Annotated in this window: 95 protein-coding genes, 2 tRNA genes and 1 pseudogene (1 of these 98 running past the window's edge); 49 read left to right on the top strand and 49 right to left on the bottom strand. The window is 47.9% G+C overall.

Annotated features, from left to right (window positions below; all coding sequences use genetic code 11):
• From pilQ to BGP75_RS21960, 9 genes are all read left to right on the top strand, one after another.
• Positions 1-572, top strand: the 3' end of a protein-coding gene (gene pilQ, locus BGP75_RS22000) for a type IV pilus secretin PilQ (protein ID WP_233153002.1). It extends 1,546 nt beyond the left edge of the window; the window shows 572 of its 2,118 coding nt (coding positions 1,547-2,118); its start codon lies off the left edge, out of view; it ends in the stop codon at positions 570-572.
• Between the two features lie 23 nt (positions 573-595).
• On the top strand, positions 596-1,099 hold the full coding sequence (aroK, locus tag BGP75_RS21995; protein ID WP_255395954.1) for a shikimate kinase AroK: 504 nt from the start codon (positions 596-598) through the stop codon (positions 1,097-1,099).
• Between the two features lie 19 nt (positions 1,100-1,118).
• Positions 1,119-2,198, top strand: coding sequence for a 3-dehydroquinate synthase (aroB, locus tag BGP75_RS21990; protein ID WP_076721074.1), 1,080 nt, complete (start codon positions 1,119-1,121; stop codon positions 2,196-2,198).
• 107 nt (positions 2,199-2,305) lie between these two features.
• Complete coding sequence (locus BGP75_RS21985) at positions 2,306-4,099, top strand: AAA family ATPase (protein WP_076721073.1); 1,794 nt, start codon at positions 2,306-2,308, stop codon at positions 4,097-4,099.
• A gap of 177 nt (positions 4,100-4,276) precedes the next feature.
• On the top strand, positions 4,277-8,722 hold the full coding sequence (gene gltB / locus BGP75_RS21980; RefSeq protein ID WP_076721072.1) for a glutamate synthase large subunit: 4,446 nt from the start codon (positions 4,277-4,279) through the stop codon (positions 8,720-8,722).
• A 103-nt stretch (positions 8,723-8,825) separates the two neighbouring features.
• The gene (locus BGP75_RS21975; RefSeq protein WP_076721071.1) at positions 8,826-10,250 is read left to right on the top strand and encodes an FAD-dependent oxidoreductase; all 1,425 of its coding nucleotides are present in this window, start codon (positions 8,826-8,828) and stop codon (positions 10,248-10,250) included.
• Positions 10,251-10,525: 275 nt separating this feature from the next.
• Positions 10,526-11,593: a uroporphyrinogen decarboxylase gene (gene hemE / locus BGP75_RS21970; protein ID WP_076721070.1), complete on the top strand. Its 1,068-nt coding sequence runs from the start codon at positions 10,526-10,528 to the stop codon at positions 11,591-11,593.
• Between the two features lie 252 nt (positions 11,594-11,845).
• Positions 11,846-12,454 (top strand): YjaG family protein, encoded by a 609-nt coding sequence (locus BGP75_RS21965; RefSeq protein WP_076721069.1) that lies wholly within the window; start codon positions 11,846-11,848, stop codon positions 12,452-12,454.
• A 30-nt stretch (positions 12,455-12,484) separates the two neighbouring features.
• Positions 12,485-12,751: a hypothetical protein gene (locus tag BGP75_RS21960; RefSeq protein WP_076721068.1), complete on the top strand. Its 267-nt coding sequence runs from the start codon at positions 12,485-12,487 to the stop codon at positions 12,749-12,751.
• 75 nt (positions 12,752-12,826) lie between these two features.
• On the opposite strand, the gene BGP75_RS21955 is transcribed toward BGP75_RS21960, so the two are convergent.
• Complete coding sequence (locus tag BGP75_RS21955; RefSeq protein WP_076721067.1) at positions 12,827-13,807, bottom strand: NADP-dependent oxidoreductase; 981 nt, start codon at positions 13,805-13,807, stop codon at positions 12,827-12,829.
• Between the two features lie 65 nt (positions 13,808-13,872).
• Between BGP75_RS21955 and BGP75_RS21950 the strand changes: the two genes are divergently transcribed.
• The 3 genes from BGP75_RS21950 to cysZ all read left to right on the top strand — a co-directional run bounded on the left by BGP75_RS21950 (position 13,873) and on the right by cysZ (position 16,224).
• Complete coding sequence (locus tag BGP75_RS21950; protein WP_076721066.1) at positions 13,873-14,892, top strand: esterase-like activity of phytase family protein; 1,020 nt, start codon at positions 13,873-13,875, stop codon at positions 14,890-14,892.
• Positions 14,893-15,159: 267 nt separating this feature from the next.
• The gene (locus BGP75_RS21945) at positions 15,160-15,378 is read left to right on the top strand and encodes a hypothetical protein (RefSeq protein WP_076721065.1); all 219 of its coding nucleotides are present in this window, start codon (positions 15,160-15,162) and stop codon (positions 15,376-15,378) included.
• 87 nt (positions 15,379-15,465) lie between these two features.
• Positions 15,466-16,224, top strand: a complete 759-nt coding sequence (cysZ, locus tag BGP75_RS21940; RefSeq protein ID WP_076721156.1) for a sulfate transporter CysZ — start codon at positions 15,466-15,468, stop codon at positions 16,222-16,224.
• A gap of 169 nt (positions 16,225-16,393) precedes the next feature.
• On the opposite strand, the gene ubiA is transcribed toward cysZ, so the two are convergent.
• Both ubiA and BGP75_RS21930 read right to left on the bottom strand, forming a co-directional pair.
• Positions 16,394-17,290 carry a 4-hydroxybenzoate octaprenyltransferase gene (gene ubiA / locus BGP75_RS21935; protein ID WP_076721064.1) on the bottom strand — a complete coding sequence of 299 codons (897 nt, stop codon included), beginning with the start codon at positions 17,288-17,290 and terminating at the stop codon, positions 16,394-16,396.
• Positions 17,291-17,394: 104 nt separating this feature from the next.
• Entirely contained in the window at positions 17,395-17,934 is a 540-nt protein-coding gene (locus BGP75_RS21930) for a chorismate lyase (protein WP_076721063.1), read from the bottom strand.
• 292 nt (positions 17,935-18,226) lie between these two features.
• Here BGP75_RS21930 and BGP75_RS21925 point away from each other — a divergent pair, with 292 nt between their 5' ends.
• Positions 18,227-18,520, top strand: coding sequence for an HU family DNA-binding protein (locus BGP75_RS21925; RefSeq protein ID WP_255395955.1), 294 nt, complete (start codon positions 18,227-18,229; stop codon positions 18,518-18,520).
• Positions 18,521-18,716: 196 nt separating this feature from the next.
• On the opposite strand, the gene BGP75_RS21920 is transcribed toward BGP75_RS21925, so the two are convergent.
• The 5 genes from BGP75_RS21920 to yihA all read right to left on the bottom strand — a co-directional run bounded on the left by BGP75_RS21920 (position 18,717) and on the right by yihA (position 25,304).
• A complete protein-coding gene (locus BGP75_RS21920) occupies positions 18,717-18,932 on the bottom strand; it encodes a hypothetical protein (RefSeq protein ID WP_076721061.1) in 216 nt (71 codons plus the stop codon).
• 120 nt (positions 18,933-19,052) lie between these two features.
• The gene (locus BGP75_RS21915; RefSeq protein WP_076721060.1) at positions 19,053-22,343 is read right to left on the bottom strand and encodes an efflux RND transporter permease subunit; all 3,291 of its coding nucleotides are present in this window, start codon (positions 22,341-22,343) and stop codon (positions 19,053-19,055) included.
• A gap of 1 nt (position 22,344) precedes the next feature.
• Positions 22,345-23,796, bottom strand: coding sequence for an efflux RND transporter periplasmic adaptor subunit (locus BGP75_RS21910; protein WP_076721059.1), 1,452 nt, complete (start codon positions 23,794-23,796; stop codon positions 22,345-22,347).
• Between the two features lies 1 nt (position 23,797).
• The gene (locus tag BGP75_RS21905; RefSeq protein ID WP_076721058.1) at positions 23,798-24,454 is read right to left on the bottom strand and encodes a TetR/AcrR family transcriptional regulator; all 657 of its coding nucleotides are present in this window, start codon (positions 24,452-24,454) and stop codon (positions 23,798-23,800) included.
• 223 nt (positions 24,455-24,677) lie between these two features.
• On the bottom strand, positions 24,678-25,304 hold the full coding sequence (gene yihA / locus BGP75_RS21900; RefSeq protein ID WP_076721057.1) for a ribosome biogenesis GTP-binding protein YihA/YsxC: 627 nt from the start codon (positions 25,302-25,304) through the stop codon (positions 24,678-24,680).
• Between the two features lie 223 nt (positions 25,305-25,527).
• Here yihA and BGP75_RS21895 point away from each other — a divergent pair, with 223 nt between their 5' ends.
• Positions 25,528-26,136 (top strand): cytochrome c, encoded by a 609-nt coding sequence (locus BGP75_RS21895; RefSeq protein ID WP_076721056.1) that lies wholly within the window; start codon positions 25,528-25,530, stop codon positions 26,134-26,136.
• 149 nt (positions 26,137-26,285) lie between these two features.
• Here BGP75_RS21895 and BGP75_RS21890 read toward each other — a convergent pair whose 3' ends face one another.
• Positions 26,286-29,615, bottom strand: coding sequence for a bifunctional diguanylate cyclase/phosphodiesterase (locus BGP75_RS21890; RefSeq protein ID WP_076721055.1), 3,330 nt, complete (start codon positions 29,613-29,615; stop codon positions 26,286-26,288).
• Positions 29,616-29,991: 376 nt separating this feature from the next.
• Here BGP75_RS21890 and BGP75_RS21885 point away from each other — a divergent pair, with 376 nt between their 5' ends.
• The gene (locus BGP75_RS21885; protein ID WP_076721054.1) at positions 29,992-30,273 is read left to right on the top strand and encodes a peptidylprolyl isomerase; all 282 of its coding nucleotides are present in this window, start codon (positions 29,992-29,994) and stop codon (positions 30,271-30,273) included.
• A gap of 27 nt (positions 30,274-30,300) precedes the next feature.
• On the opposite strand, the gene BGP75_RS27505 is transcribed toward BGP75_RS21885, so the two are convergent.
• The 9 genes from BGP75_RS27505 to BGP75_RS21840 form a co-directional block, all read right to left on the bottom strand.
• Positions 30,301-30,570, bottom strand: coding sequence for a hypothetical protein (locus BGP75_RS27505; protein WP_233153001.1), 270 nt, complete (start codon positions 30,568-30,570; stop codon positions 30,301-30,303).
• Between the two features lie 495 nt (positions 30,571-31,065).
• Entirely contained in the window at positions 31,066-31,515 is a 450-nt protein-coding gene (locus tag BGP75_RS21875) for a hypothetical protein (RefSeq protein WP_076721052.1), read from the bottom strand.
• On the bottom strand, positions 31,516-32,172 hold the full coding sequence (locus BGP75_RS21870) for a zinc-dependent metalloprotease family protein (protein WP_076721051.1): 657 nt from the start codon (positions 32,170-32,172) through the stop codon (positions 31,516-31,518).
• A gap of 289 nt (positions 32,173-32,461) precedes the next feature.
• Positions 32,462-32,986 (bottom strand): cytochrome b/b6 domain-containing protein, encoded by a 525-nt coding sequence (locus BGP75_RS21865; protein WP_076721050.1) that lies wholly within the window; start codon positions 32,984-32,986, stop codon positions 32,462-32,464.
• A 4-nt stretch (positions 32,987-32,990) separates the two neighbouring features.
• A complete protein-coding gene (locus tag BGP75_RS21860; protein WP_076721049.1) occupies positions 32,991-33,263 on the bottom strand; it encodes a PepSY domain-containing protein in 273 nt (90 codons plus the stop codon).
• A 60-nt stretch (positions 33,264-33,323) separates the two neighbouring features.
• Complete coding sequence (locus BGP75_RS21855) at positions 33,324-34,715, bottom strand: ATP-binding protein (RefSeq protein ID WP_076721048.1); 1,392 nt, start codon at positions 34,713-34,715, stop codon at positions 33,324-33,326.
• Position 34,716: 1 nt separating this feature from the next.
• Positions 34,717-35,367 carry a response regulator transcription factor gene (locus BGP75_RS21850; RefSeq protein WP_076721047.1) on the bottom strand — a complete coding sequence of 217 codons (651 nt, stop codon included), beginning with the start codon at positions 35,365-35,367 and terminating at the stop codon, positions 34,717-34,719.
• Positions 35,368-35,568: 201 nt separating this feature from the next.
• A complete protein-coding gene (locus BGP75_RS21845) occupies positions 35,569-36,546 on the bottom strand; it encodes a hypothetical protein (protein WP_076721046.1) in 978 nt (325 codons plus the stop codon).
• Between the two features lie 592 nt (positions 36,547-37,138).
• Positions 37,139-37,214: transfer RNA gene (locus tag BGP75_RS21840), tRNA-Phe, on the bottom strand.
• A gap of 135 nt (positions 37,215-37,349) precedes the next feature.
• On the opposite strand from BGP75_RS21840, the gene BGP75_RS21835 reads away from it, so the two are divergent.
• The 7 genes from BGP75_RS21835 (at position 37,350) to BGP75_RS21805 (ending at position 44,494) form a co-directional block, all read left to right on the top strand.
• Positions 37,350-37,925, top strand: a complete 576-nt coding sequence (locus tag BGP75_RS21835; protein WP_233153000.1) for an SIS domain-containing protein — start codon at positions 37,350-37,352, stop codon at positions 37,923-37,925.
• A 5-nt stretch (positions 37,926-37,930) separates the two neighbouring features.
• Positions 37,931-39,487 (top strand): bifunctional D-glycero-beta-D-manno-heptose-7-phosphate kinase/D-glycero-beta-D-manno-heptose 1-phosphate adenylyltransferase HldE, encoded by a 1,557-nt coding sequence (gene hldE, locus BGP75_RS21830; protein WP_083704984.1) that lies wholly within the window; start codon positions 37,931-37,933, stop codon positions 39,485-39,487.
• A gap of 4 nt (positions 39,488-39,491) precedes the next feature.
• Positions 39,492-40,436 (top strand): ADP-glyceromanno-heptose 6-epimerase, encoded by a 945-nt coding sequence (gene rfaD, locus BGP75_RS21825; RefSeq protein ID WP_076721044.1) that lies wholly within the window; start codon positions 39,492-39,494, stop codon positions 40,434-40,436.
• An 82-nt stretch (positions 40,437-40,518) separates the two neighbouring features.
• Positions 40,519-41,556 carry a lipopolysaccharide heptosyltransferase II gene (gene waaF, locus BGP75_RS21820; RefSeq protein ID WP_076721043.1) on the top strand — a complete coding sequence of 346 codons (1,038 nt, stop codon included), beginning with the start codon at positions 40,519-40,521 and terminating at the stop codon, positions 41,554-41,556.
• Between the two features lie 13 nt (positions 41,557-41,569).
• Positions 41,570-42,364 carry a glycosyltransferase family 2 protein gene (locus BGP75_RS21815; RefSeq protein WP_076721042.1) on the top strand — a complete coding sequence of 265 codons (795 nt, stop codon included), beginning with the start codon at positions 41,570-41,572 and terminating at the stop codon, positions 42,362-42,364.
• 488 nt (positions 42,365-42,852) lie between these two features.
• Positions 42,853-43,311 (top strand): hypothetical protein, encoded by a 459-nt coding sequence (locus tag BGP75_RS21810; RefSeq protein WP_076721041.1) that lies wholly within the window; start codon positions 42,853-42,855, stop codon positions 43,309-43,311.
• A 73-nt stretch (positions 43,312-43,384) separates the two neighbouring features.
• Positions 43,385-44,494, top strand: coding sequence for a WD40 repeat domain-containing protein (locus BGP75_RS21805; RefSeq protein WP_076721040.1), 1,110 nt, complete (start codon positions 43,385-43,387; stop codon positions 44,492-44,494).
• Positions 44,495-44,614: 120 nt separating this feature from the next.
• Here the strand turns inward: BGP75_RS21805 and BGP75_RS21800 are convergent, their stop codons facing one another.
• Positions 44,615-45,640, bottom strand: coding sequence for a glycosyltransferase family 9 protein (locus BGP75_RS21800; RefSeq protein ID WP_233152999.1), 1,026 nt, complete (start codon positions 45,638-45,640; stop codon positions 44,615-44,617).
• Positions 45,641-45,679: 39 nt separating this feature from the next.
• On the opposite strand from BGP75_RS21800, the gene BGP75_RS21795 reads away from it, so the two are divergent.
• The 5 genes from BGP75_RS21795 (at position 45,680) to BGP75_RS21775 (ending at position 52,604) form a co-directional block, all read left to right on the top strand.
• Complete coding sequence (locus BGP75_RS21795) at positions 45,680-46,177, top strand: glycosyltransferase (protein ID WP_233152998.1); 498 nt, start codon at positions 45,680-45,682, stop codon at positions 46,175-46,177.
• Position 46,178: 1 nt separating this feature from the next.
• The gene (locus tag BGP75_RS21790) at positions 46,179-47,450 is read left to right on the top strand and encodes a polysaccharide deacetylase family protein (RefSeq protein WP_076721037.1); all 1,272 of its coding nucleotides are present in this window, start codon (positions 46,179-46,181) and stop codon (positions 47,448-47,450) included.
• Between the two features lie 70 nt (positions 47,451-47,520).
• Positions 47,521-48,657, top strand: coding sequence for an efflux RND transporter periplasmic adaptor subunit (locus BGP75_RS21785; RefSeq protein ID WP_083704975.1), 1,137 nt, complete (start codon positions 47,521-47,523; stop codon positions 48,655-48,657).
• Between the two features lie 3 nt (positions 48,658-48,660).
• Positions 48,661-51,768, top strand: a complete 3,108-nt coding sequence (locus BGP75_RS21780; RefSeq protein WP_076721036.1) for an efflux RND transporter permease subunit — start codon at positions 48,661-48,663, stop codon at positions 51,766-51,768.
• 8 nt (positions 51,769-51,776) lie between these two features.
• A complete protein-coding gene (locus BGP75_RS21775) occupies positions 51,777-52,604 on the top strand; it encodes a glycosyltransferase (protein WP_198939511.1) in 828 nt (275 codons plus the stop codon).
• 63 nt (positions 52,605-52,667) lie between these two features.
• Here the strand turns inward: BGP75_RS21775 and BGP75_RS21770 are convergent, their stop codons facing one another.
• The 4 genes from BGP75_RS21770 to BGP75_RS21755 all read right to left on the bottom strand — a co-directional run bounded on the left by BGP75_RS21770 (position 52,668) and on the right by BGP75_RS21755 (position 58,031).
• Entirely contained in the window at positions 52,668-53,585 is a 918-nt protein-coding gene (locus tag BGP75_RS21770) for a lysophospholipid acyltransferase family protein (RefSeq protein ID WP_076721035.1), read from the bottom strand.
• A 99-nt stretch (positions 53,586-53,684) separates the two neighbouring features.
• Positions 53,685-55,412: a lipid A export permease/ATP-binding protein MsbA gene (msbA, locus tag BGP75_RS21765; RefSeq protein ID WP_076721034.1), complete on the bottom strand. Its 1,728-nt coding sequence runs from the start codon at positions 55,410-55,412 to the stop codon at positions 53,685-53,687.
• Positions 55,413-55,569: 157 nt separating this feature from the next.
• Complete coding sequence (locus tag BGP75_RS21760; protein WP_076721033.1) at positions 55,570-56,919, bottom strand: 3-deoxy-D-manno-octulosonic acid transferase; 1,350 nt, start codon at positions 56,917-56,919, stop codon at positions 55,570-55,572.
• The gene (locus BGP75_RS21755) at positions 56,919-58,031 is read right to left on the bottom strand and encodes a glycosyltransferase family 9 protein (protein WP_233152997.1); all 1,113 of its coding nucleotides are present in this window, start codon (positions 58,029-58,031) and stop codon (positions 56,919-56,921) included. Before BGP75_RS21755 ends, BGP75_RS21760 begins: the two co-directional genes overlap by 1 nt.
• 75 nt (positions 58,032-58,106) lie before the next feature.
• Here BGP75_RS21755 and BGP75_RS21750 point away from each other — a divergent pair, with 75 nt between their 5' ends.
• Both BGP75_RS21750 and BGP75_RS21745 read left to right on the top strand, forming a co-directional pair.
• The gene (locus tag BGP75_RS21750) at positions 58,107-58,811 is read left to right on the top strand and encodes a 3-deoxy-D-manno-octulosonic acid kinase (protein ID WP_076721032.1); all 705 of its coding nucleotides are present in this window, start codon (positions 58,107-58,109) and stop codon (positions 58,809-58,811) included.
• A gap of 333 nt (positions 58,812-59,144) precedes the next feature.
• Positions 59,145-60,146, top strand: a complete 1,002-nt coding sequence (locus tag BGP75_RS21745) for a branched-chain amino acid aminotransferase (RefSeq protein WP_076721031.1) — start codon at positions 59,145-59,147, stop codon at positions 60,144-60,146.
• Positions 60,147-60,379: 233 nt separating this feature from the next.
• Here the strand turns inward: BGP75_RS21745 and glnE are convergent, their stop codons facing one another.
• A complete protein-coding gene (glnE, locus tag BGP75_RS21740) occupies positions 60,380-63,325 on the bottom strand; it encodes a bifunctional [glutamate--ammonia ligase]-adenylyl-L-tyrosine phosphorylase/[glutamate--ammonia-ligase] adenylyltransferase (RefSeq protein WP_076721030.1) in 2,946 nt (981 codons plus the stop codon).
• Positions 63,326-63,598: 273 nt separating this feature from the next.
• A complete protein-coding gene (locus tag BGP75_RS21735; RefSeq protein WP_076721029.1) occupies positions 63,599-64,699 on the bottom strand; it encodes an inorganic triphosphatase in 1,101 nt (366 codons plus the stop codon).
• A 152-nt stretch (positions 64,700-64,851) separates the two neighbouring features.
• On the opposite strand from BGP75_RS21735, the gene BGP75_RS21730 reads away from it, so the two are divergent.
• The 4 genes from BGP75_RS21730 (at position 64,852) to argA (ending at position 69,738) form a co-directional block, all read left to right on the top strand.
• Positions 64,852-65,532: a TIGR00153 family protein gene (locus tag BGP75_RS21730; RefSeq protein WP_076721028.1), complete on the top strand. Its 681-nt coding sequence runs from the start codon at positions 64,852-64,854 to the stop codon at positions 65,530-65,532.
• A 48-nt stretch (positions 65,533-65,580) separates the two neighbouring features.
• The gene (locus tag BGP75_RS21725) at positions 65,581-66,846 is read left to right on the top strand and encodes an inorganic phosphate transporter (protein WP_076721027.1); all 1,266 of its coding nucleotides are present in this window, start codon (positions 65,581-65,583) and stop codon (positions 66,844-66,846) included.
• Positions 66,847-67,084: 238 nt separating this feature from the next.
• On the top strand, positions 67,085-68,233 hold the full coding sequence (gene argE, locus BGP75_RS21720; RefSeq protein ID WP_076721026.1) for an acetylornithine deacetylase: 1,149 nt from the start codon (positions 67,085-67,087) through the stop codon (positions 68,231-68,233).
• 113 nt (positions 68,234-68,346) lie between these two features.
• Entirely contained in the window at positions 68,347-69,738 is a 1,392-nt protein-coding gene (argA, locus tag BGP75_RS21715) for an amino-acid N-acetyltransferase (protein ID WP_083704974.1), read from the top strand.
• Between the two features lie 95 nt (positions 69,739-69,833).
• Here the strand turns inward: argA and BGP75_RS21710 are convergent, their stop codons facing one another.
• The 8 genes from BGP75_RS21710 to polA all read right to left on the bottom strand — a co-directional run bounded on the left by BGP75_RS21710 (position 69,834) and on the right by polA (position 80,851).
• On the bottom strand, positions 69,834-73,124 hold the full coding sequence (locus tag BGP75_RS21710; RefSeq protein ID WP_233152996.1) for an EAL domain-containing protein: 3,291 nt from the start codon (positions 73,122-73,124) through the stop codon (positions 69,834-69,836).
• Positions 73,048-74,184, bottom strand: a complete 1,137-nt coding sequence (locus BGP75_RS21705; protein ID WP_198939510.1) for an ABC transporter substrate-binding protein — start codon at positions 74,182-74,184, stop codon at positions 73,048-73,050. The genes BGP75_RS21710 and BGP75_RS21705 overlap by 77 nt, the downstream gene beginning before the upstream one ends.
• A 370-nt stretch (positions 74,185-74,554) precedes the next feature.
• Positions 74,555-75,964: an ATP-binding protein gene (locus tag BGP75_RS21700; protein ID WP_083704972.1), complete on the bottom strand. Its 1,410-nt coding sequence runs from the start codon at positions 75,962-75,964 to the stop codon at positions 74,555-74,557.
• A 6-nt stretch (positions 75,965-75,970) separates the two neighbouring features.
• Entirely contained in the window at positions 75,971-76,651 is a 681-nt protein-coding gene (locus BGP75_RS21695; RefSeq protein WP_076721024.1) for a response regulator transcription factor, read from the bottom strand.
• Between the two features lie 3 nt (positions 76,652-76,654).
• Positions 76,655-77,002 (bottom strand): PepSY domain-containing protein, encoded by a 348-nt coding sequence (locus BGP75_RS21690; RefSeq protein WP_143821145.1) that lies wholly within the window; start codon positions 77,000-77,002, stop codon positions 76,655-76,657.
• Between the two features lie 100 nt (positions 77,003-77,102).
• Positions 77,103-77,660 carry a glycine zipper 2TM domain-containing protein gene (locus tag BGP75_RS21685; RefSeq protein WP_076721022.1) on the bottom strand — a complete coding sequence of 186 codons (558 nt, stop codon included), beginning with the start codon at positions 77,658-77,660 and terminating at the stop codon, positions 77,103-77,105.
• A 92-nt stretch (positions 77,661-77,752) separates the two neighbouring features.
• Positions 77,753-77,959 (bottom strand): hypothetical protein, encoded by a 207-nt coding sequence (locus BGP75_RS21680; RefSeq protein WP_076721021.1) that lies wholly within the window; start codon positions 77,957-77,959, stop codon positions 77,753-77,755.
• A 135-nt stretch (positions 77,960-78,094) separates the two neighbouring features.
• Complete coding sequence (polA, locus tag BGP75_RS21675; protein WP_076721020.1) at positions 78,095-80,851, bottom strand: DNA polymerase I; 2,757 nt, start codon at positions 80,849-80,851, stop codon at positions 78,095-78,097.
• Between the two features lie 219 nt (positions 80,852-81,070).
• On the opposite strand from polA, the gene BGP75_RS21670 reads away from it, so the two are divergent.
• The 3 genes from BGP75_RS21670 to uvrD all read left to right on the top strand — a co-directional run bounded on the left by BGP75_RS21670 (position 81,071) and on the right by uvrD (position 85,005).
• Positions 81,071-81,382 (top strand): DUF2782 domain-containing protein, encoded by a 312-nt coding sequence (locus BGP75_RS21670; protein ID WP_076721019.1) that lies wholly within the window; start codon positions 81,071-81,073, stop codon positions 81,380-81,382.
• 270 nt (positions 81,383-81,652) lie between these two features.
• Positions 81,653-82,624, top strand: a complete 972-nt coding sequence (locus BGP75_RS21665) for a homoserine kinase (RefSeq protein WP_076721018.1) — start codon at positions 81,653-81,655, stop codon at positions 82,622-82,624.
• 176 nt (positions 82,625-82,800) lie between these two features.
• Positions 82,801-85,005: a DNA helicase II gene (gene uvrD, locus BGP75_RS21660; RefSeq protein WP_076721017.1), complete on the top strand. Its 2,205-nt coding sequence runs from the start codon at positions 82,801-82,803 to the stop codon at positions 85,003-85,005.
• Between the two features lie 101 nt (positions 85,006-85,106).
• On the opposite strand, the gene BGP75_RS21655 is transcribed toward uvrD, so the two are convergent.
• The 7 genes from BGP75_RS21655 to BGP75_RS21625 form a co-directional block, all read right to left on the bottom strand.
• Positions 85,107-85,481, bottom strand: a complete 375-nt coding sequence (locus BGP75_RS21655; protein ID WP_076721016.1) for a cupin domain-containing protein — start codon at positions 85,479-85,481, stop codon at positions 85,107-85,109.
• Positions 85,482-85,531: 50 nt separating this feature from the next.
• The gene (gene lsrK, locus BGP75_RS21650; RefSeq protein WP_076721015.1) at positions 85,532-87,097 is read right to left on the bottom strand and encodes an autoinducer-2 kinase; all 1,566 of its coding nucleotides are present in this window, start codon (positions 87,095-87,097) and stop codon (positions 85,532-85,534) included.
• Between the two features lie 154 nt (positions 87,098-87,251).
• On the bottom strand, positions 87,252-88,931 hold the full coding sequence (locus tag BGP75_RS21645; protein WP_076721014.1) for a class II aldolase/adducin family protein: 1,680 nt from the start codon (positions 88,929-88,931) through the stop codon (positions 87,252-87,254).
• 84 nt (positions 88,932-89,015) lie between these two features.
• Positions 89,016-89,414 carry an acyl-CoA thioesterase gene (locus BGP75_RS21640; protein WP_076721013.1) on the bottom strand — a complete coding sequence of 133 codons (399 nt, stop codon included), beginning with the start codon at positions 89,412-89,414 and terminating at the stop codon, positions 89,016-89,018.
• Positions 89,415-89,933: 519 nt separating this feature from the next.
• Positions 89,934-90,134 (bottom strand): DUF2892 domain-containing protein, encoded by a 201-nt coding sequence (locus BGP75_RS21635; protein WP_076721012.1) that lies wholly within the window; start codon positions 90,132-90,134, stop codon positions 89,934-89,936.
• A gap of 107 nt (positions 90,135-90,241) precedes the next feature.
• Positions 90,242-90,904, bottom strand: coding sequence for a Crp/Fnr family transcriptional regulator (locus BGP75_RS21630; protein ID WP_076721011.1), 663 nt, complete (start codon positions 90,902-90,904; stop codon positions 90,242-90,244).
• A gap of 197 nt (positions 90,905-91,101) precedes the next feature.
• A complete protein-coding gene (locus tag BGP75_RS21625; protein ID WP_076721010.1) occupies positions 91,102-91,887 on the bottom strand; it encodes an IclR family transcriptional regulator in 786 nt (261 codons plus the stop codon).
• A 279-nt stretch (positions 91,888-92,166) separates the two neighbouring features.
• Here BGP75_RS21625 and ilvD point away from each other — a divergent pair, with 279 nt between their 5' ends.
• The 5 genes from ilvD to arsJ all read left to right on the top strand — a co-directional run bounded on the left by ilvD (position 92,167) and on the right by arsJ (position 98,030).
• Positions 92,167-94,011 (top strand): dihydroxy-acid dehydratase, encoded by a 1,845-nt coding sequence (gene ilvD / locus BGP75_RS21620; protein ID WP_076721009.1) that lies wholly within the window; start codon positions 92,167-92,169, stop codon positions 94,009-94,011.
• 210 nt (positions 94,012-94,221) lie between these two features.
• Positions 94,222-94,914 carry a tRNA (guanosine(46)-N7)-methyltransferase TrmB gene (trmB, locus tag BGP75_RS21615; RefSeq protein WP_076721008.1) on the top strand — a complete coding sequence of 231 codons (693 nt, stop codon included), beginning with the start codon at positions 94,222-94,224 and terminating at the stop codon, positions 94,912-94,914.
• 294 nt (positions 94,915-95,208) lie between these two features.
• Entirely contained in the window at positions 95,209-95,556 is a 348-nt protein-coding gene (locus tag BGP75_RS21610; RefSeq protein ID WP_076721007.1) for a metalloregulator ArsR/SmtB family transcription factor, read from the top strand.
• A 170-nt stretch (positions 95,557-95,726) separates the two neighbouring features.
• The gene (locus tag BGP75_RS21605) at positions 95,727-96,734 is read left to right on the top strand and encodes an ArsJ-associated glyceraldehyde-3-phosphate dehydrogenase (protein WP_076721006.1); all 1,008 of its coding nucleotides are present in this window, start codon (positions 95,727-95,729) and stop codon (positions 96,732-96,734) included.
• Between the two features lie 15 nt (positions 96,735-96,749).
• On the top strand, positions 96,750-98,030 hold the full coding sequence (gene arsJ / locus BGP75_RS21600; protein ID WP_076721005.1) for an organoarsenical effux MFS transporter ArsJ: 1,281 nt from the start codon (positions 96,750-96,752) through the stop codon (positions 98,028-98,030).
• Between the two features lie 48 nt (positions 98,031-98,078).
• On the opposite strand, the gene astA is transcribed toward arsJ, so the two are convergent.
• The 5 genes from astA to glnK (BGP75_RS21575) all read right to left on the bottom strand — a co-directional run bounded on the left by astA (position 98,079) and on the right by glnK (BGP75_RS21575) (position 102,829).
• Positions 98,079-99,098: an arginine N-succinyltransferase gene (astA, locus tag BGP75_RS21595; protein ID WP_076721004.1), complete on the bottom strand. Its 1,020-nt coding sequence runs from the start codon at positions 99,096-99,098 to the stop codon at positions 98,079-98,081.
• Between the two features lie 291 nt (positions 99,099-99,389).
• Positions 99,390-100,187, bottom strand: coding sequence for a TSUP family transporter (locus BGP75_RS21590; protein ID WP_076721003.1), 798 nt, complete (start codon positions 100,185-100,187; stop codon positions 99,390-99,392).
• A 295-nt stretch (positions 100,188-100,482) separates the two neighbouring features.
• Positions 100,483-100,821, bottom strand: coding sequence for a P-II family nitrogen regulator (gene glnK, locus BGP75_RS21585; protein ID WP_076721002.1), 339 nt, complete (start codon positions 100,819-100,821; stop codon positions 100,483-100,485).
• 278 nt (positions 100,822-101,099) lie between these two features.
• Positions 101,100-102,359 carry an ammonium transporter gene (locus BGP75_RS21580; protein ID WP_076721001.1) on the bottom strand — a complete coding sequence of 420 codons (1,260 nt, stop codon included), beginning with the start codon at positions 102,357-102,359 and terminating at the stop codon, positions 101,100-101,102.
• Between the two features lie 131 nt (positions 102,360-102,490).
• Positions 102,491-102,829, bottom strand: coding sequence for a P-II family nitrogen regulator (gene glnK / locus BGP75_RS21575; protein ID WP_076721000.1), 339 nt, complete (start codon positions 102,827-102,829; stop codon positions 102,491-102,493).
• 383 nt (positions 102,830-103,212) lie between these two features.
• Between glnK (BGP75_RS21575) and BGP75_RS21565 the strand changes: the two genes are divergently transcribed.
• From BGP75_RS21565 to BGP75_RS21550, 4 genes are all read left to right on the top strand, one after another.
• The gene (locus tag BGP75_RS21565; protein WP_076720998.1) at positions 103,213-103,509 is read left to right on the top strand and encodes an accessory factor UbiK family protein; all 297 of its coding nucleotides are present in this window, start codon (positions 103,213-103,215) and stop codon (positions 103,507-103,509) included.
• 99 nt (positions 103,510-103,608) lie between these two features.
• Complete coding sequence (locus BGP75_RS21560) at positions 103,609-104,124, top strand: hypothetical protein (protein ID WP_083704971.1); 516 nt, start codon at positions 103,609-103,611, stop codon at positions 104,122-104,124.
• Positions 104,124-106,058 (top strand): bifunctional diguanylate cyclase/phosphodiesterase, encoded by a 1,935-nt coding sequence (locus BGP75_RS21555; protein ID WP_076720997.1) that lies wholly within the window; start codon positions 104,124-104,126, stop codon positions 106,056-106,058. The genes BGP75_RS21560 and BGP75_RS21555 overlap by 1 nt, the downstream gene beginning before the upstream one ends.
• Before the next feature lie 72 nt (positions 106,059-106,130).
• Complete coding sequence (locus tag BGP75_RS21550; RefSeq protein ID WP_076720996.1) at positions 106,131-107,642, top strand: YifB family Mg chelatase-like AAA ATPase; 1,512 nt, start codon at positions 106,131-106,133, stop codon at positions 107,640-107,642.
• 78 nt (positions 107,643-107,720) lie between these two features.
• On the opposite strand, the gene BGP75_RS21545 is transcribed toward BGP75_RS21550, so the two are convergent.
• A complete protein-coding gene (locus BGP75_RS21545) occupies positions 107,721-109,424 on the bottom strand; it encodes a GGDEF domain-containing response regulator (RefSeq protein ID WP_158070153.1) in 1,704 nt (567 codons plus the stop codon).
• A gap of 372 nt (positions 109,425-109,796) precedes the next feature.
• On the opposite strand from BGP75_RS21545, the gene rep reads away from it, so the two are divergent.
• Positions 109,797-111,815, top strand: coding sequence for a DNA helicase Rep (rep, locus tag BGP75_RS21540; RefSeq protein WP_076720994.1), 2,019 nt, complete (start codon positions 109,797-109,799; stop codon positions 111,813-111,815).
• 106 nt (positions 111,816-111,921) lie between these two features.
• Here rep and BGP75_RS21535 read toward each other — a convergent pair whose 3' ends face one another.
• The 3 genes from BGP75_RS21535 to BGP75_RS21525 all read right to left on the bottom strand — a co-directional run bounded on the left by BGP75_RS21535 (position 111,922) and on the right by BGP75_RS21525 (position 114,075).
• Positions 111,922-112,830: a DMT family transporter gene (locus tag BGP75_RS21535; protein ID WP_076720993.1), complete on the bottom strand. Its 909-nt coding sequence runs from the start codon at positions 112,828-112,830 to the stop codon at positions 111,922-111,924.
• Between the two features lie 232 nt (positions 112,831-113,062).
• On the bottom strand, positions 113,063-113,380 hold the full coding sequence (locus BGP75_RS21530) for a YebG family protein (RefSeq protein ID WP_076720992.1): 318 nt from the start codon (positions 113,378-113,380) through the stop codon (positions 113,063-113,065).
• 233 nt (positions 113,381-113,613) lie between these two features.
• Positions 113,614-114,075: a DUF6942 family protein gene (locus BGP75_RS21525; RefSeq protein ID WP_076720991.1), complete on the bottom strand. Its 462-nt coding sequence runs from the start codon at positions 114,073-114,075 to the stop codon at positions 113,614-113,616.
• A gap of 548 nt (positions 114,076-114,623) precedes the next feature.
• On the opposite strand from BGP75_RS21525, the gene BGP75_RS21520 reads away from it, so the two are divergent.
• The 3 genes and pseudogenes from BGP75_RS21520 (at position 114,624) to BGP75_RS27875 (ending at position 115,289) form a co-directional block, all read left to right on the top strand.
• Positions 114,624-114,700 (top strand) — tRNA-Arg (locus BGP75_RS21520).
• 173 nt (positions 114,701-114,873) lie between these two features.
• Positions 114,874-115,062: pseudogene (locus tag BGP75_RS27880) on the top strand (transposase); the annotation flags it as partial.
• A gap of 29 nt (positions 115,063-115,091) precedes the next feature.
• Positions 115,092-115,289 (top strand): transposase, encoded by a 198-nt coding sequence (locus tag BGP75_RS27875; protein WP_076720989.1) that lies wholly within the window; start codon positions 115,092-115,094, stop codon positions 115,287-115,289.
• The last annotated feature ends 54 nt before the right edge of the window (positions 115,290-115,343 follow it).

Genomic DNA, 115,343 nt, shown 5'->3' with positions numbered 1-115,343 from the left:
ATTTGGGTGCAACAACAACCGGTGCATCCAATTTTGCCATTGGTTTCGGTAACAACGATTTATTTCTGGGTTTCCAAATATCAGCCCTGGAAGCTGATGGCCAGGCTGAAGTTATATCGCAACCAAAGATCATTACTGCTAACGGGAAGCAAGCTAGAATCCAGTCAGGTAATGAGATTCCATTTCAAACGGTGGAAGATGGGGAAGTAAGCATTGAATTTAAAGATGTCGTATTATCATTGGATGTGACCCCTCAAATTACACCGGATAATCGGTTGATCCTTGATCTTAAGGTTAATCAAGACTCTGTTGGTGAAACTTTGCCCAACGGAGAAGTCGGCATTGATACTAACGAGCTAGAAACTCAAGTACTGGTCGATAACGGTGAAACCGTTGTGTTGGGTGGAGTCTTTAAAAATGAAACATCCCGCAGTCTGGCAAAAACACCCTTTTTTGGTGACCTGCCAATAGTCGGCAATCTCTTCCGGCATACATTGAACAAAGATAACAAAGTTGAACTGTTAATCTTTATCACCCCTAAAATTATCGAGGAGTCTGTCACCGCACGTTAGCTTCGTGGATGACGCTGTAAGCATTGAATATTTTTCTTATTGGGCCTATGGGCGCTGGCAAGAGCACCATAGGCCGCCTTCTTTCTAAAGAACTCTATCTGGAATTCAAAGACTCAGACAAGGAGGTTGAAGATCGGGCGGGTGCCGACATCCCCTGGATTTTTGATGTTGAAGGGGAGGATGGCTTTCGCCGTCGCGAGAGCGCTGCAATAAATGATCTGTCATCCCTTTCCGGACTGGTCCTGGCAACAGGAGGTGGTGCGATATTACGAGAAGAAAACCGTAAATATCTGCAATCACGAGGAACAGTTATATATCTCCATGCTTCTGTTGAGCAGCAGATTGAACGAACCGCCAAGGATCGGAACAGGCCCTTGCTGCAAGCGGATAACCCTGCCCGGGTTCTCTCAGACCTTATGGCTATTCGCGACCCAATCTATCAGGAATGTTGTGACTATTTAGTAAAAACTGACGGACGAAGACCCAGAGCGGTAGTTCGTGAGATACTGCAGTATCTGGACAAATGATATAGAGGCCTACTCCCAAATGCACCAACTCGTTGTTGATCTTGGCGATCGCTCATACCCTATTTTTATTGGCCAGGATATCATTTCCGATGCCCTGCTCTGGACAAATTATGTCCGCTCAAGACAGGTCATGATTGTAAGCAATGAGACAGTGGCACCCCTATATCTTGAACAGGTCAAATCCGCGTTAGCAGATAAGCTTGTTTCTACAGTGGTGTTACCCGACGGTGAAAGCTACAAAAATCTGGCTACTCTCGACCTGATATTTAGTCAGCTGCTATCTGAACGACACAATCGCACAACAACCCTAGTCGCCCTAGGTGGAGGGGTTGTTGGTGATATGACGGGGTTTGCTGCGGCATGCTATCAACGAGGGGTCGAGTTCATTCAGATCCCGACAACTCTACTCTCTCAGGTTGATTCTTCTGTGGGCGGTAAAACAGGCGTCAACCACCCTTTAGGAAAGAACATGATAGGGGCGTTCCATCAACCCCAAGCTGTGGTGATAGACACCAACACTCTCAATACCTTACCGGACAACGAACTCTCAGCAGGCATTGCGGAAGTCATCAAATATGGACTGATACTGGATTTAGAGTTTCTTAACTGGCTAGAACACAACATGCAATCGCTGCTCAATAGAGACCCCCAGATTCTGGCAGATACCATTCGTCGCTGCTGTGAGATCAAAGCACAGGTTGTAGCAGAAGATGAAAAAGAAACTGGAAAAAGGGCACTGTTGAATCTAGGCCATACCTTTGGCCACGCTATCGAGGCCCATGTTGGTTATGGGGGCTGGCTTCATGGTGAAGCAGTATCAGCAGGAACTGTATTGGCCGCCCAGTTGTCACAACGCTTAGGATGGCTGAGCGCTACTGATGTTGAGAGAATAAAATCCATATTAAGAGCAGCCTCTCTGCCCTTAGAACCACCAACTAAAATGTCCTCAGACGATTTTTTCAAACTCATGTCCGTGGATAAAAAGGTGTTAGATGGACAGTTACGACTGATTTTATTAAAAGCCCTGGGACAAGGAGTTGTCACAGCTGATTTTCCATCAGCCGATCTCCAGGCCACACTTGATGAAGCAACCGGGTAGAGAGCCGCCGCAGAAAGAGAGCTTTTTTGGGCAGCAACGTCGGTAAACAAATTCCTTGTCAGACATTGCAGAATAACTTTGTAATTAGATTTTTGTAGGCACCAGGCATGTTGGGAACAAGATCCGAATCAAACGCCAATGGATTTTCCGAAAACATGGCTGACCTTGCGCCAACGCTTCTCCTGGAAACGGAACAAGGCGAGCACTACTTGCCTCCTTTCCATGTACAGATACTGGAGAAACTTGAACACCTCAGTCGCTATAGTAATTTTATCCAGATTGTTCTGGGTCCAGCAGGCAGTGGTAAAACAATTTTATCAAAGCAGCTGTTTCCTAATGACGAGGATACTGGCGTCTGCGCCTGTTACCTTTCGATTACCACAAACACTGGTATTTCTGAAATACTGGAACAACTGGTCGAGCAATTAGGTATTGATCTGGCGCCCCCCTCTTCAAACGAAGCCAAACTTCAAGCAATCTACCAGCATGCTGATCTGTTACAGGAGACCTCCCGACAATTCTTAATTATTGTAGACGATGGTGATCGCCTTAATGATGATGGCCTCGAACTGCTTTTGAAACTATTGCCATCAATCAGAAATCCAGACGCCCGTCCTCACCTGGTCTTTTTTGCAACCCCAAAACTAGCTGAGAAACTGAATACTGATTACAGATTCAAAGAGACCGTGGAATCGAGTTGCCATTTTGTTGAGCTACGCTCTTTTAACCTGGAAGAGATTCAAGGGCTTTTACAACACAAATATGGTTCAGCAATTAATGACCTAAGCCAACAGCAGCTGGAAACTATCCATCGGGAGTCCTTAGGTTTACCCGGTCGAGTACCTAAAGCGATGGATAAACTGCTTTCAGGAGCAGTTGAGAAGGTAAAAACCCCGCCCCAGGGATCATCCTGGAACCAATTTCCAAAACTTCATCTACTACTGTTTTCAGCAGTTGCATCCATTGCATTTATTGGCTGGATACTGGTACCAGATGCACAGATAGAGGAAAGTTCAGACAGAATTCGGGTTAACTTGCCACTACCAACCAGCACTCAGCAGGTGGATCAGTCAGCCATAGCTGAGCTGGATCAATCTCTTGAGCAGCGATTAAAAGAAGCAGAAGCACAACTGCAAGCAGAATCTCAAGCGAGTATTCAGCAATTTTCCAAAACAGAAACCAGCACGGCAAATACAAACGTTATTACCTCTAAACCAGAGACAAGTCCTGGATCAACGCCGAAGCCACAGACAATTCAACCCGAATTACCTAGTATCAAATTACAGACTGACAAGAAAGACCGGATTGCACCAGAAACACCACAACCCATAGCAGCGCAGACCGTCAAGCCACAATCCAATCAATCACCGAAACCGGTTCCTGATGACAAGAGTAATAGCAACTTAAAAGCGGCTCCTGTCAAGGAATCAGACTCAAGTTCCTTAGCAGCTAATCAAACATCGAAGCAGAGTGCTCCAGCATCCAAAAAACTGGTTCTTCAGATACCGGCAAAATCAGCCGCCGTAAGCCCCCCTTCAAAGCCTGTCTCGATTAAACCGCCCAAAACAAAGCTTGCAACCAAAAATCAACCTGCATCCCCCTATTTACGGGAAAAAGAGCTGATGAGCTGGGATGCCAAGAATTACACCTTACAAATGCTTGGGGCACGAAAGCAGCAGAGCGTTGTACAATTCATTGAATCTCAGAAAAACCGCGATAACTTCTACTATTTTTCGACGATCTACAAAGGGAAACCCTGGTATGTCGTGGTATACGGCAGGTACGCAAACCGGGATAAAGCAATTGCAGCAGCGAAGTCTCTTCCTGCGGATATACGCAAAAACAATCCATGGGCACGAAGCGTTCAAGGAGTCCAGGATGACATTCGTCGTAAAAAATAATTGACGGCAAATACCGTGCCGATCTTACTCACCCGGGCCAAAAAAATCGATTAATTTGTCCTCAGGCCCTTTCACAGGTAAAATGCTGGTCCCTTTTTGTCAGCCGGTCTTTTCCACCGCACCTTGTGGCTCTTCCTAACCGGTTGATTGTAAAGAATGTTTGAGTGAGAACTGCTTATGAAAACAGGACTGTATCGCCCTGGCGAGTTTAAGGACAACTGTGGTTTTGGCCTAATGGCCCATATCAGCGGGGAGCGTAGTCACGAACTATTGCTCAAGGCCATTGAGTCCCTGACTTGTATGACCCACCGCGGAGGCATTGCTGCTGACGGCAAAACCGGCGACGGTTGTGGCCTGTTAATGCAGATGCCCGACAGCTTCTTACGTACTCAAGCAAGCGAGTGCTTTTCCGCAACACTGTCAGAGCAATACGGTGTGGGCATGGTGTTCCTGCCCCAGGATACTGTCAGAGCAGATGCTGCCCGTGCTCAGATGAATAAAGAACTCAAAGCCCAAGGGCTTGAGTTAGTCGGCTGGCGAGAAGTTCCTATCGATTCTTCTTCATGTGGACCCATCGCCTTGGAAACGTTACCAAGGATCGAACAGGTATTTGTCAATAGTCATGACAAAACAACACAAGAGCTCACCGTTAGCCTCTATGTTGCTCGCCGAAAAGCAGAGCTGGCTCTTTCCGAAGAGCAAGATTTTTACGTATGTAGCCTGTCCAACACGGTGCTTTCGTATAAAGGCTTGGTAATGCCTGCAGATCTCACCAGTTTCTACCAGGATTTAGGTGATGAGCGATTGGAAACCGCAATTTGCGTATATCACCAGCGCTTCTCAACCAACACAGCCCCACGTTGGCCCCTGGCTCAACCGTTCCGAACAATTGCCCATAATGGCGAAATTAACACCGTAGAAGGTAACCGAAACTGGGCCAACGCCCGATCCAGTAAGTTCGAAACAGAGTTGTTGCCTAACCTCCAGGAACTGCACCCAATCGTCAACACAACCGGCTCCGACTCTTCCAGCCTCGACAATATGGTTGAATTGATGACTGCTGGCGGCATGGAAATCTATCGGGCAGTGCGAATGCTTATTCCACCCGCATGGCAGAATGTCGATACCATGGATCCGGAACTCAGGGCTTTCTATGAGTATAACTCTATGCACATGGAGCCTTGGGATGGCCCTGCAGGATTGGTGATGACCGATGGCCGGACTGCTGTCTGCATGCTTGATCGCAATGGTTTGCGCCCTTCCCGTTGGGTGATGACAACGGACGGTATTATCTGCACTGCATCTGAAGTCGGCACCTATAATTACAAGCCGGAAGATGTTGTCGCTAAAGGACGTATCGGCCCTGGGCAGATACTGGCTATTGACACTCAAACAGGTGAAGTTCTGCACACCGAGGATGTAGATAATCGCCTGAAGAGTGCCAACCCCTATAAACAGTGGCTAAGACAGCAATCAACACGCCTTGAAGCCACCATGCGCGATCAGGATCTTGAGTTTAAAGTGTTCTCTCCTGATCAGCTGAAGACCCACATGAAAATGTATCAGGTGTCTTTTGAAGAACGGGATCAGGTGATTCGACCACTGGTGGAAATGGCTCAGGAAGCCGTTGGCTCCATGGGTGATGACACCCCAATGGCGGTATTATCTCAACGGGTAAGACCAATTACCGACTACTTCCGCCAGCAATTCGCTCAGGTAACCAATCCACCAATAGATCCTCTACGAGAAGCAGTGGTCATGTCACTGGAAACCTGTCTCGGAGCTGAGCGCAACGTATTTGATGATACTCCGGAGCATGCCCATAGAATTATCCTGGCCTCACCGGTACTCTCTGCGCGTAAATACCAAAAACTATATAGTAATGAACTTGAAGGTTTTGAGAATCACTATATAAATCTGAATTACGAGCCACAGACTGGACTGCAGTCGGCGATTGAAAATCTCTGCGATGCGGCAGAGAAAGCGGTTCGCGATGGCAAAGCAATTTTGATACTCTCCGACCGCAATATCAAGCAGGGTACCCTGCCAATCCCTGCAGTCATGGCCACCGGGGCCGTCCACCATCGATTGGTTAAAACAGGCTTACGCTGTGATACAAATATTATTGTAGATACCGGCAGTGCTCGCGATTCCCACCAAATGGCAGTGCTGTTCGGTTTCGGAGCAACGGCGGTTTATCCCTACCTGGCGTATCGGGTTATTAACGATATGGTTGCCACAGGTGAAATACAGGGGGATGAAATTACCTGTCACGCCAACTATCGTAAGGGCATCAACAAAGGCCTCTTGAAAATTCTCTCCAAGATGGGAATTTCCACCATCGCTTCTTATCGAGGCGCACAATTATTTGAAGCAATTGGCCTTAGCAGCGAAGTAGTTAACCTGTGCTTTAAAGGTGTGGCCAGTCGTATCGAAGGCGCGACTTTCTACGACTTCCAACGGGAGCAGGAATTGCTGGCGGAAAATGCCTGGAAATTACGCAAACCGATTGATCAGGGCGGGATGCTGAAGTTCGTCCACGGCAAGGAATACCATGCTTATAATCCGGATGTCGTGAAAAATATCCAGAAAGCAGTGCAGGAAAACAACCCAGGGGCTTATGAAGAATATGCTGCCTTGGTTAACCAGCGTCCTGTTGCTACGCTCAGGGATTTATTCAAACTGAAGCAGGTAACACCGATAAGCCTGGATGAAGTAGAACCTGTTACTGAAATCTTTAAGCGTTTTGATTCCGCAGCGATGTCACTGGGAGCTCTATCTCCGGAAGCTCACGAAGCTCTGGCCATGGCAATGAACGATCTAGGTGGCCGTTCAAACTCTGGCGAAGGAGGCGAAGACCCTGCTCGCTACGGAACTAATCGTCGTTCAAAAATAAAACAAATTGCTTCTGGGCGGTTCGGTGTCACCCCCCATTACTTGGTTAATGCCGATGTACTGCAAATTAAAGTGGCTCAAGGTGCCAAGCCCGGTGAAGGAGGGCAGCTACCAGGAGGCAAAGTTAACGAGTTGATAGCCAAGTTACGTTACTCCGTACCGGGCGTCACTCTTATATCGCCACCGCCCCATCATGATATCTACTCGATTGAGGATCTGGCTCAGCTTATTTTCGATCTAAAGCAAGTAAACCCTGAAGCTCTGGTATCAGTTAAGCTGGTGTCCCGACCTGGAGTTGGAACTATTGCCGCAGGTGTTGCCAAAGCTTACGCAGATCTTATTACCATTTCAGGTTATGACGGCGGTACTGCTGCAAGCCCGCTGACATCTATCCGACATGCTGGATCTCCTTGGGAAATCGGCCTGAGTGAAACCCACCAGGCCCTGAGCATCAACGGCTTGCGCGATAAAGTCCGAGTACAAACAGACGGTGGCCTGAAAACCGGTCTTGATGTTGTTAAAGCAGCAATACTGGGAGCGGAAAGCTTTGGTTTTGGTACGTTACCCATGGTAGCGCTGGGATGTAAGTACTTGCGTATCTGTCACCTGAACAACTGTGCTACCGGTGTTGCCACCCAGCAGGATTACCTGCGCTCCAAGCACTTTATCGGCACTGTCGAAATGGTGAAGCAACTGTTCACCTTTATTGCAGAAGAAACCCGACAGTGGATGGCTAAACTGGGCGTTCGCTCTTTGGAAGAACTGGTAGGACGAACGGACTTGATGGAGATTCTTCCAGGAACTACAGATAAGCAAAAAGGCCTGGACCTGACTCCAATCCTGGAAAACGATTACGTTGATAGTGGTAAACCCCAGACCTGCCAGGTCGAAAAAAATCCACCGTTCGATCCAGGTACACTAAATCAGAATATTGTCGCAACCTGCCGTGATGCGGTGAATGGTAAACACGGCGGCGAGTTTGAATTTACTATTACTAACTGTGACCGCTCGGTAGGCGCAACCCTTTCCGGTGAAGTCGCCAAACTTTACGGCAATAAGGGAATGTCAGATAAGCCACTCTCCTTACGCTTTAATGGTGTAGCAGGTCAGAGCTTTGGGGTCTGGAATGCAGGGGGCCTTAATCTCTATCTGGAAGGTGACGCCAACGATTATGTCGGTAAGGGAATGGCCGGAGGTAAAATCGTCATTTGCCCACCAACGGGATCTGCCTTCGAAACCCAAAAAACCTCGATCGTAGGTAATACCTGCCTCTATGGCGCCACTGGTGGCCAAATGTTTGCTGCAGGTTGTGCCGGAGAGCGCTTTGGGGTTCGAAACTCCGGTGCAAGTGCGGTAATAGAAGGTGCTGGCGACCACTGTTGTGAATACATGACCGGCGGACTGATTACCGTATTGGGCAATACTGGCTATAACTTCGGTGCGGGCATGACCGGAGGTTTTGCTTATGTGCTGGATCTGGATCGCAGTTTTGTGGATAAGTATAACCACGAACTGGTAGAGATCCACCGTATAAGCAACTACAGCATGGAGGAGTACCGTAATCACCTTCGCTCAGTGATCTCCGAATACTGTGATGAAACCCAAAGTAACTGGGGACAGCATATTCTGGAAAACTTTGATGATTACATCGCTAAGTTCTGGCTGGTTAAGCCGAAAGCAGCCAGTCTCGGTGAGTTACTCGACAAGATGCGTACACGTCCTGAATAACACTGCTCAGGAACCAGTCCTGAACAGGACTTAGAATGATGGTGTTATCCGACGAATTTGTGCTTCCACCCCGGTGGGAGCCGAAAATGAGGAAATAGGTGTTATGTCTAATCGCCTAAACAATGATTTTCAGTTTGTGGAAGTCAAGCGCCAAGAGCCAACAAAGGTTCGCGCTGCAGTCCGGAAAAAAGAATTCGCCGAAATATACGGCCCATTTAAACAGGAAGAAGCAGCCTCTCAGGCTCATCGCTGTCTGGAATGCGGCAATCCATACTGTGAGTGGAAGTGCCCTGTGCACAACTACATCCCGAACTGGCTCAAGTTGGTATCAGAAGGCAATATTCTTGAAGCCGTTGAGCTTTGCCATCAGACCAACTCATTGCCGGAAGTCTGTGGGAGGGTTTGCCCTCAGGACCGCCTTTGCGAAGGAGCCTGCACACTCAATGAAGGTAACTTTGGTGCAGTCACCATTGGCTCCGTTGAAAAATACATTACTGATACCGCCATCAGTATGGGCTGGAAACCAGATCTCTCAAATGTTGTTCCTACCGGTAAGCGAGTCGCCATTGTTGGCGCCGGACCGGCTGGACTTGCTTGTGCCGATATTCTTGCCCGCAATGGTGTCAGTGCCGTTGTCTATGATCGTCACCCGGAAATTGGTGGGCTGCTGACTTTCGGTATTCCTGAATTTAAACTGGAAAAAAGCGTTATTACCCGCCGCCGGGAGCTGCTGGAAGGCATGGGAGTCGAGTTTATTCTGAATATTGAAATCGGTAAGGATATCGAATTCCAAACCCTGCTGGACGAATACGATTCCGTTTTCCTGGGTATGGGTACCTATACCTACATGAAAGGTGGTTTTCCCGGTGAGGAATTAGAAGGGGTTTATGATGCTCTGCCGTTCCTTATCTCAAATGTTAACCACTGCCTTGGCTATGAAAAAGATCCCGCCGAGTTTATTAACTTAAAAGGGAAGCGTGTTGTCGTCCTCGGTGGTGGTGATACAGCCATGGACTGCAACCGTACTTCCATTCGACAGAATGCGAAAAGCGTCCATTGTGCCTACCGCCGGGATGAAGCTAATATGCCCGGTTCTAAAAAGGAAGTTATCAACTCCAAGGAAGAAGGCGTTAAATTCCTGTTCAACAGACAACCCGTGGAAGTGGTTGGAGAGAATGGGAAGGTCAGTGGAATTAAGCTGGTTACCACGGCACTGGGAGAACCGGACAGCAATGGCCGACGCCGCCCGGAAATCGTCGAAGGCAGCGAAGAAGTTATACCGGTAGATGCAGTCTTAGTGGCCTTCGGATTCCGCCCCAGCCCTGCGCCCTGGTTTAAAAAATTTGGTATTGAGTTGCATGACGATGGGCGCGTGATAGCCGCCGAGGAAGGCAAGCATAGTTACCAGACCTCTAATCCCAAAGTTTTTGCCGGTGGCGACATGGTCCGCGGATCAGACTTAGTAGTCACTGCAATTGCGGAAGGCCGTCAAGCTGCAGAAGGCATCTTAGATTTCCTGGAGGTTTAATCACTCTTAAACGACCTGGCTGATAACGTCTGGTCATTAACTCAGGAGTTAGGCTAAGAAATTACCCTGAAGACATGGGTTAATTGATGCCTTCTGCCGGCGACCATGCAAAGGACAGCAGAAACGGTTGAGCAATATCATTTATGGCACGGGTTTCCGTGCCTTTTTACTTTCTGAGCCTCTATAATAAGGGCCTGTTTAATAATTAAATCGCGAGCTGTTTTTTTGTTCACTATCTGAGCCGCAATTTGTCTAAAGAGTAGAGCAACTATCACATGTCTGAATTAAAGAACGATCGGTTTTTACGGGCTTTGCTAAAAGAGCCGGTAGATGTTACTCCTGTCTGGATGATGCGTCAGGCTGGTCGTTACCTCCCTGAATACCGGGCATCACGCAGTCAAGCCGGTGATTTTATGAGCCTGTGCCGCAATGCTGAGTTTGCCTGTGAGGTTACCCTGCAGCCACTTGAACGTTTTGAGCTAGACGCAGCGATTCTATTTTCAGATATTCTCACTATTCCAGATGCAATGGGTCTTGGGCTCTATTTTGAGACCGGGGAAGGTCCTCGATTCAAAAAAATAGTACGAACAGAGAAAGATGTTGCGGATCTACCAATACCTGACGTGTCCACCGATCTTGACTATGTGATGAACGCTGTCACAACAATACGATCAGCTCTGGGCGGACGTGTACCATTAATCGGATTTTCCGGCAGTCCCTGGACCCTGGCCACCTATATGGTTGAGGGAGGATCCAGTAAGGACTTTCGCCATATTAAACAAATGATGTATGCCAGCCCTGAAGTGATGCACGAACTGCTGAATAAGCTGGCCGTTACCGTTACCGCCTATTTGAACGAACAGATTCGATCAGGGGCCCAAGCCGTGCAGATATTTGATACCTGGGGCGGAGTACTCAGCGGTCCTTGCTATCAGGAGTTTTCATTGAAATACATGAAGCAAATTGTCGACGGACTGATCCGTGAACATGATGGCCGCAAAGTCCCTGTCATCCTGTTCACTAAAAACGGTGGTCAATGGCTGGAATCCATTGCAGCTACAGGTACCGATGCACTGGGACTGGACTGGACAACAGAGATTGCCGACGCCCGCCAGCGTGTAGGTAATCAAGTAGCCATCCAGGGTAATATGGATCCATCTGTACTCTATGCTCCCGCAGAACGTATTCGCTCCGAAGTTGCATCTATTCTGGAAGGGTTCGGCCCTAACCTCGGCCATGTATTTAACCTCGGCCACGGTATTCACCAGTATGCAGATCCAGATCATGCAAAAGTATTTGTCGATGCGGTGCATGAACTCAGCGCAGCCTACCATCAGAAATAACATCCTGGTGAATATTGCCTGATCGCTTTATATCTGAGAACCCGCAGTAAGAGCTGCGGGTTTTTTTATAATGACTTATACAGGTAACAATTTCTTGGTAACAATCCCCCTGATGAATTGACTAAAAGGTCCGATAGCGGTCTTTAACTCAATAAATATATGGCAGTTTTGAGCCAAGAGAATATATCGTGCCCCCAGCATCATGAGTAGCGTAAAATAGGCCCGGTAACAAACAGAGGAGCGGTCATCTCGATGAACAACTTTACAACTCAGGCAACCAAGCAGAATCTACAGGAATTCGAAGCCTGGAAATTGGCTGCCTTTACCGCAGCAATTGCCGAAAGGATGTTCCCGAATTACGCGCTATTCTCAAGAGTAACAGAAACAGGTAACACTGATGTGCTTCGAATGGCCTTGGACAAGGTTTGGGAAAAGCTCTGTCAACGGGGTGGTAAAGTTAATTTTGAAACCCAACTGGAACGGGTCGATGCCGAAGTTCCTGATGTAAGTGACTATGATATGTACGGTGTTTATCCCGCTTTGGACGCTTCCGTGGCAGTCTGTGCGGCGATCACCCAGATGGAGCAGGCAAGTGCCGAAGAAGCCGAAAATATCGGTCAATTGTCGTTGGAATCTGTGGCAACCTATTTAGAAGTCATTGCAGATCCTGAGTTATCTGACGAAGAACTGGTCCGATTCATTAACACTCATGAGCTGATGGATCAGGAGCTGGAGTTTCAACAGCAGGTGTTCGAACAGCTCCGTTCAATAAAGACTCAGCAAGCATCTATGCTGGATCAGCTGCGCCAGCTCGCTGCCAATGAAGGCGTCAGTAATATCGGTATCTGTGACGACGAATAGATTAAAAGAACAACAACGATAGGTTTACATATGTCGACATTGCGTATTGGACTGGTACTGCTGATATTCCCGATGGCAATTTTGCTGGGCGGGTATTTTTCTGAACTGTCTCTGGTAAACGAATGCCTGCGGGAACAGGGCTCATTCGACTACAGCAGACAGGTTTGCGACTTTTCTCAGAACCACCCCTTCATCTCGTACTTTCAACGACATACCAGCTGGGTAAATGGTGCCATGCTGATTTCCGTACTTGGGCTTATTCTCTGTGCCATCGGGCTATATCAGAAAAAACGCTGATAGTTTCTATTATCGACAGCATTAAGGGGCGAATACCACCAAACAGCATGTTTTATTCGCCCAGGCCCACCGCTGTCAGTCAGCGATTTTCAAAATAATCTTTCCTTGAGGACGTCCATTTTGGCTACGCAGATGAGCATCCGCCACCTGATTCAACGGAAAGACCCGGTCCAGATTCAACTTCAATTCCCCATCAGCCATCAACTGTGCCAGTGTTTCCAGCTGAGCAGCATTTGGACTGACCCGCATCGGTACCGCTTTTCGATTCTTTTTTGTTGCGGCGTCAACAACCTGTGCAGCAGAGACAGATGGTAACGTAACCGTGATGCCGTCGTCCGCAAGGCAATCCAAAGCGGCAATTGCAGTCTCACCTCCTACAGCATCAATGATTACATCAATATCACTTAACACCTCATCCAACTGCTGTTGCCGGTAGTCTATCGCCTGATCACAACCGAGTTGAATGAGTTGTTCTTGATTATAAGATGAGGCACTACCTGCTACCCAGGCTCCAGCCCATTTGGCAAGCTGTACCGCTATATGCCCCACCCCTCCTGCAGCCGCAAGGACCAGAACCTTCTGACCTGATTGTAGATTCGCAGCCTCAAACAACGCCTGCCATGCTGTCAGCCCAACCAATGGCAGTCCTGACATCAGTAGAGGATCAAGACCATCCGGAATCCGAGCAATGTGGTTAGTATCCGCAATAACCTTTTCTGCATAGCAGTTTCCGGCTTCCGGAAAATTAAGCAGTCCAAAGACCAGATCACCGACCTGCCACTCGCGATCAGCGCCTTGTGTATTTTTCTCCTGAGAACGTCCCTGATGAGAAGAAATCACCGCTATTCTCCCCGAACATTCCCACCCGAGTATCACCGGGAAATCTCCGAGAAAACCGGAAGCCCCACCCCCATCACGTGTTTTCCAATCAATCGGATTAACACCGGCAGCTATTGTATTTATCAGTACCTGCCCCGAATGAGGAGAAGCAACGGGGGCGTCCTCGTAGCTCAATACCTCTGGACCACCAAATTGATGAAGACGTACAGCTTTCATAAAAGTATCCTGTTTCCATTTTACCGGTTATACAGCATAGCCTAGGTTGGAACAGGATACCCTTGATGCTTTACAGGAACTTTACCTTATCACTTATCTCATGGTTAATATCATCACCTCTGTGGGCAGATTCTCTGCCGGTTGAACCACTTAGCCTGGAAAAAGCACTGCCGATAGAAGAAACATCGGGAAGGATCCAAGATCTTGAACCTTCTGGATTAGCTGTCTGCAATAATCAGCTATTAATGGTTTCCGATAATCACAATGAAACCATTTTCTCCATAGATAGCAGCTCAGAAGTGGCAGTAATTCATGCCTATATAAATATTGGAGATATCCCGAAACCTGACCTTGCCCCCTACTCCTTTGGCACTCGCTGGTGGAGCCGGCTCAGTCACCAATATGACTGGGAAGGGATCGGCTGTGACTCCCAAGGGCGTTACTACGTACTTAGTGAAACCCTGGCCCAGGTATTGGTCAAGGACACCGATGGCTCTCTGCGGTGGCTGGGGAGTCAGAGTTACACGACAGGACGGAGTAAAGGGCTGTTCGAGCAGCACAATGCCTTTGCTGAAGGGCTTGCCGTAAACGGCAACACCTTGGTCCTAGCGGCAGAACGACAACCTCGTGGGCTGGTACTTATGGAAGCAAACAATCCAGCACATGAGCCCCCCTTAACAGTACTGGGCGCACATCATATGAGTGGCTTTCCTTCATTACTTCGGCCCAAAGACTTCTCTGGCCTATGGTTGGAGGGCAACTCACTTTATACTCTGGAACGCAATCACTTCCAGATCTGCCGACGAAATCTGTCTCAGTTAAAAGCAGCATTAATAAAAACGCCAGGGGCTGAAAAAACCTCACCAAAGTCAAAGCTTAAGCCCGACCATTGCTGGAGCTATGCTCAAGTGGAACAAGATCCAAAATATGCTTACCAGGATCAGCGCTTTGGTAAAGCAGAAGGTCTTGCCCGATGGGGCCAGCATCTATATCTTGTACTGGACAATAACGGCAATGCTCGGCAAATTAATGCGGGAGATCAACGACCACAGCTGTTTGTGTTTAAAGTACCGGACAACTGGTGATCAGTGACTGCTTTTAGCAACCACTCTTCAGAGCAGGGCGTTTAAATATGGGCAATCATTACAGTTGCGCAATTGTTTATTGACCATTAAAGCATTGGTGGTCGCAACATTTCGCTCAGCCAATGGTCTACTACAGACAATTCAGGTAGATCGTTACCATAAACTGATACGGGCGTTGGGTGTGGACTGCTGAAACTCTTCCTTGAGTGACAATAGTCTGAGCGTTTGGGCCTTAAATTATTTATCGCTGAGTTGCAGGACTGGTTAATGTATCTGAATATTGTTGAACCCGTATTATTGATTCTGGGTTTTCTCGTTTTTGTTTCTTCAATTATTATCTACCTGAAGCGAACCAGGAACTTCAAGTCAGTACTGATGTTCTGGCAGGCAGATATGGCGATGATTCACAAAGAGTTCATCCTCCATCGAATCGGTATCGTCATCATGTTTATGGGAATTGTGTTGCGCTTCGTTAACAACTGGTAATGTCTCAGGAGGTACCTCAAGGGACATTTGAAAGGTGCTATTTATGATTAAATGTTTACCGGCCAAAACTTCACAGGGATTGATCTTATGAAAGGTAATCCATTTAGAGGATTTGGATATCTGATCCGTGGCTTTGGCTTGCTGACTGAACCAGGTTTGCGCAGCTTTGTTATAGTGCCGTTGGCCATTAACCTGGTACTGTTTACCCTGGCTATTTATTTACTGATGCAACAGTTTTCTGTTCTGGTTGAATACTGTCTTTCACTGATGCCGGACTGGCTCTCATTTTTAGATTGGTTTATGTGGCCAGTCTTTGCAATATTGGTGTTAATCAGCGTTTATTTTAGTTTCAGTATCGTTGCCAACTTTATCGCAGCTCCTTTCAACGGTCTGTTGGCAGAACGGGTTGAACAGCGGCTTCGAGGTGAAATACTTGTAGATGATGGCTGGAAGGCGCTGCTCGCCAGTGTTCCTCGTGCTTTGCATCGCGAAATGTCAAAGCTGCTTTATCAGCTTCCACGCTTTCTGATACTGCTGCTGATTACCCTGATTCCAGTAATCGGCTTTATTGCTCCAGCACTCTGGTTTTTGTTCGGAGCCTGGATGATGGCAATCCAGTATTGCGATTATCCAATGGATAACAACAGGGTAAGCTTTTCAGATTTACGCAGTAATCTGAAGACTCGACGCCTTAGTTCGTTGGGTTTTGGTGGTTTGGTATCACTGGGAATGGTAATACCGGTACTTAACCTGCTAATCATGCCTGCAGCCGTTATCGGAGCAACAATTTTCTGGGTTGAAGAGTTTGCTCCGGAAAGCTCTGCCCAGATTATTGAACAGACCTAGTCCAAGCTCTGAATCAGGCCAGCTTATTGCAGACTCAACATCTGCATATTGGCCTGATTTCAGTTTATTCTCGCTGCCGTAAATCCATCACTACTGTTGCAGCAGCCTTAACCGACACTTATCTTAATATCATGACAACACCGGTTTGATAGCGTCTTAGATAGCAAAGCTATCCCACTGCTGCAGGGGTATGTACCAGATAGTCTAAAAACAAACCGGCAAAAACAATACTTCCCACCCAATGGTTATTAAGAAACGCTTCGAAGCAACGGTCGGTTTCACGCTTTCGAATCAGCCATTGCTGGTATACGAAAAGCCCACTGGCGGCAACTACGCCCATATAGTAGGTAAAGCCAAGTGACAACTGCTGGCCTAACAACAACAATGTCAGGATGACCATCCCCTGTAACACTCCGACTATCATTTTGTCCGCTTCGCCAAATAGAATCGCAGTAGATTTTATGCCGATTTTTAAATCATCTTCCCGATCAACCATGGCATAGAGTGTGTCATAAGCCACCGTCCACAACAGGGTTGCCGCATAAATTAACCAGGCCTGCTGAGTAACAGTCCCCGTTTGGGCGGTAAATGCCATTGGCACAGCCCAGGCAAACGCAGCCCCCAGAACAACCTGAGGTAAATAGGTATATCGTTTCATAAAGGGATAGCAGGCAGCCAGAAATAAACCACCTACCGATAACATCACCGTTTCTTTATTGGTAAACAGGACCAGCACAAAAGCAAACAAACAGAGCACACCAAACAGTCCCAGCGCCTCTTTTTCTGTTACCCGCCCGGAAGGTAACGGTCGATCTTTTGTCCGGCTGACATGACCATCCACTTTACGATCAGCATAATCATTAATCACGCAGCCTGCTGATCGCATAACAACGACACCCAATACAAAAATAATCAATACCTGAGTGTCCGGAATGCCCTCAGCCGCCACCCAGAGAGCCCAAAGCGTCGGCCACAACAGCAAATAAATACCGATGGGCTTATTTACTCGCATCAATTGAATATAAGCGAGCAGTTTATCCTGGTTAAGCTGACGGATGATCTCCATAAGTCCTGCAATGTTATTTGCTGAAAACCTGTCAGGCATTCAGTCAGGTGAAATGGTTGGTCGTAGCGACAGGCTTGGTTGCAGACGCTAGTGAATTCAGCGATCTATTGTACATTCAGTAACGACTCCAGGAAAACTTCGGTCACAAGAAGGGGCTTGCCGCGTAAATAAAATACCGAACGTCGTGCCCAGGCTTGTTCAGGTCCCTGGTTTAACGGTAACTGTGCTGTTTCAATCGGTCCTCGCTTCATCGTCGGGTCTTTAAACAGCAAAGCTCCCAAAGGTCTGTTTCCCAGCCCTTTCAGCACTCTTTGCGGCCCGTTTAAGGTAGATGCCGGAATAATACTACGGGCGTAAACCCAGGGCGTTCCATAACCACAAAGCCTGACTTCCCGAATCAGTACCTGCTGACGCGGATGGATATTTAATGCATGAGCTTCTGAAGCCGAAGGTTTGTCCCAACCTAGATAAACAACCTCAACATGAAAGTTCTTATCACTTTTCTCGATTAATCGTTGGGTCAAAGACCCTTGATCCAAAAGCCAATGGCGCCATTTTCGGGGCAGCTTGATACTCGGCGCACGGCGATAACTACGCCAATGAGTTGATGCAGACTGAATACTGAGGGAATGGCGATCCGGCAAACTCAAAGATCCTGGATGTTACAGTTAATAAACCTTGCTTAAACGAATAGCCGTTGTGAAGCAGAGCACGAAATCAAGGCGCAGAGGATGCGCTATCTTGCAGTGTTATTCAAGTAAGCAGATTAATGGTGATCAACTCCAACAGAGAAAATCATTTTGCCTTTCAACTAGAGGGTTGTTTTAATAGCATTTTCTTGAAGCCTATCCCAAGCATCCTTAGGGAGACTCTGATTAAGTCCTGTGACTCCAGAACCTGCTGTTCAAGACTTTCAGAGACTCTTTAAACCCAACTATAAATAAAGGAGTCAATATGCATAAGACTGATTTGGTAGCGGCTATTGCAGAGCAAGCCGGCATTACTAAAGTCCAGGCACAGGATTCACTGAATGCATTCACCGATAGTATTACCGATGCCCTAGCAAACGGAGAGACTGTCTCCTTAATCGGATTTGGCTCGTTCAGCCAACGACAGAGAGCAGCCCGGACAGGTAAGAACCCGCAAACCGGTGCAGAAATCCAGATTCCTGCCAGTACCACCGTCGGCTTTAAGCCCGGCAAGGCATTAAAAGAAGCCTGCAACAGTTAAAAAACTGACTGATTCTTATATCCTGTCCCGTATTTTCGGAACTCAGCCCGTTGCTAAACTCATCAGATGGAAGGCTGGTTATCGGTAACAAGGTCAGAGCAAATATACTCTGGCCTTGATGACGGTTATAGCTCATACCGGCTCAAGATCAACATTACTGATTCGACCCGGCAGTCTGTTCAGTGGCCTGTTTCGTTTACTGAATTCCTAACTGACCCTTGATAGTTTCGCTATAAAAATGAGCAAAGGAGCAATCCACCACATCCAGATCAGGATGGGCCTTGGCAAAACTGCTGCTGAGTTGTTTTGCCATTGAGGAGTCACATTGTTTCGCTCGGTTATAGGCATCCCACGCAGCGGGTGTCTGGACTGCAATCAGAATTCCAAAAATAATACCAATGACAAATTTCACAACGGACTCTCGTATTCTTAAGTAGGTAAATATCTGTACTTAACGATCGACTGCTAACTAAAGATAATTAAAGGATCAATAAAACAGGCCACTTGCCAGCTCACTGAATCCCTGATCTGATTAAGCGTCTGTCGCTATTCTACCAGTCTCCGATACATTCTGCTCATCAGCAGAATCAATGGACTCCAATTTGCTTGTCAGGCCAAAGTCATCAAGTATGCAATACAAGGCAGGAATCACTAATAGCACCAAGATCGTTGTGATCAACAATCCTGATACAATACTCAAAACCAGTGGGATGAGTATCTGGGCCTGTAAGCTGGTTTCCGAAAGTAATGGCATCAGACCTGCGATAGTTGTCGCTGTCGTAATAAATATCGCCCGGAACCGTTCGCGACTGGCGAGCACCGCTGCAGCGTGAATATGATAGCCCTGCTGTTGGTGCCACTTGATAAATTGAACCAACAGGATCGAGTTGTTCACGACAATACCGGCCAAGGATACAAATCCGACCATGCTTGGCATCGATAGATCGTAGCCCATTATCAAATGCCCCCAGAATACTCCTATCAACGCCAACGGAATCGCCAGCATGACAATAAAAGGCTCCAAATAGCTGCGAAACTGAAAACTTAAAATGATATAGACTGCAAGCAAACCGATACCAAACCCAATCAGAATAGAAGAGCCAGTCTCCTGACTGGATGCGGCTTCCCCTTCAAGATTGACAGTAAGACCCGGGTATTGCTTGAGTAAATCTGGCAAAAACTCCTTGCGTGTTTCCTGCAAAAGTTCGTTGGTATTGGTTATGTCTGAATCTACCTCACCGTAGAGTGTCAGTGTTCTGATTCCTTCAATACGGTTGATTCGTGCGACGCCACGGCCAAGATCCAGCTGTGCGACGGTGCTTAAGGGGATTTGATTACCATCCGGTAAAACAATAGGGAAGTTACGAAACTTAGCCATTTCACTGCGGTCATTTTTTGAAAGCAGCACTTCAAGTTCCAACGTTTCGGTACCCACCTGAATCTCATCAGCAGTACTGCCGTGAAAGGCCGCACGCAATTGGGTAGCAATCATTTGACTGTTAACCCCAAAGCTATCAGCACCAGGACGGAGTTTGACTCGCACCTCTTCTTTACCAGGCCGAAGATCATCGATCAAATCATAGACCCCTTCATAACGTTGCAACCAGTGTTGTAGTTGCCAGGACGCTTGCCTTAGCTGATCAAGATCAGAATGCTGGAGGCGAATTTCAATGGCTCGACCAGCAGGTCCCAGTGTCGGTTGCTTAAAGTTGATGGCTATAACACCGGGGATATCTCCGACCTGCTGACGCCACTCATTGATAAAATCATCAATGTCAGTCACACGGGTTTCCGAGTTCAGCAGGTCCAGGCGCACAGTGGCTACGTGACTGCCGGACTCATAAGAGTCTGCGTTCTGGTTATACTGCACAGTCAGGTGTTCCACCAAAGACTGTTGCTCAGGCTGTTCAGCTGATAACCGTCGATTTATTGCTTCCGCTTCGCCAACTATGCGCTGCACTACGTTTTCTGTAAGAGACAAGGGTGTCCCTTGTGGCATCAATAATCGGGCTTCGGCCAGGTTACCATCCAGATTAGGAAAAGCGGCAAATTTCAGCACTCCTCCAGCAGGTAGCGCCAAAGACAAAAACAGTAGTCCGATTACTGATCCGCAAAATGGATAGCGCCATTGAATCAGCCATTCTACAAGCGCGACCAAATGCTGAGTCCGAAAATGTTCAAAGGCTGTTTGAAATCGGGCCTTAAATGAAAACGGGAGGCTTTGTTTTTCATTGAGATCAGGTTCAACAGATAAATCAGATTGCTGAACCTGCGCACCATTTCTCAACTCACGGCTTTTCGATACACTATCTTTCGGTGTATTGTTTTTCTGTTCATCGGGATCCTTAGTATCTGACTGCTTCCCGTCTTTACGTAGAGAGTGAACAAGGTGGCCAGGCAATATCAGAAACGCTTCAATCAGACTGACAGTTAAGGTAATAATCAGCACGATGGGGATAAACCTGAGGACTTTACCCATATCCCCTTCCAGAAAAGCCATTCCTGCAAACACGCAAAGCGTGGTTAAAAAAGAGGAGAGTACCCCACTACCCACTCGCTTAACCCCTTCCACAGCCCCGTTCAGAATGGAACCACCGCGCTGAACATGGGCAGCGATGCTCTCGGCAATAACAATCGCATCATCCATCAGAATGCCGATGGCCATCAATAACGCAACCATCGTCATCATATTGATACTGACGCCAAAGAGCCCCATCACGAACAAGGTACCCAGAAAAGAAACCGGCAACCCCATCGATACCCAAAACGCATATCGAAAACTGAAGAACAGCCACATAGTTAATGCGACCAGGATAAAACCCTGCCAGCCGTTCTTCAGCAACATACTCAGTCGGTCTTTAATGAGCGATGTGTTGTCCTGGGTAAGAGTCAATGAGACGCCCGCCGGCTTGCGCTGTTGCTCTGCGACAACAAAAGCTTCAATCCTGGCGAGTAAATCCAGAGCATCGTCTGATTTTGACTTGCTGATTTTTAGAATACTGGCAGGCTGTCCATCAAAAAAAACTTTCTCTTCATCTTTTTCAAATCGGTCCGTAATAACAGCAATATCACCTAATCGAATCGCTGCACCAGCCGAACTGGAAGCAATGACCAGCCGGGCCAGATCATCAGGGGTTTCCCGTTGATCATCAAATCTCAACAACAGAGTACTGCGGTCAGTTTCTATCTGACCCGCAGGCAGCCGTATGTTCTGTCGACTGATTTGAGATGCAATATCAGATAAGCTGAGATTGTGTTGACGAAGTAACGGCAGAGAAAGCTCTATTCGCAATTGATGGTCCGAAAAGCCCTGTAAGTCAATCAGCGCCACTCCGGGAATCTGCTGTAATCGACGCTTCAGATCCTCAGCATAGTGTTTAAGGTGGGGCAGAGAAGTCTCTGCAGTGACGGCAAGGCTAATAACCTGATCAAAGCGGTTTTTTTCCTTAACTATGGGTTGCTCTGCTTCTTCCGGAAAATCATTAATCGCATCAACGGCCGTTTTAATATCATTAATAAAGCGCCCTATATCACCCTCTTCAGCCATTTCGGCAGTGAGCCGGGCCAAACTTTCTCTAGACTCGCACTGCGTCTCCTTTAACGCACTCGTGCCCTCTATTGCATCTTCAAGACGCTGGCATATTGAATATTCGACATCTTCAGGAGTTGCTCCTGGGTAAGCGACAGACACTTCAATTTCAGAGCTTGAAAACTGAGGGAAAGTCTCGCGCATAATATCAGGGACAGCCATCAGTCCAAGCGCCAACAGCAATATCATCAGCAAGTTAGCGGCGGTCGGATGACCTGCAAATAATCGCAACATATCAACGCTTCTCCCCGGTCAAGGCTTTATCCGCTTTAACGGTTCCAGCGGAAGCAGCGTGATCATCCGCAACTTCAAGCTGACCGGGTTCGACAAGTATGTCTGAAACGACAGATTTACCTGAGACCCCAGTTTTGCTGGGCAGTTGGACCTCTGTCGGTGCTAAAAGGATTCCCTCAATGACCGGGATGAGATCATTGATAACCAGACGGTCCCCGGTCTCCAGACCGCTTTTTATCGCCGTCCATCCTCCACTGCTGAATAGCGTCCCTACTGTCCTGAGTTCTAAACGCTGCTGATCATTAACCAGATAAACCTGACCATCATGCAGTGCCTGGTTGGGTATCGCCAGCAACGAAGATTTAACACCATAACTGCGCACCTCAACAAACATGCCATCGATCAGGGGACCCTGTTGACTTGGCCTGAGCCGAGTTAGATCTTGCTGTATTTCAACAATGACACCAACCGTACCGGTATTCTGATCAACACGGCCACTAATGCGAGTCACTTCGCCCTGCCAGCGGATCAGGCTATTTCCAGAATTTAAAAGCACTTCAGTTTCCGGCAGCAGTTGCCGAGGACTGGTATTACCAAGATCAATGACTGTCTCGGCAGGGATAATGCTGATCAGCTCTCTCATATCATGGATGCTGACTTGAGATTCGACCTCCATTGCCTTTAGCCCATGGGCCGTTACCAGGCTTTGCTGTTTACTGACAACCTGATCCAACTCCGCGCTAACTTCAATGATACGCGCATCAAAGGGCAGACTGATGACGGTTTTTGACAGTTCAAGCTCCGCGTCAGCCAATTTTGCCTGCTGGACCTTGCGTTTGGCCTCCATCACTTCCCGCTCCAAAGGAATAACGCGGAGTCGGTTTTCCAGATCCAGTACCTTCTGACGCTGGCTTAGCAAATTACGCTGTTCCTGATCAAAAGATGAACTGGCGATAAGCTTCTTCCCTAGCAGGGATTTTTTCCTCGCAAGCTCATCTTCAAAGAGCTTGAGCTGTCGGCGTTCAATATTCAAAGATAACCGGGTATTATCCCGTTCCACATCCAGGCTGGAGAGCTCTGACATAACTGACTCAAGGTCTGCCTTGGCTTCAGCTAACTGTAATTCGTATTGAAGCGGGTCTACCCTGGCCAGCACTGTACCGGCTTTCAGAAACTGTCCCCGTTCCAGCTGAGGATGTTTATAGATCAGACGGCCTTCAATCTCAGCTACTGCCTGCCAGGCCCTTTTGGGTCGAACCCGTCCATAGGCCACTATTTCCGGTGCCAGTGGATGTTTAACGACAGTATAAACTTCCACCGGCGTTGATCGTTCCAGCTCAGGGACCAGCGACAATGGTTGTTTGTTCTTTACCATAAAAACCAGAGCCCCTATTCCGAGCAGTACCGGCAACATGAACCACCAGCGGCTTTTATTGTCCTGTGACCCAGTCATCTTACAGATCCTTTTCTGCAATAGCCGAGGGCAAACATCCACGACTTAATAATTGGCTATTATGGGTAGCGAGAGTCAGATAAAAATTCAAATCTGCGGGCTTGCCCAGCTTCTCTTCCAGCATCGGTCGGGCAAGCATCGGCATGACCATCAAACTGAAGGCGCTGATCTCCAACAATTGAGGGTCATAATCAGCATCAATTTTTCCTTGCTGCTGCTGGCGTTCAATCAGCTGAAAAAAGAGACGCTGAAAAGGTATAACCACATTTTTAATAATGAAGTTCCGACTAGGCCCTTGCTTCAGGCTCAAAGTCTTCATCATTAAAATCGGAAACTCAGGGTTGGGTACCATGGTGCTGTAATAGGCGCTGAAGAGTTCTTTCAGATTGTCCGGTAAAGGCCCATCATTAAGCGCTTTAAAGGCATCCATAACCGGCTCAATCTGCTTTTTGATCATTTCCTGATAAAGCCCTTCCTTATTGCCAAAATAGTAACGAATCATGGCGATAGTGGTGGATGCTTCTTCGGCTATTTTGCGAGTAGAAACACGATGATAGTCCTCTTCAAGAAAGCAGTATTTAGCCGCGATCAGTAAGCGTTCACGAACCGACAGCTGATTTCGGTTGATCAAAGCAACATCCTTACTCCGCGGGCTCATAGCCTCTCCAATCAGTCATTAATCAGTTGATTAATACCTTAGCCGAGAACACCAGAGAGACAAGAAAATTTGTTGATCAATATGTCGGTATTGAATAGTAGTGGAGCAAAATGCTGTTAAAAACTGGCTCTGACAACCAAGCGCTAACAGCAGCTAAAGTGTTGCACTTGTTATCTGCAATCAGGTTGTGCTAACCGAGAGACGCGACTACTTAAAACCAGAACTATTCGCTAAGCTGAGGAGCCAGTAACCAGTTATCAAGACGTTTTCGAAGCTCATCAACGCCGGTCCGTTTGAGTGCTGAAAATGTTTGAATGCTTACTAACTCACCCATTTCACTCATCAGCTCCTTTTGCAATTTTAGCAATGTGCTCTGAGCAGGTCCTCGTTTTAGTTTGTCTGCTTTAGTCAAAAGGATATGCAGTGGCATCTCAGAATTCTGACACCATTCGACCATCATCTGATCAAACTCTTTCATTGGGTGGCGAATGTCCATCATCAGCACCAGTCCCCTCAGACAATCACGCTTTTGCAGATAGGTATCCAGATGTTTCTGCCAATGCTCTTTCATTGCCATAGGCACCTTGGCATATCCATAGCCAGGAAGGTCCACCAGTCGGGTATTTTCGACGTTAAGATCAAAGAAATTGATCAGCTGGGTGCGTCCCGGGGTTTTTGAGGTTCGAGCAAGTTTTGAATTGCCGGTAAGCGCATTAATTGCACTGGATTTGCCGGCATTTGAGCGACCGGCAAAGGCAACTTCATAGCCATCATCAGCTGGACACTGATCAAATCGACTGGCACTGACTAAATATCGAGCACTATTGTATTGAATTTTAATATCTGACATAGACTTTGGCTTACTTCGTGCGGTCCGGGACGTGATGTTTTCCCGTTTGGAAGGAGTTTGGTATATAATGCCGAAAATTTCACCAGGGCGATAGTGTCTAGTTACACAAAGTGACTAAATGACTCGGCAGGCGTAAGCCAAAAAAGCGGGGCGACAATGATTCCTGTGACTGGTATAGGCTTCGGACTTAAATTTAGATATAGATAGGATTGGATTGGATTCAATGAATAAATTACTGATTAGCTTGTTGGTTTCTTTAGGCCTTTCCGGGTTTGCCCATGCAGAAGCAGATGTTGCGGCTGGCCAAGCCAAAGCTGCTGCTTGTGCCGCTTGCCACGGTGTTGATGGCAATAGTCTTGCCCCAACATTCCCCAAATTAGCTGGACAAAGTGCGAGCTATATCGCAAAACAGTTAAAAGATATTAAAAATGGTGTTCGCCCCAGTCCCGTCATGCTGGCATTTGCCAATATCGTGGGTACTGACGAAGACCGCGCCAATGTCGGAGCTTTCTTTGCCTCACAAGCGCTCAAACCTGGCGCTCCTGCAGACCCAGCCCTGGCAGAAGAAGGTGAGCGCATTTTCACCAGCGGACTTGCCGATAAAGGTGTCGCTGCCTGCGTAGCCTGCCATGGAGTCAATGGTGAAGGTAACGATTTAGCAGTATTCCCTCAGTTGCAGGGTCAGCACGCCGCTTATACGGAAACTCAGCTTAAGGCTTTCCGCGATGGGACTCGTGCTAATGATCCTTCAGGTATGATGCGTGATATCGCTGCAAAATTAAACGATGCGGAAATCAAAGCCGTCGCCAGCTACATCCAGGGTTTGAAATAAGCAGACCTGTTGTTGATAAAGCATGCAGCGGTAACAGGGTTTATTACCGCTGCATAAATTAACATCACTATCTGCAAACAATGCGATGTTCAGGGTTCTTGACTGAATCTGGAACAATAGCCACAGCCCGTTACTCAGCAATGGTAAATTCAATCAGTACCATTTCTGCTATCTTGTACCTCTTCCCTGTCATCCCCATCGACGATTTTCTTATCGATAATACCCGGATGTCTCTGGTCACTCATAAAACTCTCAAAGCCCGGTGCATCCAAAGGTTTACTAAAAAAGAAACCCTGTGATTGGTGACAGCCCAGTTCCGTCAATAAGGCTTCTTGAGCCTCCGTTTCAACCCCTTCAGCAAGAATTGTCACACCCAAGGGTTTGGCCATATTGATGATGGCGCTGATGATGGCATCGTCATCAGGAGTGCCTGTGCTCTTCACAAAAGAACGATCGACCTTAATCATGTCGACCTTAAGCTGTCGTAAACGATCAAAAGAAGAATAACCGATACCAAAATCATCAATGGCAATGGAAACCCCCTTAGCGCGTAATTCAGTGAGGATATTGACATGACTGTCTTCAACGATGCAGGACTCTGTTAACTCCAGTTCCAAATAGACCGGTGCCAGATCGTATTTCTGTAACGTATCCAGCGTAAATTGGTAGAAACTTCTGTCTTTTAACTGCAACGCTGAAACATTGACCGAAACACGAAGGGTGTCATAGCCCTGCTGGTGCCAGATTTTTGTCTGGCGGCAGGCCTCATCCAAGACCCATTCTCCAAGATCAATTATTTTTCCCGTACGCTCAGCAGCATCGATAAAAGCATCAGGCAGAAGTAAACCATGCTGAGGATGTTGCCAACGAACCAGAGCCTCCATCCCCAGCACCGTACTGTCTTCCAGAGAAACTTTAGGTTGGTAGTAAAGCTTAAGCTCTCCTTCTACAATTGCTCGTCTAAGTTCTGCTTCTATAACCTGGTTCTGCTCCATCATCTGCTGGATTTCCAGATCGAAAAAGCGGTAAGAATTACCTCCCTCATTTTTCACCTGATACATTGCCATGTCAGCCAGATGCAACAGTTTACTCGGCGTCGTTGCATCGTTGGGGTAACGGGCAATACCGATACTACAGCCCGGCGTAATCAGATGGCCATCCAGAGCAACAGGGTTGGAAAGCACACTCAGCAAACGTATTGCCAGCTCCTGTACTGCATTGGTGTCATTACTGTCATGGGCCAGGATAGCAAATTCATCTCCCCCTAACCGTGCGACAGTGTCTTCATGCCGGATAGCACGAGCCAAACAACTGGCTACATGGTGGAGCAGGCTGTCACCAACATCATGGCCAAAGTTATCATTGATTAATTTGAGCTTATCCAGATCGATGAACAATACCGAAAATGCCGAGTTCTTAGCCTGCAGGCTCTCTTCGAGACGTTCATTGAACAATAAACGATTTGGCAGATCAGTTAGATAGTCGATACGAGCCAATCGCTCGACTTCTTCCTGAGCCTTTTGTCGCTCGGCATTTTCCTGCCTCAATAGCATATTGGAGTCCTGTAACTCACTGGTACGCTGCTCTACTCGTTTTAGTAGAAGACCATGGGATTCCTCCAACCGGGATTCGGCGAGTTTACGCTGCTGAACCTCAGACATAAGACTGGATATATGCAGATCAACAGTGTCAGCCATCTGATTAAATGATTCGGCTAAATCTCCAACTTCATCATTTGCCTGGGGCTGTATCCGGTAAGCTAACCTCCCATTGGTAAAATTTCGCAGTCCTTCGGTAATACGGGTAATCCGGTTAGTAATGTAAGACGCCATCCAGATGGCAATCAGAATCACCAGAATAACCATGATCAGCGTAGAGAGGATAAGCTCCAGCGAAGTATCTTCCAGAGCCTTCTGAATCCCATTTTGCAAGTCTTGCCGCTTATCCGCTAAATGACGATCCGTTTTACTGATCAACTCTGAGACCTTCTCACGAGCCGCTTCGGCCGGAGCATGAAATTGATTAACATTCGCCCCGATAGTGACAAACCCAAACCCCCGGCGACTGTTACCATACTGACCGGTAAAGTAAGGAATCGCAGCAGCGGTGGTAAATTTCCACAGACCACTCCAGAAAATGACAAAAGATCCAGCCCCTCCATCCTGGGTTAGATTCCACCAACCTGAACACTGAGGTGCAAAATCCAGATAGCGGCAATCAAGCCCTAAATATCCCTGCTTAATTAACGCCGCTGCAGGCTTGTTCTCCAGGGACTGATTGCTGTAGATCGGTATCTGTTCAGCAAACTGATGGAAAGGTAATCCGCTTAGTTGCCATTTCTGCCAGGTTTTCTCTTCCAAAAAAGGGACTGCCCGCTGGCCCGTCTCCGGATCATAACCAACAATAAAATAATCTCTTGGGTGGGAGATGTTCCGACCAAGGTTATCCCACATAAACGCATAGTTACCTGAACCAGCATCCGAGATCGATGAGTAACGCTCAGGAGTCGGCACAATATGATCGGTAAATTCCATAAGGTGTGTATGATCCATCGCCATGGTGACATAACCGATCTTTTTCCCGTCTTTATAGGTTGGCATTGCCCAGCGTATTATTCCTTCAAAGCGCTTACCCACAGGGTTCTCTTTACCCGCATAAGCAGCCTGTTCCGGCTGATAGGGTATATTTTTTTCTGCTGCCCGTTGGGGAGTATAGGAGCCAATAACAGGAGAGGGTATGTAAGCCCCGATAACGTTGGATACATAGATTTCATCAGCCTTCAGATCGGCCAACTGAGAGAAATATGTTTCAGCTTTTATCCAGGTATTCTGTTGTTCTGATACGTCACGTAGCTCCGCAGACTGCCGGAGTTCGCTGGTCGCTTTAACCCGCTCCTGACCAGTCAGATCAATAAAGGTAATCTCCCGGTACAGTGGCCGATACTGAGTAATCTCGCGTCGGTAAGGGTTGCTACTATGAAAGGCCTTATGATTTTCAGCAAGCTTTGGTTTGATCGGCCGATCCTCTGGACTGACTGGGTCCTGCGCCTCCCAACCACTGCCATCCTCCTTGAGTTTCCAGGGTCTATGACCCGTCACTCCGCGAGTCTTACTATTAAGAAACTGCTGATAAATATCGGTATCAGCCTGAAGAGTCGAAAGAAACCTTAAATCCTGATCACGCTGATAAAGAAATTGCGCCACAGCTTCCGCCGTATCGCCTGTAATTCTCTCGAGAAACTCCTGGGCTTGCAGATCAAGCGCTCTAACCGATTCTGTTGTTGTCATTTTTCCTACAACGTTAACAGCGTCGATCATCTGTCCTGCCATTTCACTACTTTCACTGGCAACCCGATTGCTTAAATCACTACTATTCTTCCAGGCAAGCAAGGCCAGTAGCAGCAAAGGAACAACCTTAATAAGGCTGAATATGCTGATTAACTTATTACGAATGCCAAAACGATATCTAGTTCGATTCATATTTCTGGAATTCAAATCCCGTTGATTATTCTAAATTTAATCAGGAGACATACTCTCGACAACTTCTCAGGGTGCAACTGTTTTAAGCAAGTAAATCACCCATACTTGATACAGTATAGACATCCGTTTGATTTTCCTATCATCGATGTGAATTATCCCGAGCAAACATCAGGGTAATATTCTGTCAAAGCGCTGGATTTACCTGGGCCAAAACGGGTTTCTTAGCAATACTTGCCGATAACGAAATGACTGACATCTCATTTACAAAGGCAGAATATGGTCTGGTAAGTACAGAGCAGCAAATAAGTCGCCTATTTCTGCCGAAGCCGCTAAAATTTACTTCGAGTGTATTTACCTGTACCCGTAAGGACTATCGATGGCCACCGCATTAGCACGTCATATTCTGGTTAAAACCAAACCAGAAGCGCAAAAACTCAAACAGTTGCTCGACAAGGGAGCTGATTTTGCCAGCTTAGCCAGGAAACATTCTCTCTGTAACTCTGCCAGAAAGGGCGGCGATCTCGGTGAAGTACGTCCCGGACAAATGGTTAAGGCTGTAGATAATGTAATCTTCAAAAAAGCGTTGTTAACCATCCAGGGGCCAATAAAAACGCAATTTGGCTACCACCTCATTGAAGTAATTTTTCGAAACAAATAGCTTTCTAAAATAACAACTTAAAAAGGTTCAACGGGCTGCCCGGTTATTCGATAACTTCGAAGCCAACTCTTCTATTTCCGGTATTAACACGACAATGGGATTACCTTGCAAAGCCAGCAGGATATCCTCAACCCATTGCTGCAAAGGGTAAATATTTCTGAACGCCACTATCGCATGCTCAACCGTATAGTTAACCCCGGAAGACCACCTGAGAGTTAATTCACCATCACCGCAATTAATTTCAAGATAGGCAGCGTGCTGCAAATCCTGGGCATCCCCGTTTCTATTCGCAATCATTGCAAGGTTGATCCGTGACCTGGGTTTCTCAAACTCAATCAGCTGAAACAGGAACCTGAGCTCCCATCTATTCTGCTTTTCATCAGTTACCCATCGGTGCTTAAAGTCCGCTTTCAAGCGCTTTGTCAACTCGTGCGGGCGTTCTCTTCCAGCTAACCTGGGGTTCTCCATAACCATCTCTCCAGTCGATCCTTCAAAAAGTTTAGTACAGTATTCTCTGAATCAGAATAGACGATACTAACTCATAGGACTAAATTTTGTACTTTGAACAAACTTAGCAAGGATTAGTTCAATCCGTTTAGGCCAATGGTCCTGACCGATCAGGCATATTTTAGCCAAACGAAATAAACTACGATCTGGAATACAAAATAGAGAAATCAATAGAAGTGAAGGCAGGCGTTATTATTAGAAAACCGGCCCCATCAGAAAACCTACCAATCATTCAGAAAGAGCCTTAGAACAACAAACAACCCCCCTCAGAAACAGCCGGTAGCTTTACTGCTGAACAGGGGTAAATTTTACTGACTCAAAGATTTTTCGGCCAAGTTTCGGGTCAATATCATCGCGAAACAGCAACTGCATGGAAAATCTCAACTGGCTACTCACCGCAGGTATGTGTAACGCCATAATCTTGCCGGAGATAAAGACTTTACCCTCACGCCCATCAACAGTGATGTCTTGAATATCAGGACTGGTCAGTTCAGAAAAATTAGAGGAATAAGCGCCAAAGTCGTAGCTTAGTTGCAAGTCTTCACTGGTGTAAAGACCTGCTATCGAATCAATAATCAGCTGAGGAGATTGCTTTAATTCTGGCGGATACCGAAAGCAGAATTGCTCTGCCGGGCAGACCTTAAGCCAGTCTTCACCCGCTTTAGTCTGCCCGTTACAGCCCGTAAAACAAATCAGTACGAGCCAGCATATTCCAATGCTACGGTAAAAATGCAACTAGGCAGCCCGACGACGAACAACCAACAGACCCAATAACATCAGCAGTGCAGTCGCGGGAGCAGGGACAGGGACAGAAACTGCCTCGGCGAGAATCAGTATCGGATTGATATTGATAAAGAAGCCACTGGAGTCAGACTGCACCAATGGACTAGCCAGTATGTTAGCGACCTGACCAGCCGTCAGTGAAGTGTTGCCGTTTAGGGAAGAGTTCATCAGATTACCCCCCCCTTGGTGACCCAGACCTAAGTTATGGCCAAGCTCATGGGCAAGCAACTCTGCACCAAACCCACCTGCCGCAATACTTGATTCAACCACAAAATCATTCCCAGGAAGCTCTCCACAACCGGCAAACCCTGTATTGAATACTCCACCACAAAAACTAAGTGTGTCAATAAAGTAGAAATTGACCACATTCGCAGCGCCAACATGAAGTCCAAAAACGGAACTCACCTCAGCGCCAGTGGTGATAGTAAGGAGGTCTGGAGCGACGATTTCTGTAGTAGCACCGTATCGAATATCGATAGCTGATGAGCCAAAGCTGGCCTGAGAGAATATCGAGTCCATGGCCGGTTCGTTAAGGGTAATAAAGGCCGCCTGGGCCGTATTAACCGATAACAGGATTGCTGCACATATCCCTATAATTGTCTTCAACACGGTATTCTCCTTCGATGCTACTGAAATATCGGCTGATTTCGGCCGTAAGCTTCTACAGCAGGTTTCATTCCAAAAAACCAACAACCTTATTATTCAACAAGTTAACACAAAGCAATGCTGATCAAAAACTGTTCGACGTAAAATATCCTGACGATAACTGTATAAAAAATAAGCAGATTTTAGACTCAAGCAGGTCACCTTCATACAAAGGTTAAGGGACCCGGATGCCAAGCCATAGCAACAAGCATAGTATAAAAAACAAACAGCGAAGGAAGAATACCTCTAAACGCTAGGGTGAACGGTATCCTGTCAGCATGATACGAATCAGGTTATGTGGGCCGCGCCAGCTAAAAAAACTAACCGCTGCAACATGCACTATTACCAGCAACATTGTTATGTTGGCAAACGCATCATGAATTGACTCAACCCAGTCAGTTCCCCAAAACATATCGAGTGTCATCATCCAGCCACTCAAACCTGTCAGCAGCATGGTACTCAGCAGCGCGATAATCATTACACCGCCAGCGGGGTTATGACGATTCGGGTCATGAGGCTCTCCGCGCAGAAGTGCGGCAAAGTGCATTTTTAATTTGGCTTTGGTTGGAAAGAAGTCAACAAAACGTGCATTCCGGGGTCCGATAAATCCCCACAACAGTCGAATGACCAATATCCCAAGGACATAGTAACCAATCCACTCATGGGCCGTACTCTCATCATCCAGTACACCAAAGTTCAGCAGAAATGAAGCAGCCAAAGACCAATGAAAGATGCGTATAACGGGATCCCATACTTTGATTTTTTCTCGTAGGACCATCGTCTTAATCCTCTTCTTTCTTTTTCACGATAGCTCCGGTCACTGGATGAAAATAGATTTCTACTCGCTGGGATTGCTGGTTCCAACCGTAAATTTCATAGCAACCACCTGAGGTTATCTTAAAATTCTTAATCTTATAGCCCTGTTGGCGAATCTGGTGCTGCATTTTTTCTTTTGGAATCCAGCTGGGGTTTGGGCCATCAGTACACTGGGGCCCCGCCTGAACGTTGCTTGACAGAAGCAGGAGTGTTGAAATAAAAGCGGTGATTTTCAGCATCGTTATATCCTCTATTGATTATCGATGCTGAAATTTTGTCAGTGAATTCTTAAGGCAAACTTAAGGATCAGGAATTTCTATCTTTACCGTTAAGCCCCCACCTGCAGTATCCAGTAAATGGCATCTTCCATGATGCAGTTCGATTACAGTTGCAACTATCGATAAGCCAAGACCTGCCCCCATCCCGTCGGCTTTATGACTGCGATAAAAACGCTGAAAGACTCTTCCCTTCTCTTCATCAGAGAGTCCCTTACCGTGATCAATAACCTCAAGCTCAACACCTTGCTGTGATTTTCTTAAATAAACCTGCAGACAATCCTCAGGATTACTGTAGCGAATGGCATTTTCCAGCAAATTGCGCAACAGAATCTGTAACAACGTCTGCTGCCCCTTAACCAGGCAAGGGCTGTCACCGACCAACTCAATCTGCATTTGTCGGGATTGAGCCTGTGGATAAAGTTCAGCGACTACCTCGGCACTGGTTAGCGAAAGATCAAAAGTCTCCAGACTGATTGATTGATGCTGCTGAGGATCTAATCGCGCTAGCTGAAGTAACTGACCGACTAATCGCTCCATCCGCGTAACCCCCTGACGAAGCGCCTGGGTGCTATCCTGTTCAGCCGGTAGCTGCTCAAGATAGATTCTCATGGCCGCAAGCGGTGTACGTAGCTCATGGGCAGCGTCATCAGTAAATCGACGCTCACGCTGCAATCCCGCTTCAACACGTAAAAACATCGCATTTAGAGCTTTCAGAGGGGTTTGCAACTCTCGCGGCATATGGCTGGAATCGATGGCAGATAAATCATTCGCTTGTCGTTGATTCAATTCATTACTGACCTCCCGTAAGGGTTTAAGACCTCGCTTCACCGCCCAGCTAATAGCCAGCAACAGGGCTGTCGCAATTAACAGCATCGGCGGCAGCACGTTTTCCAGTACTTCCACCCCAAGTTCCTCTATCACACTCAACTGCTGGGCTGTAGTCACCCAAACTTGTTGCCGCTGATCAAACAAACTGTAGCTCCGCCATTCAATTGCTGATGCCAGCTGTCGCTGTATACCAGCACTTTCCGGTACTGGCAGATGAAACTGAACCGAAGACCTGAGCAACGGCTTCCCTTCAGTGTCATGGATAATAAACGCAAGCTTGCTGGCGTAATGGTGGACCGGCACGGCTGTGGTACTCAGCAGTGTGGCTAAAGCTTCTGCACGCTCTTCCTCCATTTGCAGTGGAATATCACCAGCAGGCTTAGTTAAAGACTGATCCTGAGTGTCGGATAGCAGAGCAATAGGCAGTAAAGTCTGAATGAGCTGAGCCGACTGAGCAAGAGAGGCATCAAACACCTCTTCAGTCTCGTGATTAATACTGACGATAGAACCGACCAGAAGCGCGATACCTGCCAATAGCGTCAGAGCGGCACTGGTCAGCTGAATATATCTTTGTATTGAGCGCACTTCAGTCTCCCATTAAATAGCCAACACCCCGCACAGTGGTAATCAACGACTTGCCTAGCTTTTTACGCAAATTATGAACATGTACTTCCAGTGCATTACTTTCCGGATCATCTTCGTAGATTTTTTCTTCCAGCTGGCGACGGGTTAACACCCTTCCGCGATTATCCAGCAGTAGCAACAGCAACTCATATTCTCTTCTTCCCAAAGATACCGGCTGCTGCTGAAAAAACACCTCCCGTGCCCCTGTCCTTATCTCTATTTCACCAACGTTAAGAATCTCATCACTACGCCCGTGAGCACGGCGATGGAGCGCGCGAAGACGGGCATCCAACTCATCCATATCAAAAGGCTTGATCAAATAATCATCAGCACCACTATCCAACCCGGTTATACGATGCTCAATCGCATCGCGGGCTGTCAGAATCAGTACCGGCATCGATGCACCCTTATGACGAGCCTTTTTCAGCAACCCGATACCATCAAGACTGGGCAGATTTAGATCAAGAATCACCAGATCCGGTTGCAGATCAATCACACCATGCAGCCCCTGTTGTCCGTCCTGACACCAATCAACCCGATAGCCCCGCTGCTGCAGGTTAATCTGGATACCCTGACCCAAAAGCTGATCATCCTCGATTAACAGCACACGCATTAAACCGACTCCAATTTGAATGAGAGAGATAAATCACAGCGGTCAGTATGACCGGATTAGCTTAAGGATTTCTTAACTGAGCGCTTTATTGGCAACATGATCAATACCTGCCAGCCCCCTGTGTGACCCTATTGACCAGTCTACACTTTGCTGTATGCCAGAAATAAGACTGAATGCGTTCACTGAACAAGCTGCAATCCGCTAAGCAATTTTCAGATCGGGCTGATCTGATTTGCATAACTCGTCATGCAGCTGTCGAACAAACTCTGCTTTCGGATCAACGTCATCTCCACCAAGAGACATCAGAAACCTACATGATGAATAATGCTCGGATCGTAAATCGTACTTTCTGACCCAGTCCACACGCTCAGCCATACGCTCTTCTTTAATAGGCCAAACCCCTGGTCTTGGTTTTAGCCGATCCAGACCAATCCTCCATGGCTTAGGACTTACACGAGCCCTGAAACAATGCTGGTTTTTACACATCTGCACATAAATTCGATCTGATTTAAATTTTTTTAAAAGCTCAATCGCTTCATTGCTGGTCGGAGAATAAGTCCTGTTCATGACCAAAACCCTGAGTCCCAGGGGAGTCCGATATATTCGAAGGTTCAGGTTTTTATCCTGATCAGATATCTTGCTAATATTTTTTATCGCAACTTTTTCAGCTCCACCACGAAGGCTGAGAGCAACCTTGTGAATAGACGCAGCAACTGTAGATGTAAACAATGCCGCTAAAAAAAGACCAATCGCAGGCACCACCCAGGAATCAAAATACGCCCGGGTCAACAACGCACAAACTGCTAAGATGGCGAAAGCCAAGATGTATTTCTGGAAGGGTGCATCAAATTCAAAGTCGATATCAGCAAACAACACGTCCGGTGTGTTTATACACAGGGCACCATAGGAGTTTCTTGAGACAACAACATCCTGATGTCGAGACACCACCTCTTCCCGAATGGGAATACCCTCAGCGCCATTGTATGAAGTCTTGTGATCAATCCTCCTGACATCCTTTTCCGCCTCAAGAGTAGCAACGGCTTCCTTCAACCGTTCTTCAGAGTGCTTTTTTGCATCCTCTTCACTGGTATCAGACCAGCCAAATCTTTTAATGGTAAATTGCCGACCATCAACAACTTTTTTAATTTTTGATTCTGACCAAAACTCTGGAACAATCATTTTCTTCCCTGATATCGTTATTGGTAACAAAGCCTATAATGGCTTACTGAACTTAAAATTTTCAGACGACTTATACAGGTCCCACACTATGGTATACGGTAAAGATTGGTAATAGAGAAGAGAATAGCCGATGGAAGGATTATTGTCGTTAGCAAAGACTACAGCACGTTTTGACTATTGATAAGTAATCAGAAGTGCCGCGCTGAGCAAAGTTACTCGCCCGGCGGGGGCGAAATAAGGCTATCAACAACACTCGATAATCCAAGATGATCTGGAACTTTCCGGCAACAACAATAAAAACTTTGTGAAAGTTGTATCTGACCCTAGAAACTCGGTTGCCTCTCAATGTACTACATAATAAAGGCAGTTGAATCACACCACGTGATTTTGATTCAAGAATATCCGATGAGTAGAACAACTAGAGTCCGTTGCCCATTGGGTGACACCTATAATTAGGCGTCTAGATTCCGTAAATTATGTGTCGCGCTACACCTGGAGGCCCTGAATTGTAAAGAGCCGAGCCACCGACATGAGAATTTTTAATCACCAAAAACAAAAAAGCCCTGCATTTAACTGCAAGGCTTTAAAGTAGTGGTGCCCGGAGGCGGAATCGAACCACCGACACGAGGATTTTCAATCCTCTGCTCTACCGACTGAGCTATCCGGGCATCAGGAGGCGCGTATTTAATCGCTTTTCATTCAGACTGTCAAGGGCTTGTTACTATCTATTATCATCGCCGTGGTTTCCATGCCCGGCGCTCTGCTATAATGCCGCTCTTTGGACCGGATAAAGGTAAAGCATCTTGATCAACAGTTTTGATAATGCGCTGCGTCGTCATCAGCAAACCTTCGAAAAAGTGAAGGAGTTAGGGCCGGATGCTCTGCGTTTGGCTGAAGCGGTGATCCACTGTTTGAAATCCGGTGGCAAGGTTCTTTGGATGGGTAATGGTGGCAGTGCCGCTGATAGTCAGCATCTAGCAGCGGAGTTTATGGTGAGATACAAAGCCGAGCGTCGCCCTCTGCCCTCGATCGCACTGACCACCGATTCATCGATATTAACGGCCCATACTAACGACTATGAATTCGATACCCTGTTTGCCCGACAGGTCGAAGGATTAGCCCGTAAAGAAGATTTGGTTATCGGTATTTCAACTTCCGGTAACAGCAACAATATTATCAAAGCCATTGAGCAGGCGAAGGCCATGGGCGTTACCACAGCAACCCTTCTGGGTCGAGATGGCGGGAAGCTCAAAGATCTTGCTGATCACTCCATCATCATTCCCGGCAATGAAACCGCTCGAATCCAAGAAGCTCATCTTTTTATCGGTCACTGGCTGTGTGAAGAAATAGACTACCAACTGGCTGATAGCAACGAATAGTGATTATGCAACCTTCCTATATTCCAGATTTTAGTAAAGGCCGTGTCCTGGTTGTTGGTGACCTGATGTTAGACCGCTATTGGCATGGCCAGACTCAGCGGATCTCCCCTGAAGCCCCCGTGCCGGTGGTTCATATCCAGGATCACGAGGGTCGCCCCGGTGGAGCAGGTAACGTTGCCCTGAATATCGTCGCCTTGGGTGGCAGGGCACAGCTGTTGTCTCTGGTGGGACAGGACCAGGCCGCTGAGGCTTTGCACGTACAGTTACAAGAAGCCGGGGTAAAATGCGAGCTTGAAGAAGTTGCCGGTTCCGATACCGTCACAAAGCTTCGTGTGATGAGCCGTAATCAACAGCTGATCCGACTGGATTTTGAAGACGGATTCTCCGACTACGATCATGGACATTTGCTGAATCGTTTTGATGCCTGCCTGGCCGATGCCGATGTGGTGGTTTTTTCCGACTACGGAAAAGGTTGCCTGGATGAAATTACGGCGATGATCTCCCGAGCTCGTGCCGCCGGTAAAAAAATACTGGTGGATCCGAAAGGCAATGATTTCAGCCGCTATTCAGGTGCAACCCTGATCACGCCGAACGAGTCGGAGTTTGCAGCGGTCGTGGGCCGTTGGGAAGATGATTCGCAAATGACTGAAAAAGCCCATGCGCTACGCGAGGCCTGCGAACTGGAAGCCTTGCTGATTACCCGCAGTGAACGAGGCATGGCGCTGATTCGTGCTGAAGATGAGATGCACATTCCCACCGTTGCCCGGGAAGTTTTTGATGTAACCGGTGCTGGCGATACGGTTATAGGCACCCTGGCGGCAGCCCTGGCAGCAGATGAATCCATTGAAGATGCCACCCGCCTGGCCAATTTAGCGGGCGGAATTGTGGTCGGTAAGATGGGTACAGCTACCCTCAGCGCGGAAGAATTAAATCAAGCCATTCTGAGCGAAGCCGTCGAAGAAACCGGGGTTGTCGAGCTACACGCGCTTAAACGACAACTACAAATTGCTCATGCTCGTGGTGAGAAGATAGTCATGACCAATGGTTGTTTCGATATTCTTCACGCGGGCCATGTACAGTACCTCGAGCAGGCACGTTCTCTTGGTGATAAGTTGATTGTCGCGGTAAACACTGACGACTCTATCAGTCGACTGAAAGGCCCTGAGCGCCCCATCAATCCGTTACCACAGCGTATGACTGTACTATCCGGACTCGCCAGTGTTGATTGGGTCATCCCTTTTGGCAAAGATTCTAAAGATGACACGCCTAAAGCGCTGATTTGTGAGCTGCTACCGGATATTCTGGTAAAAGGTGGTGACTACGAACCCGAAGCGGTAGCCGGTGGTGACTGTGTGATGGCTAACGGTGGCGAAGTGGTCATCCTGGATTTTGTTGATGGTTGTTCCACCTCTAATATTGTTAAGCGAATTCGTCAGAACAATCTACAGGGCGGAAACCTCCAAAACAGCGGGTTAGACTACGGCGATAAAAAAGGGTCCGAATCAGCGAAAAACAGCAGCCCTGAGCAAGTCGACCCTCAAGCTAACGAGAACAAAGAGTAAACCTATGATTATCGTTACCGGCGGCGCCGGCATGATCGGCAGCAACATCGTAAAAGGCCTTAATGAGCAAGGAATCACCGACATTTTGGTTGTGGATGACCTCAGTGACGGTCACAAATTCTGGAATCTACAGGATTGCCAGATAGCAGATTACCTGGATAAAGACGACTTTTTAGCGCGTATAAAGTCAGGCGAACGCTTCGATTCTGTTCGTGCACTCTTTCATGAAGGGGCTTGCTCTGCCACTACCGAGTGGGATGGCAAGTATATGATGGAGAATAATTATGAATACTCCAAGACCTTGCTGCATTACTGCCAGGAACGGCAACTGCCCTTTCTTTATGCCTCTTCAGCCGCCACCTACGGGAAAGGCTCTGTGTTTAAAGAAGCATTGGAGTATGAAGGGCCGCTCAACGTCTACGGCTATTCCAAGTGGCAGTTTGATCAATATGTGCGCCGTAACGAGTCCCGCTTTCAAAGCCAGGTGGTAGGGTTCCGCTACTTCAACGTCTACGGTCCACGCGAGCAACACAAGGGTTCAATGTCCAGTGTTGCCTTTCATCTAAACGGTCAAATACTAAAAGGCGAAAACCCCAAGTTATTTGACGGTTATGATCATTATGCAGCCGGTGAGCAGAAACGCGATTTCGTTTATGTGGGTGATGTTGTAAAGGTGAACCTGTGGTTTATGGAGCACCCGGAGCATTCCGGCATATTCAATCTCGGAACAGGTCGAAGCCAGCCCTTTAACGACGTTGCCAATGCGGTCATTGCCTATCATGGTAAAGGTGAAATCGAGTATATCCCTTTCCCTGATCACCTTAAGGGTGCTTATCAGAGCTTTACTCAGGCAGACATGAGTAAACTACGCGGAGTTGGTTATAACGAACCGTTTAAAACCGTTGAAGAAGGTGTCAACGAATACCTGACCTGGCTGAACAAAGAATAAAAGGGCAAACAAACGGAAAAAGAGGACAATTGCTCAATAAACCACTCTAACTCAACATTCTGAAAGAGACTGCTAATTACCCATGGATAAACGCTGGCTGATCGTAGGTCCCTCCTGGGTCGGGGATATGGTAATGGCCCAAAGCTTGTTCAAAAAGCTAAAAGCCGATCAATCCAGTTGCACCATTGATGTGGTAGCTCCCGGCTGGTCTGAGCCTATTCTTGCGCGCATGCCAGAAGTCCAGTATCCCGTGGTACTCGATGTTAGCCACGGCGAATGGGGCTGGAAGAAGCGTTTGGAACTCGGTAAAAAGCTACGGGGCCGCTACACCCATGCTATTGTCATCCCTCGATCCCTGAAAGCTTCACTGTTGCCTTTTTTTTCCGAGGTACCTGAACGGATCGGCTATCGGGGCGAAATGCGTTATGGCCTGATCAACGACATGCGTATGCTCGATAAACAACGCCTGCCCCTCGCGGTAGAGCGTTTTGTCGCACTGGGTAGCCCGATCAGTTTGGAAAAGCCCAAAATTCTAGAACCTGAACTGACCGTTGATCCGCAGAATCAGCAGCAGTTAATTGAAAAGCTGAAACTGGACTTAGAGAAACCCGTTGCTGCTCTATTACCGGGCGCAGAATTCGGCCCTGCCAAGCAATGGCCTGCACAGTACTGGGCCGAAACCGCCGATGCCCTGACCAGTCAGGGTTTTCAAGTCTGGTGTTTAGGCTCACCCAAAGACTGCTCAGTCAGCGAAGAGATCCAACAACTCTCTAATTGCGAGATCCTGAATCTCTGTGGCCAGACCCAACTGGTCGACGCCGTTGATCTGCTTGCTATGGCAAAACATGCGATCAGCAATGATTCCGGCTTAATGCACATAGCTGCCGCCGTGGGCTGTCATGTGATCGCCATTTACCGAACCACCACTCCCGATTATACGCCGCCATTAACCTCAAATTGCCATATTCTCCGGGCAGACCTGGGTGGCGACGATAGTCTGCAGGGAATCAGAGAACTTCCAGCCTCCCACAGTCTTACGGATGTAACCGTAGAAGCTGTGCTGGCCTGTCTCAATTCCAGTCCCGCAGAGACAACCCCTGCCAGCGAATCTGCAAACTGAGACGCGTATTAATATGACAGCAAATTCAGAACCGAAAGCAAGCACACAAAAAACCATTACTGTAGCGGTGATGGTTAAGAATGAAGAGCTGATGCTGGATGATTGCCTGAAAAGCTGTAGCTGGGCCGACGAAATTGTCGTACTGGACTCTGGCAGTACTGATCGTACGTTGGATATTGCCCACAAGTACACCGATAAAGTCTTTGTTAACGATGACTGGCAGGGCTTTGGAGTACAACGCCAGCGACTGCACGACTTCTGCAGTGGGGACTGGATTTTAATGGTTGATGCGGACGAGCGAGTCACCCCCGCATTGAGATCAGAAGTAGAGGCTTTGCGAAAAGACCCGAAAATGAACCGGGCATTTGAAGTAGTTATCCAAACTCACGTCTTTGGTAAGGCCCTGAACCATGGTGGTTGGTGCTCAACCAGTACGAGACTCTATCCCCGTCTAAAAGGCAAATTTGATCAGCAACGTAAAGTCCATGAGCGAATGATTTTTGACGACGGTATAAGCCTCGTCAAAACCTCCGGCCGATTAGATCATTTCAGTTACAGAGACATGGAACACTATTTGGTTAAATCCGCCCGCTATGGGGCAGTATTCGCCGAACAGAAACAAGAGCGTGGGAAAGAAGCATCCCTGTCTCAAGCGTTTCTGCATGCCTTGGGGCTGTTTATAAAGATGTACCTGATTCGAGGAGGATTTTTGGATGGGCGCAGAGGCCTGCTGATGGCCGTGCTTTCGGCACATTCCTGCTTTATTAAATATGCCGATCTTTGGTCCCGCACTAAAGCGTTAAAGTAGCCCCTTTCCGAAAAAAACGACCTTCCCAAAACCGGGCTTTCTCCAGAATCACAGCTCTCTACAGACGATGCTGGCCTGGATTTTGATGTAGAGAGTTTACTCTCAAATATTGATAACAAATACTAAAATTAATTTTTGATTATCAAAATTAAATTATAAAATTTGTAGATGAATTAGTCCTGATCAATAGTCCTATCTAAGTCATATTTTTCATGATCTACTTATTCTATAGTGTTCTGCCGGGGTCTAACGGTTCGAGTTCTGATAGAGCATTCGGTTGATAATGCTATAGGCTCTGTTGATACTGGCAGAGCGCTATAATCGCTAATAAGGCCTGACCTGGACGATCATCCGTCTCTACCCGCCCAGCCAAGGCAGACACCTGAACCATTTCAGTGGAATGCATTAGAACTGAACCTCTTTTTCACTGACGACACAGTGAAAAGCTGAAGGCCGGGTATCGAAGCGTCGAGGACCATACTAATCTTTTGACCAATAAAGGACTGGATCACTTACTGAATGCCCAACGGGCCTATCGTAACGGCCATGCGGTCTTTTTATTTATCAATGCTGATGCTTTTTTAAAATTTGAGGATAAGCGTTCGTTTGCATTAACGCCCGATCACTGGGTGGTGTTAAATTCGGAGATCAGGATCAAAAAACATAATCAGCACTCCAATCAGTTAAATCCCGCAACAGTAATCTCCCAGCCATTGGTAAATGCCATTAAAGGGGATATTAAGGCGATGACCGAAACTGCCGCTGAAGCAGCAAAAATGTTTGGTGATACTCCAGAACCGGTGAAGACTGATGATCGGGTTTTATTAAATGCCTTTACCTGGGGAAACCAGTATAGCCCCGTTATTGGCCGTATCGCCCAAGACCAGGATGCCCGACTCAGTTATTTTTTAAGTCGCTTTTATGGCTATATCAGTGCTAAACGCTAATTATCTGGTGAATGTTTTGATTCGCTGTTTTTAAGGGCTACTTTTGGTGATCGCACCTGCAAGGATTGTACTGATGCAAAGATTATTACCCCCTGGTGTTATTTGTTTACTGGTAGCCTGTATTGCTCTGCTGAGTGGGTGTATCAGTGGTACTTATACAAAACCGAATAACCTATCATTCTTTAAAAAAATTGAACTGGATTATCCCCTGGTTTATCAGTCGGAAGAGAATACTGCAAATAAGTTTAATTTTCTCCGTAATGGCCAGGTCATTGCAGTATCTAATCCCAGTCATATTACCTTTGTTAATCTTGGTAATGGACGGGTTATTAAAGAGATACGCTCGAATGCTCTTATCGGTGATATTGATGGTAAGGCGGTTAATAAGGATGGCAGCCGCTATCTATGGGTCAAAGACCGTATGGTCAATGTTATGGATACCAGCAACTGGCGTTTAATCAGTCAATTTAAAGGTGGATGGAGTGATTTTGCGGGTTTATCCCCCGATGGGAAGACAGCTTTTGTTTCGCGTACTGATTTATGGGATGTGGATTCTCAGGAGAAGATTGTTTCCCTCACGGATTCTGTTGGGTGGTATATGGCCTATGAGTTTTCAGAAGATAGCCGCTATTTTATTGGCGCTCCCGGTCGCGGCGATTTGTTTATATTATATGATATTGAATCAAGGCAGAGGATAAACATACTCACCCCGTTAAGGTACCCCGATAAGGCACGTTTTGGACCCGAAAACTCTTTTTATCTGGATAGTTACGATAAATACGGACCTACAACGAGGTTAGCCTGGTTCAGTATTGAACCCCATAAAAAGCTGGCTGAAATAAGGCCTTATAAGCCAATCAGCTGCTGGACCCGATTGGACAACAACACCCTTATTATGGGCCTCATGGATGGTGATGTGTTGTTATTGAATAAAGAATTGGAGGTTATGCGTCACTGGTCTATTGGAAGCGAAGCAACTCTGTGCACAGCAGGAAAAAAGGGGCTGGCATGGTTAGGAACCAAGTCCGGGGTTTTTCGTCTGGATACCGAAAACAATACATTAGCGAACCCTGTTAAATCAGTGGAGGTTATGAGAAAACTAGTGGTATCACCCAATGGCAAATATATTGGTTTTGTCGGTTATGACTCCGGTATATTTGTAAAAGTACATTTAATTCAGTGAGTTGAGCTTAGTATTTATCATGATTCACTTATTATCGGACACTCTATCCGGGCTTGCCTTAGGCGCAGGTAAGCCATCAGAGAAAATCGACCACAAAATGTATACAGCGGAAAATAACGGTCATGTTTGATAGTCACCAGACCACAACCGCGCCATAAACGCCTGAATGTCTTCCGCGGCCTTTGAAAGGTCGACACAACTCATATCCTGTTCGATATCACTGGGAGGAGTTAGCGCCAGGTAACGGCCATGTGAGTTCAGCGTACGCCAACGTAACGGGGTTGAAGAACGACGATTAGGATAAAATCCGACCGTTGGGCGATCTAAAGCTCCAGCAATATGTAAAGTCCCAGTAGATCCCGCGATAAAGAGATCAGCTAAGGCCAGATGCCGGGCAAAGCTAGTTAATCCCTCGGTTGAATTAAATATTCGATAGTTTAGATGAAATTGATCCATCAATGCTGCCAGTTTCTGAGTATCCTCCAGCTCGCCGGGACCGGCCGTTAAGATAAAACAAACTGTTTCATGGCTGATCAGCTTTGCCAGCTCCGCATACTGAAGCAGACCAAGATTATTTGCACTGCCCCCATGCCCGGCATGAATAAAGACTAAGCGTTGCTCAGCAACGATGCAGTGTTGATCGACAAATTGCTGGCGCAAAGCCTTCAGTGATGTATCATCAAACGCCAAGTAGGGACGCTCGGTGATATGACTGTGACTCTGGTAGTGGCTGGGGTTGGGTTTATCACTTTGAGCACTCTTGATGCAGGCCTCTGTCAGGTCCAGGTTATATTGAAACTCCGGTTTTTCCGATCTTGAACGCTTTTGTTTTAAGGTATGGTTATAAAAGATCTGGGCCAACTTGGTGGCTGGCGCCCAACGGGCGGGAATTCCAGCGGCAAAACCCAACAAGCCGACTCGGGTGGTAGAGAACAGGGTCAGCATCAGGTCAAAGCGCTGCTCACGTATGCGCTTCAAAAGTGAAATAAAGCCGTTCACTCCAGCATCCGCAGTCGGGTCAATAATCACCTCATCAATTGAGGGGCAGAGTTCGGCAACAGGTTGAGTATAAGCGGGTACCAGAGCGATAATTCGGCTCTCTGGAAAAGCATGTTTCAAAGCAGCAAAACTGGGCCAGGAGAGCATAAAGTCTCCTAACTTGTCATTGCGAACCACTAGGATTTTTTGAGGATCAGTATTACTAACGCTATGCGAATTCTTCATCTATTGTCACAGACTCATCTGACGGGGGCTGAGGTTTACGCTGCTGAACTCTGTCGTCAGCAACTGGCCGAAGGGGACAACTGTTGGCTGGTATCCGATACTTTGTCAGTGGATCTTCCCGGTGCCAGCTATATCCCCATGAGCATCGACAACCGTCGCTACCTCAACCGATTACGTAATATTATCGGGGTTGTGAGACTTTGCAAGCAACACAACATTGATGTTATTCACGCTCACTCCCGCGCAGCGAGCTGGATTGCCAATATAGCGGCAAAACGAGCCAGGGTTGGATATGTCTCAACAGTACATGGTCGCCAGAAAGTCCATCCCAGCAGCCGCAGCTGGAATATCTATGGTCGCCATATTCTGGCAGTCTGTGACCATATCGCCGAGCACCTCCAGGGTGAATTGAATATTCCTCGCCAGTTCATCCGAGTTGTTCGAAACGGTATTGGTTAAGATGACAGCACTGACCATTCTTTGGGTAGGACGCCTGACCGGCCCAAAAGGTGAAATAGCCCGAAAACTGGCGTTTGAGATCGCACCAGAATTCAGTCAGGTTAAGTTTATCTTTGTTGGCGGACCGGGGGTACCAGAAAGCTGGCCAGCCCCACCCGAAAACGCCCATTTTATTGGTCAGAAAAACGATGTAAGTAATTACTATCAAACAGCCGATCTGGTTATCGGCGCTGGCAGAGTAGCGCTAGAAGCAATGAAATTAGCACGTCCGGTCATGGCAGTGGGAGAGTGCTGTTATGTTGGCCTCATTCAACAACAAACCATTGCGCTGGGCAAAGCCAGTAATTTTGGCGATTGTTTCAGTCCAGCATCAATTGATTGGACGGCTTTACGCCAGGATCTTTCAGCATTTGTTAAGGGCACGATAACCGCTGATACATCCGCCTATACTGAATACCTGGCTGATTATGATCCCCAGTATGTGCATCAGAACGTTCGTAAAAGTTATCGACAGGCCATGGCGGACGCTGCTCTGAGTACATTCAACGAAGTCCCTGTGTTGATGTATCATCAGGTGCCTGACAGCCCACCACAAGGGTCGATACACTGTGTTTATACGGTCAAAGAACAGTTGAGAGAACAGTTTTCCAGTCTGAAGAAACGTGGATTTCAACCCGTTACTTTTAAAGAACTGGCGGATGGAGTTCGAGTTAAAAAGCCCATCATTCTCACCTTTGATGATGGTTATGAAGATAACTATCACAACCTCCTCCCCTTACTGGAAGAGTTTGATTTTAAAGCGGTCATATTTGCTCTGGCGAATGAATCCCTGACCCGCAATGAATGGGATATTCCTGGCGGAGAGCCTCCGGCAGCGTTGATGACATCCGAACAACTGCTCGCTTGCCATCAAAGTGGTCGTATTGAAATTGCGTCCCATGGTTTGACTCATCAGCACCTTCCTACCCTGGATGCCGATGAGCTGGCTCGGGAAATGAGTGATTCCAAACATCGGCTGGAACAACTCCTCGATACTGAGGTCGTATCATTCGCCTATCCTTTTGGGGATTATCAGGATAGAGAAGTGGCAGCAGCTCAGTCTGCTGGTTACCTGTTTGCTATCGCAACAGTCAGTGGCCCGCTGCATCTGGCCGATGATTTCTACCGTATTCGACGTATCAACATTATGCCTAAAGACAGAGGGATCAAATTCTGGAAAAAAACCAGTGGCTGGTATCTGCGTTATTGCCGCTGGAAAGGGAAAGATTTTTAAATTTATGCACTAGGCTTAACTGAGCATTTTAGGACATTTTCAGAGGCATTCGATCTCTAAGGAGTTTATTTTGAAACAGTTCCTGATGGTATTACTTATCGGTATCTATTCCATCACCCTGGCACAGGCAGACGGAAAACCCGCACCTGCTGTAGTCGTTCATACCGTTGCCATCTCCGATCTGACCCCCACCTATCAGCTGGTAGGGCGGATTGAAGCCAGTGAACGAGTCAGTTTACTCGCAAGAGTTTCTGGATTTCTGGAAAAAAAACTATTTACCGAAGGGCGTGATGTCGAAGCCAAACAGGTGCTGTTCCATATTGAAAGAAACAACTATGAAATCATTCAGAAGCAGGCCCAGGCGGATATGCTATCGGCCAGAGCAACCCTGAAGAACGCAGAAGCCAGCCTTAATCGCTCTCTTCAGTTACACAAGCGTCAGGCTATTTCTCAGGCTCAACTGGATCAAGCTGAAGCTGACCGCGATCAAGCCAAAGCACAGGTGCTCAAGGCCGAAGCAGGGCTGGAAAAAGCCAAGCTCGATCTGAGCTATACCCAGATTCGTGCACCATTCAGCGGCCGAATTGGCAAAAGCAACTTTTCCGTCGGTGATCTTATCAGCCCGGAAAGCGGTGCCTTGGCAACCATTGTTAATCTGGATCCAATCTATGTGGAGATGTCAGTCAGTGAGAAACGAATGCTCGATGCCCGCAGAGACGGTATTGATCTGGACAACCCTCCTGTAGCACCCAGGCTCAAACTGTCTGACGGAAGTGAGTATGGACACGCCGGAAGCTTTAATTTTATCTCCCCGGAAGTAGACCGAAATACCGACACGCTGATCATTCGAGCCAGCTTCCCAAACCCTGACGGAGTGCTTCTGCCTGGAGAGTTTGTTCACGTAGAGATTAAGCGCAAGCAGGCTGAGGAGGGTATTCGTATCCCTCAATCGGCAGTACAGCGCGACCGCCAGGGATACTATGTGATGAAAGTTAACTCTCAGGCCAAAATGGCTGATTCGGATAACAATGACACTCAACAGATTGACGCTGAGGTCGAATTGGCCCGGGTAGAAATGGGCCCTCAATTTGAAGGTCAGTGGCAGGTACTTAACGGCCTGGAAGCTGGCGATCTGGTTATCACTGAAGGCCTTCAGAAAGTTAAGCCCGGACTTCGCGTCAATGCCGTCATAGCAAGAGAGGAGTAGGACATGTTCTCTCTCTTTTTTATCAATCGGCCAAAGTTTGCTCTGGTTATTTCGATCGTCCTGATGATCGCCGGCACCCTGGCAGCCTTCACTCTGCCTGTTGCACAATTTCCAGATATCACTCCACCAAAAGTACAGGTGAAGGCCTCCTATCCTGGAGCCAACGCCGAAGTTGTAGAACAGGCGGTAGCAGCTCCCATCGAGGGCCAGGTCAATGGTGTGGACAGCATGTTATATATGTCTTCCACATCTTCCAATGATGGCAGCTACACACTGGATATCACTTTTGCCGTTGGCACGGATCCCGATCAGGCTGCTATCAACGTTCAGAATCGAGTGGCACTGGCTGAAGCTTCACTTCCACAGGAGGTTGTCCGACAAGGTGTCACCACCAAGAAGCAGGCAACCAACATGTTGTTGGTTGTTAATCTATTCTCGCCCGAAGGAACCTACGACGAACTGTTTCTGAGTAACTACGCTACGCTGAATATTCAGGATGCTTTGGCCCGAATTAACGGTGTAGGCTCCGCATCACAGTTCAGCCCCCTCGACTACGGTATGCGAATATGGCTTGATCCGGACCGCTTGAAAGCGCTTAAGCTTTCACCCGGGGATGTCAGCAATGCCATCAAACAACAGAATATACAGGCCTCGGTTGGCATTATCGGACAGCCACCACTGACTCAGAGTCAGCAATTTCAATACAATCTGCGGGCCAAGGGACGACTGGAAACGGTAGCAGAATTCGAAGACATCGTGCTGCGTATTGGAGACAGTGCCGCGACAGTGCGTTTACGGGATGTTGCCCGGATTGAGTTAGGATCTCAGACCTACAGTGCATCCTCTCTTCTCAATGGCAACTCTGCTGCAACCGTCGCAATCTACCAGAGCCCCGGAGCCAATGCTCTTGATGTGGCAAACCAGGTTTATGCGGAACTGGAACATTTGAGTCAGCGTTTCCCGGATGATTTAGAGTATGCCGTCCTCTATGACACCACACTGTCTGTAAAAGCCTCCTTGCAAGAGGTTGTGGAAACCCTGTTTATCACCTTTTCTCTGGTCGTCATCGTTACATTTCTCTTTCTGGCTGATTGGCGTGCTACGCTGATTCCGGCCGCCACGATTCCTGTCTCCCTGATCGCCACCTTCGCTGTATTAAAAATGCTCGGGTTCAGTATTAACACCATCTCATTATTCGCCCTGATTCTGGCGATAGGTATCGTGGTCGACGACGCAATAGTGGTGGTAGAGAATGTGAAGCGACATATGCAGGAGGGAAAACTAGCGGCTGCAGAAGCCACATCCAAAGCGATGAAGGAAGTCATCGGACCCGTTATTGCAACAACCCTGGTACTACTGGCAGTGTTTGTTCCTGTTGCTTTTATGCCGGGAATCACTGGCAAGCTGTATACCGAATTTGCGGTGACTATTTCAGTGGCGGTCTGTTTCTCATCTCTTAATGCGCTGACCTTATCTCCCGCACTCTGCGCTCTGCTGTTGAAGCCGGAAACCCAAACAAAAGGGATTTTCAAAAAGTTTGATCAACTGGTGGACTGGACCCGCCGCGGTTATGTTAAACAGGTCAGCTTTCTCAATCGGAAGCTGACTCTCAGTATTGGATTATTAATCGCGATGGCAGCTGGCGTCTATTATATGTTTACCACCACTCCGACCGGCTTTTTGCCCTATGAGGACAACGGTGCTTTCTTTATCAACGTACAGCTGCCGGATGGTGCTTCACTGAACCGCACAGACGAGGTTATCAGGCAGATTGATCAAATACTGGTTGAACAAAAAGGTGTTGAAAACCGTATTGCCGTCAAGGGATTCAGTATTCTGGGCGGTGCTGCACCCAATGCAGCCTTAGCAATCCCGGTCCTTGATCACTGGGATGAACGCACCGATAAAGAACTGGCCTGGTACAACATTCTGGGGGAGCTGAACGGAAAACTGGCAACCATTCCCGGCGCGAATATCATGGCCTTCCCAACACCTCCTATTCCCGGGTTAGGTACGGCCGGAGGCCTGGAAGCTAACCTGCTGGACTTGAATAACGGTTCACCGCAAGAGTTGGCACAGGCTGTACGCTCACTGATCATAGCAGCGAACCAAGCGCCTGAGTTCAGTCGCGTATATTCCACCTACTCAGCCAATGTGCCACAACTTGAGCTGGTGGTTGATCGGGACAAGGCCCTGTCACTGGGGATACCCATGAGTGAACTGTTCAGCACCTTACAGGCGCAGCTCGGTACCCAGTATGTCAATGACTTTAATATTTACGGGCGCAATTACCGTGTTATCGTTCAGGCAGACAGCGAATTTCGCGACGATATCGATGATATCGGCCATATTCATGTATTGAGTAATCAGGGTTATATGGTACCTGTTAATGCATTGGTGGATATCAAGCCAGTATTGGGCCCCCAGTCCCTGACTCGTTTTAACCAGACTCGTTCCGCCTCTATTCAGGCGATGCTAGCTGCCAATGTGGCTACCGGAGAGGGAATACAGATACTGGAAAAACTGGCCCGGGAAGCGCTCCCCGAAGGCTATGAGCTGCAATGGACAGGGACCACCTCCCAGGAACAGGAGGCCAGTGGTTTTGTTATCCTGATAATGTCACTGGCAGTACTGTTCGCCTATTTATTTCTGGTGGCCCAGTACGAGAGCTGGACCATCCCATTGGCAGTCATGCTGTCGATTACCATTGCCTTACTGGGCGCGATTCTACCGCTGTGGCTGATACCCGGCTTGACCAACAATCTCTATGCGCAGATTGGTATTGTGATGCTGATTGGTCTGGCCAGTAAATCCGCGATCCTGATCGTAGAATTTGCCAAGCAATTACGCGAAGAGGGTAAAGGGATTATAGAAGCCGCCACGGAAGCCGCCAGCTTGCGCTACCGAGCGGTGCTGATGACAGCATTTTCCTTCATCCTGGGGGTTATGCCATTAGTGTTTGCCAGTGGGGCCGGTGCAGCCAGTCGCATATCAATCGGTTTTGTGGTTCTCTGCGGTATGTTGATGGCAACCTGTATCGGTATCTTCTTCATTCCAGCACTGTTCGTCACAATGCAAACTCTCAGAGAAAAGGTAAAGAAAGAAGGTTGAAAGAGCCCATGGAGCAACTGAAGGTCAGTGTGATCGTCGCAGTGTACAAAGACATTGAAGCGTTAAAACTCATCGTCGAAGCAATGAAGAATCAGACTTATAAACATCTCGAACTGGTGGTAGCCGAAGATAATAACGCTCCGGAAATGGCTGCCTTTATCAATTCGGTTCAAGGACTCAAGGTATTACATACCTGCCAGGAGGACCAGGGGATTCGTAAGGCCCGATCGATGAATAATGCGATCCTTAAGAGTAGCGGGGATTATCTGATATTTATTGACGGCGACTGTGTCCCTTATTCCACGTTTGTTGAAGGTCATGTCAAACTGGCAGAAAAAGGGGCGGTTCTGGCAGGTCGCCGTGTCAATCTGGGACCCAAATACAGCCAACGTATCAGATCGGGCCAACTCAGCGCTTTGAGTGTCGAGAAAAGTTACCTTTGGCGATTGCCGCTAATTATCAGGGATTGTCAGGAAAGCCATTGTGAGGCGGGGATATCCCTGAATTCTGATGGCTATTTGTTCAGTCGCCTGGTCAAGCACAAATCCCCCAGTATCGTAGGCTGTAATTACTCTTGTTTCCGGGAGGATATGGTCGCCCTGAACGGTTATGACGAAAGCTATGGTCAAACCTCGCTGGCCGATGACACTGATTTGGAATGGCGTTTCAGAGCCTATAATTTAAAGGTTAAATCCTGTAAGTATGCTGCTAACATGTTCCATCTATTTCATGGCCGCAGCCACCGTGAAATAGACTCCAGCAATGAAACCGCGATGATGCTGGCACGCAAGCAACAGGGGCTGTTCCGATGCGAAGAAGGTTTGTCGACTCATTAATTTTCATGATCAGCATGACTTAATTTTCAGATCGACATGACTTAGTTTTCAGACTAACAGGCTTCAACGATCCTTATCGTATTTAAAACCCGGAACATCCTTAAAACGTTTATGTACCCATAGGTACTGTTCCGGGCACCTATCTATCTGTGCTTCAATAAGCTGGTGATATCTCTCAGTATCAGCCACGACATCATCAGTGGGAAAGTTATCCAGTGGGGCGCTTAACTCCAAACGGTAACCGTCCGTATCCCGTCTGAACCAACAGGGAACGACTGCGGCTTGACTTATCCGCGCAATATCGGAAGTGGCAGTAGCGCTGTGGGCCGGTTGGCCAAAGAAATTAACCAGCGCACTATGGCTGCCCTGATGCTGCTGGTCAGGAGCAAACCAGAGAATGCCACCGTTACGCAGATGGCGAATGGTCTGCTTCATATTCTCTTTGGGGATGGCACCGGCAGTATTCTTACTGCGACCTTTCTGAGTGTAGTGCTCTAACAGCGGGTTATTCATTTTCCGATAGACCGGTGCAAAGGCCACATGCTGACTTAATAGCCGTAAGCTTATTTCCATATCGGTAAAATGAGCGCCTAGCAAAATAATGCCCCGCCCCTCCTGTTGAAGCCTCCTGACATGCTCCAGGCCTTTTATTTCGGTCAACAAAGGATTTAACTTGGACGATGGAGCCCACCAACAGAGTGCGGTTTCCAGAAAGGAGATTCCCATGGACTCAAAGTGCCGGAGTGCCAGCTGTCGCACAGCTTGTTCACTCTTGTCAGGGTAGCAGTGGCGAATATTAATACGAGCAACGGACACTCTCCCGGGAGCAATTCGATGGATGACTCTACCCAGTATTCGCCCAATGCCAAGCTGAATTCGATAGGGAAAAAGAATCGCCAGACGAAGAAAGATAAGCCAGATCCACAATAACCAATACCGGGGTGTCAGGAATTGACTGAACTGAGTTTCATCTTTCTTCATAGGCCGTTTTCCCTATGGAATTAGTGTTGATCAACAGCCAGCATCGCGAACTGTATAAATAGCTGATATTGATAACATTATTATGAGCCTATCAGAGAACTACACGCCCATTTTCTGATAGAGCGCTCGATAGAATCCATCTTTTTCCATCAGCTCCCGGTGGGTGCCAATCTCACGAATTTCCCCTTGATCCATCACCACAATCCGATCGGCATTTTCAATGGTGGATAGACGATGGGCAATGATAATGGTCGTCCGATCAACACAGATATCTTCCAGCGCGGCCTGCACTTGACGCTCGGATTCATTATCCAAAGCCGAGGTGGCTTCATCCAGTATCAGTAATGATGCCTGCCGATAAAATGCCCTGGCCAATGCTAATCGTTGTCGCTGACCGCCGGAGAGCATGCTGCCCTGTTCGCCAATTCGGGATTCAATGCCACAGTCCATCTCGGCGACAAATTTTTCCGCGTGGGCCTGCTTAAGGGCTAATCGCACTTTCTTGGGATCAGGTCCTGATGGATCACCAAAGGCGATATTCTCAGCAACCGTCTCATCAAATAGCAGAACTTCCTGATCAACATAGGCAATTTGATCACGCAGGTTCTTCAGAGACAGCTCCCGAATATCAACGCCATCAAACAATATCTGTCCCTGTTGAGGATCATAAAACCGAGGCAACAGCTGGGTTAGTGTGGTTTTTCCACTACCGGAGGCTCCCACCAGAGCCACTTTCTCTCCCGGTTTGATGCTCAGATTAATATCATTTAACGCAGGCGTCTTCTGGTTGGAATAGCGGAAGCTCAAATTACGAATTTCCACCGCCCCGGTGAAACCGGTTATCTCTTTAGTACCGGTATTACGCTCTTGGCTTTCATCCAATAAGCTAAAGACACTTTCTGCGGCAGCCATACCTTTCTGGAACGGCTCAGCAACATTCGTTAACGCCCGTAACGGGGCAAATAACATCCCCATAGCAAAGAAAAAGGAGGTAAAGGCGCCGGCAGACATAGAAGCATCGCCCTGTAGATTAGCGGCAAAATACACCACCGCCGCCAGGGCTATCGCGATCACAAACTGCACAATCGGGGAGTTAGATGCACCAATAACGGTCAGCTTCAGGGCATTGTGTCGTAAATCATCAACAACCTTATGAAATTTATCCGACTCCTGTTTCTCTGCACCGTAAAGCTTAATCAGTTTATGACCTTTTATTCCCTCTTCCAGCCGGTGGGTAAGCGACCCCATTCCCTGTTGCAAGGCATGGCTGGACTTGCGCATTTTGGTGCTGACCAGTTTGATAATCACGGCAATGATAGGGACCGTGATCAGGACCAGCAGAGACAGCTGCCAGCTCTGGTAAAACATATACCCCAGCAAGCCGATAACAGTGAGGGTATCCCGCACCAGAACCAGCCAGACGTGACTGGCCGTAGAAGACAACTGCTCAACATCATAGGAAACTTTGGACAGAAGCTTGCCGGTTGGATTCGCATCCATAAACTGCTGTGGCAGCTGCTGAATATGATGATGAAGATCCAGCCGGATTTGCATCACCACTCGAGTCGCCACCGAAGTGATACAGAGCGTCGCCACCACCCTGGCAACCCCGCGAATAAAAAACAGGCCCACCAGCACCAGCGGCACTAACACAATGGCATCAGGATCACGCTTGATAAAGGTACCATCGATCATCGGTTCCATGATTGCTGCGACACTGGGTTCAGTCATCGCCACCACAGCCATGCTGATAATGGCTGCAATAAACTTAGTCAGATGAGGACGCACGTAGGAGAACAGGCGCGACAGAATTATTCGGTTTTCCATTCAGTGTAATTACTCTTCAAACGGCACGAAGGTGGACAACTAGCGCTAATTAACAATCATAACAAGACAATAAAGACCAAAAGCCAGAATGCCCATTGCAACGTCGGGAAAGGATTCTAGCATAGCCGACAAGTACCTGAATAAAGCAATCGACGCTTTAACGTTCGAAAGGCAGAGAACCCGACAGCACCCTGAGTACTTCTCTTGCCTGGTTTGAAGCAGCCTGCTGATGCTTAACCAACAGCGCTTGGGCATTGTTCCGATAACTGAGTCGCTGTTCGCTGGATTCCAGCATCTGCTGGACCGCCTGATACAATTGCTGTGAATCCTGTACCTGAAGCGCAGCCCTTTGCGCCAGGAACTCCTCCATAAAATCAGCAAAATTACGCATCTCCGGACCCACTATGATCGGACAGCCATAGGCGGCAGGCTCCAGAATATTATGGCCACCCACATTTACAAAGCTTCCGGCAACCCAGGACAGATCAACCGCAGCGTAAAACTGCAGCAACTCTCCGAGCGTATCCCCCAGGTAGACTTGAACCTCCGGCTTTACTGTCTCTTCACCACCACTACGACGGCTCCAATTCAAGCCACTTTGCTGACAGAGTTCAGCAACTTCATCAAAACGCTGGGGGTGACGTGGAACAATAACCAACAACAAATCAGGGTAGATACTGAGCAACTTGCGGTGACAATCCAAAACAATCTGTTCCTCAGTCTCATGTGTGCTGGCGGCCAGCCACACGGGCCGGGAGACTCCCAGCCGCTTACGTAACCCCTTTCCCTGATCCCTGATTGAACTGTCAGTCTGCTGGCTGAATTTGAGATTACCGGTAATACGTAATCGTTGTTCTGCCACCCCAAGGGCTTTATAACGATCCGCAACCGCTTCACTTTGCGCCATGACCAGTGAGCCATACTGCAACGTCTGAGCCCACAAATCAGAAAACCATCCCTGATAGCGTCTTAAGGATCGCTCTGACAATCGTGCATTAGCCATGACAATACCGACCCCCTGTTGATGGCACTGCCTCCACAGAGTAGGCCAAATCTCGACCTCGAGAACAATCAGCAGACTGGGGCGAATCTGTTTCAACGTACGCCTGACGACAATAGGCAGATCATAGGGAGCATAGAGCTGCTGATCATTTTCAGTTAAGAATGGTGCAATGGCATCTGCGCCGGTTGCAGTCGTGGTCGTCACCACAAAACTTCCGTCGTAGCCCTGAGACTTCAGCGCTTCAATCAACAGGCCTGCCGCCTTGGCTTCACCCACTGAAGCCGCGTGAATCCACAGAGGCTTAGAAAAAAATAGAGGCTTCGCTTGCCCGCCCAATGAGCTAGCCGGGAAAAAACCAAAACGCTCTTTAAAACGAGACTGACCCGATTGTCGATCGATTCTCTTGGCCAGATAAAGAGCAAGGGGTATCAACAGGCACAGCAAAAACCGGTAGACGACGCGCTCTGTGATCAGCGCTATCGATGAGCGGCCCAAGAATCTCATCAGGACACCACCGGATTATCATTGATCAGTTGGTCCAGCATGTTAAAGACCTCTTCGACAGTAATACTGAGCATCACCTGCGGATCCCGCACCCGCTTTCCCCAACTAACCTTGTCCACTGCTGCTCCCAAATGCTTCTGAACTTGATCAGGATAACGATTAACCACCCACTGTCGACTTAAATACGGGCCAGTCCGATCAGGATTAGAGCTCGCGTAAAGACCTAATGCCGGGGTCCCGGTTGCTGTAGCCATATGCATAGGTCCCGAATCAGGCGCCACAACCAGATGAGCCTGTTCCACCAGGGCTAATAGTGTTTTAAGCGAAGTTTCCCCGATCAGGTTGATCGGTGAGCTTCTGCACAACCCCTGTATCTGTCGCCCATAAGCTCGTTCCAGTTCAGTATTTCCACCAGAGAGTACCGAATGCAATCCATAACGGTCATAAGCATAATCCATTAATCCAGCGTATCCCTCAGGTGACCAATTACGGAAATTTCTGGCCCGTTGACTGGAACAAGGACTAATTAACATGAATGGCCGATTCGGAGCCACGCTGAGCGCTTCAGTCCGACTTTCATCAGGAATGGGCATATTCCAGGTCAACTCGTCCCCCGTCAATGCAGGCCTGCTGACACCGAGTGCCTCGATAAAATCCATAAACCCCTCCAGCACATGAGCTTTCGGGTGAGCCGCGATCTTCCTATTGGTAAACAGGTATTGATAATCTTTCGCTCGCTCCTTATCAAACCCAAATCGCAAGTCGGCCTTAACAGCAAGGGAGACAAGACTGGCCCGCAACGCAGCTTGCATATGCAGTAACACATCAAACTTTCGCCCGGCCAGCTGACGACGAAGCTCGAAAATACCCTTCAGACCGGTTTTTTTGTCATAAGCAATCAGCTCTACGCCTTCGAGTCCCAAAAGCAACTGCTTCTCTACCTTGCCAATAATCCAGGTTATGCGACAATCGGGCCACTGTCGTTGTAGCGCTCGGATGGCAGGTAAACAGTTACAGACATCTCCCAAAGCTGACAGCCGTAAAATACAGATCGACCGGGGTGCTTGGCGTTGCAATACTTGATTAAGTGGCAGGTTTGATTTCAGGACCAAATCTCTTTTGTTGAATTGACTAAACGTTGAATGTACTAAAAGTTAAATGTACTAAAAAACGGCTCAGGCTCTCTGATGATATTTCATGACCTTAAACAAGGGAACACCACCATTTGGGTGATTCCCGAACTGGTTGAGCATATTACTCCTTCCTGGTTTGATCTCAACTGGTGGAACAATCATGGCCAGCAGGTGAACTCCGCTCCTGGGCGCGGAGAAAGCTACTTTTTACGCTACCAGAGCTGGTCAATGGTATGGCGACACTATAAGCGCGGTGGGATGGCAGCCAGGGTTTCTCAAGATCGTTACCTGTGGACGGGGCTGGAGAATAATCGCGCCTATGCCGAATTAATGCTGACCCGGCAATTGCTGGATATGAACTTACCAGTACCCCGCCCCTTAGCCGGACAGATTATAAGAGAAGGGCTGTATTATCGGGCTGACTTAATCACAGAACGCCTGGCAGGAGCGCGTTCACTGGCGGATATGCTTGGAGCCAAAGAGGAGCTGCCCTGGGCTGGCATTGGAGCCACAATTGCTCGCTTTCATCAGGTTGGACTTGATCATGTGGACCTTAATATCCGCAATATTCTCTGTAACCAAGCCAATGAAGTCTTTTTGATCGATTTTGACCGCTGTCGGATGCGAGATCCGGCACTTCAATGGCAACAAGGAAACCTGGCTAGACTGAAGCGCTCGCTGAATAAGCTTTTCCCGGAGCAAGATCATGATCAACACTGGCAACAATTAGTAACAGCTTACACTGATAAAGCCCCGTAAAGCACTTTAGAGAATCTGAGAACAAGGTTCTTAGGGAGCCACCGATCACACATCCAAACACTTTCAGGTCTCGATTTGGCTTAATTAGTACCTGAAACCCTGCTGGAAAGCGCCTTTAAGGGACTTATTTAACGGCGATATTACGGGATAGTTCCCTTTTACTACGATGGTGACTACAATCTTTCCTTCTAGTCGTTCAACAAACCATTACTTTGTTTGGATAGTGCCGGGAATAGCCTTGGCAGCGGTAATCACAAGGATGGTTTCAGGATAAATATTTTATATTCACAAGAATAAGTTCAAGTAGAATTTTTGACTCTTTGAGGTAGCAACATGTCTGCGTTTGGTTCCGTCTTCATGCCTGAAATGGCGATCTCCTGGTTTGATGGCTCAAGTTGGAGTACTCCTGAGATGGTCTCCAGCGACAGCATTCAATTACACCCAGGAGCGCACGTGCTGCATTATTCCAGCACCTGCTTTGAAGGTCTCAAGGCATTTAGCCACCAAGACGGCAGCACCAAGATATTCCGAATGGATAGTAGCGTGGATCGTTTTGCCCAGAGCAGCCGATTGCTGGCGTTGCCAGAAATAGACAAAGCAATAACCTCCCGTATGATTATTGATAGCGTCGCCCATTTTGCCAATGATGTCCCGGCATCCCCCGGTTCTATGTATATCCGTCCAACTCACTTTGGCACTGAGCCGGCCATCGGCAAAGCGGCAGCTCCATCCGTCAGCTCCTGTCAGTACATTCTGCTGTCTCCGGTAGGAGACTACTTTGCCGGTGGTGACGCCTGTCTGCGCCTGTTGCTGGATGAGCAGGGGATGCGATGTGCTCCCCATAACGGCATGATAAAAAGCGGAGGTAACTACGCCAGTGCTCTGAGGCCCATTATGCAGGCCCGCTCTGAATATCAGGCAGATCAGGTACTGTTCTGCCCGGGTGGAGACGTACAGGAAACCGGAGCTGCTAACTTTTTACTGATCGACGGTAACGAGATCATCACCAAAGCATTGGACGAGAGTTTTCTACATGGTATTACCCGCGACTCTATCCTGACCATCGCCCGTGATCTTGGAATGCAGGTATCTGAGCGGCAACTGACCGTTGAGGAATTGCTGGAACGTTCAGCCAAGCCAAATTGTGAAGCCGCACTATCCGGTACAGCGGCGGTTCTGGCCCCTGTCGGTACTCTGATTCATAATGGCAGGGAATATCAGGTTGGTAGCGGCAAAGTTGGAGAAACGACGGTGAAATTACGTCAGACTCTGAATGATATTCAATGGGGTAAGACGGAAGATCGCCACGGTTGGTTAACCAACGTAGAGGCCTGATAACAAAATACCCAAAATGACTCAGTCCTGAAAAGCCTTGCTGGAAACAGCAAGGCTTTTTTTGTCCGGGCTCTAAAACGAATAAGAGGTAAAACAGTGGCAAATAGGTTGTGCTACTACATTGACCTAATACATCAACCTAATACATTATTGACCCGATACATTGACCTATTGCACTGACCTATCACCACGTTGGCCGATCAATACGCTGATCTATCCTGTTGCTTTCTCAGTTACCCTTTGCGAAGTACGCTATCCCAAATTTTTGCCACAGCTTCACGAAGCTCTTTCATCTCCTGATCATTTATCAGACTGGACTTCTCCTGCAACGCCAGATGATGTCCAACGGAACGATAGGACTTGTAAGCTTCCCGCAATAGCTCAGCCTGTTCTTGCGGTAACAAATCTGTCTGCTCAACCGCATCCAGGATACGAATATTATCGGTATAGGTGATCAGTTCAGGTTTATCCGCTGCGAAAGCAAGGGCAAAGTATTGCACCAGAAATTCAATATCGACAATACCACCCGAATCCTGCTTCAGATGAAAGACTCCGGGCTCACCTTCTTTAGTGGGACTCTTGGAACCCAGGTGCTCACGCATCTTCAGACGCATATCCAGCACCTCTTGTCTTAACTTCGCCTCTTCACGCTGCTGGCATAAAACCTCCGCCCGGACCTGTTCAAAGCGCTCAGCCAAACCTGAACATCCGGCAACAACCCGCGCCCGAACCAGCGCCTGATGTTCCCAAGTCCAGGCTTCCTTAAGCTGATAGTCTCGAAACGCTTTAAGAGAACTGACCAGTAAACCCGAGTTGCCTGAGGGTCGTAGTCGCATATCCACTTCATAAAGCTGACCAGAGGTGGTCGCAGTATTTAGAATATGGATAATGCGTTGCCCTAGACGGGTAAAAAACACTTGGCAATCAATAGGCTTAGGACCGTCAGTGGGCAGGTTTACAGCTCCATCATGAATAAAGACCAAATCGAGGTCAGAGCCGTAACTCAGTTCAATTCCTCCTACCTTGCCATAGCCGACCACAATAAAGTCAGGATCACAGCAAACGCCGGGCTCACGCTGTGGAGTCCCATGCTTTTCGGTCAGCATTCGCCAGGCAATATCCAACGCTCCTTCCAGCACAACCTCAGCAATAAACGTCAGATAATCACTCACTTTCATTAAAGGAAGAGCACCACTGATTTCTGCGGCAGCAACACGCAGCACATGGGCGTTCTTGAAATACCGCAGAACCTCCATCAACTGCTCTGTATCCTCCTCGGGAATGCGCAGCAGCTGTTGGCGCAACTCGTCCTGTAACGCTTTTTTATCAGGAGGGCTGTAAAGGCTCTGAACATCAATCAGTTCATCCAGAAGAATAGGCTGTTTGGACAATGTGTCGGCGAACCATGAACTGGAAGAGCAGAGTTTAACCAACTGGGCCAAGGCTCCCGGGTTTTCAATCAGGAGTACGAAGTAGGCACTTCTTCTCAGCACTGATTCAACCAGCCGCAACACCCGTTCCAATGTCCGGGTGGGCATTTCACACTGAGCGACTCTTTCCAGCAGGAGCGGCATGAGATTATCCAACCGTTCACGGCCAATCTGTTGCATCACTTCAACCTTTCGGTTGTTACGCAGATTGTCGATCAAGCGAAGAGCTTCAGCCGGTTCTTCATGACCCTGTTGCTGCAAAAATGCCAGTGCATCTTCTCCCTCCAGCTCCTCGCTCCAGAAAGGTTGCCAAATGCTCTGTTGCTGACCTAGCGGCGCTTCTTGAACAGGGGCTATCACTTCAGAAAAATGATGCTCTACCCGTTGCCGTTGCTGATTCAAATGGGTTAAAAAACGCTTCCAGTCATCAAACCCCATGGCGAATGCCAGTCTAATCTGACCAACCTCATCAATGGGTAACTCCTGAGTCTGTTGATCTGCAAAGGCCTGAATAGCATGCTCGCTGTTTCGCAGGAATCGATACGCTTGCAGAAGTTCATCAGCGGCCTGCACTGGCATACCCACAGCGTCAGGCAACAACTTCAATATCTTTCTTAGCTCTCGTTGCTGTAAACGACTGTCTCTACCGCCACGAATCAACTGAAACGCCTGGGCAATAAACTCCACCTCCCGTATCCCGCCAGATCCGAGTTTGACGTTACCCTGCAGGTTTTTTCGCCGGACTTCACGGTTGATCATCTCTTTCATTTTTCGCAACGAATCGAAGGCGCTGAAATCCAGATACTTCCGATAGACAAATGGCCGCAAGGTTTCCAACAGCTGCGCACCCATCTGCTGATCTCCTGCAACAACCCGAGCCTTGATCATGGCGTAACGTTCCCAGTCACGACCTTGATCCTGATAATACTCTTCCATAGCAGCAAAACAGGGAGCAAGAATCCCCGATTGGCCATAGGGTCGCAGGCGCATGTCGACTCGAAAAACAAAGCCATCCGCCGTGTTATTATCCAATGCCTGAATAAGCTTTTGTCCCAATCGATTAAAAAAGGTCTGGTTGTCCAGGCTCCGCTTACCGCCTTGAGTTTCGCCGTTTTCAGGAAATGCAAAAATCAGATCGATATCAGATGACAGATTCAGCTCCTGAGCGCCTAACTTTCCCATCCCCAGAATAACCATCTGCTGAGGACGCACAGGCTGGGCATCCGCCATAGCATCACCTGCAATGCCGGGTAAACTTCCACGGGAATAGGGTGTTCCCCAGTTGCCACAGGCCCATCGATAGAGCCATTGCAACGCCTGATCGGTACAAGCATCAGCCAATTCACTGAGATCCCGGGTTGTTTCCTCTAAGGGTGCTTCCCTGTTCAGGTCTCTCCAAATAATCCGAATCATCTCCCGATTACGGAATTTTCGCAGCTGGCTATGCAGTTGTAGTTCTGTTTCCGTCTCACTCAGCTGTTGCCGGAGACTAAGATGCAAGTGACCCGGAGCATAGCTCTGTTGGAGATCATCCAACAAACCAGTCAACCAGAGTGGGTGAAGAGTACACTGACCCGCAACAAAATCACTACATGCCCAGACATGACTTAGCTGCTGCCAAAAGGTCACCGGTTGGTTGTTAAGCTGGTTGAGCACTTTCTCATCAGCGGCTTCGACAAAATTCTGCCAATGCCGTTCTACCGCATCCTTTAATGATGATGGGATGCTGTCCAATACCGGACCCTGCATAATCTTACCCTTCTTGCGATGGTGACTGTTCCGAGCCTATCGCACAAACCACTTCCAACGACAGACTCGATATTCCAGCAAACTGGCTATTTTTTGGAGGTAAACAGCCTTCTCTTTTGGATTAGAGGAAATTTTGCTCGCCGATTCAAGACTTACCCTCCTTATCTTTTGTAATCCTGGCATGATTCTCAACTTCGATCATGTTCTCACCATTAAGGATGCCGATCATCTCGCCACGATGATGCGGACACCCTCAGCGACCTACGGACAACTTCAGCGACCGACAGGCTCAGCGCTGTAACCGGCAAAACTCAGCTGCAACAGACACTGTGCTAAGGACTGACTACGGAGTATTTTTTCTATCTCCTGCATACGGACTGGATATCCAGCATTAGGGGAAATATTCAGTGCATACCGCTGTTCCAGCAGCCAGGGGCCAAGCCTATGACGAAGTGATTGACAGCAGGAAGCCAACGCTTGCTGTGTTGCTTGCGGAATTGATAACGATAAAGCGGTCGAAAGTGCCTGTAAATCTTCGAACCCTGCCAGTACCTGAGATAACAACTGCGGATCTTCAAGAAACTCAAAACTTTCGATCGCTGATTGAGTAAATGTCAATAAATGCATCAGCAACTGATGTTCAGTGAGCTTTGCTCTATCCAATTCACTCAATTGCGGAAGCTGGCGAGCCCGTTCGGGACACAGAAGTCGAAAGCCTCGCTCTGCTTTACTGACCCGGGTTATACGTAAGGGCACCTCTTTGCTTAATTCCAATGCCAATCGATATAACTGCCCCGGATCTCCGGACAACAACTCTAATTCAACTTCGCTGATGGCGTCTCGCCCCTTAGTGATCGAAGCTGAGGTCGATGGGCCTGACTTTCGTTTACCCGGCTCCGGTTTATTTGAGTTCCAGGCACCGGCAATTGCCCAACCCTCGTCCAGCACCAGCTCAATATCGGTATCCTGATCCTCACCCGGAACCCTGAGTTTCCAGACCGTTCGTTCAAAGTCGGTACTAAATACCGGCTCAAAACTCGCCAGATCCACCCCTTGCGGCAACGCATCAGCGGGTAAAAGACTACAATCCAATTCAGCACTTTCCAGATCCCATTCCCACTCCTGACGCTGATGCAAACCTCCCTGACTCGATCCTCTGGTTTTAAGAGTTTGAATAAAACGGTCCCCTTGGCGACGAATTCTCAACGCGATCTTGTGGCGATTAAGCGCAAGTTCCGGTGTATCAAAATAAAGATTGCAGAGGCTTCGGGTCTCTCTCTCCTGACGTTGATACTTCTTCAACAAAGGCTGTTCTCTCAATGAGTTATATGCAGATGCTGGAAGGCTGAGCTTGAGTTCGATTTCCTGTGCCATAAATTATCCTGCGTATATTGAAGACAAACTAAACTAAACAGAGCTAACAAGGATCAAATCATCAGAAAAGCAATGTGGCATAAATGCTACAAAATGATGAAACATATCCGTATACTTCCCCAAATTTTTTTCAACCCTGAAGGTAAGTCACCATGGTTGCAAACAGTTCTTTTCTTCAAATGTTTGCCAGATCGCCTGTCAAACCCATGCAACAGCATATTGAGAAGGCGCACGCCTGTGCAATGGAATTAGTTCCATTTTTTGACGCAGTATTGGCCAAGGATTGGGAAAAAGCCGAACAGATTCAATTGCGAATCAGTGATTTGGAGCACCAGGCAGACGAACTCAAACGAGGTGTTCGTGCACATTTGCCAAAGAGCTTGTTTATGCCGGTACCCCGCACGGATCTTCTGGAGCTATTGCGGATGCAGGATCGTATTGCCAATAAAGCCAAAGATATCGCCGGAATCATGACGGGCCGTCAAATGGAAATTCCAGATGGAATTGCCAGCTTGGTAACAGAATACGTGCAAGGTTCTCTAGCGGTAACTGAACAGGCCGTCCGTGCGCTAAATGAGCTGGACGAGTTGGTTGCCACCGGTTTTAGAGGTCGCGAAGCGGACACCGTGGGTGAGATGATTGACGAACTGGATAGGCTTGAACATGAAGCAGACCGTCGTGAACGGGAAATCCGTCACGCGCTGTTTGATGTTGAGAAAGACCTCCCCCCAATCGATGTGATGTTTCTCTACAAAGTCATCGAATGGATTGGTGAATTAGCTGACCGCGCCCAGCAGGTCGGCAGTCGCTTACAGTTGTTGCTGGCCCGTTAGGGTTAGCCAGTATAACACTTACAAGATTAACCCACTGGGAATACTTTCATGACTATCATTGCAGAATACGGTAATGTGCTAGTCCTGCTGGCCTGTTTGTTTGGCTTTTTTATGGCTTGGGGTGTCGGTGCCAACGATGTGGCTAATGCCATGGGTACCTCTGTCGGCTCTAAAGCACTGACCATCAAACAGGCAATATTGATCGCTATTATCTTTGAATTTGCCGGTGCCTACCTGGCAGGTGGTGCAGTAACGGCAACTATCCGCAAGGGCATTATTGATCCCGCGGTGCTATCCGGCTCCCCTGAACTGTTGGTCTTCGGCATGATCTCGGCCCTGTTAGCCGCTGGTATCTGGCTATTGATAGCCACCCACTACGGCTGGCCCGTATCCACCACTCACTCCATCGTTGGTGCAATTGTCGGATTTGCTGCGGTGGGCATCTCCGTGGAAGCAGTAGCCTGGGGCAAAGTCGGTAAAATCGTTGCCAGTTGGGTGGTCTCGCCGGTACTGGCCGGAAGCCTGGGCTTCATGTTATTCAGAAGTGTCCAGCGCTTGATACTCGACACCGCCGATCCGTTTGCCAATGCCAAGCGTTATATGCCGGTTTACAGCTTTATTGTCGGCTTTATTATCGCCATGGTTACCTTTACCAAAGGCCTAAAGCATATAGGCCTGGGCATCAGCTTTGGCGAAAGCATGCTATTTTCTCTGGCATTCGCTTTTGTGATCGCAATGCTGGCCAAGTATCTGCAAAGAAGTATTAAGCAGAATAAGGCCGCTGACCGTGACTACCACTTTTCCAGCGTAGAGAAAGTCTTCGGTGTCCTGATGATGTTTACCGCCTGTGCCATGGCCTTTGCCCACGGCTCCAATGACGTTGCGAACGCTGTAGGCCCACTGGCTGCCGTCATCAGTATTGTCGGAGCCGGTGGAGAAGTCGCGCAGAAATCAGCCATGCCGGTGTGGGTACTCCTTCTCGGTGGTGGAGGTATCGTTCTGGGATTGGTCATGTACGGCCACAAGGTTATTGCAACAGTGGGTAACAACATCACAGAACTCACTCCCAGCCGTGGATTCGCAGCCACCCTGGCCGCAGCCTCTACCGTAGTCATCGCATCAGGTACCGGCCTGCCAATCTCTACCACCCACACGCTCGTGGGTGCAGTGCTGGGAGTTGGTATTGCGCGAGGACTCTCCGCGCTGAATTTGCAGGTAGTAGGGACCATCTTTATGTCCTGGATCGTCACTCTGCCAGCCGGAGCAGGTTTGGCAATCCTGTTCTTCTTTACCCTGAAAGGAATTTTTCTGTAAAGCTTTTTTTATCAGACCGGTTTCTATAAAAACCGGTTTTGATAAAGCTTAAGCTTTAAAAGACTTCGACTGCAAAACACCAGTCGAGGTTATTCATCGATCAGTCCTGCTGAAAAAAACCCTTCTCTGTATAGCCAGAGAAGGGTTTTTTTGTGTTTACTCCCCATTATCTGCACAATGAAAGGGATTTCACTCATATTATTTCAAATATGGGATATATTCAGCAGCAGGTAAATTCATGAACCAAGCCCCTTCTTTGATCACCATGATGCAGGAACTGATAGGTACCGCATCCGTTAGTTCCACCGCCCCGGGCTGGGATCAAAGCAATCGTGATGTAATCGAGAAGCTTGAAGGCTGGTTGAGTGGGATAGGTTTTAAGACAGAAGTGCTGGATGTTCCCGATCATCCGGGCAAAGCAAACTTAATTGCAACGCTCGGCTCAGGGCCGGGAGGCCTGGTTTTTTCCGGTCATACCGATACGGTGCCTTATGATCAGGGGCGCTGGGATAGTGATCCATTCAAACTGCACGAGCGGGATCAGCGGCTGTACGGTCTGGGTACTTGCGACATGAAAGGATTTTTCGCCCTGGCAATTGAAGCCGTCAAGGATTTTCTCGATCAACCGCTAAAACAGCCCCTCATCATTTTGGCGACGGCCGATGAAGAAACAAGTATGAGCGGTGCCAAGGCGCTTGCTGATCTGGGGCGGCCCAAAGCCCGTTATGCTGTTATCGGTGAGCCAACCGGAATGAAGCCGGTCCATATGCATAAGGGAATGATGATGCAGCGGGTCAAAGTTCGCGGACAAGCGGGACATTCCTCCAATCCAGCTCTCGGAAACAATGCCCTGGAAGCCATGCATGCAGTGATGAGTGAGCTGCTTCAGTTCCGAAAGGAGTTACAGGCAAAGTATCAAAATGCTTTGTTTGAAGTAGCAGAACCCACCCTGAATCTAGGCTGTATCCATGGGGGAGATAATCCCAACCGTATCTGTGGTCACTGTGAATTGGACTTTGATTTACGTCCTCTGCCTGGCATGAATAATCAGGAACTGGCAGGTCAAATAGAACAGCGTCTCAATTCAGTAGCGGACCGGTTTCAAATCCAACTGGAGTGCGAAGCCCTGTTTCCGGGAATCCCAGCCTTTGAGAATCGAGCGGATTCTGAATTAGTCAGACTTGCAGAATCTCTCACCGGCCACACGGCAGAAACGGTGGCTTACGGAACCGAGGGGCCATTTATGCAGCAGCTGGGCATGGATACAATTATTATGGGCCCCGGATCCATTGATCAGGCACACCAGCCTAACGAGTTTATCGATTTATCCCAGATCGAACCGTCGATAGCAATTCTGAAACAGATGATTTCCCGCTGTTGTTTGTAACCACCATTTTATCGTCATAAACGAGTCCTACTGTTATATTGAGTGAGCACAATTATTTTAATTAATAACAGCAAAGATACTCTGGTCTGAAGAAGAACGGAGTCTAGAGCAAGATGAACCAGACTATTAAAAATAAGCCACAAGACAATAGATCGAATCAAGATCAGCAACAGGCGACACTGAATCAGGAATACGTCGATTTCTTTCGCCATTCATCACCCTATATCAATGCCCATCGAGGTAAAACCTTTGTACTGATGCTGGATGGTGAGGCTCTGGAGTCAGAAAACTTCAGCAATATTGTTCATGATATCGCCCTGCTCAATAGCCTCGGTGTACGCCTGGTGATTGTCCATGGTGCTCGACCACAGATTGCTGCCAGACTCCAGGAAAAACAACTAACCACTCGTTTGCACCACCACCTAAGGGTCACGGATGCAGCCGCTTTGGTCTGTGTCAAAGAGGCTGTCGGCAGCCTCCGGACAGAGATTGAAGCCAAACTATCAATGGGTGTGGCTAACTCTCCAATGCAGGGAGCCCGCTTAAGAGTTTGTGGTGGAAACTTTGTCTCTGGCAAGCCCATAGGCGTTGTTGATGGTGTCGACTACTGTCACACCGGAGAAGTCAGACGAGTTGACAGGAGCGCAATTCAACGACAGTTAAATGACGGCGCAATCGTGTTAATCTCCAACCTCGGTTATTCACCCACTGGGGAAGTATTTAATCTGGCCGCAGAAGATGTCGCAGCCCAGGTATCAATCACCCTGGAAGCCGATAAACTGATCTGTTATGGAGCCAGTAACGGGATTACAAATCAGCAGGGTGAACGTCATTCTGAATTACTGACCAAAGCCGCTGAACGTTTACTCAATCACTATCTGGACAATCTTGAAGACAGCGAAAGTCCACATACGGAACTCTCCCGGCAGTTAACCGCGATCACAATAGCCTGCCGGGGTGGCGTCGAAAGAGGTCACCTGATCAGCTATTTGCAGGACGGTGCCTTGCTGATTGAACTCTTTACCCGAGAAGGCTCCGGGACGATGGTTGTTCAGGAAAGCTACGAACAAGTGCGTCAAGCCTGTATCGAAGACGTCGGGGGAATCCTGGAGCTGATACAACCGCTTGAAAATGCGGGAGCTCTGGTCAGGCGTTCCAGAGAGCGACTGGAACAAGAAATTCATCGCTTTACCGTGGTCGAGCGTGATGGGGCCATTATTGGCTGCGCCGCACTGTACTGCTTTGATGACGGTTCTGCTGAATTGGCTTGTGTGGCAGTCGATCCTGATTATCGAGGCGGAAATAGAGGGGATCAATTACTCGAAGCGTTGCAAAAATCAGCTCAGCAACAACGGATAAATAAGTTGTTTGTGCTGACGACCCGCACCGCTCATTGGTTCCAGGAACGGGGCTTTATCGAAGCCGATATCCAGTCCTTACCGGCAGAAAAGCAATCGCTTTACAACCTTCAGCGAAACTCCAAGGTATTTACGAAACAGCTATAAGAAGAAGCAGCAAAAAAATATTAAAAAACAAAACAGGCCGTTATCAGGCTCGAACAGCCTGATAACTCTGCTGGAGCGTTGAAAAGAGTAGAGGGTTATTCCTTAACATTGGGCTCGAAGGTCAACAAGGAAGTCAGTATCTCCGGCGGTACCGGTCGCCCAAGTAAAAATCCCTGACCAATACCACAGCCACTGCGACGAACAAACTGATGTTGCTCTTCGTTTTCTATTCCTTCCGCTACAACATCCAGATCCAGCAATTGCCCAAGCATAATAACCGCTTTGGCAATCGCCTCGTCACGGCGGTTATGGTTAGCATCTGCGATAAGAGTACGGTCTATTTTCAACTTATTGATCGGTAATTGTTTAAGATAAGCCAGAGAGGAATATCCCGTTCCAAAATCATCAATAGCTAAACTGATCCCTCGATCTCGCAGTGCCTGGAGGATCCGAATACTCTTCTCGGTATGCTCCATAATGCAATTTTCCGTGATTTCCAGCTCTAAAGCGGTTGCAGCCAAACTGTTTTCTGCCAATGATCGATTAACTGATGCCAACAAATCTCCCCTGAGAATTTGAACACTGGAGACATTAACGGCGATCCGGGGAGGTCGATATCCTTGTTGCTTCCATACACGCACCTGCATGCAAACCTGATCCAGAACCCAGTCACCAATTTTTTGAATCAGATCTGTTTCCTCAGCCAGCGGAATGAACTTAACAGGGGAAATAAGCCCCCTCTCGGAATGATTCCATCTCAGTAAAACTTCTGCGCCGACAAGAGCGCCTGTATTCAAATCAAATTGCGGTTGGTATTCCAGAGATAATTCCTTCTGCACCAGTGCTCGGCGTAACGCCGATTCAAGATCCAGCCACTCTACCGATGTCAACGTCAGTTCAGCCGTATAAAACGCGTAGGTGGAGCGCCCTTTACGCTTTGCCTGATACATTGCTGCATCAGCATTCCTGATCAATTTGTCAGCATTATCGCCGTGGTCGGGATAGATACTGATACCAATACTGGTGGTTACAAAGAGCTCCTGGTTGGAGACCTTAACAGGCTTTGCCAGAACAGCCTGAATGCTCTTAACCAGTATTACAGGCACTTCTAAACTATCAATCGATTCAAGAATAATCATAAATTCATCGCCCCCCAGACGCGCCACCGTATCTGCTTGACGAACTGAGCTGCTCAGACGATCCGCGATCGTAACCAGCAGGGCATCCCCCATGGAGTGACCAAGGCTGTCATTAACATGCTTGAAGTGGTCCAGATCCAGAAACATCACCGCAACTCGCTGACCTAAACGAGCAGCTTTCGATAACGCATGCTCCAAACGGTCATTACCCAGCAATCGGTTGGGCAAGCCTGTCAACGGATCATGATAGGCTTGATGCTGTAACTGGGCTTCAGCAAGGGTCCGCTCTGTAACATCCATCAGAGTACCAATAATGGCGGGCTTTCCATCGTACTGAGTGATGGCACCTAACATTTCCACATAGATCAGGGAGCCATCTTTTTTAATTCCCCGAAAATTGAAGTCGATGCTTTCGGCTAATACAGACATACACTTTTCGATATTTCGCGTAACCAGGTAAAGATCATCATGATGGGCAAGATGGTAGGGACCCAGCTGCGCTTGGATCTCTTCCGAGGTATAACCGAAGATACTGGCAAAACGCGGGTTGACGTAGATATAGAGTCCGTTTTGGACAATGTAGACCCCAACCAGAGACTTTTCAGCCAGATCACGGAATTTTTGCTCAGATTCCAACAAAGCTGCCTTGGTACTTTCGGCTTCGCTGATATCCCGAAAAGTAATCACCGCCCCTTCTTGACGCCCCTCGCGGGTCATGGGCATTGCAGAATACTCAACGGCAAAGACACGACCATCAGGCTTAGTCAGATGAGCCTGCTGATCTACGATAACATCGCCACTACCGGACAATAGCGCATCCAAATTGCCATTAGGACCATCAACATTCCAAACTTTTCTGAGTGACTGGCCAATCATGGTCTTTGCAGGCATCCCCAGGATGGCTCCTGCTGCCGGATTAACAAAACGCAACTCACCACCTGCTGTAACACCTATCACTCCCTCACCAGCAGAGTTAAGTATCAACTCATTATCCTCCTGTAACTTCGAAAGGAGGCTGAATTGGCGGCGAATATAATGGGAAATCAAGACTCCCAGTAGTAGAAAAAGTACTGCGAGCGCAATAACGGAAAGCACCATCCGAATGAGCGTGGCCGCCAGTCGAGCTTCTGTCTGCTGAGAACTGGCAGCCAACCGGGTTGCTGCTAAACGGTTAATGGTCTGAAGTGTCTGCTGATTTCCGGTAATTAGTTGCTCAACTTCGAGAATCAGCTGTTCTCGGGTTTGCTCCAGTAGCAGGTAAGTCTGCCGCTGTCGAAAAAGCCCGGTACGACCTACCACAATTGTCTGATGGGCCGGATCGGGACGATATTCTTCACCAAACAATGCCACTAAAACAGGAAACAGATCGGGTAAAGGCAAAGCTTGAGCGATAGAAAAGTGCTTCTGAAGTGTTGCCAGCTGGCGAGTGAGTCGATCAATGGAAGGCTTAAACTGATTGTCTTTAATATCTGCCAATGCAGCCAGATCTTGCTCCGCAGCGAGTATTTCAACCAAACGGGCAAGTTCTGCTGTTTCCCTTTTCGCAGCCTGAATAGATCTTGGCCAAAGTAAGGTTTTCTCCCGGCGTATTTGCCGGGCAAGATTAATAAACTCCTCTCCCTCCGCTGTTTTCCACTGCCGAAACAACCTGGCATTATGTAAGTTATGCTGTCCTTCCAAGCTCTCAATTGATACTCGAAGATGGTTCAGAGCCGTTCGGACATCACCCAGACTCTGTTCCTGGCCCATATCTATTGCAACCGGACGGAATTGATCATACCAGGCCAGAGTCTCTTTCCAGATGATTTTCATCTCACTGACCCGATTGTCAAAAATCCCCAGTGCTGAGGCCATCTCGGCTTCGGAAAATGCCTGATCCATGGTTGCAATCGCTGCTTCCAAGGCGTCTAACGCAGGATTAAGCTGTAACGATCCCTGTTCTCCGTCCGTGAGAACCAGCCTTTGGTTGACAGTAAGCGCTTCCGCAGTTAATCGGTGGAGCTGCTCTAAATTTAACTGAATCTGCTGGTGCGTTGATCGACTGGCGGCATTTCTATCTGCCACAACAGCCAGGCTCCAACCAACATAGGCCGCAATGGCCCCACTGCAGAGAAGGCCTAAGAGGACCAATGCCCACAAGAGCCTGGTTAATTGCTGGGGAGAAAAACCATCACTCACGAGAACCACTGTTGTTGCTGTTATCGCTGCTGTTGCCACCAAGCAGTCGTCCAATGTCGGTCCATTCAAAATGACTGACGCCTTGCTCAGTGAGAACAGTCGGCCAGACTCGGTGACTAGCCTGATGCTCTTCGGGACTTAACTCCAACTGATAGTTGAGCCCCACATCAAACCGACCCAGGCTCTCTAACGCATCGATCAGGTTAATCCGATCAGGATCCTCCTGTAGACTGCTTAACGCCCGAATCAGCACACGTCCAGCAAGATAACCTTCCAGGCTACCAAATGACGGCTTGAGAGATCTGTCATATTGAACCACGTCCTCCAGATACTCAGCCACAACGGGCAGCCCCTTATTATTGTGGTGCGGAACAACCTGGGTCACCAGAATATTACCGGCAGGCTCTTTTAACGCGTCAAACAGTGGCTGACTGCCGACAAAAGAGACATTGAGCATTAGCGCATCTACATCTGAATCTCGCGCTAAACGGATAAACTTAGCGACAGGAGTGTAAGCGCCAACAATAATAATCGCCTTTGGTAGAGATTCCGAGTAGAGCAAATCTGCCAAAGCATTTTCGACTGCCAGGGTATTACGCTCATAACGAACATGCTGTACCTCAAGTTCATTCTCTAATCCATGCCGTCGGAGGGCTTCAATACCGCCATAAAAACCGGCATCACCATAACCATCCCGTTGAGTAAAAAAGGCAATCTGCTGAGGCTCAAGCCCACCAACCTCTATTAACGCATCCACCATAGCGGCTGTTTCCTCAGCGTAGCTGGCACGGAAATTAATGACATAACGCTCGGGCGGACTGCGTCGCAAAGCACCTGCTCCGGTAAAGGGGGCAAAAAACAGAATCTGATGCTGACGAATGATTGGTAAGGCTGCAATCGCTGTCGGGGTTCCCACATTGCCGACAATGGCAAGAATTCTGGGGTCAACGACCAGTTGTTTTAGGTTCTGGACGGTCTGTTTAGGTTCATAAGCATCATCCAGCACTCTCAGTCGCAATTCACGCCCCCGAATACCTCCTGTACGATTACTCCGATCAAAGGCAATCAGCAAACCATCACGCATATTGACGCCCAACTCCGCTGCTGGACCACTGAGTGCAGTAGACATTCCAAACTGCAGTGGACGAAGCTCTGTCTGGGCAGCGGCAGTGCCACAAATCAGGATTAACAGTAATCCAAAAAAACTCTCAAGAGTCCTTTTGGTTAACCCACCCCCAGGCTGAAAAAAAAGTTTTCGATTAAGCTGCTGAGAAATTCTGAAGCACAGAAGCAAAAGCGGTAAAGCGCTATGAAAAAGCATCGAGTTACCTCAAAATCTGTAACTTTAAGACACATACTTAATCAACTATTATGGCAGTTATTCAGATATTTGTTTGATTGGCTAGTTCCGTTGTTCAAGGCCGGAAAAGGAAAGACAGGGTCAAGAAATTGACCCGCAAGAGGACAGTAATACCGACTTCAACCTAATTGCAGATTAGCTACTTGGGAAGCCTTAGCCTAAAGGCTGCGCCACCCATAGCGCTTGAGTTCAGATCCAGCTTGCCCTCATAGCCTGCCAGAATATCCCTGACCACCGAAAGACCGATCCCTTGCCCCTGCTGCTGAGAGTCTGCACGCATACCGCGCTGCATAATGGCTTGATGAAGATCCGCTGAAACCCCAGCACCATTATCTTCCACCCGAATAATCAGATCGGCCTCTGTTTCTGCCAATATCACCTTTACCTCGCCACCCCCATATTTAAAAGCGTTATCTATCAGGTTACCCAATATTTCCATCAGATCCCGCTCATCTCCCTTAAAAGCTAAATCTGGTCCGATCACTGCAAAGGACTGAAATGTCTCTCGATAGATTTTTTCCAATGCATGCCCAATCCGTTCAGCGGCAGGCTTAATAGCAATAGGTTTCAGCAAATTATGCGCAGGAGTCGCGGTCGCTCTGCCTAATTGATGGCTGATTATTTGATCCATTCGATCAATCTGCTCAGCAATGCTCTGACGAGGCCGCCGACAATCAGCCAATTCTTTATTCACATCTTTATCCACTTCCTGACAGTCGTACCCATTAGCAATGTTTCGGATAACCGCTAAAGGCGTTTTCAGGCTGTGAGCCAGGTCTGCCAGGGTATTTCGGTAACGTTCCCGCTGTCGCCTCTCGCCCTCTAACAGTAGATTCAGGTTGGCAGTGATGGGCGCAACTTCTTTTGGGTAACGGCCCTGGAGCTTGTCACTTTCTCCCTGCTCAATTGCTTTTAAATCCTCTGCCATATTCATCAGGGGATTCAATCCCCAACGGAGAATAAGCCCCTGTGCAAGCAATAACAAAAGTGCCAGTAGTGACAGCCCGCCCCACAAATGAACCCGAAAGCTGCCCAGCTCTGCTTCGTAAGAGGTAGGAACTTCCATTGAAGTAAATAAGAAAGGGGTTTCACGACCATCTTCGGTTTCCCAAACCACCGGATAACTGAAGTAAAATAATCCTTCACTATTGCGGCCAAACTGCGGCTTATCGACATTTTTTAACCTGAGGCTGAAATTGAGATCACTTCCAAGGGTTGAGGGAGAGCGCCATAAAAGTCTGCCATCAGCATCACTTACCAAGCCATATAAATCAGATCCAGGCTGGCTAAAACGAGGCTCTTGTAATGCAGAAGGCATCCAAAGCTCCCCCCCACCTGCTTCAGCCGCTCCGAGCAGAACGTAGGTCTGTAACCTTAACCGTTCTTTAGTGGCGGCCTCCAGACTCTGACTAAAGGCCTGCTCTAAAATTAATGCCGTAATGCCCAGGATCATCGGCAACAATAAACAGGAAGCAAATCGTAGCCGCCCTGACAGCGACCGGGGGTAGAAAAATTTGGCAATAACACCAGCGAGAGGCTTGCTAAACACCAATGCTCAACCGTCCTGCTGCAGCACAAAACGATAACCTCGACCCCGTTCGGTGGCTATCGGTTTAAGTGTCCCATCAGGATCAAGTTTTTTACGAAGGCGAGTGATAAACACTTCAATAACATTGCTGTCACGATCAAAGTCCTGATCATAGATGTGCTCTGTCAACTCAGTCTTGGATACAACTTTGCCAGCCCTGTGAATAAGATACTCAAGAGTCGCATACTCGTAGGCAGTGAGTTCCAATAACCGATTGTCCAGTTTGATTTGTTTGGCTGCACTATCCAGAACGATGGGGCCGAATGATAACTGTGAACTGGCATGCCCGGCGGAACGTCGCAGTAGCGCATTGATACGGGCAATAAGTTCCTCCATGTGGAACGGTTTGGTGAGATAATCGTCAGCACCGGCCTCCAGCCCTTCAACTTTATCCTGCCAGTCTCCTCTGGCCGTAAGAATCAATATGGGGTAATCAACAGATCCACTACGAAGACGTCGGATTAATTCAAGACCACTCAACTTGGGCAGCCCAAGGTCTACAATGGCCAGATCGTAAGGCCACTCATTAGCAAGATAAAGCCCCTCTTCGCCATCTGCAGCCGCATCAACAACATATTGATTATTTTTCAGGCTACGACACAACTGTTCCCTTAGGGAGTCTTCATCTTCAACAACCAGTATACGCATGGGTTAATTTCTCAATGTTTTCCTTTTTGCCGCATTTTTTCTATCTGTACTCTTTTTTTCAGTCGATAGAATGCGCCCCTGAGCGGACATAATTAAGACTTTCACCCGACCCGAAGGTTGCAGTAATTTGATACGATAAGCGGTGCTGTTATTACTGCGGACCTGTTTAATGTCGAGAACCTGACCACCGTACTGGTGCTGCGCTTTCTTTGCTGCTTGCGCTGCAGAAAGTGGCGCTGCGCTAACCGACAGAGATAACAAAATACCCAGCATTATTGCCACTACCTTGGGTATTAGCAGGGATATTGCCCGCCCTCTGAACGTTAGATGCTGTCGTTCTCGCCTTGTCAATTGCCATAACCTTTCGTAAGGACCGAACCTGAACCAGACTTACCACTAATAATTCCAGCCTTACCCAAGTGAAAACGCTGCAATCTACTAATAAATCAGTCTACATGACCGGTCGTACGTTAACCCGAACACGAATCTTATTACCGGGATCATAGTCCATCTTGGTATGATATGTCTCGCCTCGGTAACGGTAGGTCACATCATAGCCAACAACTCGCTCTTCGTAACTGGTATCGTAGCTAACCTCACAACGTTCCTCATTACGATAGGAAACACTGGTACCTCTACTGTGGTTTCTGCTTATTTCGTTACCAATCGATGCACCCAGCGCACCTAGTGCAACCGCTTTTATCGCGCGGTTTGTCTTATGACGTTTATGGCCAAGACTGTTACCTACTGCAGCGCCAAGGATACCGCCAATGATCGAAGGGGTATAAGAATGATCACGTCGGTCCTCATAGCGGACACGTTCAGTCCAGCAGGTCTCTGTCGGTACTCTGTGTGTCAGCGTTTCTGTAATGGGGTCAACATTAAGCACCCGTGCATGATCGATACGTCCTTTTCCATGATGCTTACTATAGCCTCCATGACCATCGGCCAACGCCAGGCTGCAGCTCAGCCCTGTAATCATCAGACCAGTTATCACTTGCTTAATCATGATGGACTCCTTGTATGTGCCTCATTTTGAGATCAGCATAAAACAGTCTGTCTGAATGAAATCTGAATGGCGCTACCCTCTTGGATAACAATTCATATTTCTTCCATTTCAGCGGGTCCGCAGGGGACTTTAAGCCAGCTTTCCGATAGAGGGTGAACATCCGATAAAACAATTGCAGAACAAATATCCAGACGAAAAAAAGGCCCTAAGTCGGAAGGGGAGCGATCAATAGGGCCTAACTGGACATGCATTGTTGTTTGAAAGCCACTTGCGATGGCACCAATTGTCGAGAATGACATGGCTCTCTTATTTACATGTCGACCCCAGATCACTACCGGGGTACTGTTTAGTATAGGTTAAAAAATAGTCAACTGCAGATTCACTGTTTAGATCATTCAGTTATATGCTTGGAGACAACAAGTGATTTATATCACCTAGTGAGCTTGTTCCCAATTGTCGCCTTCACCTGCCTCTACCAGCAGCGGAACATCCAGTTCTGCGGCTCCTGCCATCACTTTAACAACCTGATCTTTAAAAGCAGCAAGGTCAGTCTCTTTTACTTCAAAAACCAATTCATCATGAACCTGCATGATCATATTGGCATCCAAATGACTGCCAGCCAGCCAGGCATCGACATCAAGCATGGCCTGCTTAATAATATCAGCAGCAGTACCTTGCATGGGTGCGTTGATCGCCGTTCGTTCGGCCGCCTGGCGGCGCATAGCATTTCGAGACTTAATCTCCGGTAGATACAGTCGACGCCCTCTGAGCGTTTCTACATACCCCTCTTCAGCCGCACTGGTACGGATTTCATCCATATAATTCTGAACACCGGGATAAGTCTCAAAATAGTGCTCAATATAGCGAGCCGCATCTTTACGGGAAATACCAAGTTGCTTAGCTAAACCAAAAGCAGACATCCCATAGATCAGTCCGAAGTTTATCGCTTTGGCACTTCGCCGCTGATCACTGCTAACGGCTTCAAGGTCTACTTTAAAGACTTCAGCCGCAGTGGCCCTGTGGATATCCTCACCATGGGCAAAGGCATCCAGTAGCCCCTTATCCTGTGACAAATGAGCCATAATGCGCAGCTCTATCTGGGAATAATCGGCCGCTACAATTTTGTAACCTTCAGGCGCAATAAATGCCTGGCGGATACGACGCCCCTCTGTAGTACGCACGGGTATATTCTGTAAATTGGGATCTGTCGACGACAGTCGTCCTGTGGCTGCCACCGCTTGATGGTAAGAAGTATGAACACGGCCCGAACACGGCTTGATCATCAAGGGCAGTTTATCGGTATAGGTTGATTTGAGCTTACTGAGGCTGCGGTGTTCGAGTATTAGTTTTGGCAAAGGGTAGTCCTGAGCCAGCTCAACCAGTACTTCTTCAGCCGTAGAAGGTGCTCCCTTAGGGGTTTTTTTGATTATCGGTAATTTCAACTCTTCGAACAGAATCACCTGCAGCTGTTTAGGAGAGCTAAGGTTAAAGGGGTTTCCAGCCAACTCATGAGCTTCTCGTTCCAGCTCAACAAGGCGATTAGCGATCTCTATACTCTGGTTGCCGAGCATCGTCGCATCGATTAACGCACCATGCCGCTCTATTTTTGATAGTACCGGAATCAGCGGTCGCTCCAATGACTCAAAAACAGCCAGCAATTTAGGTTCTTTGTCCAACTTCGCTTTCAATGTCTGATGTAGCCGTAAGGTAATATCGGCATCTTCAGCCGCATAGGGTGAAGCCTGCTCCAGATCGATCTGATTAAACGTCAGCTGCTTTTTACCCTTGCCGGCAATCTCTTCAAAATGGATGGTCTTCTGATCTAAATAAAACTCCGCCAAACTATCCATATCGTGCCGGGTTGCTGTTGAGTTCAGTACGTAGGATTCAAGCATGGTGTCATAAGCAATCCCCTGCAGATCAATGTCGTAACGGGCTAATACGTTTTTGTCGTATTTAAGATGCTGACCAACCTTGGCCCGTTGAGGATCTTCCAGCAACGGCTTCAGTAAGCCCAGCACAAGCTCCCTATCCAGCTGTTCGGGCGCTCCAACATAATCATGAGCCAAAGGCACATAAGCGGCCTTTCCTACTTCTACAGCAAACGATACCCCCACCAGCTCGGCTTCCATATAGTCCAGACTGGTAGTTTCTGTGTCGAAAGCAAACTGTTCTGCATGTTCCAAACGCTGAAGCCATCCCTGCAGGGCTCCTGTGGTCAGAATAGTGTCGTAACTGATATTTGTCGGTGCCGTTGGAACCAAATCACTCTCAGAGTCAGGCCCGTCTTCGATAGCTGACACTGAGTCCAACTCTTTAAGCCAGCTGCGAAATTCAAACCGGCTAAACAATGTTCTCAGTTGTTCTTTATCAGCCTCTGCCCGTTGAATGTCCTCAATACCCAGCTCCAGTTCAACATCAGTCTTTATGGTAGCCAAGGTATATGAGAGATCCGCATCTTGCCGATGGGCCTCCAGTTTTTTTGCCATGGTTTTAGCACCACGGAAGCCAAGCTCAGCCACTTTATCCAGATTCTCATAGATATTTTTGATGCTGCCCAAACCTTGCAGAAGGCCTAAGGCTGTTTTTTCTCCGACCCCCGGGACACCTGGAATGTTATCGACCTTGTCTCCCATCAGTGCCAGAAAGTCGATAATCAATTCCGGTGGAATACCGAACTTCTCTATCACTCCATCCCGATCCATATGGGTATCAGTCATGGTGTTGATCAGGTTGACGTGTTCGTCCACCAACTGGGCCATATCCTTATCGCCGGTAGAGATCAGGGTATGGCGTTTGGCACTGCTCGCTTGTCGCGCCAGGGTACCTATTACATCATCAGCTTCGACTCCCTCCACAGCAACCAGTGGCAGTCCCATCGCCCGGATAATGTCATGTATGGGCTCGATCTGTACTCTTAAGTCATCCGGCATGGAAGGGCGGTTGGCTTTATACTCAGGAAAAATATCATCGCGAAAGGTTTTACCTTTGGCATCAAAAATCACCATCACCGGACTTTCTGGATACTGCTTTAGCAGGCTACGCAGCATGCTGGTCACCACCCGGACAGCCCCCGTGGGAAACCCTTCAGAGTTACGCAAATCTGCCTGTTGAGAAGCAAAGAATGCTCTATACAGATAAGAAGAGCCATCGACTAAAATAACGGGAAGGTTGGCGGACTGTTCAGTCATTGTGTTGGTTTCCCACTTAGGGCTGGATGAAAAGGTTGTCAAAAAGCCCCATGATAATAAATCCGAAGACTAAAAGCAGGAAAGGAATGATATTGATCAGCTTTTTGATTGCTTCATGTTGTTGTCGAGTTTAACCCAAGACTAGAATAACAGTAGGAAAAACAAATATATCCTGGGTCAATTAATGGCTCCGGAAATTTAACGAACAGAGAATGACCTATGAATATTAAACTAATACCCTGGCTATTCGTCCCACTGATGGCATTGGGCTTCAATTCTGTCCAGGCTGCTGACCCCGATTACGCATCTGAACCCCATTACAGCCAAGAAGAACCAGAAGTCACCATCCGTAAAGGCACTGAAGGTGAAGTTTACTATGATTACATCGTTAATGGCGAAGTGGTGGAAATCAAGGTTGTCCCTTCTGTCGGCAAGCCTTACTATCTGGTCCCTTCGAAGGGGCATGACGGCTATATTCGACTGGATCGCTCACAGCTCTTAGTACCCAAGTGGATTTTGCTGCGCTGGTAGTCAACGATTTTCAGCTGGCTCTATCGCCAAACTCTACTGGATCTGTCTGGCAATAGCTGCAAACGCTATAAAAATAGCCCTGGCTTGCTACGAGCGGGTCTTTTAATCGATTAAAGAGGTCGCAATGGGTCAGGCAGACCTCACTAGACTAATGATAATAGAGCGATGACAATTAGCACGAGCGTTCGCTATTGTGGGTTCTCATATCGATGGCTTTTGTGAATGCCCTTGTGGACAGATCCCTTGTGGACAAAAAACTGGAAAACGTGAATGGCTGTATATACACAACTGATTGAGACTGACGTCAAGACGCTACTGGCCGAGTTTAACCTGGGTGAACTGGTTTCTTACCAAGGCATCGAGGGAGGGATCGAAAACACTAACTATTTCGTTACCACTCGCCAGTCCAACAGCGAGAAACAATTCGTTTTGACTCTGTTTGAAGAACTCTCAGAGGATGAGATGCCGTTCTTTGTTGAATTGACCGGTTTTCTGGCAAACAAAGGTATTCCCGTTCCGGCTCCACTAAAAGATCAAAACGGTATTGCTCTTAAAAACCTGAGCCAACGGCCTGCTCTGTTGTTGCCACGCTTTCCCGGCTCCCAGGTTACGCAACTCACACCCCATCACTGCTCTCAGATAGGCGATGCACTAGCACGAATGCATCAGGTCGGCAGAGATTTTTATCTTAACCGCCAAGCCCATCGTGGTGTTTTCTGGTGGCGCAGAGAATCCAAAAACATAGCGTCCTATCTAAGTACTGAAGATGCAGAACTCCTGCGTCAGGAGGTCGAACTGTTCGACGAACTAAGGGAGCAGCCCTGGGATCTTCCCAGTGGCATTATCCATGGGGATCTGTTTCACGATAACGCACTGTTCGAGAATAACCAGCTACAGGGCATTATTGATCTCTACAATGCCAGCACAGGTTACCTGCTGTATGACCTCGCCATAGTCGTTAACGATTGGTGTGTTCAAGCAGATGGCAGCATGGATTCATTGCGACTCGACGCTCTGCTCAATGCTTATGCAGCACAGCGCCCCTTTGAAGCGAATGAAGATAAGGCCTGGCCCGTTTTGTTACGCACCGCCGCCATGCGATTCTGGTTATCTCGCCTGATCAGCCTGCACGGACTTGGGGAAAATCGCTATGAAGGAGACCAAGTCATCAAAAATCCAGAAGAATGTCGACGAATTCTGCTCGCTCATATCGCCAACACTGCTGAGCTACCAGTATCTTAGACCAGCACCTTAGACAGTCTCCAGAAGGTTGACTGAATCAGTTAACCTTCGCTGTTATTTGCTTATAGTCACTACTCATAGCATAAGCTAGAAAGCTCTGATCCGAACAGATCGCACCTCAGACCTCAAAGACGTATAATCCCAGCTTTTGATTCAAGCCTGCTCAAAGGACTCCCATGGATGTTTCCCCAATTCTCGACGGTCTAAACCAAGCCCAACGTGAGGCCGTGGCTGCCCCCCCAACAAACTTGCTGGTACTGGCAGGCGCGGGTAGTGGTAAAACCCGTGTATTGGTGCACAGAATCGCCTGGCTGATTCATACTGAGCAGGTATCTCCCCATAGCATTATGTCGGTTACCTTCACCAATAAGGCTGCCAAAGAAATGCGCGGCCGCATCGAAGAGATGCTGGGACTCAACCCTTACGGGATGTGGGTAGGTACTTTTCATGGCCTTGCCCATCGATTACTCAGAGCCCACTGGCAAGATGCAGGCCTTCAGCAGAATTTTCAGATTCTTGATTCCGATGACCAACTCCGATTGGTAAAACGGTTAATGAAAGAAATGAATCTGGATGACAATAACTGGCAACCGAAGCAACTACAGTGGTTTATCAATGGCCAGAAAGATGAAGGTCTCAGGGCGCGACACCTGGAGCATCACGGTAACGCCTACCAGCGCACCATGATTGCATTCTACGAACTCTACGAACAAACCTGTAACCGTTCGAGTCTGGTCGATTTTGGAGAAATACTGCTGCGGGCCCATGAACTCTGGCTGCAAAAGCCCCAAGTCCTGGCGCACTACCAACAACGCTTCCAACATATCCTGGTGGACGAGTTTCAGGATACCAACAGTATCCAATATGCGTGGTTGAGAGTCCTGGCAGGAAACACAGGAAAGATGATGGTTGTGGGTGATGATGACCAATCGATCTATGGTTGGCGCGGAGCCAAAATCGAAAACATTCAGCAATTCAGCCAGGATTTCAACGATACTCTGGTGGTAAAGCTGGAACAGAATTACCGCTCCACCAACACAATTCTGAAAGCAGCCAACCATCTGATTGCCAATAACCAGGGCCGTTTAGGAAAAGAACTCTGGACTCAGGGTCAGGAGGGAGATCCGATTTCTCTTTACTCCGGTTTCAATGAGCAGGATGAAGCTCGTTTTGTTGTTAATAAAATTACTGACTGGACCAAAGAAAAAAACCTGCGTGCCGATAGCGCTATTCTTTACCGCTCAAATGCCCAGTCCCGAGTTCTGGAAGAAGCACTGATCCGCTCCGGAGTGCCTTACCGCATCTACGGAGGCCAACGTTTCTACGAACGCCTGGAGATCAAGAATGCCCTAAGTTATCTCAGGCTTGTAGGAAACCGCTTGGATGACACGGCGGTCGAACGGGTCATTAACGTGCCGACCCGGGCCATTGGCACCAAAACTGTAGATATTGTCAGACGCCATGCCCGCGCTGAAGGTTTCAGCCTCTGGGAAGCAGCCCATGCGGTTATCGCCCAGAAGATGCTTCCGGCCCGCGCATCTAACGCTTTACAGGCATTTATCGATCTGATTGAGCGACTGGATGAAGAGAGTCGAAACCTCCCTCTCCATGAACAAACTGAACATGTCATTCGTCATAGCGGGTTAATTGAGCATCACCTGAAAGAAAAGGGCGAAAAGGCTCAGACCCGTATTGAGAACCTTGAGGAACTGGTCAGCGCCGCCCGTCAGTTTGCAAACACCTGGGAGCGACAGGAGCAGGAGCAGGAAATCGCCATATTGTCAGCATTTCTGGATCAGGCTGCTCTGGATGCGGGCGATGCACAGGCTGATGAGCATGAAGACAGCGTCCAGTTAATGACGTTGCACTCCGCTAAGGGGCTGGAGTTTCCTTTAGTCTTTCTGGTAGGAATGGAGGAAGGATTATTCCCTCACAAGATGTCTCTGGAAGAGCCAGGGCGCTTGGAAGAAGAACGCCGACTCTGCTATGTGGGTATAACCCGAGCAATGCAGAAGCTCTACGTAACCTATGCCGAATCACGCCGATTACACGGCCAGGACAACTATAATCGCCCCTCTCGTTTTATTCAGGAAATGCCCGCAGAATTGATGGAAGAAGTGCGACTGAAAACACAGTTCAGCCGACCGGTGAGTTTTGGTCGTCAAGGGCAACTTTCACAGAATAAAAGTGCTGGTTTTGCTGGCTCCGAAATTCCCGAAACAGGGCTGATGCTCGGACAGAGAGTGTTGCACAAGATCTTTGGTGAGGGTGTGGTACTGAGCTACGAAGGGCAGGGGGCTAATGCCCGGGTACAGGTTAACTTTGATTCTGAAGGAACCAAATGGCTGGTAGTGTCCTACGCTAAGCTTGAAGCCGTCTGATCGAAATAGTTTACGATTTCCCTGACATTACCCTATTTATGGCTGCCTGCTAACACAATTAGCCCGCAGCCTTTAGGATCTCACCCTGCACCAAATGAGAACTAAGACTCTTTTGGAAACGGACGCCCTGGCTCCCAATCAATATAAACGCTGTCTTTCTCTTCCAGATGGGGAGCTTTAGTGAATACCGCTTTAAAATTAACATCCCCCTCATTTCTGAACAGATGTGATTCGCCCGGTTCACAGCGCAGATAATCTCCGGCTTTTAAAACCACTTTCTCACCATCCACATAAACAGCACACTCGCCTTCCAGAGCCAAAAATGACTCTTCCTGAATACTGTGTTTATGGCAGGGATGTGTTTCACCGGGTGTAATAACCACCACCCCTGTATCGACTTTGGGACCAACGGTCAGATATTTGGGACCATAATCACCAAAACGGTATTCATGCTCACTTTCATTAGTCAGGTACATCGCTATTTTCCTTAAAACTGTTTACTGCTATCGCTGTTCTTTTAACAAGTTTAAAGTCCAGGAGCCTTCCACATAGACGTTGTCAGGCCTTCATCCACCAACCTAAGCTGTCGTTGGTAGAGATCCAGCCAGCGTTCCTTTACTTCACTGTATTTTTGGTAATTTGCCAAATTTGGCTGGTACTGCTTATCCCATGCCACCCATTGTTCAGCAACTTCACTAATGCTGCCATACAAGCCAATACCGACCGCTGCCGTCATGGCACCACCCAGTGCTGTAGCCTCTCTAATTTTTGGAATGCACACGTTTTTACCCGTAACATCTGCCAAAATCTGCGGCCACAAAAAACCTTTGCTCGCTCCTCCAGCAAACACAATGCTATCACTGTCATATCCACTGAAATCTGATATCGCCTGTAGATTGATTGCTGAAACAATACAGGCATTTTCCTGCAGGCTTCTGAACATACTGGCTTTATTACAGACGCTGGCATCAATGGACAAATTCAAAAAAGATGGGCTGGCATGATACCAACGACCATACTTCATCGCATCAGAAAAGATCGGCACAATACCATGGCTGCCTACAGGCACCTGCTCAGCCATCTCTTCCAGCACCAGATAGGGATCAATCCCCCTTTGTTGCGCCAGTTTTACTTCTTCGCCACAAAAAGCATCACGAAACCAACGCATGGTTAAACCACTAAAGAAGGTAATCCCTTCCGCCTGTGACAAGCCGTCTATAACATGAGGATTTACACGGATACGCATATCCTGGGGTGGCGCTGTCGTTGCATCTATATTGACGACCTGTTGCCAGAAGGTACCTCCCAGTACGGCACTTTGTCCCTGTTTGACGATACCCAAGCCAGCAGAGCCCAGTTGCACATCGCCCCCTCCCATCACGACCGGAGTCCCGGTTTTTAAACCACAATCTGCTGCTGCCGTCGGAGTAACTTCACCAATCACCTGCCCTGATTCAAAAACAGGAGGGAACAGCTTGGCATTTAAACCAACCTGCTGTGCCATTTCAGGTTGCCACTGGCGTTCTGCCAAACTGAAAATACCGGTGGTGCCACCGTTAGACGGATCTGCTGCTATGGTGCCACTGAGCCGGGCCAGCACCCAGTCACTGATCATCGAAACCTTATCGGCCCGTTGATAGCAGTCCGGCTCATTTTCCTTAACCCATAGCAAACGTGGCAAAGCCCCCAGGGCAAAGGTCTGGCCCGAACGCTGGTAAAACTGCTCTTCAATACCCGGAAATTTCTGTTTCAGATTTCTGACTTGCTGATCAGCTCTGGCATCAACATTCGCAACAGCCCAAAGCTCTTTACCATCTCGATCATAAAGCACTATGCCTTCGCGCATACTGGTGGCAGTAACTGCTACAACCTGCTCTGCCTTAATCCTGGCTTCGGCAAGTACCTTCTTGATACAACGACAGAGTAGATCCCAGTTAGCAGAACAATCAAACCCCATTGAGTTGGGCACACCTTTTTCGGCCAGATGGCTCCACTCCTGCTGCCCAATAGCAATTTCATTACCTTGCAGATCAAAAAGCAATGCTCGGCCACTACCGGTGCCCGCATCAATTGTCATCAGATATCTATCCATAGCGCTATTGTCTCCTGGCAACTTTATTTGATTAAAGTCCAACGTTGTTGATAAGTATCCGATGTTACCAACCAGTCGCGATTAGTCGCTAGTTACCAATGATCGCCCTGAAACGGTAAATGAATCTTCTGCCTCTGAGATTTCAGTGCCCGCATTAGAAACTGATTCGAGCACCATCGACAGCAGTATCACAGAGCAGGTCCGTTGCCAACTCAGCCACAATGTCAGTATTAGCCTGCTGATAACCCTGGATATAATTCGAACGAATACCTGCACTGACCGGACTGCACCTGTCATCGGAATTAAGGAACAATACCGCCGGGTCAATTCCTTGTTGCAAGAACAGATCAGACGCTTCAAGCAACAAGGGGCTTTCCTCTAATTCCATATTCAGTACCAGCGCATCCAGGCCGCCACAACGACGAACGGCTTCCATGATGATTGTTTCCCTGTAACCGGTCTTATCAGACCCTGTTCTGTCCCCATTCATTTCAGCACCGGTGTTATTAAAAACAAACACTTCTGCACCGAGCTGTCTGAGCTGATCGACACAGGCTTGACGGAACAGATTATCAACATCCGCAATAAGAATAGTTTTACCACAAAGCGCGGGGGCGGCCCCCGATTTTTTCAGCTTCGCCTGTTCCAGCTCCCAATATTCAATATCAAAAAGATCCTGATTCCCCAATGCCTGATACCCGCCCATCGCTTCCGCTTTGAGGATCGCCTCAAAAGTATGCTGATTAAGATCTTCAATAATTGCCGTCTCTTTTTGACTTTTACCGAAGGCAATCGAGCCCTGTCCCTTCCAAATGGCATAGTTCGGAGCCGGATTAAGGCAAATTTCGCCATCACTGTGCTGTTCGAAGTAATCCTTATACTGCTGTACATAGCGACAAATCTGCGTGTCGTAGCCATCTTCCAGCTCATCTGTCGCAGATAACTGAACGCCAAAAGCCTTCGTACGAATAACGTGCTCAGGCGTTAAAGGTCCCGGATTAGGTATCTTCTCAAACTCAAGGGTGGAAAATTTCAACGCCAGATCTGAATGATTCAGCCGGGCAAATACCGCCTGTCCTTTATGCCTGGACACTGCTTTGCGAATTTTTGCCAACGCCAGTAAATCTGTCTCTGATGGGGTTGGAACGACCTCAACCACTGCATGCTGGTCTATCAAATACTGTTCCGCACGGGTAACCAACTCGATATGTTTCTCATAACTGGTTTTGGCATCATCGTGGAAAGAAAACAGGCCATGGTTCATTAAAACGATGCCTTCCAGGGCTTGCCAGTCCACACCCCGAGTCATCTCATGAATCGTTTTTGCCAGAATAAAACCCGGCATCACATAAGGCACCACCAGTACCTTATCCCCCAACGCTTGACGAATTCGGGCCTCACCATCAGGAGTATTGGTAATGGTGACAATCGCGTCGGCATGGCTGTGATCAACAAAGGTAAACGGAATAATGGCGTGCAGAATAGCTTCGACAGAAGGGTTAGGGGCGGATGGATCAAGCATTGCGGCGCGCTGAGCGTTGACCATATCCGGATCACTCAGCTCATCCAACTCTGCCATTTTCAGCAACGACTCCATGCCTACCGGTGCAAACCCTGCCTCTTCAATGGTAGCCAGGTCCCAGCCACTGCCTTTGACGGTCAGTATTTGCTGCTCATCACCAAACAAATCAGTAACTGTTTCTTTAACTGAAGTATTACCACCGCCATGCAGAACCAGGTTTGGATCCGAACCCAATAGTCGAGAGCTGTAGACCCTTAGTGCTCTCAAGCTTTTATATTGCTGGGCATCCTGATCATTCCACAAACTTTCCATTCCGATTTCCTGTTTTCAAGCGACTTCTGATCTTTGAATAGGGCAACGCTGCGCCAGTATCACAAAGGCGGGTTTAACCATTATTTAACAGTTTTCCGGTAAAGCACGAATATGCCCATTGAGATCAATCGCCACCTGTACCGTTTCGGTTTCTGATATTTTTCTAAATTCGCGGCCATCCGAGCACTGTCCCCAGACATCCACTTTTATACGAATAGAGCTGTTTCCGGTTTCCACCACTTCGGTATAAAAACTCAGTAAGGTCCCCACCAATACCGGTGAAACAAACTCCATAGTACCAATAGAAACCGTAGCAATACGCCCTTTCGCAATCTGCGCGGCACGAGTCTCTGCCGCCAGAACCATCTGCGCGGACAACCACCCCCCGTTAACGTCACCAAATATATTGGTATCACGACTGCTGGCTGGCAATTGTATGGTTAAGTACCCCTCTGGCGGGGGGGATTCATCAATGATATCCATTGTTATTATTCTCAATGTTTACGAGATAATTAAGTAGGTCAGCTGATTATCACGATTGTCAGGAGGCCTGTGAATAAGTCGTTTATTTCTCTGCAGCCCCTGGAGACTCGTTCGTAACCTTCTTCATTACAGCTAAAACAGACCCATAATTTGTGGGTCAGATCATAGCACAGCACAGACGACTTTAGTCTTACCTAATTTGTTTCAGAAACCGGATATTAAGTCTTTGTATAGGGTCTTATTACTTTTAAGTATAAGACTTAATGATAAGGTTTGAATTGTTAAATCAGTTTGATTAGAGCTTCGCTGTACAGCGGTGTTATCACGTTTTTTCATTGCGGCCCAGTCAAACAGAAAAACCGCCAAAAGGCGGTTTTATCACTTATCTGTCAGTGAACAGCATATCTCTTATGCGCTGAAAGCCAGAGGCAGAATGGACTCGTTTCCAGGTTCCGCTATTGTCTTAGCTGCAACCCCAAAGAATAAATGGAAGCTCCGCCAAACGGATAAGTCTCACAATCAGCCATCAGCTTTGCACTTCGAACAGCTACTGAATCCCAATACCTTATAAAGAGGACAGAAGCCAAACAGGGCAATCAGAATAACCACCGCACCAACCCATCCCCAAATAGTCTGGGGACCAACAAAGACCAGTGAAATTAATACTAAACCTACAACAATACGGATAATCTGATCCGCTGTACCAATATTCTTCTGCATGACAGTCTCCTCATGGGCCATATCAAATAATACTGATCCCAGTCTATGAAACGGCATACAGAAGTTCAGTGATCATATCACATAAGACAAAACTAATATTCAAGAGTCTAATTTTTATCTGATAATGCTTGTAAGCTCTTTAAATCATCCAGCTGTATACTCCCGCGCCCCAGTCGAATCCAGCCCTGTTTTTCAAAAGCCTTTAGCTGACGGCTGACCACTTCACGGGCCGACCCTAATTCAGTCGCCAGTTCCTGATGGGTACAATGCAGCTCAACACGATTCACCCCTTGACTGCAAAGGTAGCGTGCCAAGCGCAAGTCAATCCGCTCAAATGCCACTTCCTGAATCAGGGTAATCAATGCACTCAAGCGTTCTCCATAAGCCTCAAAAATAAAATCTCGAAAACCAGCGGACTGCTCCAAGCCCTGCTTAAAAGCAGCGCGGGAAATAGCAAAGGCTTTTACTGTGGTTTCGGTAATGCCCTCAGCTGCATAGTCATCTTTGCTAAGCAAACAGCTGGTGGTCAGTACACAGCTGCCTGCGTTTTCAATGCGATACAGGATAATTTCACGCCCATTAGCACTGCGACCAAGTACTTTGACACTACCTTCGACGACCAGGAGATAATTTTCACAGCGATCACCTGGGCTGAATATAACCTGGCCCGCAGGCAGTTCCAGTAGCCTTGCCTGAGACAAGACCTCTTGTCCGACAGTATCGGTTATCCGGCTCAGGCTTGGAAAACGCTGTTGCAGCAGCTGATCCATAATTGCTCTAATCCTTTATTACTGATTATTACGCTCTGACTCTTGTTCTCAAATTAGCTTGCTCTCTCAACCTGCTCACCAGCCGCTAAAGGGTCAACATAGTCACGATCAATATTACCCGAAGCAGCGACTTGATCTTTGACTTACGCCAAGGAACCTAAGAAAGACAACACATCTTAGTTCAACACCTTCAGATTTCATGCTGAAGCTCTCTCCGACTGGAGAAGCAATTCCTCAAGCCGCTTTGCTGCCTGTTTTAATTTGGGAATCAGTTCATCCTGTCGCTCTTGCTGTAAACGTGATTCAACCGCTGCAATCCCCAGAGCCCCGGCAATTTCACGATGAGCCCCATAAACAGGGACGGCAATTGCCCAGGAGCCCGGAACCAAAAGGCCTTGGTTTACGGCATAACCCCGTTCCCGTGTTGCCTTAACCTCTTTACGTAATAACTCAGTGGAGAATTGTGAATAGTTTTTTGAAAGAAGCTCTTCGTTCACCTTTAAACAGCGCTCCACTTCATCATCGGTAAACTCTGCAAGTATCGACAGACCGCCTGCAACAATGCCGAGCGGATGTCGGGTACCGGGCTGTAATGCATGAGTTTTCAACGGGTAATCGCCATCCTCCCGTAAAACACAAATAGACTCGGAGCCGTGGGTAATCGAAAGAAAGGCAGTATCACCACAAAACTGGGCAACTCCCGTCACAATTCCTTCTGCCAGTTTAGTTATACCAAAACGTTTGCTGGCGATAACGCCGAGAACATGACACTCAGGCCCAAGAAAGTAACGTTGTAGCTGTTGATCTTTTTCCACCATGCCTTCCAGAACCAACACCTGCAGTAAACGATGGGCTGTCGGCTTGTTCAAACCAGTTAAGGCGGTTAACTTTCCCAGCGTCATTCCCGCTTCCCGGGTACCGGCAATAGCACGCAGAACCGTTAGCGCTCTGGATACTGATTGAGTTCCCTGAACAATCGCCATGCTAAAACTCCGTGTACCATAATATGGACCTTCAGTGTAGCTGAGATATTGAAAAAGCAATAGCAAGGGTTCAAAGTAGCCATATTAATTACTCTAAAAGAATAATTTTTTAGAATCCTTCAAGCAAACCATTCCATATAGTGGAATTAAATAACAATCATAAAGAAATCACATAAAGAAATGGCTGTCAGGGCTTATCTGAATCTCGCGACTTGACCCAGGAGCGAGCTAAAATAGACTGCTACCATCAAATAAACCGTTTCGAGGAGAGCCAGCACAATGCCTGCCTATCGTTCCAATACCACCACTCAGGGCCGTAATATGGCCGGCGCCCGTGCACTCTGGCGCGCAACCGGCATGAAAGACGAAGATTTCAGTAAACCAATTATCGCCATTGCAAACTCCTTCACTCAGTTTGTCCCAGGACATGTACACCTGAAAGACCTGGGACAGCTAGTTGCCCGTGAGATCGAAAAAGCAGGTGGTGTTGCCAAGGAGTTTGACACCATTGCGGTCGACGACGGTATCGCCATGGGGCATGACGGCATGCTCTACAGCCTTCCTTCTCGGGACCTTATTGCTGATTCTGTCGAGTATATGTGTAACGCTCACTGCGCTGATGCACTGGTCTGCATATCAAACTGTGACAAGATCACACCGGGAATGCTGATGGCGGCAATGCGTCTCAACATTCCGGTTATCTTTGTTTCTGGCGGACCGATGGAAGCGGGCAAGACCAAACTGATCGATCATGGTCTTGATTTGGTGGATGCAATGGTACTGGCAGCCGACGATGAAGCTTCTGATGAACTGGTTAACGAAGTCGAGCGTTCAGCCTGTCCTACCTGTGGTTCCTGTTCTGGTATGTTCACCGCTAACTCCATGAATTGCCTGACCGAAGCCCTGGGCCTATCTCTGCCAGGTAACGGTACAGTAGTCGCTACACACGGTGACCGGGAGGAGCTATTCCTTGAAGCAGGTCGAAAGATTGTCGAAATCACCAAGCGCTATTATGAGCAGGACGATGAATCAGTTCTGCCTCGTTCTATTGCATCAAAGGCCGCCTTTGAAAATGCCATGACCCTGGATATAGCCATGGGCGGCTCAACCAATACCATCCTCCATTTGCTGGCGCTGGCTCAGGAAGCGGAAGTCGATTTTGGCATGGCGGATATGGACCGTCTTTCCCGTCGTATTCCTTATCTTTGTAAAGTTGCCCCAAATGATCAGAAGTATCATATTGAAGATGTCCACCGAGCCGGCGGCATCATGGCAATTCTGGCTGAACTCAATCGCGGCGGTTTGCTGGATACCAGCGTACCCACTGTGCATATGCCAACACTCGGTGAGGCGATTGAGAAATGGGACATAATGACCACCGAAGATGAGGCCATTAAGAAGTTCTATAAGGCCGGTCCTGGCGGCGTTCCAACCCAGGTAGCCTTCTCACAGTCAGCTCGCTGGGGTTCTCTGGATAATGACCGCACCAACGGTTGTATTCGCTCAGTAGAACACGCATTCAGTCAGGAAGGAGGGCTCGCAGTGCTCTTTGGTAATATTGCTGAAGATGGCTGTGTCGTGAAAACTTCCGGTGTCGATGAAAGCATCTGGAAATTTGAAGGGCCTGTTTATATTTGCGAAAGCCAGGACCAGGCGGTGGAAGATATTCTCGCCGGTAAAGTAAAATCCGGTGATGTTGTTGTTATTCGCTATGAAGGACCTCGTGGAGGACCAGGCATGCAGGAAATGCTCTACCCAACCAGTTACCTGAAATCCAAAGGGCTCGGTAAGGAATGCGCGCTGTTGACTGACGGACGCTTCTCCGGCGGCACTTCCGGTCTGTCTATCGGTCATGTTTCACCAGAAGCTGCTGCCGGTGGTGCTATCGGCTTGGTTGAAAGTGGAGATCGTATCCGTATCGACATCCCCAATCGCAGCATTGAAGTGCTTGTTTCAGACGAAGAGCTGGCCAACCGTCGAGCAGTAATGGACACCAAGGGCAAAGAAGCCTGGAAACCGGCAGAAGAGCGCCCGCGTAAAGTATCTGCAGCGCTGAAGGTTTACGCCAAGATGGCAACCAGCGCCGATAAAGGTGCTGTCAGAGATCTTAGTCTGTTGGACTAAGTCACTTCCACCTGCGTCAAAAAAGCTTAAAAGGGGCTGCTGAAGAGCAGCCCCTTTTGTTATTTTAATGACATAGCAATATAATGCGCCGCCACAAAAACATTCTTTAATGTTCTTTGATAAAGAACATCTGAAAATGGCACCTGTAAAGACCTCTGTTAACCCGAACTTACTTGGAAACATAGGCACCAGATACGAGCTACGAGATCCATGACTGAAGACAGCAAGCACATGCGGACCATCCGCACCTTCGTTAAACGCGCTGGGCGTATGACTCCTGGCCAGGAAAAAGCGTTGGAGGAGCAGTGGTCAGTTCTGGGGGTAAATATTAAAGACGGTTCCCTGAATTACGCAGAACTATTCGGTCGTCAGGCTCCCATCGTGTTGGAAATTGGCTTTGGTATGGGAGATTCGTTCCTTGCCATGGCCGAAGCCGCTCCGGAAAAAAACTTTATTGGCATAGAAGTTCATGAGCCCGGCGTTGGCCGCTTGTTAAACAATGTCACTAAAGCAGGTCTTAAAAACGTCCGGGTTTTTCGGGAAGATGCACTGGAAGTACTTGAACACTGCATCCCGGACGAAAGCCTGGACTCGGTGCAACTGTTCTTCCCTGATCCCTGGCCAAAAAAGAAACACCACAAGCGCCGTATGGTACAACCGGAATTCGCTCAAAAGCTAAGAGCCAAACTCAAAATTGGCGGTAACTTTCATATGGCCACCGACTGGGAACCTTACGCTGAGCACATGATGGAAGTCATGACCGAGGCTGAAGGTTATTGCAATCAAGCCGGCCCAGGAGGCTACTCCCCACAACCTCAATCCCGCCCTGACACCAAATTCCAGCGCCGGGGTGAAAAGCTTGGACACGGCGTCTGGGATTTGGTCTTTGAGCGTTGTGAGTAACTCGACATAACGATTCGATCTGCCGGGTGAATTTAACCGCCTGTGGATAAAAATCATTAACCATAGCTCCTTAGGATTGTGGTGAGCATTATCTTTACAGATTGCTCGCTGCACCTTGGAACATCCAAGCACAGAATTCAGTCAAAAACAGCCACATACTGGATTTTCATTGCTGTCACTAAATAGCCTGCTCTGAGAAATACGCGATTCAAAGTAGAGACTAATTGCAATCATTCGAATAAAATATATGGATATCCGTATATCTATATAAATACATGATTCGAAGGATGCCATATGTTCCAGCCTTCAGCTATTTTCAAATGCCTGTCTGACGAAACCAGGCTCCGAACCCTGTTGTTGATCTTTGCCGAAGGCGAACTGTGCGTCTGTGAAATTGCTGCAGCACTGAATTTGTCGCAACCGAAGATATCGCGCCATCTATCACAGCTTCGTAGCTGCCAGTTATTGCAGGACAGCCGTCATGGCCAATGGGTCTATTACCAGCTTCATCCGCAATTGGACGACTGGACCCGAAACATTCTGCATCTGACTGCCACTGCTCACCCTAGCCAGATAAACCAGGATCAAGTCCGACTGAAACAAATGGGCGAGCGACCAGAGCGGCAAGCCATTTGCTGTTAATTCAAGCGAGCTATAACCAACAGGAAGTCGTTTATTACCTATGGAACCTATGAACAAGTCGTTCGGTACTAATCGATGTAACAAAACGGTAATTTCCTATTTATTAAGAGATTTTATTCAGAGATGACTGCCTTCTCATTTAAGGAAACAGTAGAAGAGGAGATATTGAAATGACGATCAAAGTCGGTATCAATGGTTTTGGACGTATGGGACGGCTTGTCTTACGCGCAGCCTGGAGCTGGCCTGAGCTGGAATTTGTCCAGATCAACGATCCCGGTGGAGATGCAGCCACCTTCGCCCACCTGCTGAATTTTGACTCGGTTCACGGACGCTGGAATCAGGAAGCAACCAGCGATCGGGAACGATTACTAATCGATGGACAATCGCTGCGACTGACGGCCAATAAAAATATCGGCGAAACAGATTGGTCCGGCTGTGATCTGGTTATAGAAGCTAGCGGGAAATTCAAGAGTACAGAGCTTCTAAATGGCTATCTTGAGCAAGGGGTTAAGCGTGTTGTTGTAACGGCCCCGGTTAAGGAACCCAATGTACTCAATGTAGTCATGGGGGTTAATGATTATCTATATGATCCCGAAAAACATCCAATTGTCACAGCCGCCTCCTGCACAACCAACTGCCTGGCACCGATGGTTAAGGTGATTCATGAAGCAATCGGGATTCGGCACGGAGCCTTTACCACCATTCACGACATAACCAATACCCAGAGTATCCTGGACCAACCCCACAAGGATCTGCGTCGTGCTCGGGCCTGCGGTATGTCACTGATCCCCACCACAACAGGCTCAGCAACGGCAATTATGGAAATCTATCCAGAATTGAAAGGTCGGCTGGACGGACACGCCGTCAGGGTTCCTCTCGCTAACGCCTCTATGACGGATGCGCAATTCGAGCTGGAACGGAAAACCACTGTTGATGAAGTAAACGATCTATTCAAGAACGCAGCAAAGGCAGAACTCCACAATATATTCGGTTACGAGGAGCGACCTCTGGTATCCATTGATTATCGAAGTGATAACCGTTCAGGCGTGCTTGACGCCTCATTTACCCGTGTGGTGAATAATACCCTGGTCAAACTCTATGCCTGGTACGACAACGAAATGGGCTATGCCACTCGTACGGTAGAGTTGGCACGTAAAATCGCTTTGGCGGGAATTTAAGAGAACAATCGCCCGATGACCACTGCAGATGATTTAAATCAACAGAGCCCTGACACTGTCGATAGTCGTCAGTACTTACTTGTAACCGGTAATTATTGGGCCTTCACCCTCACTGATGGTGCTCTGCGCATGTTGGTAGTGCTGCATTTTCACCAACTGGGCTATTCGCCCTTAGCTATCGCCATGCTATTTCTATTCTATGAGATATTTGGCGTTATCACCAACCTGGTAGGGGGCTGGCTGGGAGCCCATATCGGACTCAATCACACCATGAACATCGGTTTAGCTATGCAGATCATCGCACTGGCAATGCTGACTGTGCCTTCAGAGCTGCTCAGTATTCCCTATGTCATGGCAGCGCAGGCCCTGTCAGGGGTCGCTAAAGACCTGAATAAAATGAGTGCCAAAAGCAGCATTAAACTGCTGGCAGGAAGCAGCAGTCAAAGCACCCTCTATAAATGGGTGGCAGTGCTGACCGGCTCTAAGAATACACTAAAAGGCGCAGGCTTCTTTCTCGGAGGTGCTCTATTAACGGGACTGGGTTTTCAAAACACTCTTATTGCCATGGCCACAGCCCTATCCTTAGTTCTGATAAGCAGTATGCTGATGTTGAAAAAAGGCCTTGGAAAGATTACACGAAAGACCAAATTCAGTGATATTTTTTCCAAGAGCTACGCAGTCAACAGCTTATCTGGCGCGCGTCTTTTTTTGTTTGGAGCCCGTGATGTTTGGTTTGTTATCGCCTTGCCGGTTTTCCTGAGCACAGAACTGGGCTGGGAACACACCAATGTCGGGGGATTTCTGGCTCTTTGGATTATCGGCTATGGGGTCATTCAGGCATTTGCTCCTAGACTGACAGGAAAGCGGTCGGGTCAGGTACCTGACGGTCGGTCAGCTTTTAGCTGGGCCTTAGTGTTAGCCCTGATACCTGCTTTAATCGCAATAACCCTAATCACAATAATGATGAGCGAGCCGTGGCTTAGCCAGCAGGGAGAATCGTTTGGCCTTAGCATTGACATCGTAATTATCGTAGGCCTGCTTATTTTCGGCCTGTTGTTTGCCGTCAACTCATCGTTGCACAGCTTTCTTATCGTCTCTTATGCCAAAGAGGACGGAGTGTCGCTGGATATAGGCTTCTACTACATGGCCAACGCAATGGGCCGGTTGATTGGCACTGTACTGTCCGGTTGGCTATTTCAGAGCCAAGGTCTCATTCTTTGTCTATGGGTTTCATCTGCTTTCTTATTACTGACAGCTTTGATTTCTTTAAAACTGCCTCGGCATGAACTCTCTTAACTTGTTCGATACTTGAGCATGCTACCAATTTCAGAGTACTAAAAGAAATTAACTCAAAGGTTGCATTCGCAGTGAATCACCTTGTTCTACCATCAACGCATCAGCCTGCCGGGGATTCAGATAAACGCTGCCTTGAGGCTCTGTTCGCAGCGATGCCTGTACGCAGCGAAAGTTTTCTACACTGGTATTACTCGCAATAAATGGCTGCTTAGAATGGGCTGACTTGTCAATATGCACCTTATAGTAACGACTGCCACAGATGGTTCGAATATCATTCACATTGCAGGCAAGAGTGGGTCCCCCATCAAAAATATCGATATAGCCTTCAAATCGAAAACCTTCATTCTCCAGCATTTTACGCGCCGGTTGAGTATCTGTATGCACTTGGCTGATAGCAGCCCGAGAAGCCTCAGGTAACAAGTGAATATAGATTGAATGCTTGGGCATCAACTCAGCTATAAATGATTTGTTGCCAATGCCAGTAAGGTAGTCGGCTTCTGAAAACTCCATCGAAAAGAATCGCTTGCCCAGCCCCTCCCAAAAAGGGCTCAACCCCTTGTCATCACTCAGGCCACGCATTTCAGCAATCACATAGTGGGAAAAACGCTCTGGAAATTCAGCCATAAACAAAAAGCGAGACTTGGATAGCAGATTACCATTTCGGCTGTGACGATAATCAGCACTGAGATAAAGAGTACAGATTTCTGAGTATCCAGTGTAATCATTGCAGAGGTAGAGGGTTTTAAAGCGATTGTGAACATCCAGCTCTCTAGACGCATGAACAATGGTACCAATGCGATAATGATACCAAGGCTCCTTAGTTCCCACAGCTGCTTCAATTCCACAGGTACCCACAACCGCCTGTTTATCCAGGTCCTCCATGACAAATAAATAGCTTTCCTCCCCTGGGGTACTGATAGAACGGCTCATTGCCGCCAGCGAATGCTCTATCTTCCTTTCCAGTAATTCTCGATTATTGGGTAAAGAAGTGAAACCAGGTCCACTTTGCTCGGCAATGTAGACCAGCGTATCAAGATCATTGCGAGTAATTGGCCGAATGATATTCATCGTCGCCCCTCCTCCTTGAAGATAAGGGAGTTCCAGCTGAGGGGCTTACAATCAAGTCCCTGGGTATTCTGGTAAGTTTAGACGATGAGCATCCGAATTAGAGGACTCTCTGCTGTCCTGGTTAAGGAAGCAGTAAGATGTGTCGACGGGAACAGGTTTTAACAATTAAGCTTCACAATCCTGCGAATCGCTACCTTGATCAACGACATCAGCAACGACTGACACACTTCTCAACAAACAGCTGAATTAAAATCAAAGCTGCTTTTTTATTCGATGATAGATTCAACCAAATCATATGCTCAACCAAGTCAAAAGCTGGTCTACCCCCTCATCCCCAAACTGATCAAACAGCAACTTAAAAGACATCAACAAGGTGATGGTCACTATTAATGGCCGAACCAGTGTCGTACCTTTACTGACAACCATTTTGGCCCCCAGCTGACCGCCAACAAACTGCCCGGCTGCCATAATAAATCCTGCAATCCAGACAATATGCCCACCCAGGGCAAAGAACAATAATGCAGCAACATTGGAGGTAAAGTTCAGCACTTTGGTATGGGCCGTGGCTTTAGCTAATCCAAACCCTGCAAGCGAAACAAAGGCAATGGCGAAAAATGCTCCCGTCCCAGGTCCAAAGAAACCATCGTAAAACCCGATCGCCGTTGTGAACACCAGTGCAAACAGTGCTGAACCTACACGCTTTTCAGTGTCCTGATCGCTTATCCGTGGAGAGAACATAAAATACAACGCAATCAGCACCAATAATACAGGCATCAGAGAGGCAAGCAGATTCGCATCCAGTAATTGTATAAGCAGAGTTCCGCTAACAGCTCCGATAAAAGTGCAGGCAATCATTAGCCGCATCTGCCTAAGATCGACCAGTTTTTTTCTTACAAAGTAATAGGTGGCAGAAAAAGTACCAAAACTACCCTGAAGCTTATTTGTTGCCAACGCTTCTACAGGATTCATCCCCGTTGCCAGTAAAACAGGCAATGCGATCAGACCACCACCGCCCGCAATAGCATCAACCCCTCCTGCCACTAATCCAGTTACAAAAAGTAATAGAATGAGTCCAATATCCAGTTCCATTTTTCACCCCGCTGTCAGTAGTGCAGTCACTGTAGCAGCTTGAAGCAGGACAAAAACAGAGAAATCCAGGCCGATGATCTATTCCTATTTGGAATCGTTAAACCGCAACGGCACTTTCAGCGATCGCGAGCCTCGCTATTCACCCTGCAATGATGTTGAGCTTGATTGATAGGCACAAAAAAAGCACCCGGAGGTGCTTTTCTGTTATAGCAAAATCAATAAAGGGGATTCAAAAACAAGCCCTACGATAGACAATTCTATAGCCAGTCATGAATCTCAGAATCAGCGACGCTGATCAAAGAGCATCCGTACCAGTCTCTCCCGTACGAATTCGCACGACTTGCTCCAGAGCGGAAACAAAAATTTTGCCATCGCCAATCTTTCCGGTATTGGCTGACTGAGTTATTGCTTCAATGACCTGCTCTACCACAGCATCATCAACGGCTGCTTCAATTTTAACTTTAGGAAGAAAGTCGACGACATACTCAGCACCACGGTAGAGTTCAGTATGGCCTTTCTGGCGACCAAAACCCTTAACCTCGGTGACAGTAATTCCCTGAATACCAATTTCAGAAAGGGCCTCACGAACGTCATCCAGTTTGAAAGGTTTGATAACTGCTGTGACCAGTTTCATTCTATCTCTCCTGCAAAAAACTTTGTTTTCCCGTTCAGGAATCCCCTGTTGGCAACATTCTCTCCATCCACCAAATGTAAATCGTTGTAGAGTCAGAGCCAAGCGATCCTTGAGCCAGAACCAAAAATAGAGGCCTAGTATAACGTAGTTTTACAAAGGAAAGTGAAGAGTGCTGAAGCGCGGAAGAGATCAGGGCTTGAAGACAAGATAGCTTGGTCTTCTTCAAATAAAAAAGGGTGCCTTATGGGCACCCTGTTAAATCTTGTGTTAAACCTTCTTTAGGATTTGGTGAACTCAGGATAAGCTTCCATACCACACTCGGCAATATCAACCCCCTCGTACTCCTCTTCTTCGCTGACACGGATTCCCATCACAGCCTTCAGAATACTCCAAACAACCAAACTGAACCCGAACACCCAGACAAAAATGGTCGCAGCACCAATCAGCTGGCCACTAAAGCTAACCTCACCGTTAGTCACCGGCACCAGCAACAGACCTAATAGACCACACACACCGTGTACAGAGATCGCACCAACTGGATCATCAATCTTCAACTTGTCCAGACCTACAATGGAGAACACTACCAGAACACCACCGATTGCACCGAATAAAGTAGCCTGTAGTGCCGTAGGAGTAGAAGGCTCAGCAGTAATCGCAACCAATCCAGCCAGTGCACCGTTAAGCAACATCGTAAGGTCAGCCTTGCCAAACAGAATACGAGCCGTAATCAACGCTGCAATCGCACCACCGGCAGCCGCTGCATTGGTATTTAGAAAAACCATCGCGACAGAATGAGCACTGGAAACATCACCCAACTTCAGTACAGAACCGCCGTTAAAGCCGAACCAACCCATCCAAAGAATAAAGGTTCCCAATGTAGCCATCGGCAAGTTAGCACCCGGAATAGCATTAACAGAGCCGTTTGCACCGTACTTGCCTTTACGTGCACCAAGCAATAACACACCGGCTAGGGCTGCGGCAGCACCTGCCATATGAACGATACCGGAACCGGCAAAATCAGAAAAACCAAGATCACCCAGGTTATACATTCCGAAGACATCAGCGCCATTCCAGGTCCAGGCTCCTTCCATCGGATAGATAATACCGGTCATGACTACGGCAAATGCCAGGAACGCCCAGAGCTTCATACGCTCTGCTACGGCACCAGAAACAATGGACATAGCCGTGGCAACAAAAACAACCTGGAAGAAGAAATCAGACGCACCTGAATAGACAGAATCACCACCAAAGCCATTTTCTTTGGAATCAGCCAGGACTTGATCCACATCCACCGACTCAATGCCCGCCAGGAAGAGTCCTCCGCCATACATCAGCTCATAGCCTACAACCAGATACATGATGCAGGAGATAGCGAACAGCGCTACGTTTTTCGTCAGGATTTCAGTGGTGTTTTTGGAACGCACCAGGCCCGCCTCCAGCATGGAGAATCCTGCTGCCATCCACATAACTAACGCACCGCACACCAAAAAATAAAAGGTGTCCATTGCATACTGCAATTCAAAAATTTGGTTTTCCATGATTTGCCTCAATGGCATCTTTAAGTAAGCAGATGCCGAATTTGAAAATTGAAAAAAGCCTGGTTTTATTATTTTTAATGCTCTGGTAACCCGAATCTCAGGTCATCTTGCTGAGCGCCATATCGACATAATTACAGCGCACTGTCACCGGTCTCACCGGTACGAATACGGATAGCCTGCTCCAGTGGAGTAACAAAAATTTTGCCATCGCCGATCTTTCCGGTATTCGCTGTCTTAGCAACAGCTTCAATCACCTGATCAACAACCTCATCACCAACAGCAACTTCCAGCTTTACTTTCGGTAGGAAATCAACGACATATTCTGCACCACGATACAATTCCGTATGGCCTTTCTGGCGACCGAAACCTTTGACTTCTGTAACAGTGATCCCCTGGACACCGATCTCCGACAGTGCTTCGCGCACGTCATCCAACTTAAAAGGCTTTATCACAGCCGAAATGAGTTTCATGGTTTATCTCCCGGTAATGGATTCTTTTCTTGGCCGTATCGCTGGAAAAGCCAAAGGCTGACGACCATCAGTAATACTTGATCTGTATTTAGCACAGCCTGTGCCAACCTTTTTTTAGCCATGTAATTCAAAGAGATAAGAAATATATTTTGATATAAAAGTGCATATGCCTTATTGACAAGCCCCCTGATCGCACAAAAACAAGGCACCGTTTCAGTGCACGCACCAGAATGGGTCCTCAAGGTGCAACTACATTAATTTGGCCAGCCTATTGATAAGAACGTGATAGAATCCATTCAACCAGTACATGTCACGACAGGGACAGAATGACTCTCTCTGCCAGTACCGCTGATACTTGAAAATATTGAGAACAGGACATCACCATGATTGCCCCCAAATTATTAGAAGGCCTGAACGAACAGTTAGTGCAGCTATTGGGGGAAGGCCCCCAGAAAACCCAGGAAGAACTAAAACGAGGTGCCAATCAAATTCTACAGAGTGCATTTTCCCGGCTGGATCTTGTCACTCGGGAGGAGTTTGATACCCAGCAGGAAGTATTGCTGCGAACCCGATCATTGGTAGAAGCTCTGGAAAAGCGAGTAGCGCAGCTGGAATCCCAGCACCAGGGCACTGAGGCTGCCAGCGAAGACACCAGGACTGCTGAAAAAGACCCTGAATAAAAGTTTATCCAATATATGGGATGGGGTGTCCAGCCGTCATTTGGGAATTAGTCTAAGCTAGATATATATTCCAAATAATATGAGCAGCACCACCATACCATGAATGTTACCGCTCAACTGCGATGCCTGTTAATCATACTGACTTGGATAACTCTGGTTCCTGCAGCCGTTGCAGACCATCTCCCCAGCCCCAAAGGGACAGTCATTCTGACCCTCAGTGGAGCCATTACACACAGTAATCAACCAGGTCAGGCTGATTTCGATCGGGCAATGTTGGACTCTCTACCCAGGCATCAGTTTAAAACAGCCTCCCCCTGGACCGAAGGTAGTCATCTTTATACTGGGGTTTTGCTGAGTGAATTGCTTCAGTATGTTGGCGCTAAAGGCACTCGACTCATTGCCCGGGCTCTTAACGATTACCATTCAGTGATCGACCTTGATCCGATTGCTGAATATCCCATTTTACTGGCACTGGAGTCAGACGGCCAACCGATGAAAGTACGGGATAAGGGGCCTATCTGGCTACTCTACCCAATGTCCGATTACCCCGAGTTGAACACTACTTATTACCATGCAGGGATGGTTTGGCAATTGCGTCACATCGAGGTTAAGTAATGTTTCGCGTGCGTTATCTGCGTGTAACATCTCTATTAGCAGTCATTGCAATTTTTGCCTTCAGTTCAATCATCAGCTACCAGCGCTACACTGAGGCATCAAAAATTCTCGATGTCACACTGAAAACAGGAGCTTGGGCATCCTCAGAATTAGAGGGTGAACTGCTAAGGTTTTTGAATACGCTGGACCTGTTTCGCATAGGCGAGCGTACTCCTAACGACCTCATGCTCAGATTCGATTTACTCTGGAGCAGAATACAGGTACTGCGAGTTGGTGAAGAAACCGAGCATCTAAGAGAGCTACCAGGCGCCCAGGAGATGCTAAATAAACTGGATCAACTAATGAAGGAAGTTGATCCGGTGGTTCTCAATCTTCAGGTGGCTGATATTCAAACGGCAGAGCAACTCGGAGAACGCTACCGCACTTTCGCTCCCGCTGTTCGGCGATTTAATGTTGAGAGCTTCAGCGGTCGTACCAAGCTGCTTGAGTTACGATCAACTCATGATAGACAACATATATTCTTTCTTGGCCTACTGATCAGTGGTGCTGTACTGGTGTTGATGTTATTGAGAGAAAATGCACGAAGTCGTGCGCAGGCTCTGCATGATCCCATGACCGGGTTACCCAATCGAAAGTTTTTCCATGATCAGCTCAAAATTGCAGAAGCCCGAAGCCTGCGGGCAGGATCACGGATGGCTATTTACCTGATTGATCTGGATGACTTTAAGACAATTAACGATTCTTACGGACATAGTGCCGGAGACAGGCTGCTTATCGAGGTTGCCCGACGATTGAAAGACTGTGTCCGGCAACAGGATACCGTGGCCCGGCTCGGTGGTGATGAATTTGCTGTTATTCAGGAAGCAGTCGATCATGTGGATGTCAGCGCGCGGCTGGCCCGACGAATCTGTAAACAAATAATGCTACCAATAGAGCTTAACAACAATCGGGTGTACCCATCTGCCAGTATTGGTGTCAGTCTTTTTCCAAACGATTCTGAAAAAGCAGAACAAGTGCTGATAAACGCCGACACCGCGATGTACCTGGCTAAAAAGGATGATGGGATCAGTTACCGATTTTTTGAACCGGAAATGAACACCGCAATCGTTCGCCGAAAGCGGCTGTCCAATGATCTGAGTATTGCAATTAAAGACAATCAGCTGGCCCTTTTCTACCAGCCTATTGTTAACCTCAATACCGGAAAAATAGAAGCTACTGAAGCGTTGTTACGCTGGCATCATGAAGATTACGGTTATATATCGCCCTTGGAAGTAGTGTCTATTGCAGAGCAGTTCGGGCTGGCTAATCAGCTAAATTGCTGGGTGCTGGAGCAAGCTTGCCGACAAAATCAGCGCTGGATTGAACAACAACTGCCGTCACTGTCAGTAAGTGTAAATATCTCACCGACAATGTACACACAGTATGATCTGGTAGGGGCTGTAAAAAAAGCCTTAGCCGTCAGCGGCATGGACGCCAATTTGCTGGTATTGGAAGTGACTGAAGATACCACTATGCGGGATATTGAAACATCTCCCGACATTCTAAAAAAATTACGGGCGCTGGATATCAGCCTGGCTTTGGATGATTTCGGCACCGGGTATTCATCCTTAAGCCATTTAAAACGACTACCGGTGCAAAAATTAAAGATTGATAAATCCTTTGTTCAGGATCTGAACAATATACCAACAGACCTTCGCTTTATTCGTACCATTCTCAGCTTGGCCCAGAGCCTGGAGCTGCAGGTGGTGGCTGAAGGAATCGAAGCTGAAAAAAACTTAAAAGACCTTTGCCTTGAAGGCTGTCACTATGGACAAGGGTATCTGTTATCACGGCCCGTACAGCCTAACGAGATGGCTGAACTGCTCAAACAACAAGGAGCAGACAAATTGTTGTTTTCTTGTGGTAATCTAACCAATATCGAGAATACAGGATAAATCAGTCATGTAAACGGAGGTACCCGCCAGGGTATCTGATGACAATACTCACCAGACCAGGGAAGGTTCTGCATGTCTTTAGCGATTGTTCACAGCCGGGCGCAGCTCGGTATCGAAGCCCCACTAGTCACCGTCGAAGTTCACCTGACAAACGGCCTGCCAGGCCTCTCCATTGTGGGACTACCTGAAACGGCTGTTAAAGAGAGCAAAGACAGGGTCCGCAGTGCTCTGATTAATGCCCAGTTTGAATACCCGCTCAGGCGCATCACTGTTAATCTGGCCCCCGCAGACTTGCCTAAGGAAGGTGGGCGCTATGACCTGGCAATTGCCTTGGGAATTCTCTCAGCATCAGGACAATTACCCGCAAACGTTCTCGACCATTACGAAGTCATCGGAGAGCTGGCTCTGTCTGGTGAGGTTCGACCCGTTCCCGGAGCCATTCCTGCAGCAATACAGGTGGCTGGCTCAGGTCGAACCTTACTGTTACCCAAAGCAAATGCTGTTGAGGCGGCTATGGTCGAGCAGGCCAAACTGTTGGGAGCTGATCACTTGCTTGGTGTCTGTGCTCATTTGAATGGTCAGCAATCATTAACATTAGAGCCTTATATTGAGATAAGGGTACCGCCGCAGACGGCAAAGGATATGGCTGATGTGCGAGGCCAGTATCAAGCTAAAAGGGCGTTAGAGGTGGCCGCAGCAGGTCGCCACAGCCTTCTTATGGTAGGTCCCCCGGGAACCGGAAAAACCATGCTTGCCAGTCGACTGGGAGGCCTGCTGCCGCCAATGTCCAGAGCCGAACAATTACAGGTGGCAGCTATCCGATCCATTAGCGGTCAGACGTTAAACCCCGAGCAATGGCAGCAACGCCCTTTTCGAGCCCCCCATCACACAGCCTCCGGAGTTGCTTTGGTCGGTGGTGGCAGTTCCCCGAAACCTGGAGAAATATCTTTAGCTCATCAGGGAGTTCTGTTTCTGGATGAGTTACCAGAGTTTGATCGACGTGTGCTGGAAGTACTGCGTGAACCTTTAGAATCCGGTGAAATTTGCATATCCAGAGCCTCACGGCAAGTCACTTACCCGGCCAGTTTTCAGATGATCGCCGCCATGAATCCATGCCCCTGTGGCTATGCCGGTGATTCCAGTGGCCGTTGTCAGTGCTCGGCCGACAAGGTTCGTCGTTATCAAAGCCGTATCTCCGGCCCGCTGCTGGACAGGCTGGATTTACACATCGAAGTGGTCGCGCTGAAACACGGAGAGTTAACAGCTCCAGCCCCGGAGGGTGAAGCTTCAGCCAAAATTTTAGCGCGGGTACAGCATGCTAGAGAACGCCAGTATAACCGCCGTGGCAAAGAGAACAGTCAATTAAATACAAAAGAAATTGAACAGGATTGTTGCTTATCAGAAGCAAACCGAAAATTAATGGAACAGGCACTTGAAAACTTTGGCCTGTCAGCAAGAGCTTATCATCGAGTATTGCGCGTCGCCCGGACATTAGCAGACCTGGAAGGTAAAGATATAATTGAACGATCACACCTTCTGGAGTCCCTGAGTTATCGGAAACAGGAAAGAAGTTCCAGCCCTTAAGCGGCTTTCTGCCCAGCGGAAATAGCTCAGAAGAAGTAGCGCAGAGGTGATTGCTTAGAGGTCATAGTAGAGCAGGCGTCAGCCGGTTGCTTCCTGAAGACCTTCACAGAGCATTTCTCTAAAGGCTTCAAAGTTGACCGGTGGGCTATAATAATAGCCCTGTACCTGATCACACTGATTATCTTTAAGGAATGCAACCTGCTCTGGAGTTTCAGCCCCCTCGGCAATCACATCCTTGCGTAAATTGTGGGCCAGATTAATGATAGCGCGGACAATTTCTGCATCATCAGGATTATCGATTACGCCGCTGATAAATGAACGGTCAATTTTCAGCGTATTGATCGGCAGTTTTTGCAGATGAGCAAAGGAAGAATAGCCAGTACCGAAATCGTCCAGAGAAAAAGTTAAGCCCAGTTTACTTAACTCACGGATACAATGGCCTACGTGGACCTCGTTCAACGCAACAGCTGTTTCAGTTAATTCGAATTCCAACAGGCTTGGGTCCACATCCGCATGGCTGATTAATCGTTGGATTGTCGGGAGCAACGTATCATCCTGGAACTGCCGGAATGACAGATTAATCCCCATTCTTTGAAGCTCCATACCCTGGCTCTGCAACGCTTCCAGATCCTTACAGGCCCGGTACACGACCCAATATCCCATGGGCACTATCAATCCGGTTTTCTCCGCCAGCGGAATAAATTCACCGGGATGAAGCAGACCCCGCGTCGGATGCTGCCATCGAATAAGCGCTTCGGCACCTACGATACTCTGACTGTTCAGGTCAATTCGAGGTTGATAATGCAAGACAAACTGTTGACGCCGTAGCGCAGATAGAAGCTCTGGCTCCAGAGCAATCTGATTGGCGATATCCGTATCAAGACCTTCACTGTAAAAGCGGAAGCTGGAACCACGCTCTTTTTTAGCCTGATGCATCGCTGTCCCGGCATGACGCAGCAGTTCATCCAAATCCTGGCCGGTTTCCGGGAAAACAGCACAGCCCATACTACAACCAAGTATTACCTTTCGCTCAAGCTGCTGATAAGGCATGCGATGCAGCTGTCGAATACGATCAATCAAGGTTTCCAGTTCAGCCCGGGCGTTACGGCTGATAATACTGATAGTGAACTGATCTTCACTGATCCTAGCTAACTGCTGCCCCGGCTTTAGCGATTGCTGCAGCCGTAACGCCACTTCCTTGATGGTCAGATCACCAATAAGATGGCCAAGGGAATTATTCACCTTCTTAAAACCATCAATGTTCAGCATCATCAGACCAACCTGTTGACCGCTGGCATTGGCATGATCCAGACGCTGCATCAGACGACCATAAAAGTTTTGTCGATTGGGAGCCCCCGTCAGTTCGTCATAGTCCATAAGTTCCGCAATGCGGGACTCGCGCTCCTGAAGATCCCAGGCGTAACGGATAGAGCGTTTCAGGTTATAGAGCGTGAGTTCTTCCCGAGCCAGATAGTCAGAGGCTCCGGCCTCAATCTGAGCCTGCTCTTCCTTGATATCGATGGTGTCACCGATCAATACGATCGGGATTGGAAATCGGTTGCGGCGGGCTAAGCCCAGGTAATTCTTATGCTCACTCTGCTCCAGTCCGTGATCAAGAAAAATAAGATCGGCTGGAGGATCCCGCGGTTCTGTCAGTGCCTCTTTGATGCTGGTGCACCAATTGACCTGATAATGACTGTCATTGTCCTGCTGCAGGAGATCGTGTATCAAATGGGAGGTGGCAGGAAAAGGATCGACTACAAGTATCGAAACAGTACGCATAGTACTATTTTTTCCAATACTGTATTCAATCGATGACATAGAGACATTGACCCACGACTGTCTGCTGCTGGTCCCTTCCCGAGCAAACAGGGTTACATATTTAGACGGAGAACACCAATTTGTTCGACCCGTTCCAATACAAAGTTAGAGTATTACTTTAAGTTTACGCTTCAAGCAACTGTTTTATATCTTGTCAAGCTTAATGTCAAGCAAGCAGTGCTAGGTAAAACAAGATCGATACTCATCTGGTCATTCTCGATACTTATCCTGACTGATACAATGCTGCTTCCAATCGTTACTTTCCGTTATTAGTTTTTCGGCAGCTACATCCGGTAGCTATCGGCCCGGGATTCATTATATTTAGGTTTTTTTGTGAGTCAGCTTAATCCCCGTCAAAGTGAGGCAGTCCACTACGTAGGTGGACCATTACTCGTTCTAGCTGGTGCCGGAAGTGGCAAAACCAGTGTTATCACCCGTAAGATTGCCTATCTGATTGAAGAATGTGGCATCAAAGCTCGCCATATAGCTGCTGTTACCTTTACCAATAAAGCCTCAAGGGAAATGAAAGAACGCGTTGGGAAGCTTGTTAAGGGACCTGCCTCTCGAGGATTAACCGTTTCTACCTTTCATAACCTTGGGCTCAATATCATTCGCAAAGAGCATAAACTTTTAGGCTTTAAACCGGGTTTTTCAATATTTGATGCTCAGGACGCTTCATCAATGATCCGTGATCTGATGATGCGGGACTCCCTCGATGAAACTGATCTGGTGGACTATATCCAGCACAGTATCTCCAACTGGAAAAATGACTTGGTTGGGCCCAAACAGGCACAAGAAATAGCCCAGAACCCTAACGAAGAGTTGGCGGCAAGGGTCTATGAGAATTACAACCGACAGCTAAGGGCTTATAACGGGGTTGATTTTGATGATCTGATTTTGATTCCCACTCTGCTGTTTAAAAACAATCCAGAAGTGCTGAATCGATGGCAACAGCGCATTCATTACCTGTTGGTAGACGAATATCAGGACACCAATATCAGCCAGTACCTGCTGGTTAAATTGCTGGTAGGTCACCGTACAGGCCTGACCGTCGTCGGTGATGATGATCAATCAATCTATGCATGGCGCGGTGCCCGCCCTGAAAACCTGATGCAGTTAAAACATGACTTCCCAAGCTTGAAAGTCGTCATGCTTGAACAGAATTACCGTTCCACCAGCCGCATTCTAAAAGCTGCCAACGTACTAATCGCCAATAACCCTCATGAGTTTGAGAAAAAGCTCTGGAGTGACATGGGTGTTGGTGAGCCCTTGAAAGTTATTTTCTGCCGTAACGAAGACGCCGAGTCAGATCGGATTGCCACAGAAATCATCGACCAGAGAATGCGGAGAAAGAACAGCTATAAGGACTATGCCGTACTCTATCGTGGCAACCACCAGTCCCGGCTGATCGAAATGAAATTACAGAACTATCAGATTCCTTACAAAATCAGTGGCGGAACCTCTTTTTTCTCACGCGCAGAAGTAAAGGATGTTATGTCCTATCTGAAAGTACTGATTAATCCGGATGATGATAATGCCTTTCTACGCATCATCAATCTCCCCCGACGGGAAATTGGGCCCGGTACATTGGAAAAGCTCAGTCATTATGCGGGCGAACGCAACATAAGTTTATTTGCGGCCTGCTCAGAAGTAGGGCTTTCTCAATGGCTACCCGAAAAAAGCATCCATAAATTGCGTCAGTTTGGCGAATGGATGCAACGAACTTACGAACGTTGTTACAGGGATAACCCGATAACAACAATCCAACAGATGATCCGTGATATCGACTATGAGGGCTGGTTATCTCAAAACAGCAGCAGTGATGCCCAGGCAGAAAAACGCATGGCCAACGTCTGGTTTTTGGTGGAATCACTGGAACGCACATTGGAACGGCTAAGAGAAGATGACGATAATGCTGGTATTGATGAGGCCGTCGCACGCCTGCTGCTGATTGACATGATGGAACGTCAAGAGGAGGAAGACGACTCGGATCGTGTACAACTGATGACACTCCATGCGTCCAAGGGTTTGGAGTTTCCTCACGTTTTCCTGATGGGACTCGAGGAAGAGATACTGCCTCACCGGAACAGTATTGAAGATGACTTTATTGATGAAGAGCGTCGGCTTGCCTACGTGGGTATTACCCGAGCGAGGAAAACCCTGACAATGACACTGGCTAAGCAGCGCAAGCAATTTGGAGAGGTATCTGATACCTCTCCCAGCCGTTTTCTGGACGAACTACCGGAAGAAGACCTGGAATGGGAAGGCCGTAACGAAACAAGCCCCGAAGCCAATGCGGCGCGAGGCCGGGCGACTCTCAGCGGACTCAAAGATCTGCTGAGTGATTTTTAGGTCAGACAGCATCTAACCAGACGGCTAGTAACTAAATGATTACATCGAATAACTTAGTTGCGAGATGCAATAGCTAAGCTAAACCATGGCCAAATTACAGCGATGTTTATCTGCCCCAGATCAGCCGCAAAGCCTGGGGCTTTAACATCCCTGTAGTTAACGCCGTCCCCAACAGAATCACAGCGCAAGCCAGGATCATTTCCAGAGTAATAGTTTCCTCCAGAAAGAACGCCCCCCAGACCATGCCAAACGCCGGAACCAGATAAGTCACCGCAATCGCTTTTTGCGGCCCGGCAGAAGCAATCAACCTGAAGTAGAGTAAGTAAGCAATACCCGTGCAAGCTACCCCTAGAACTATGACCGCCAACCAACTCATTAGCGGTGGGGATTGCTGAGGCCAGGTTAGCAGTGCAAACGGCAGCAATAACAGAGCGGCCCCCACCTGACTTCCGGTTGCATTAACCAAGGGACTGACAGCACTTAATCGTGACTTTGAATAGTTGGCAGCAATTCCATAAAAAAGTGCGGCTACAAGCCCTGCAGCAATCGCTATGGTTTCATCACCCAAAATAGAATCACCAGCCAAATTGAATGAAGCCCTTCCCCAGACCAGTAAAACCACACCCGCAAAACCAATCGACAAACCAGCCAGTTGAAACAGGGTCATCCGCTGCTGATACCAGATAAAGGCGATAATTGCCCCAAACATGGGGGCCGTCGCATTCAGTATCGATGCAAACCCGGCCGTTACATAAAGCATCGAATAGGCAATCAGACAGAAAGGTAATGCCGAGTTGGTCGCACCAACGATAAGCAATGCCAGCCCATTTTCTCTCAATATTGGAAGATCTCGCCGCCAGGACAGCATCGGCAGCAAAAAAAGTGCCGCAATGCCAACTCGAAGCTCAATCAGAGGAATGGGGCCAAACTCTCCAGCCCCCATTCGCATAAAGAGAAATGATGCTCCCCAAAGGGCAGCCAGCAAAATTAAGTCTCGGACATTGATAGCAGTCATTAGGTATGGCTCAACGTTAAGATCAGGTAAATATCAACAACTCTCGCATAATGTAATCGCCCGACAACTGGATTGCTGGCCATAATCGGACCTGTATTTTTAAAAGCAGAGGATGAGGCACAAGAAATACGGACGGAACTATACGAACGAAAGCAAGAGCAGACAGATAGGTAACAAAGTATGCCTACCTACCCTTCTTACTCAAAGAGTCCAACAAACATTAACGCCATATTTAGAGGCTAAAACCATCCTTGGAGGATGGAATAGCAGGTTCGGGAACTTCTATCCGATCCATCACTTCAGCTTTACCGGGAGAGTCTTTTAACGCGGCTGAGATTTCATCCTTATTTTTTGCCAGATAGAGACAAAGCTCACTACGTTCATTATCGTCCAGCTTAAAGCCCAAATCATTCTTTTGCAGCACAGCGTCCAATTTCTCGGCAACCGCAAATATTTCGTCCCATTTCTTGGCATCAACAGCATTGGTAATTTTGATCTTTTCTTTACCGTTTATCTCATAGATGTAGACGGTCTTCTTTTGAAATTTCATAGGAGGGACCATGACGTATCTCAAGTACCATTATCATCAGGTACCGGTGTTAACTGCACGGCCGTTATTGTCCCCAGACTGAACAACGAGCAAGCCCGAGTCACAAAGCCCTGCATACAGCGATAAGAACAATAACAAGTATAGTTCAGATAAACCGTCAACAATGAGGATGTAAAGGGGAGATAGCAGGCGCTGACCAAACCTTTCGCAGCTTAGCGAGCAGGCAGCATAGATTAAGTGACATTCAAGCAGTGTTTGATCTTATCCACGAGTGCATTGGGAAATTGTCGATAATCGAGATACGGAACCAAAAATACCTGATCTCGCTTCCACGCCCGCTGTTGGTCATCAACGGCCACAAAATCATGCGTCTCCAACCCTAGACGCTCCCAACTTGCCTTTCCAGCCACTAAGTGTTGAGCAGGCTGAGACAACAGCGAGTCACCAAAACAGACAGCTTCTTTTTGCTTAAGCAACTGATGATCGCGATACTGTCGCCAATCACCATCAGGAGCGCAGATCTTTGCCAAAATCGTCAGAATCTTGCGCCAGTGATTACCGTTCAATTCAATCAACTCCGGGATATTCAGCCCCGAGCCTGAGGCACCCATTAGCTGTTCCGAAGGCAATAATGGAGGATTTGGAAGGTAGAGAACAAGCTCAGGTTCAGAGCTGCCAAGAATGTTTATCGGCATTAAAAGAAATCAACTCGCAGCAGTAATACCGGTATTTTGCCAGACTTATAAACTTAAAGCCCGTCCAGCAGACCCACTTTTGCAGACTTATCTTTAATTGTATGATTAACAACACATTCGTAGAGAAGAAGGATATCAGGTGTCAGAACACGGACCAGAGAAAAGACTCAGCGAAGAAAGCAAATACGTCTGTGCCGTACTGCTGTCAATGGATCAAAAAATGATCAAGAAAATCAGAGCTGCTAGGCTACCACGATAACATAGGGATGCTGCAATATGAGTTGGAATTACGAAGCAGAAATCGAAAATGGCCAAACATTATTCTTAAGACAGTTATTGGTTTTGCCTTAACTCTAGCTTTAGTGATCTTGTTATCGACAATCAAATACCCGCTCTAAAGATCCCCTCCATGAGCAACTAAATTACTTATCCCAACGAACAACAAGTAGACTGTTAAATGACTCTGGATGGGGTAGAACGCAGGTTTTAGTGCTTGCTGGAAACAAACGACCTGAGTAGAATACGTCCCTCTCGAAAGAGTTCCCTGTGCGCCTGTAGCTCAGCTGGATAGAGTAGCAGGTTCCGATCCTGTTGGTCGGGGGTTCGAATCCCTCCAGGCGCGCCAATAAAATCAAACAGTTACACGAAAAACATCCTACTTATAATAATGCCTTCCTGATTTTTAGTGCATATTGTAGTGCGCAAATTCGATTGCATGGTATCTATCTATGCTTCTGCAGCAACATCCCTGTCGTCATATAGCTTGTCCTCTCGGTTGGAGGCAATAGCGACCAACGGGTGACACTCTTTGACTACGACCCCAGCCGTAGCGGCAGTGTTTCTGAGCGATTGCTAGCCGGTTATAAAGGATATCTGCAAACCGATGGCTATGAAGGGTACGCAGCGATCGGGCGTCAGGATGGAGTAATCAACCAGGGCTGCTGGGCTCACGCCCGGCGCAAGTTTGATGAAGCGATTAAAGCCCAGGGAAAGCCCCAAAAGCCGGGAAGGCCCAAATGGGGCTATCTTATATCCAGAAGCTGTACCGGATCGAAAAGCAGATCACTGATCAGCCACCAGACAAGCAATTGGAGGTCCGCCAGCAGCAAAGCCAGAAGATACTAGCGAATCTGCGAAAATGGCTGGAAAAATCATTGCCACAGGTGCCGCCAAAAAGCGCATTGGGTAAGGCGCTGTATTATCGTAAGCGGTAAATAAACCCCACCTGTTACCAGGGCTGCTCGCCAGCTAAGGTCATGATCTCTGAA

It is taken from the genome of Motiliproteus sp. MSK22-1, from assembly GCF_001968815.1.
In the GTDB taxonomy this organism is placed as follows: domain Bacteria; phylum Pseudomonadota; class Gammaproteobacteria; order Pseudomonadales; family Balneatricaceae; genus Motiliproteus.
This window is presented reverse-complemented; position numbering and strand designations above follow the sequence as displayed.

Excerpts from the sequence above, each read along its gene's own strand:
- aroB (WP_076721074.1), top strand. The coding sequence starts at position 1,119 with ATGCACCAACTCGTTGTTGATCTTGGCGATCGCTCATACCCTATTTTT.
- BGP75_RS21985 (WP_076721073.1), top strand. The coding sequence starts at position 2,306 with ATGTTGGGAACAAGATCCGAATCAAACGCCAATGGATTTTCCGAAAAC.
- gltB (WP_076721072.1), top strand. The coding sequence starts at position 4,277 with ATGAAAACAGGACTGTATCGCCCTGGCGAGTTTAAGGACAACTGTGGT.
- BGP75_RS21975 (WP_076721071.1), top strand. The coding sequence starts at position 8,826 with ATGTCTAATCGCCTAAACAATGATTTTCAGTTTGTGGAAGTCAAGCGC.
- hemE (WP_076721070.1), top strand. The coding sequence starts at position 10,526 with ATGTCTGAATTAAAGAACGATCGGTTTTTACGGGCTTTGCTAAAAGAG.
- BGP75_RS21965 (WP_076721069.1), top strand. The coding sequence starts at position 11,846 with ATGAACAACTTTACAACTCAGGCAACCAAGCAGAATCTACAGGAATTC.
- BGP75_RS21960 (WP_076721068.1), top strand. The coding sequence starts at position 12,485 with ATGTCGACATTGCGTATTGGACTGGTACTGCTGATATTCCCGATGGCA.
- BGP75_RS21955 (WP_076721067.1), bottom strand. The coding sequence starts at position 13,807 with ATGAAAGCTGTACGTCTTCATCAATTTGGTGGTCCAGAGGTATTGAGC.
- BGP75_RS21950 (WP_076721066.1), top strand. The coding sequence starts at position 13,873 with ATGCTTTACAGGAACTTTACCTTATCACTTATCTCATGGTTAATATCA.
- BGP75_RS21945 (WP_076721065.1), top strand. The coding sequence starts at position 15,160 with ATGTATCTGAATATTGTTGAACCCGTATTATTGATTCTGGGTTTTCTC.
- cysZ (WP_076721156.1), top strand. The coding sequence starts at position 15,466 with ATGAAAGGTAATCCATTTAGAGGATTTGGATATCTGATCCGTGGCTTT.
- ubiA (WP_076721064.1), bottom strand. The coding sequence starts at position 17,290 with ATGGAGATCATCCGTCAGCTTAACCAGGATAAACTGCTCGCTTATATT.
- BGP75_RS21915 (WP_076721060.1), bottom strand. The coding sequence starts at position 22,343 with ATGTTGCGATTATTTGCAGGTCATCCGACCGCCGCTAACTTGCTGATG.
- BGP75_RS21910 (WP_076721059.1), bottom strand. The coding sequence starts at position 23,796 with ATGACTGGGTCACAGGACAATAAAAGCCGCTGGTGGTTCATGTTGCCG.
- BGP75_RS21905 (WP_076721058.1), bottom strand. The coding sequence starts at position 24,454 with ATGAGCCCGCGGAGTAAGGATGTTGCTTTGATCAACCGAAATCAGCTG.
- yihA (WP_076721057.1), bottom strand. The coding sequence starts at position 25,304 with ATGTCAGATATTAAAATTCAATACAATAGTGCTCGATATTTAGTCAGT.
- BGP75_RS21895 (WP_076721056.1), top strand. The coding sequence starts at position 25,528 with ATGAATAAATTACTGATTAGCTTGTTGGTTTCTTTAGGCCTTTCCGGG.
- BGP75_RS21890 (WP_076721055.1), bottom strand. The coding sequence starts at position 29,615 with ATGAATCGAACTAGATATCGTTTTGGCATTCGTAATAAGTTAATCAGC.
- BGP75_RS21885 (WP_076721054.1), top strand. The coding sequence starts at position 29,992 with ATGGCCACCGCATTAGCACGTCATATTCTGGTTAAAACCAAACCAGAA.
- BGP75_RS27505 (WP_233153001.1), bottom strand. The coding sequence starts at position 30,570 with ATGATTGCGAATAGAAACGGGGATGCCCAGGATTTGCAGCACGCTGCC.
- BGP75_RS21865 (WP_076721050.1), bottom strand. The coding sequence starts at position 32,986 with ATGGTCCTACGAGAAAAAATCAAAGTATGGGATCCCGTTATACGCATC.
- BGP75_RS21860 (WP_076721049.1), bottom strand. The coding sequence starts at position 33,263 with ATGCTGAAAATCACCGCTTTTATTTCAACACTCCTGCTTCTGTCAAGC.
- BGP75_RS21850 (WP_076721047.1), bottom strand. The coding sequence starts at position 35,367 with ATGCGTGTGCTGTTAATCGAGGATGATCAGCTTTTGGGTCAGGGTATC.
- BGP75_RS21845 (WP_076721046.1), bottom strand. The coding sequence starts at position 36,546 with ATGATTGTTCCAGAGTTTTGGTCAGAATCAAAAATTAAAAAAGTTGTT.
- hldE (WP_083704984.1), top strand. The coding sequence starts at position 37,931 with ATGCAACCTTCCTATATTCCAGATTTTAGTAAAGGCCGTGTCCTGGTT.
- rfaD (WP_076721044.1), top strand. The coding sequence starts at position 39,492 with ATGATTATCGTTACCGGCGGCGCCGGCATGATCGGCAGCAACATCGTA.
- waaF (WP_076721043.1), top strand. The coding sequence starts at position 40,519 with ATGGATAAACGCTGGCTGATCGTAGGTCCCTCCTGGGTCGGGGATATG.
- BGP75_RS21815 (WP_076721042.1), top strand. The coding sequence starts at position 41,570 with ATGACAGCAAATTCAGAACCGAAAGCAAGCACACAAAAAACCATTACT.
- BGP75_RS21805 (WP_076721040.1), top strand. The coding sequence starts at position 43,385 with ATGCAAAGATTATTACCCCCTGGTGTTATTTGTTTACTGGTAGCCTGT.
- BGP75_RS21800 (WP_233152999.1), bottom strand. The coding sequence starts at position 45,640 with ATGCTCTCCTGGCCCAGTTTTGCTGCTTTGAAACATGCTTTTCCAGAG.
- BGP75_RS21790 (WP_076721037.1), top strand. The coding sequence starts at position 46,179 with ATGACAGCACTGACCATTCTTTGGGTAGGACGCCTGACCGGCCCAAAA.
- BGP75_RS21780 (WP_076721036.1), top strand. The coding sequence starts at position 48,661 with ATGTTCTCTCTCTTTTTTATCAATCGGCCAAAGTTTGCTCTGGTTATT.
- BGP75_RS21775 (WP_198939511.1), top strand. The coding sequence starts at position 51,777 with ATGGAGCAACTGAAGGTCAGTGTGATCGTCGCAGTGTACAAAGACATT.
- BGP75_RS21770 (WP_076721035.1), bottom strand. The coding sequence starts at position 53,585 with ATGAAGAAAGATGAAACTCAGTTCAGTCAATTCCTGACACCCCGGTAT.
- msbA (WP_076721034.1), bottom strand. The coding sequence starts at position 55,412 with ATGGAAAACCGAATAATTCTGTCGCGCCTGTTCTCCTACGTGCGTCCT.
- BGP75_RS21760 (WP_076721033.1), bottom strand. The coding sequence starts at position 56,919 with ATGAGATTCTTGGGCCGCTCATCGATAGCGCTGATCACAGAGCGCGTC.
- BGP75_RS21750 (WP_076721032.1), top strand. The coding sequence starts at position 58,107 with ATGATATTTCATGACCTTAAACAAGGGAACACCACCATTTGGGTGATT.
- BGP75_RS21745 (WP_076721031.1), top strand. The coding sequence starts at position 59,145 with ATGTCTGCGTTTGGTTCCGTCTTCATGCCTGAAATGGCGATCTCCTGG.
- glnE (WP_076721030.1), bottom strand. The coding sequence starts at position 63,325 with ATGCAGGGTCCGGTATTGGACAGCATCCCATCATCATTAAAGGATGCG.
- BGP75_RS21735 (WP_076721029.1), bottom strand. The coding sequence starts at position 64,699 with ATGGCACAGGAAATCGAACTCAAGCTCAGCCTTCCAGCATCTGCATAT.
- BGP75_RS21730 (WP_076721028.1), top strand. The coding sequence starts at position 64,852 with ATGGTTGCAAACAGTTCTTTTCTTCAAATGTTTGCCAGATCGCCTGTC.
- BGP75_RS21725 (WP_076721027.1), top strand. The coding sequence starts at position 65,581 with ATGACTATCATTGCAGAATACGGTAATGTGCTAGTCCTGCTGGCCTGT.
- argE (WP_076721026.1), top strand. The coding sequence starts at position 67,085 with ATGAACCAAGCCCCTTCTTTGATCACCATGATGCAGGAACTGATAGGT.
- argA (WP_083704974.1), top strand. The coding sequence starts at position 68,347 with ATGAACCAGACTATTAAAAATAAGCCACAAGACAATAGATCGAATCAA.
- BGP75_RS21705 (WP_198939510.1), bottom strand. The coding sequence starts at position 74,184 with ATGTCTACTGCACTCAGTGGTCCAGCAGCGGAGTTGGGCGTCAATATG.
- BGP75_RS21695 (WP_076721024.1), bottom strand. The coding sequence starts at position 76,651 with ATGCGTATACTGGTTGTTGAAGATGAAGACTCCCTAAGGGAACAGTTG.
- BGP75_RS21685 (WP_076721022.1), bottom strand. The coding sequence starts at position 77,660 with ATGATTAAGCAAGTGATAACTGGTCTGATGATTACAGGGCTGAGCTGC.
- BGP75_RS21680 (WP_076721021.1), bottom strand. The coding sequence starts at position 77,959 with ATGTCATTCTCGACAATTGGTGCCATCGCAAGTGGCTTTCAAACAACA.
- polA (WP_076721020.1), bottom strand. The coding sequence starts at position 80,851 with ATGACTGAACAGTCCGCCAACCTTCCCGTTATTTTAGTCGATGGCTCT.
- BGP75_RS21670 (WP_076721019.1), top strand. The coding sequence starts at position 81,071 with ATGAATATTAAACTAATACCCTGGCTATTCGTCCCACTGATGGCATTG.
- BGP75_RS21665 (WP_076721018.1), top strand. The coding sequence starts at position 81,653 with ATGGCTGTATATACACAACTGATTGAGACTGACGTCAAGACGCTACTG.
- uvrD (WP_076721017.1), top strand. The coding sequence starts at position 82,801 with ATGGATGTTTCCCCAATTCTCGACGGTCTAAACCAAGCCCAACGTGAG.
- BGP75_RS21655 (WP_076721016.1), bottom strand. The coding sequence starts at position 85,481 with ATGTACCTGACTAATGAAAGTGAGCATGAATACCGTTTTGGTGATTAT.
- lsrK (WP_076721015.1), bottom strand. The coding sequence starts at position 87,097 with ATGGATAGATATCTGATGACAATTGATGCGGGCACCGGTAGTGGCCGA.
- BGP75_RS21645 (WP_076721014.1), bottom strand. The coding sequence starts at position 88,931 with ATGGAAAGTTTGTGGAATGATCAGGATGCCCAGCAATATAAAAGCTTG.
- BGP75_RS21640 (WP_076721013.1), bottom strand. The coding sequence starts at position 89,414 with ATGGATATCATTGATGAATCCCCCCCGCCAGAGGGGTACTTAACCATA.
- BGP75_RS21635 (WP_076721012.1), bottom strand. The coding sequence starts at position 90,134 with ATGCAGAAGAATATTGGTACAGCGGATCAGATTATCCGTATTGTTGTA.
- BGP75_RS21630 (WP_076721011.1), bottom strand. The coding sequence starts at position 90,904 with ATGGATCAGCTGCTGCAACAGCGTTTTCCAAGCCTGAGCCGGATAACC.
- BGP75_RS21625 (WP_076721010.1), bottom strand. The coding sequence starts at position 91,887 with ATGGCGATTGTTCAGGGAACTCAATCAGTATCCAGAGCGCTAACGGTT.
- ilvD (WP_076721009.1), top strand. The coding sequence starts at position 92,167 with ATGCCTGCCTATCGTTCCAATACCACCACTCAGGGCCGTAATATGGCC.
- trmB (WP_076721008.1), top strand. The coding sequence starts at position 94,222 with ATGACTGAAGACAGCAAGCACATGCGGACCATCCGCACCTTCGTTAAA.
- BGP75_RS21610 (WP_076721007.1), top strand. The coding sequence starts at position 95,209 with ATGTTCCAGCCTTCAGCTATTTTCAAATGCCTGTCTGACGAAACCAGG.
- BGP75_RS21605 (WP_076721006.1), top strand. The coding sequence starts at position 95,727 with ATGACGATCAAAGTCGGTATCAATGGTTTTGGACGTATGGGACGGCTT.
- arsJ (WP_076721005.1), top strand. The coding sequence starts at position 96,750 with ATGACCACTGCAGATGATTTAAATCAACAGAGCCCTGACACTGTCGAT.
- astA (WP_076721004.1), bottom strand. The coding sequence starts at position 99,098 with ATGAATATCATTCGGCCAATTACTCGCAATGATCTTGATACGCTGGTC.
- BGP75_RS21590 (WP_076721003.1), bottom strand. The coding sequence starts at position 100,187 with ATGGAACTGGATATTGGACTCATTCTATTACTTTTTGTAACTGGATTA.
- glnK (WP_076721002.1), bottom strand. The coding sequence starts at position 100,821 with ATGAAACTGGTCACAGCAGTTATCAAACCTTTCAAACTGGATGACGTT.
- BGP75_RS21580 (WP_076721001.1), bottom strand. The coding sequence starts at position 102,359 with ATGGAAAACCAAATTTTTGAATTGCAGTATGCAATGGACACCTTTTAT.
- glnK (WP_076721000.1), bottom strand. The coding sequence starts at position 102,829 with ATGAAACTCATTTCGGCTGTGATAAAGCCTTTTAAGTTGGATGACGTG.
- BGP75_RS21565 (WP_076720998.1), top strand. The coding sequence starts at position 103,213 with ATGATTGCCCCCAAATTATTAGAAGGCCTGAACGAACAGTTAGTGCAG.
- BGP75_RS21560 (WP_083704971.1), top strand. The coding sequence starts at position 103,609 with ATGAATGTTACCGCTCAACTGCGATGCCTGTTAATCATACTGACTTGG.
- BGP75_RS21555 (WP_076720997.1), top strand. The coding sequence starts at position 104,124 with ATGTTTCGCGTGCGTTATCTGCGTGTAACATCTCTATTAGCAGTCATT.
- BGP75_RS21550 (WP_076720996.1), top strand. The coding sequence starts at position 106,131 with ATGTCTTTAGCGATTGTTCACAGCCGGGCGCAGCTCGGTATCGAAGCC.
- BGP75_RS21545 (WP_158070153.1), bottom strand. The coding sequence starts at position 109,424 with ATGCGTACTGTTTCGATACTTGTAGTCGATCCTTTTCCTGCCACCTCC.
- BGP75_RS21535 (WP_076720993.1), bottom strand. The coding sequence starts at position 112,830 with ATGACTGCTATCAATGTCCGAGACTTAATTTTGCTGGCTGCCCTTTGG.
- BGP75_RS21530 (WP_076720992.1), bottom strand. The coding sequence starts at position 113,380 with ATGAAATTTCAAAAGAAGACCGTCTACATCTATGAGATAAACGGTAAA.
- BGP75_RS21525 (WP_076720991.1), bottom strand. The coding sequence starts at position 114,075 with ATGCCGATAAACATTCTTGGCAGCTCTGAACCTGAGCTTGTTCTCTAC.
- BGP75_RS27875 (WP_076720989.1), top strand. The coding sequence starts at position 115,092 with ATGGGGCTATCTTATATCCAGAAGCTGTACCGGATCGAAAAGCAGATC.